Origin of the sequence: Aequorivita sp. Q41 (genome assembly GCF_039831855.1) — a bacterium.
In the GTDB taxonomy this organism is placed as follows: domain Bacteria; phylum Bacteroidota; class Bacteroidia; order Flavobacteriales; family Flavobacteriaceae; genus Aequorivita.
Genome location: NZ_JBDPMS010000001.1, coordinates 1,608,921 through 1,724,263 on the forward strand (window position 1 = coordinate 1,608,921; position 115,343 = coordinate 1,724,263).

Here is a 115,343-nt window from a genome sequence, read left to right on the forward strand (position 1 = left end):
CAGGAATTTGAGCGGTTTTTTTGTTTTCAAAATAGGTAGTCACAGGTTCCTCCGACGCTTCGGAGCTGTTCCCGCTATTTAATAAAACCTTTCAGGAATCTGAGCGGTTTTTTTTGTTTGTAAAGTTGAGTCCTGGGTTCTTCCTAATTGTTATAGGGATGGATACTAGATTCAACTTCTCCCATAGCTTAAAATCCATTTTTCACTAATTCTCTCCTATAGAAAAGTGTGTTTACTTTAGTATATGTATTGCAATATATTAAGACGTTTTTCATCTTTTTACATTATAGTCGCAAAAATGTTTGTGATTTTTTTTAGCACTCCTGTTTGTAATTACCTCATTGTTTAGGGGCTACAATTATTTCGTTTTATAGTTTAAATATTTTAAAGAATTTCTTTTTTTCTTAATAGTTATATTACATATTTTTGCTCTTATTTTAAATAAGTCTAAATAAGAATAAGCTTTTTTCGATTTCTAATTCAAATTAAATTTTATAACTATAAACCTTTAAATTATGATTAATTTTATCCGTATTACATTCATTTTTTTATTTTTTACATGTACAACCCCAGCCCAAACTTTTCAAGAAACCACCGTTCCTTTTCTGGATTTTTGGTTTTCATCTAGTGCTATCGGCGATATAGACAATGATGGTGATAATGATGTGATTATTTCTGGTGCTGTTGATACAACTAGTGGCGGGCCAGATACAACTATAGCACAAGTATATATAAATGATGGCGGGACTTTTTCGTTAAGTACTTCTTTTGAAATTGAGAAAGCCCTACATCTAGGAGACATGAAACTTTTTGATGTAAACAATGACGGTCTTTTAGACTTAGTAATTACTGGGTTAAGCTATGACGACATCGTTAACTATAAACTGTATACCTATATAAATACAGGAAATAGTTTTGAGTTACAAGATGATGCAATAGGGAAAATTTTTGGCTCGATTAATTACGGTGATTTTGACAATAACGGGAGTTTAGATTTTATTACCAACGGAACTCAATATATTGAAGGAACAGGATTTGTAAATATTTTAGATATTTATAAAAATACCGCGGGAAGCTTCGATAAGTCTGTACTTCTTAATGAAGGGTCTCAGAATGGAAACGTTCATCTAGTGGATTTTAATAATGATAATGCTTTAGATTTTATTCAAATAGGTGTTGATGTAAATTACGACCCGCTCTTTAAGATATTCATCAATAACGAAGGGCAACTAGAAGAAACTGTAAGTGTTGAATCATTAGGATCAGGAAACATTGCAATAGCCGATTTCAACGCAGATGGTTTCCTTGATATAGTGGCACAGGGTTCAGATGAAAATTTTGATCCTGTTTTAAAAGTATTCTTTAATCAAGGCGATTTTGTTTTTAATGAACTTGATTTAACCCCAGAAGCTACAACCAATTCTAGTGGTGCAAAAACAATTGCAATTGGAGATTTAAATTCCGATGGCTACAATGATTTTATTACTATTGGACAAGACGACGATTACAATGGGTTTACAAAAATATTCATCTTCGACCCTTCAAATGAAACTTTTAATGTTGTAACTGATAATACAGGATTGATGCACATAGGAGGTTCAGGTTATGTTATTTTAGAAGATGTAGATAATGACACTCAATTAGACCTTTTAGTTTCCGGATTTACAGAGCTTGCAGGTGATTATACAGGCGTAACGAGACTTTTTAAAAACCTTTCAACCACTGCCAATGTAAACCCTGAACCGCCAACTGTATTAAATATGGAGGTTGAAGGTGAAAAATTACTGTTTTCTTGGAGCGGTGCTTCAGATGATAAAACTCCAGTTGAAGGGCTTCTATATGAATTGCGAGTAGGTACTTCTGAAGGTGGTTCCCAAATAGCAAAATATGTAGTAAACACCCCTTCTTGGATGCTTCAGTTAGATGAAATGCCAGAAACTATTTATTGGGCTGTACGAAGTATCGACCCTTCTAAGCTTTTTTCTGATGAATCTGAAGAAATGGTAGAGTCAACACTTTCTACCTCTAACTTTGAAATAGCTACTATATCAGTATATCCTAATCCAGCAAAAGATTATTTTAGTGTAACTGGAATTAATATTGAGGAAATATCCTTAATAGGGATAGATGGGAAGTTATTAATGACCACAACAAACCCTAATTACATTAATACAGATCAATTAGAGGCTGGGGTTTATCTAGTAAAAATTAAAACTGCAAACAGTAAAATATCAAAAAAAATAGTTGTGCAATAAATTGTTTCCATGATTATAGGTCGCCCAAAAATTGGGCGACCTTTTCTTATATTATTTATAATGCATAATTAAGATAAAAGGAAAGATTGTTTTTGGATTCTACATTTCCGCCAAAGAGATTTTGATCTATAGGCAGGGTGTATTTTACACCAAATAAAAATTTTCCTGATACAAATTCAGAACCAATGGAACCGTTAAAAATAGAACCATTTGTTTCTGCCAATTCTTCTCCAAACTGTTCAATAGAACCATATACATCTCCTGAAATACCAAGCATTGGTTTTAGAATGCTTTTTTCAAAATTCAGGTCATAAAATGTAGCGGCAGCATAACTAAACTGATTTCCAAAACGGTAATCGTTTTTGTTTTCCGTTTTTAAATAATAAGCTAATGTTGTAACGAAACCTACATTGCTTTTTTTGTAGCCATAAACAAGGGTTGAAAAAACATCTAAGCTTCCCGTTCCAACTTGAAAACCTGGATTGATTTTATCTGATAAACGTTCTTCAAATTCCCCAGTGGGTAGTTTTAGTCCTAAACCAAAATTAAGGGTGTGGTTAGAGCGTTCCCTTTCAACTACAAAGTCCATTTCTCCTGCGGTTTCTTGCTTTTTTTTATATAATTTAAACTGGTACCAGCCCATAATGTTTATATCTCCCAGCCCATTTATATGTTCTGTCCTATTATTAAAATCACGCGTTAAATCTTGATATGGAATAATGGCACTTAAAAAAAATGATTCACTCAAAGGTACTCGACCCCATATTTGGTAGGTATTAAACTGTTCTTTACTTTTTGGTGAATTATTAAAAATACCATCTCGCGATTCAAAATTTTGGTATATGTATCTTAATCCTATAAAGTTTGATAGGCTTAAATCGCCAAAAGAAGCGCTACCACCGCTTGTAGTACAGCCACACAAATCGCAGTCGTCTTCCAAATAAATAAAATGAAAAGAATTACTGCTTAATGTATCTTTACTATGCATACTTGCTTTTGCGCTCCCAAAGCCCAGCAGGAGGAGTATAAGTGTAAACGTAAATTGGGTTATTTTAATATTCTGAAAATCGTTCATCTTGTAAAAATTCATTGTCAGTTAAGGTTTTTAAAAAAGCAATAATGCTTTCTTTTTCATATGCAGTAAGTGAAATTCCGTAGGAGCCATCAGGGCGTAACAATAGTGGGTCTACATTGCCGTTATCCACAGCTCCGGAGTCATAAAAATTCAACACAGCTTCAAGCGTAGCAAGCCGCCCATCATGCATGTATGGATATGTTTTTTCAATATTTCGTAAACTCGGAACCTTGAATTTGTATAGGTCATTAGGGTTTTCAAAAATTGAGTAGCGTCCTTTGTCATTTAGCATTGGGTTAATTGGTAAGCCATTATTTCTATAGGTTTGGTCTGTAAACAAATCTGTTGCATGGCATGTAGCACATTTATTATTGAATAAATTCATCCCATCGGTCTCAATTTGAGTAAACTGAACATTACTTTCATTTCTTTTGTACTTGTCGTATTTTGAGTTTGATGTTACCATCATAATCATAAATTGCGACAGTGCTTTTAGCATGTTTTCAGTATTTATTTCCCCATCTTCAAAAGCACGAATAAAATCGTTTTGATACGCTGTATCATCTTTTAATTTTTGGATTACATTACCAAGAGTTTCACCCATTTCAAGTTCGCTTGTAATAGGGATCACTGGTTGTAAGTCTAAATGTGTAGCTGCGCCATCCCACATAAATTCAGATTGAAAAGCCATATTTTGTATTGGTTGCGCATTTCTTAAGCCGATACCGCCATTAACACCATGGCTTAATGTATGTCCATGATGTGTAAACGCGAAGGCTTGTTCGTGGCAAAAAGCACATGGAATAGAATTATTCGCAGATAATTTCCCTTCATAAAACAGTTTTTTTCCTAAATCAAAACCCGCTTGTGTAATAGGGTTGTTTTCCAAATTGTATTGAATTGGCGGAAAATTTGAGGGTGTTTCAAAATTTATAGGTATCGCTTCATACGCAACGACACTATTGGTTTTTGAGCACGATATAAAAATTAGGAAGGTGCATAGTATAAATATTTTTTTCATAAAAATGTTTTAGACATAGAAAATGGTGCAGGTCGTTTTAATTAAATTTTAAACGACCTGCCTCCAATTTTTATGAAAAATTAATTGTTGTGTACGTGGTGTACTTCAAACATTCCCATGATATTGTCTGCAATAATAGGTGTTGTTTCTGGGTCTGTATGCACTTGGTCAAAACCGTCCATAAAATTTACAGAAGTAGCACCATCAAAAACTTTAGCAATATCAGCTTTAATATGAATTTGTGGTTCTGCTGTTGTTCTAACTCGTACCGAATTAGGAAACGGCAAGCTTACTGCTCTATAATTGTCTAATGAAGTGCCAACACTTCCCATGTGGATGTTTAGTGCTTGATCTGTTACAGTACTCGATGAAAAAGTCCCATCAAATCTTGTAAACCGGTAGCCAGTGGCCCAAGACCATAGCATTCCTTCATCCTCTGCAAGTTGTAAAAAATCTCCTTGCCCGTCAGCTCCAAGCTCATAACGAGCTTGGTCTATGCCAACCCCAAAAGAAATAGAAGTATAGTCTGCAGCATCAACATTGTCAAGAGTTACCCAGATTTCACCTGCATTATTCCCTTTTGCTTCATCAATAATAAATACGTTATCTTCAGTTGGGTACATAAATGTTTTCCCATTGCTATCTGTTAATGCTATATTACTTATTAAGTATTTTAAAGTCTCCAATTTGTAGGACTCTCCGTTAGATTTTTCATAAGAAGTTCCGAAAATAAAATCTTGATCGCCAACACCATTATCAAATTTTATAACCAATTGTCCTTTGTGTCCAGTTAGGTCTTCGGTGTTATCATCGTCAGTTGAACATGATATAATAGCAGAGCTTAGCATTAATAAAAATGCTATTTTTAATGTATTCATTTTTTATAAAGTTTAAAATATAGGGGTGCTATTTTAGGCAAGCACCTAAAGCCTTGTTAAAAAAAAATCTATATATAAACTTTATGAAATAGGAGGTTTAAGAAGCTGGAGCGCTATACTGTAGTTGTAGTTTTTAGAATAGTTGAAATTTTGAAGTCCAGTTGTGTTAAAAAGCGTAGTATCTATAGCATAGGTGCTTTCAGATTGAAAATAAACAGGAAAAAAAGACTCAGAAATAGCATTTGTTACACCTTTACTTTGGGTGTCATTTTTTTCTGAAGAAACAATTTGAAGCTTTTCTGATAAGTGACATTTACCATTACATTGTAGTTCTGGTTTGTCTTTATTAATACAATAAGTCTCAATAATGTAATCAATATTCAATTGGTAATAGAGCACATTTGAAACAAAAAATAGTGGCCTAAATGAAAAGGAAAGTAATAATATATATAAAAAAATGTTTTTCAGGCTGCTGTAATTTTCCGCAAATTTAATAATTAAAAATCGTTGTTATCTGTTAAAACTGTTTTTTATGATACGCTCATTTTCTAAAATGAAAAAATCAGACATTTCTATTATTTATGTAGGAAAATTTATACTATTATGGATTGTTTCACAATTTCAAAAAAGGTAGTTTTAGTACTATTTTCAAATCTCATTTAGTACCTTCGTGATTCCTTTTTTATAAAATTTAATATGATGAAATATTCTTTCAGCAGCATTTCGTTACTCCTGCTAATTTTTACTTTTTCTTTTGCAACAAAGGCACAAGAAACACATTCAAACAATCAGCATTTATTCGATAATGTTTCGTACAGACAAGGAAATGTATATCGCACTGCTTCGGGGAAACCGGGGCCAGAATACTGGCAAAACGCAGCCGATTACAAGCTAGATGTAACCTTAGACGATAAAAATCATACGGTATCTGGAAGTGTAACTATTAATTACACTAACAACAGCCCCGAAACATTAGACTTTATTTGGTTGTATTTAGAACAAAACCGTTTCACTGAAGATTCTCGCGGTACCTTAACCACCTCAGTACAAGGCAGTCGTTATAGTGGCGATGTAGAAGGCGGTTATGAGTTGAGTACTGTTTCGGCTACAACCAAAACGGGTACTTCTTCAAAATATATAATTACAGATACTCGTATGCAGTTGTGGTTAGACAAACCCTTGGCGGCTAAGGGTGGCGAAGTAGCGATTACAATGAACTTTAAGTATAAAATTCCAGTTGAAGGAATGGACCGTATGGGGCGTTTAGAGGTAAACGACGGTACTATTTACGCTTTGGCGCAATGGTACCCGCGAGTAGCTGTTTTTGACGATGTATTAGGATGGAATACAGATCCGTATTTAGGTGCTGGCGAGTTTTATTGCGAATATGGAAACTACGATGTAAAAATTACAGCTGCTGCAAACCAGACTGTTGTTTGCTCTGGCGTGTTACAGAACCCTAAAGATGTACTTACAAAAGAACAACAAGACCGTTGGGCAAAAGCGGAGAAAAGCGATAAGACAGTTTATATAATCAAACCAGAAGAAGTGGGTACTCCAAAAGCACATCTTAAAACAAATGGTACACTTACCTGGCATTTTAAGATGGAAAACACTCGCGATGTGGCTTGGGCAGCTTCAAAAGCATTTATTTGGGATGCAGCCAAAATGAACCTTGGCGAAGGAAAAACCGGGCTAGCACAGTCTGTTTACCCAAAGGAAAGCGATGGCGAAAATGCTTGGTCGCGCTCTACTGAATTTTCAAAAGCCTCTGTAGAATTTTATTCTAATAACTATTACCCTTATCCGTATCACACAGCAATTAACGTTGCGGCTAGTGTGGGCGGAATGGAATATCCAGCTGTGAGTTTCTGTCATTACCAAAGCAAAGGGGAAGACCTTTGGGGAGTTACAGACCACGAGTTTGGTCATAATTGGTTCCCTATGATAGTTGGTAGTAACGAACGTCGCTATGCTTGGATGGACGAAGGCTTGAATATTTTTATAAATCACTATAGTACCGAAGCGTTTAATAATGGCGAATTCCCTACCAGATCTAGCAGCCCTAGAAGTTTAATAGGTTACCTTACTATGGATAGTCGTGAAGGAATTGACACTTATCCAGATATGACAAATGCTAGAAACCTAGCGTATACCGCATATTACAAGCCTGCAGCAGGATTGTATTTGCTTCGTGAATATATTTTGAAACCAGAGCGTTTTGACAATGCTTTTAAAAGTTATATTGAAACTTGGGCGTATAAACACCCACAGCCTAACGACTTTTTTAACCATATAGAAAATGTAGTAGGCGAGGACCTTTCGTGGTTTTGGAAAGGTTGGTTTTACGGTAATGGAAATATAGATATTGGTATTGTAGATGTGAAAGCTTATCAGGGCAATTCACTAATTACTCTTGAAAATAAAGGTGAAATACCTATGCCTGTAAAGCTTCAGGTTATTTTTGCAGATAACACTTCAGAAATTGTGGAGCTTCCTGTAGAAATATGGCAACGTACTAATAGCTGGTCTCATTTATTGAGAAGCACAAAACAAGTGCAACGCGTGGTTTTAGATCCAGATAAAATCGTTCCAGACGTTAATTTTTTAAACGATACTTGGAATAAACTATAAGCCGAATAAGCATTTTAAAAAAGCCTCTAAATTGTAAAATTTAGAGGCTTTTTATTAAATATTTACTGTAATTATGCTTAGCAGCCGCCCAAAATCACCTTTGGATAATTGCTTACATCTATAGTTGCGTCCTTACTTTTTTTAACTAGTTCTAGGGCTTCTTCTGTGTTGTATTTATGTGGGCCAATGTAGAAAGTAGCTCCTCTTTTACCAAGTTCTTTAACGTATTCTATAGTGTTTGAATTTGGCGGTGGTGGCGCTTGGGCTGGGGTGTATAAATTTCCGTTTTCCGCTGAAGGTGCTTTGGGAGCTGGCGGCGGTGGTGGAATGTCACTTTTCTCTCCTTTTTTAACTTTTGGAGCCTTTGGAGTTTTTGGTGGCTTTACACCTGAAGCTGTTTTTTCTGTAATGATTACTTTAGGATGAATTGGAATTGAAATTTTCTTTATATCAAATGGTTCTTCATATAAATGAATGGTGTCTATTTGATTTCCTGGTTTGCCTACATAAATACCTAAATTAGTATTATTATTCATTAATTCGTTTGCTTTGTTATAAGATATTTTTTTTCCTTTGAAATAATAAGTTGCTTCTCTGAATTTTTTATTTTCCTCTGTTTTAGAATCAACTGGAGACGGACAATCGCACTCTGTAAAAGGTTGTGCCTTTGCTTTTTGAGCATCACTCATTTTTTTGTAAATTATTTCTAGACGTTCTAAATCCTTCTTTTTTATGATTCGTTTTTCAATAGCGACTGCGTTGTAACTTTTAGCTAATTTGTTGTATTCGGCAAGTTCTGCTTCGCTGGCTTTTTGCTGAATTAACTGCTGTTGATTATTTACATCTGTAGTTTCCTTTTCTATAATTTCATTCGTGCTAAAACCATAGATTAAAAATGAAACTAATGGTAGTAGCAATAAACTTCGAAGCCAAATAGCTCTTTTTGAAGTGTGTGTTTTCATAACTGTAAAACGTTTTTTGATTGATGAATAATTGATTGAATGTGCCAATGAGGGCGTATAGGCGTCTCGATAGCTATCGGGAGATGAGAATGCTAATAACAATTTTTGATACGCTGAAGTTTCTGCACCTGCTTTTAATACCGCACCGTCTGCAAGAAATTCGTGATTCAGTTTGATGCTTTTCTTTATAAAGTAGATTAACGGATTAAACCAAAATACAATCTGCAATAGTTCTACAATAACGATGTCTAAACTGTGTTTTTGGCGTGCATGCGTTTCCTCGTGAAGCAGTACTTCCGCAGGTATTTTATGGCTTTCAAACTGCTGTTTATTCAGTAATATATAGTTGAAAAAAGTATGCGGAATCACAGTTTCATTTAAAAGTACGTGTATAAAGCTGCTGTTTCGGTATTTCGAATTTTTTCGGATTTTATGAATTAAACGGAATAGATTTCTGAAAAATTTCACACTAAAAAACAAAACTCCCAGACCGTAAACAGACCACAGTACAAGCTGCCAATAGTTGGTGGTTGCTTCGGTTTCAGTAATAAATTGAATAGGAATATTTTCTGTGTAAACCGGAATGCTAGGCGAAACCTCTACATAGGTAGTAAATGTTATAATTGGAATTATAAATGCGGCTGCTAAACTGCCCAATAAATAAAAGCGCTTAAAATTGTGAATGGATATGTTCTCCAATACGAGCTTGTAAAAAGCGAAGAACAAACCAAGGCAAGCGGTAGCTTTTAAAAGATAGATTTCCATAATTATTTCTTTTTAATTTCAGAATCTATTAGCGCTTTTAGCGCTTCCAGCTCTTTTTTGCTAAGATTGGTTTCTTCAGTAAAAAATGAAGCAAATTGCGACGGACTATTATTGAAGAAGTTTTTAATCAAACCATTTACGTGTTTTGAGAAATAATCTTTCTTTTTCACTAGTGGAAAGTACTCTCGCGAACGCCCAATTTGTTTGTAATCTACAAAATTTTTATCCTGCATTCTTTTTAAAAGTGTTGCTACGGTTGTAGTTGCAGGTTTTGGCTCTGGATATGCTTCTATTAAATCTTTCATAAAAGCCTGTTCTTTTTTCCAGAGAAATTGCATTAATTGTTCTTCGGCGTTGGAGAGGGTCATACTTGTATTTTAAAACTAACTCTACAAACGTAGAACAAATATTTTAATTCTACAAATGTAGAGTCGTTTTTTTATTTTAACTCATTATAAATGTAAGCGGGCTAGTTTATGATTGGGCTGTCGGTATGCAGAAAATCTTATATTTGCCAAAATTTTACAATATGAGTACAGAAAAACAATTACAAGAGCGAAGTGGAAACAAATGCGAATTATGCAGTACTGAAAATAATCTTACTGTGTTTGAAGTTCCAAATTCGCCAACAAATGTTGGAGACGTAAGTATTTTAATATGCAACACTTGTAAAGAGCAAATTGAAGATGCTGAAAAAGTAGATCCTAATCATTGGCGTTGTTTAAACGATAGTATGTGGAGTACAGTTCCTGCAGTACAGGTTGTAGCTTGGCGTATGTTAAATAGGTTAAAAGCTGAAGGTTGGCCGCAAGACTTGCTAGATATGATGTACTTAGATGAAGAAACTACTGAATGGGCAAAAGCGGGTCTAGAGGAAAACACTGGAAAAGCTTTAATACACCGCGATAGTAATGGTCATGTTCTTGAAGCAGGCGATTCTGTGGTTCTTATAAAAGACTTAAAAGTGAAGGGAAGTAGTATGGTTGCAAAACAAGGTACGGCTGTACGCAGAATTTCGCTAGATCACGAAAACGAAAAATATATAGAAGGAAAAGTAGACGGTCAGCAGATTGTTATTATTACCGACTATGTAAAGAAATTGTAAACCTCTTCTGGCCTCCCCAAAGGGGAGGTCAAAAGTGGTAAAATATTATTTGCTCATTTCCGTAAAATAATGGTAGAACTGAGGGATAGTTTCAATTCCTTTTAGGTAATTCCATACGCCAAAGTGCTCGTTAGGAGAGTGGATGGCATCACTGTCTAAGCCGAAGCCCATTAAAATTGTTTTACTCTTTAATTCTTTCTCAAAAAGTGCCACAATAGGAATACTACCACCACTACGCTGTGGAATAGGTGTTTTTCCAAAGGTTTCTTCGTAGGCTTTTTCGGCAGCTTTATAGCCTAAGCTATCTATAGGAGTAACATAAGCTTGCCCACCGTGATGTGGTTTTACTTCTACACGTACACCTTGGGGTGCAATACTTTCAAAATGCTTAGTAAATAGCTCTGTAATTTTTTTCCAATCTTGGTCTGGTACCAATCGCATACTAATTTTTGCGTAGGCTTTACTTGCAATTACCGTTTTGGCACCTTCGCCTATATAACCTCCCCAAATACCGTTTACGTCTAAGGTAGGGCGTATAGAATTCCGTTCGTTTGTACTATATCCTTTTTCGCCATAAACAGCATCTATATCTAATGCTTTTTTATAATTGTCTAGACTAAAAGGAGCTTCAGCCATTTTTTCTCTTTCTTCAGTTGAAAGGATTTCTACATCGTCATAAAAGCCAGGAATGGTAATATGATTGTCTTCATCGTGAAGTGAAGCAATCATTTTTGTAAGAACATTAATTGGGTTTGCCACGGCGCCACCGTATAGGCCGCTGTGTAAATCGCGATTAGGACCAGTTACTTCTACTTCTACATAGCTTAAACCGCGAAGCCCTGTAGTTATTGACGGTACGTCTGGGGCAATCATTCCCGTGTCGCTAATTAAAATAACATCGTTGGCAAGCTTTTCGCGGTTTCTTTCTATAAACCAGCCCAAGCTGCTGCTGCCCACTTCTTCTTCACCCTCAATCATAAATTTTACGTTACAGGGTAACTGATTTGTTTGGGTCATATATTCTAAAGCCTTAACGTGCATATACATTTGGCCTTTATCGTCACAGCTACCTCTAGCAAATATTGCTCCTTCGGGATGCAATTCGGTTTTTTTAATTACGGGTTCAAACGGTGGGCTGTCCCATAAATCTATAGGATCTGGTGGTTGCACATCGTAATGGCCGTAAACAAGAATGGTTGGCAGGTTTTTGTCTATGATTTTTTCGCCATAAACAATTGGATACCCTGGAGTTTCGCATATTTCAACGGTATCGCAACCCGCTTTTTTTAATTGGATTTTTACTGCTTCAGCAGTTTTTAAAACGTCATTTTTATATGCAGAATCGGCGCTGATGGAAGGTATTTTCAACAACGCTACCAATTCGTCTAAAAATCGTTCTTTGTTTTTTTCAATGTAAGATTTTGCACTTTTCATTTTGTAAATTTTCAAGATTGGCTAAGGTACAAAACCCCACTGAAACAAAATGGGTTGCGATAAAATGCATATGGAGTTTAACGTTGATTTAAGATAAAATTAAATTTTCTGAAAACTTATAGTTTGTAAATTGTAAATCTTGTTTATATTTGCACTCCTTTTACGATATGTTCTAAGTGTTGTAAAAGAATTTTATGCAGGCGTGGTGGAATTGGTAGACACGCTAGACTTAGGATTAAACCTAATTTTTAGTGTTAAAATATTAAAATGCGGGCGTGGTGGAATTGGTAGACACGTCAGACTTAGGATCTGATGCCGCGAGGTGTGGGAGTTCGAGTCTCCCCGCCCGTACAAAAGCCGAAGATTTCTCTTCGGCTTTTTTTGTTTAAAATCCAGTCGAAAAAAATGTCAGGTACAACATAGGTACAACATTTTGGTATTTTTAGGACAACATTTGTAATGATGTCAAATGTCTATAATTGGTTTTAATCCTTATGAATTTACTATTAGAATAATAAATTTTGATTAAACCACAGCCTTAATTCTTCGTAAGGGGGAGTTTATTATCATACAATATAACCGCAATTTAAACTCGTAAAATACTTCCATCAAAAGACTACGGCATAAAGCCACCGCTCTTTCCCTTGCTTATTTATTCCGTTTCCTTTTGAGCTAAGATTTTATCTTCCGTTTGGGTTCTGCTTAAATATTGTTTAATCTAAAATTTAAGTATTATGACAACAAAAGCAAGTAGTACCAGAAAAGGTGGGAAAACAACCATTACAGTTAAGAATGAGGTCAAAGAGAAATTGACTAAACCAACAATCGGTCTGGAAATTCTGAATCTTAATATTGACAAGATAGTTGCAGATCCATCACAACCCAGAAAGACCTATAATGAAACACTTTTAAAAGGGCTTTCAGAGAGTATTGAAAAGCACGGTGTATTGCAACCAATAACGGTTAGAAAATCGAATAACAATTATATAATCGTAATGGGAGAACGTCGCTATCGTGCCAGTAAAATGGCAGGAAAGAAAACCATACCGTGTATTGTAAGGGAATATGCGAATAACGATCTTCTGGAAGTCCAAATAATCGAAAATCTTCAGAGACAGGATGTAGAGCCTACTGAGGAAGCTGATGCCATTACGTATTTAAGTGAAAAGTATTTGCCATCAGAAATTGCAAAACGATTAGGGCGAAGCGACAATTTTATTCGTCAAAGATTAAAATTAGCAGGACTCATAGAGGGTTTTAAGACTTATGTACGTAATGGAAAAATGACCATTTCATTAGGAGTAGGTGTTGCACTTTTTGAGCCTGAGGAACAACAAATGATGTTGGAAACAATGGGCGAAGATTTCAACGTTCATCAAATTAACAAGATGATAAAAGACCAAGCCTATGATTTAGAGAAAGCACCTTTTGATGTAGCTGAGAAAAAACTGGTAGCCAAAGCTGGAGCTTGTAATGAGTGTCCGTTCAATGCGGCAAATCAAGGAAATTTGTTTGGCGATGGAAAAATGGTCTGTACTAAATCAGCTTGTTACGAAACCAAGAAAAATAAGTCATTCTTGAACTTAATTGAAAAATCAAAAAAGGAAAATATGCTGCTGATTCCAGAGATACGAAAATATTGGGCAGAAGACGAAAGCAATCAGCTAGTCATTTCTCAATTAGAAAAAAGTAAATTGAAGGTATATCTTCTGGATGATGTTGAAATTATCGAAAAACCGATTGAACCTACTTTAGAAACAATCAAGGAAGAATATCGTAATTATGATTATACCGAAAAGCAATTGAAAGAAGAACTGGATGAAGCCATCGAGACGTACAAAGAAAAATTTGTAATATACAATTCAGCTGAGGAAAATGGTTTTGTAAATGGTATCGTATTCCATCCAGAATCTTACTTGCACAAAGAAGTATTTGTGAAAATTAATGAGGAAACGGACGATGATTCAGAAGTACGTTCTGTACCGCTGGCCAATAGAAAAATGGCTGATTGTTTACCTGATGAACAAATAGTGAAAATCAAGGAACGTGAAACTCGCAAAAAACATATTGAAAACAACAAGCAGTTAGAGGAAATCGTTCAGATGATTCGAGAAACGAAATACATCGATACCAAGAAAGCACTTTCGGTAGATGAAATGATTGCTTTCTCATTAACACTATATGAAAACAATGTGGACTATGTTGGACGACAAAGATTCTTTTCAAAATTATTGGGCAATACGTCCAAGATGACACATGTGGAAATTGTCGAAAATTTCAAAAAGAAGTTTAAAAAAGAAATCTTTCACAAATTGATACGGTATATCATAACGAAGCAAGTGCATTTTGGCGAAAGTAATCACGTAAATAATCTAGCGAACATTTCATTCTATAATGCAATGCAAGGCTATTATAAAACCAAAATTGCCGATATAGAGAAGCAATATTCCGAAAAAAGAGACAAGCGTGAAACACGTTTGAAAGAGCGAATAGCAGTCCTTGAAAAGCAAATTCAGGAACTCAACGAGTAGCTTTTGTTGTTTGAAGGAAGGGTCAGCATTCGTGCTGGCTCTTTTTTTTATTCTAAAAACCATTAAATGTCGCTTATTAACAACAAAAATATTATATTTGTCGTAAATAAACGACTTTATGAATTCTAAAAAAGCGCTGATACTTCCCAAGTATCAAAAAATATTTGATGGTATTGGCGAAAATATCAAGCTTGCGCGCAAGCGCAGAAAGTTGACCGCAGAGCAGGTATCTGAACGAGCTGGAATACATCGTGCCACATTGCACCGAGTTGAAAAAGGCGACCCAGCTGTTGCTATAGGCATTTATTTCAATGTGCTAAAAGTGCTCAATCTCGAAAGTGATTTTTCAAAAATCGCCCTAGATGACGAATTCGGTCGTAAACTACAAGACTTAGATTTACTATAGATTATGGCAGAAGGCAAATTTGATATCTATGTATATGCGGACTGGATAGGGCTAAATGGACCTGTGCAGATAGGTGTTCTTTCCGCCCATTTTGCGAAAGCGAAAAAATCATTCAGTTTTGAATACGATAAGGAATGGTTAGAGAAGGGTTTGTATCAATTGCTCGACCCAGATATTGCATTTTATTCAGGGCCTCAATATCCTACGGATAAAGAAAACTTTGGAATATTTTTGGACAGTATGCCCGATACTTGGGGTAAGACCTTGATGAAACGTCGCGAAGCACAAGATGCCAGAGCTCGTAACGAGAAGGCAAGAACCCTTTATGAAATAGATTTTCTACTAGGTGTTTACGATGAAAGCCGAATGGGTGCGTTACGGTTTAAGACAGACCCAGATGGCCCGTTTTTAGACAATGATGACCAAAACCCAACACCACCCTGGTCATCCCTTGGGGATTTACAAGAAGCTGTCAATCATTTGGAAAGTGATACGCAGAACAATGCGGTACGCCAATGGATAGCTGTACTTATAGCACCAGGTTCTTCTTTGGGTGGCGCAAGACCAAAAGCGAATATTTTAGGTAAGGATAAGAGTCTTTGGATTGCAAAGTTTCCTTCAAAAACAGACACGGTAGATAAGGCTGCTTGGGAATTCCTTGCCTATAAACTTGCGACTAGTTGTGGTATAGAAATGGCAGAATCAAAAATTGAAATGATAGCTGGCCAATATCACACCTTTCTCACAAAAAGATTTGACCGCAAAAATGATGGTCGCATCCACTTTGCATCTGCTATGACTATGACCGGAAACACGGAAGAAACATTAAAGTATTTATCGCCGAGCTATTTAGATATTGTCGATGTGATTGAGAATTATGGAACGAATGTAGAAGAAAATTTACATCAATTATGGCGTAGAATTATTTTCAATATTGCAGTATCAAATACTGACGACCACCTGCGAAACCACGGTTTTATTCTCAATGAAAAAGGTTGGGAACTTTCGCCAGCGTACGACTTAAACCCTTCAATTGAAAAGGACGGATTAGCACTCAACATAGATACCGATGATAATGCACTTGACTTTGAACTTGCAAAAAGTGTTGGGGAATTTTTTCGCTTAAGTGAAGACGAAATGGATACTATAATCAATGAAGTTGTTACCATAGTTAAAGATTGGAAATCGATTGCCAAGAAAATAGGAATTTCTAACAAAGAACAGCTCTTGATGGAACCAGCTTTTAAAACTGAAATTTAGAATGGATCATAATGAAAGCGAAGGAATAAGGGACTTGCTAATAACTATAAGTCAGTTTAAAGCATCCAATCAAAAAAGACTCACGAAAGCTGATGATGCAAATACACTTTGGAACGCTTCATTATTTTTCTGTAAAGTAGTTTGGGAATCAAATTTAACTACAAGATTTTTTAATAGAGTGGGTTTTGAAAAGTTTACAATTCAATATAACAAACAAAATTCTACAAAGATTTCTACCGATACTTTGTTTAGTGAATTCTGGTTGAGAGAGGTTTTAGGTATTGTACATATTCCGGATGCAGTTAGGGTTGTAACAAACGATTATGAGAAGTACAAAAACCATCAGAATGAACTATTTTTTCTGAGAAATCTATATCAAAATAATCCAAATCAAACTTGTGAAGAAAGTTCATTTGAAGAAAAAATACAAGAATATGAAAATAGTAAAGGGGTTAAAATTTCAAGAAAGTGGATAGCTGATACACATTGGATAAAGCCTTCAAAAGACAAAAAAATTCTCAAAATAGGCAATGTAGATTATTTGTTTAATTTAATGGAAAATTGGGATGTCTTTGCCTTTTTATATGCTTTTAAAATAGAAACCTATGAACGACAAAGGAAAGATTATGGAATTACTTCCAAGAAATTAATTACGATATTAAACGCTCATAGAACATATTTTCCACTTACACCTTCGCTTGCTGAATTTGAGGAAAATAAGACATTCATTAAAAATAATGATGGCTATTTAGTCCGAACCACACAGAATGAAATTGATTACTGGCACGATTTAAAAGATGAAATTAGTGGTCATTATTGGGAAGCATTAGTTAAGGATGTTAGTTTTTCAAGTGATGAAGAAAGAGTACTACACTTTATTGACGTTATGTTAAAAGGTGCTCATTGGCCAAATGAACAGGATTACATCTCAAGTAGTTCTAAACAAATTTTATTGGCAACAGCTATAAGGTTGATAAAACGAGAAAAGGATATAGAGAGTATTGAAAATGAGTTTGCCAAATGTTATTTGGACCAACGATTAGGTTCTCATTATGGTTTTCAGTCAAACCAAGAGCTACCAGATGATTCATTTGAGAAAACTGGCAATGTTTTGGAATTATACAGGCAATTTCAAAATATTTCTAGTAAGAATCAGAGCAATATATTTTATGATCAAGGGTCAAGAAATGAATTGGCTTTTTTAGTAAGGCTTGTAGTCCTTTTAGATAAGGAATACAACACCATAGATGATAGTGGAACATCAAAACGGGTTCATTACCATAATATAAAACAGTTACTTCGGTTAGGATTAGAAAAACCATATTTAGTTTGGGAAGTTGTTTGTTTTGTACAACAAAATAGACCAGAGGTAATTCCGCATTTATTAATAGAAGCTGACCTCGCGTCTTTGGGCTTTTATTTGTTGAACCATATTAAAACTGAAATTTCCAATAGAAATATAAAGCAAATACTGAGAAAGGAAATCCTAGAACAAGGATTGAACTTGTTGTTAAACTCTTATTTGCGAAAAAACGAAAAGGATAAAGCGAAAACAGCTCAATTGATTTTTCAGCTCATTCAAGAAATTACAAAAGAAAAAAGAGATTCCGTAAGTCAAATTCGATTACTTGAAGAACGTCGATTAATACTTGAAGAAAGGGAAAACTCTGAGCAACAACTTCTAAGTATTATAGAAAATTGTGAAGTGAATGGTGGTTTTGTAGGTGGAAGCTCAAACCAATCATTACTTTTCCAAATCCTTGAAAAATTGGTCTATGAAATTGACCAATACCAAGTAGAATCAAAATATTTTAATGGCGCAATTAGCTTGCCATACGTTAAGTTAGATGCATTGAGTTGGTTATGTAAATTCTTGACCTACACAGACTATAAGCTATCCGAAAATTTACTACCAGAAAGAAAATCGAAAATTTCTTCAAGCTTTATCTCTCTTTATATAGAGAAAATTGAGCAAGTCAAAGTAATGAAAAGAAGTTTTAATTCTTTAGATTTAATAGAGGCATTACCGAGTTGGCCAAATCAGAATGAAGAACTTGCAAGAATAGACTGGCTATCACTTGCTCTTGTAACTTATGAATCTGGAAGTTTAAGTGAATTTTTAAATCCACGGTTTAAACTAACTTCTACTAAAGACGATTATCACAAAAAGAACAACTTTCAGGCTAATAAGATAAGAACACATCTTTTTGTGCTACTAACTATACTAAAGGCGATACAAAGTCAAAAAAGCTATCTAAAAAAGGAATTCACAATTGATGTGAAAAAAGAAGTGGAAATCACCATCGTTAATATCTTGAAAAAATATGGACAAGAAAAATCTGCTCATAGCATTAACATTCTGGATCAACATTTCGACAGGCAACATTTTAGAACGATAGAAAGTGAATTATTACCTTTTATTATTAAAATGGGCGATGTATTTGAAGATAAATCCGCACTTTTCGACCAATTATTAAAAACTGGCAATGTTGTTCAATTGCTATACGTTTTCTCACATTCTGAAACTGAAGGTATTAAAGTAACGGCAATTAGTAGGATTAAGGAAATTGACATCACAAAATTTACAGATGAACAATGTTGGCTTCCAGAAATAACTTATGTAACAACAGAATTGTCTAAAATTCCAGAATTACAAGCTGAAGCTAAAAAAGCTTTGAAAAATTGGCAACAACAAACCAGTAAACGAAAAGTAGAAAGGGAAACCAGTAAGGATATTTTCGAAGCTCAATTGATGCAGGCTTATTACGCTAATGATGAGTCAAAAATTATGTCAATAGAAGAACCTGAATCTGGTTTTGCCATCCACAATGAATTTAAGCCTTCAGACCATAAGCGTTTCTTCATAGGTTTAATACGTTATAAGGATAAGCTAGAAGATGCTTACCAGATTTTTGATAGCCTAATAAAAAGTTATCCGAATTACGCCACATTTGCCCTCAATCGTTTTGGTGCAAAAGTGAATCTCGCACTAAAAAATGAAAGTAAAGAACAATTTAAAGACGCTTTAAAAGAATGGCTGAGTTATGAAAAGACGTGTCCATTGGCCATTCTGCAAACTGTAGAAGAAAAGGTAAATTATAATAAACTCACAGTTCTACTCAATCTTGACGATTCGGATGCGTTCAATATGCTTTACGAAAAGCTAACTACTGTTCGCAAATTTTCGCCCGATATGGTGGAATTAAGAGTGCAGATGCTTGTTAAAAATGAATTTATTAATGAAGCAAGAACGCTTGTGGAAAACGCCTTGTCGTTCCATAGCGCTCTCAATATAGATGCTTTTAAGTTTCTTAAAGATTTAGAGAGTAAAATTTCCAAATCAAATTCACTTGAAGAAATTAAAAAAGAAATTAGGGATTTAAATACAACCGCTAAAAATTCAATGAGTTCTATTAAACCTCTTAAATATGAGGACGATTTTGGTAAGCAAATGGCAAATGAAATTGTAATAGCTTCGAAAAGGTTTTTAGCAAACCCTAAATCATATAATCCAAATGCGGATGAAGATGATTATAGTTCAATCATTAAAGAAATTCTTGAAAGTAAACTGTCTACTTTCAGCTACCACATAAAGGACCAACCGAAAGGTGGTAAATCTGCAAATGGGAAAAAGGCAGGCGAGCGCGATTTAGTTATCTGTGACGATTCGGGGGAATTATCTGTTATTGAAGCTTTCAAACATTCAACAAAGACAGTTGTCCAAAAACATTTAACCAAAATATTTGATTACACACATATGCGAAATGTGTTTTTCGTTTTGGCATATGACTTGAAACCTTCAGATACATTTAAAAATCGTTGGAAATACTATACATCGAAAACCCTAAAAGTGCTTAAATATCCCTCAGGATATGAAATAGATAAAAAGTCCATTTGGGATGCAACCAATCATTTTAATGTATCAAATTCTGCTATCAAAATTTGTAGAAGCACGCATAAAAGTGGTACTGATATTTACCATATAATGCTTAATGTAAATTACTTTATCAACAGTTAAGCTCTTAGGTTAAGTATATAGCATTGTTTAGTTGTTAATTTTTTCTTAAAGAAACCTTCTGTTTTAGATTGAATAAAAAGTACCTTGCTAGAGTTAAAATTTACAAATCTATGGCAGCTAAAAAGATAATATTTATTGCATTCGCAATTGAGGATGAAAGGCAGAGAGATTTTCTAAAAGGTCAATCTTTAAATACTAGATCGCCCTTTGAATACATTGATATGTCAGTTAAGAATGCGTACAGTTCTGATTGGAAAACAAAAGTACGCACGAGAATAAAACGTTCGGACGGTGTGATTGTTGTTGTGAGTAAAAATTCGTTGAATTCAAGTGGGCAAAAGTGGGAAATACAATGTGCCCGAGAAGAAGGAAAAAAAATTCTTGGTATTTATGCGTATGTCGGGGACAGAACGAATTTAGTTGGTGTCAATACAAGGACTTGGTCGTGGGATAACATCAAAAATTTCATAGATAGTCTTTAGCAGATATGTGGCCAGTTATTGTAGGTGCCGGACTCGTAGTTTTAGCCAATAAGTTGTTAGGCAAAGAAGAACCGCGCAAGAAGAAATTAGGAAAAAGGGTTTTCATTAGTTTTTCAATGAAAGATGAAAAATATCGTAACCATTTGGTAGGTCAATCAAAAGAGAGAAAGTCACCATTCTACTTTGTAGATATGTCGGTGAAAAAACCTTGGGATGAAGAGGTCTGGAAAAGGAAGTGTAGGTCTAAAATAAAATCCTGCGACGGTGTTATAGTGATGCTGAGCAAAAACACTTGGCACTCAAGCGGCACACGGTGGGAAATAAAATGTGCACAAGAAGAGAATATACCAATTGTAGCAATGCACATAAAACAGAAAAACCGAGGCGCCATACCGGCAGAATTAGAAAATGAAGAAATCATTAGCTGGACTTGGCCTAATCTAGCAAAGGCAATAAAAGAATTTTAATATAATATGAGAAAAGCACTTGTAGTAGGAATTAATAATTACCCATCTGCACCATTAGCAGGTTGTATCAATGATGCGTCAGCTTTAGGAAGCACCATTGAAGTAAATGGTGATGGCTCACCAAATTTTGACGTTAGGTTGATAACGGACATTCCAACAAAAGCAGAATTAAAAGGTAAAATCAAAGAGTTGTTTTCTGGGGATGCTGAAACGGTACTTTTCTATTTTTCTGGTCACGGTTTTTTTGATGAATTGGGTGGTGGATTTATCGTTACACCAGATTACCAAGCAAATGATGAAGGCGTTTCTATGGATGAAATTTTAAACATAGCAAACAGTTCAAATGCAAAAAATAAAATTATAATTCTCGATTGTTGCCATTCGGGTTCTTTTGGTAGTCCACAATTTTCAGGTGGTAATACCGCACAAATAGGTGAAGGTGTTTCTATACTAACTGCGAGTAAGTCTGATGAAGTTTCAATAGAAGTAAATGGCCACGGAATATTTACTAATTTACTTTTGGATGCTCTACAGGGTGGCGCTGCAGATTTGAGAGGTCATATTACACCAGGAAGTATTTATTCATATATTGACCAGGCATTAGGGCCTTGGGACCAACGACCAGTCTTTAAAACCAATATTACGAGATTTACTTCCATTAGGGAAATCAATGCACAAGTTCCCGCGGAAACGCTCAGAAAGCTTACTGAGTATTTTGATTCTGCCGAAAGCAAGTATCAATTAGACCCATCTTTTGAGTTCACGAATGACCCTAGTATTGAGCACGAATACACAGAACCTTATGCCTCTGAGGAAAACGTAGAAATATTCAAGGACTTACAAAAATTTGCTGGTGTCGGATTGGTTGTTCCAGTTACTGAACAACATATGTATTTTGCGGCAATTAATTCCAAGTCTTGTAGGCTAACCGCTTTGGGCTATCATTATTGGCGTCTCGTTAAAGAAAAGAGGATATAATGAGGAGCGACCCTATCATATCAAAACTGAGGATAACTTCTTTAGCCAGAATAGAGTTGACACCTTTGCTTTCTGCTCTTTTATTTAAAATAATCGTTTAAATGAGTGAGCCATTAGATTCAATGAAGTTACCACAGCGTTCAATTCAGGAAGAATTAGAACAGCTCTCTAGGGATAAATTGCGCCCATTGTTTTCACAAGAATTATTCCTCATAAGAGAAGAGACTCTAAAAGACAAGGGTATAGACTTGTCGATTGAATTGAGATATAAAAATGTTCACACTAACTTTCGATTTATTGTCCAATTAAAAGCCACACAATCAAAAAAGGCAAATAATGACGACACATATAGTTTTCAAATCGAAACGTCCAACATACAGTATCTACTAAATAGCGGGCTTCCCGCATATTATATCACTTATATCAAACAAGAAGATTGCTTTTATTATGAAAATCTTCAAGATTTTGTGAATCGTATTTCTCAAAATAAAAAGCTGTGGATTCATCAAGGTAGCCACACATTGAGAACTGCGAAAAAGCTAGACAAAAATTCAATATCAAAGATTTATCAAGAAGTAAAGGAAAGATGCCAACTTTCAAGAGAACTTATCGAAAAAATTCCTATTAAGGGAACTGGTGTTGATTCAAAAAAGATTTCGGTAAATAGTGGGTATAAAATTACCGATGAGTCTTCAATTGTCCAACTCACGGAAAAAATTGGGTTTACCATTATCAATGAAGGACGCTCGAAAGAAGTTGTTTCGTTAAACGAAAAAGTATCAAACGATATTAAATCATCGCTCTACAATCTTATTGTTGGTATTGCGTGCTACTATACTTCAAATTTTTATGATGCTTTGGCACACTTCAGAAAGTCCAGAAAATTTAAGACTGAGTTGTCACAGGACTATAAGCAAAGTTTAGAATATTTTGATGGCGTCGTTAAATTTTCTCTTGGACTGTTGAGTGAGGAAGACTATAAAGAAAAAATTAATCAGCTTAAAAACTCAATCCACTTAAAATATTATATAGAATTGGATGAGATTAAGGGAAGATATATCAATTCGTCATATAACGATGAAGCTTTCAAAAACTTTAAAAATGATATTGAGGAGTTAGTCAAAAGTTCGGAAGACAGCAAACTAACTCAGCTAACTATAAAGTGTGAATATATTCTGTTTTGGGGAAAGAAAATTAATCTGGATTTTTTTCAATCCGTTTGTAAATTAAATGCTCAGCATTTAATGGGAATGAACACATTTGATTTACGAAAAGAGCAAGCTGAGGAATTCATAGCCCAAAAGAAAAAATGGATTTCATTTTGCAGGGACATTGACTTGGATATTTCTGAACGTACGGATAATTTTTCTTTTTGTTTCTCTTCTTTGAACCAATGTAAAGTTAATTTTGAATTCATAGTAATGTCTTTTTTACTTTCACAAAATGGTACTGTCGAATCTACATTACCCGAAAATGAAGAATCATTGCAAACAATATTGAAAGATCTAAAACAGGTTTCTTCATATTATAGAAGTATTCAACATATTGAAAATTTACTTGCGGTACTCTCTACCCAATATGAGATTTATGTTTTTAAAAAGAACAGTAAAGCCAGTCAATCAACTGCAAGTGAAATGGAAGAGCTGATAGAGTTCTATGAGTTAAAAGAAAGCAAATCAAAATTTGATTTTCTCATTAATGGTGGAACAACGAGTGAGCAACTGGAATCGTTATTCAGCGCTAATCTTAATACTAAAAAGAATCAAGATGAATATAATTCACTCATAAATGAGATGAAAGCTATAGATGCGTTAGAAGAAAAAGAGAGACCTAAAAATAATGCACACGAAACAGTAGTGGTCGATTTGTTTCCAATCCAGTATTTTGAAATTGATAAAAGTCGATTGGAAACATTTTACAAAATTCTTAAGATTGAAAATCCTGATTTGATTGAGAATCTAAATTTCTTCTTCGATAACGGAATAGTGCCAATTTTAAATATTCTAACTGAAGTAAAAACAGAAGGACCTCTTAATGGCAATTTAGAGAGTAAAGGAATAGACAGCTGGCGAAAAATCAAAGACATAAGACTTGCCCTATATAAGAATAAATTTTACCGACAGATTAACAATTAGCCCTTACTGATTGATTAGGAATAACAAAACACAATGCCAAACAACCTCTTCAAAAGAAAAAATAATCAATCAATATTATCACTAAGATAAACTCGTAAAATACACCCATCAAAAGACTACGGCATAAAGCTAACGCTTCATCCACTACTCATTTATTCCGTTTCCTTTTGAGCTGAGATTTTAACTTCCGTTTGGGTTCTGCTCAAATATTGTTTAACTAAAATTCAAAGCTATGTATTTACAAAATTTACAGCAGGATGAAATCTTTGTTCCATCAGAAATGAAATCCTTAAAAACCTTGACACAGATGGAATCCCGACGAGGGCTTGAAAATGTCATAATCTCGAATGGTAAAATCGTCAATGTAGTATCGAACAGCTACGGACACATTCCGAATCAACTCTTTTTCAAGAAAGCTGAAGAAATGTTGACAGATGCACAACTGAGCTTCCACAAGCGGACTATTAATAAAAATGACAGGTCGTTCATTACCGACTTTATCATTGACGATAAAAGCCAGTTTACCGTAAAGAATGATAAGGATTTGATATTGCCGATGCTTCGGTTCAAAAACTCTTATGACGGTAGCGAAAAAACCTCTGGCCATTTTGGTTTTTACAGAGAAATATGTTCTAACGGATTGCACGTTTCGCAAGCTGAAATCGAATTTTCCATTAAGCATAGTAAGAACAATACACACCTTATTATGCCGAGGCTGAACAATCTATTTGACAAGTTTCTTGATAATGAATTCTACACCATTACCAAGAAGTTCGACAAGATGAAAGAATTTAAAATCATCGATACACAAGAATTCGTAAAAGCTATACTCGATAAGACAAAACTGTTTAGATATGAGTGTAGCGACAAGAATAGCGACCCTTCAAAAAAGTCTCGTGAGGTCATTGAAATTCTGAACTATGAAGCCTTGTTGCTCAATGAAGAACCGAATTTGTGGTTGGGCTACAATGCCTTCAATGCAGTATTGCATAATACGTTGAAAAAGAGTTTCGGTCAACAGGAACGATTAGATAAGAAGTTATTTGATGAAGTTTATAAAATGACTTAAAGCCAAAAAGGTTTATCCAGTACCTAAAACTGGATTTTTTGCTTGGTAAATCAATAAGAAAGAATAAATTAAACCCACTCAGCACATTCCCCTACATTCCACGCTTTCTGCTGAAAAAGCAGAAAGCACTACATTCCGTGAAAAGAGCTTCCTTACATAAATCTTGGACACAATCCCCAATTTCAGCTTTCCATTCCATTAACCCTTCCCGCTATGCTGGGAAGGAACACTTCATTACAGAGCCAAAATCGTGGATTAAGTCCGCTTTTTCATCGGAAAGTCATCGCTTCAGTTTTCTTAACGAAATTTTCGGTGCGGTCTTCTTGAGCCCTTACTCGAAAATGCCTAAAAATCGAACCGCTGACTTGCACATTTTAAGGGGTTTATAATGGATAAAGCCTTTGTTGTTTTTCGGGTCGTCGAAAAACAGGCACGACATAACCAATTCTAAATTAAACCCAGCTGCTTGTTTCGCTTAACTGTCGGTACGCTCAAACGCAACTGCGTTCAAAAGAATTGCTAATGCCCTTATGGAACTTGTCAAGACTGTACGAGTTTTAGTGAAAAATAAGGCTTCTACTTCCTTGAAAACCCAAGGATTTTACTACGTCGCAAACACACCTGATTTATTCCCTAAAAGTCTTGACAAAACCCACTCTATCCATTGTGCTATGCACAGAAGAAAAGAACAAACACCCCTTAAAATTTAATCAGTTTTAAATCAATAGGGGAAATATAAATCACTTAAACATTTTATTATGAGTACTATTAAAAATCATGTACAGTTAATTGGAAACGTTGGACAGGAACCAACCATTACCAACCTTGAAAGCGGTAAAAAAGTAGCCCGTTTTTCAATCGCCACAAACGAGTATTACAAAGACAGCAAAGGCGAAAAGCAAACCGACACCAATTGGCATACCGTTGTGGCTTGGGGCAAGACTGCGGAAATTGTAGAGAATTATGTTGTTAAAGGCAAGGAAGTCGGAATAGTCGGAAAACTAAAGACCAGAACCTACACGACCGATGATGGCAACCAACGCTATGTTACCGAAATTGTAGCCGATGAAATCCTTTTACTTGGAAGCAAAGAGGATAAGTAATCTTTAAAATGAAAGAGGGCGTTCCTCTCGAAAGTTGCGCCCTCTTTTTCATTATTCACTTTTTAAATTATGAAACAATGAAAGTACAAGTTAACGAAATAAAGATTAGTTACAAAGGGGGGTTGAAATCTTCAATGTGGCAAAAAATTAGTAGTTCGCAAGATGCAGCCGAATTACTTTATGAAGACTGGGATAAAGATATAATCGGCATACAAGAAACCTTTAAGGTAGTTTTGCTAAACAACAGCAACAAAGTAAAAGGAGTATATCAACTTTCACAAGGCGGTATTACAGGTACTTTGATAGACCTACGGATTTTGTTTGCAGTTATTCTGAAATCTCTTTCTGTAGCAATAATTTTAACCCATAATCATCCAAGTGGCAAGTTAATGCCAAGTGATGCAGATAAGCGATTGACAAACAAGATTAAGAAGGCATCCGAATTGTTCGATATAAAACTTCTTGACCATTTGATACTTATTCCTGATGGGGATTATTATAGTTTTTCTGATAATGGAATTTTGTAAAATTTAGAGCTATGGTTTATCTCAATTTTAAAGACTTGAGCGCAGAGGCTCAAAACCGACTTTTAGAGAATTCTAAAAAAGATGTAGAACGAAAATTTGGCGATGCCATTCGCAAATACGTAAGAGAAAATTATACTTGTTTTGAAACGATGATTGAGGAAGAAGCTTTACGAAATTTGTATTCCTATACATTTGTGTTCAATATCTAATATTCAAAAATAAAAGACAAACACCTCTCCATTTTTAGAGGTGTTTTTCCTTTTAATCAATTCCAATTCAACAAAAAATTACTATCTTTATTTAGCTGAAATTCAGCATTCAATTTTAAGTAGGGTTATCCAATTTTTGACTTTCGCCGATAACCGTACCCATCGAAAAAATAACATATCGGAAAATTATTTTCCTCAAAATGACAATTGGCTTTTTAGCCAAATTGTACGGAATTTTGTCCCGCTGGGCGGGACGAAAAGGAGTAGCAAGAGGGTAACACGCGATGCGATGTTTAGGACTCCCTTTTGTTTTTAAGACACTGATATTCAGTTTTTTAAAAAATTGTAAAATTCTCCACCTCATACAATTTGCGACAAATGCCCTTTAAACGCCCATTTTTGGGGAATGATTTGCGACAAATCGGCGAATTATGGACTCATTTATCGGCATCAGGTTTAAAAAGGAAACGGCAAAACGTTTTCAGGAATTTTCACGGACACACTTCAAATCACACACGGAAGCATTGGCTACAATGCTCGATTTTTTCTTTTACAACGAGATTTCCCCAAAGGAAAAATTGGGACCCACTGGTAGGACAATCGAGGCTTCACTTAAGAAGCGTATCAATGCGGTCATTGCCATAATGCGGGATATGGAAAAGACGCAGACCAAACCCACCGTGGCAATGATAGAATCCCTTTTTCAGACCGAAGAGCCCAGAAAGAAACCGCTGATTTTGGAAAAGAAAGCGGTCGAAGAAAAACCTAAAGTAAGATTTCAGGAAAAGCAAAACCATACTAACGAACTCTAAATTTTTGAGCTATGTACATCACAATTACACCTCAAAAACTGGGAGGAAATTATTCACAAAGTTCAGGTGATTTTGTCGGTTATCTGGAGAAGGAAAACCAAGGTCTGGAACAGGAAGAAATGGAGCACTTTTTCAACCAGTATGGTGACAGGATTTCAGCTGAAGAAGTGGTAAAGGATATTGATGGCAACGGTGCCAAACTGAAAAAGACCGAACCGAAATTCTATTCCATTACGGTGAGTCCTTCCAAATACGAATTGAACCGATTACAGAACAGTAGTGAAGATTTAAAAAGATACACCCGTGAATTGATGAAGGACTATGTGGCATCCTTTAACCGTGAAATCAATGGAAGACCCATTACCATCGATGATATAAAATACTATGCGAAAATAGAACACCAACGCACGTTTAAGGGAACGGATTGGCAAATCAAGGAGAATCAGCCTTATGCCACTAATATATTGCAGCTCAAAACTGAAATCAGAAATATTGAAACAGGGCGAGCTGAAGGTAATATGAAGCTCCTGCAGAAGAAAGTGGAGCGACTGGAAAAGGAAGCCCCACAGCAACAGGATGGAAAACGAATCGTACAGGGAATGCCAAAGGCGGGAAACCAAAGTCACATCCACATTATTGTCAGCCGAAAGGATGCCTCTAATACCTTCAGCCTTTCCCCAGGCAGCAAGCATAAGGCATCGGAAGTGGAGATGCACGGTAAGACCGTAAAACGTGGTTTTGACCGTGACCAGTTTTTTGAACGTGCGGAAAGGACCTTTGATAGGACTTTTGGCTATCAACGAAACTTCGCCGAGACCTACAAGGCAAGAAAGGATTTCGTCAAGAATCCGAAAGTCTATTTTGCATCGCTGATGAAATTGCCTACCAATGAAAAGGCAATTGCCTTTAAAATGATGAAGGAAAGTGGTGTTCCAATGCTACCAAGCATTCCAGTGTCACAGGCACAACTGGCAATGAAAGTATTGAACCGACTAAGCCGTGGCGTGGAAGTGGCCATCAAATCAAGTTCCATAGGTATCTAATTCGAGTATGATGTATATAGACAACCTTTTTACCGCTCTCTTTATTATTGGCTTGGCAAGTATGTTGTTTTATGGATTATATCAAATATCAAGATATGCATTTGCCCTGAGTAGCCTTGTGTTGTGTATGCTAGCTTATTATTTACAGCATTGGAACGGTTTGATTTTAGTGTTGCTGAATGTAGTCTGTCCACTTTTGCTAATCAATACAACATTCTATGTTTTCTTGCATAAAAAAGAAAGACCAAAAAATGCCGACGACCGATATCAAGTTAATTTCGAAATTACGAAAGGAAATTTTAAGCTTGACAATATCAAGCGCGGGGCATCCGTCATTGGTTCTGCAGGAAGCGGGAAGACCGAAAGTGTCGTCTACGGATTCTTAAAACATTTCCAGAAAGAAGGGTTTTGTGGCATCATTCACGATTACAAGGATTTTGAGCTGACGGAAATGGCGTATCTACTTTTTAAGGATGGTGATATTCCATTTAAGGTGATTTCCTTTGATAAAATCATTGATAGGGTAAATCCCATTGCACCACGCTATTTAGAGAATGAGGAAAGCGTTAATGAGGTTTCACGGGTATTGATAGAAAACCTTTTGGAGCAACGGGAATCCGGAACAACGGGAACAACGAAATTTTTTAATGATGCTGCCGAAGGTTTGATTGGAGGACTGATTTGGAAACTGAAAACGACCTACCCTCAATTCTGTACCCTGCCACATTTGATTGCCATTTATCAATATTTGGACACCGATAGTTTGATACAGTTTCTGGAAACCAATACCACCTCACGGGCAATGGCAGATGCCTTTATAAGTGGCAAGGATTCGGAACGGCAAACCGCAGGGGTAAAAAGCACTTTGGCCAATGCCTTAAAGCGTATCAGCACACAACGGATTTTCATGGCATTGTCCGCAGATGAAGTGCCGCTCAATATCAATAGTGAAGAAAATCCAGCGGTAATTTCAATCGTGAACAATCCAAAATTTGAAACATCCTATTCGCCTGTCATTGCTACCATTGTCCATACCATCACCAAACAAATGAGTGTGCGGAATTCCAAACCTTCATTTCTGTTGATGGAAGAAGCACCTACTATTCGATTATTGAATATGCACCGTATTCCGGCAACGTTACGGAGTTATAATATTTCAACGGTCTATGTGATGCAGGACAAGATCCAGAACGATATGATGTATGGCGATAAGGCGAGCAAGGCGATATTGAGCAATCTTTCCTATCAATTTTTTGGAAAGGTCAATGATCCTGACACCGCAAAATATTATGAACGCTTCTTTGAGATTATAAAAGACCCGACAAAGAGCGTGAGTCGTGGGCATAACCTGGATTTTGATACACGAATTACCACAGGGGAAAAGGAAATCCCGAAAATTAGGGCGGATGTTTTTTTTCGATTGAAACAGGGCGAGTTTATTACCTATGCTGATGGAATGGATAAAAAAGTGCAGTTTAAGTTACGGAAGATTCATCGTGAGCTTCCAAAAAGAACTAAACCGTTTTCAATGACTGATTTAGAAGCTAATTTTGAACGGATTTATGAGGAGGCGAGGTCGATTTTCAAATGATGGAAAAGTGAAAAGATTCTAATGACCATATTAAATTAATTGGATAATGTTGACTTTGTATGGCTTATGAAAAGTTTGGGGCAATGGCAACACGACACTCAACCTACAAGTCAAACCGAACAGCCAAGGCTACTCACCATCCTGTACAATTTCACTACAACAACTACCAATTCGGATACATTTCATAGAATGACTTTTAAGAATTTTGTAATTGAAATTTAAGTCAATTCAAAAATGAAAAATGTAACATTAAACAATGGAGTAAAGATGCCACTACTTGGTTTTGGCACCTATTTGCTTCGAAACGGTTCAGAGTGTGAGCAGTCTGTGCTTAATGCTTTAAAAATTGGTTATAGACTGATAGATACAGCAGCTGCATATTATAATGAGGAGTCGGTAGGCAAAGCGATCAAAAAAAGTAATGTCAAGCGGGAAGAAATTTTTTTGACTACAAAGTTTTTGCCAGAGGATCTCGGCTATGAAAATACAAGACGCGCTTTTGAAGCATCTTTAAAGAAAATGCAGCTTGATTATATCGATCTTTATTTAATTCATCTTCCGCAAGGAGACGTAAATTCTTCTTGGACAGCAATGGAAGAACTATATAGAGAAGGTAAGATAAGGGCGATAGGTATCAGTAATTTCAATGGGGATCAGATTCAGAATTTACTTAAGAAGCATACTGTAGTGCCGGCAGTGAATCAGGTAGAGACACATCCATTTTCTCAAAAAACACAGATGCAGAAAACTTTGAAATCTCAAGGCATACAGTTGGAGGCCTGGGCACCCTTTGCTCAGGGTAAAAACAATCTTTTTAATAATGAACTGTTAAAAGTACTTTCAAGAAAATATAGTAAGAGCATTGCCCAAGTGGTTCTTCGATGGTTAATTCAAAGGGAAGTTGTAGCTATTCCGAAATCAGCAGATATGGAAAGGATAAACGAAAATTCAAATGTATTTGACTTGTCAGCAGATGATATGGTAACCATCACATCATTAGATCAAGGTAGTGGACTGATTTATGGTGTTTAAAAAGCGTTTGAAAACCTGACTACAATAATTACCAATCCGACTACTTTTTATACAACAACAATCAGGAATTTTACACCTGAAATTTATTCAGTATTATAAACAATTAAAAAAAGAATTATGCAAAAGAGAAAATTAGGAAACAGTGGATTAGAAGTTTCCGCATTAGGCTTTGGCTGTATGAGTTTAAACTTTTTAGACGGTAAAGGTCTTGATAAAAAAGATGCTGTAAGTCTAGTGCGCAACGCAGTTGAAAGAGGTGTTACGTTTTTTGATACGGCAGAAGCCTACGGACCTTATACCAATGAAGAAATTGTTGGCGAGGCCTTAGAGCCTTACAGAAAAGATGTAGTGATCTCCACAAAATTTGGTTGTAAAGATGCTAGCCCAGCAGTAGGGTTAGACAGTAGGCCTGAAACTATCAGAGCCGTAACCGAAGCATCTTTAAAAAGATTAAAAACAGATTACATCGATTTGCTTTATCAGCACAGAGTTGACCCTAATGTTCCAATAGAAGATGTTGCAGGGACAGTAAAAGACCTGATACAAGAGGGCAAAGTGAAATATTTCGGTTTATCGGAAGCAAGTGCCAGCACTATCAGAAAAGCACATTCAATTCAGCCTATATCAGCATTACAAAGTGAATATTCTTTGTTTTGGCGTGAACCCGAAAATGAAATCATACCAACTTTAGAAGAATTAGGAATTGGTTTCGTTCCATTCAGTCCTTTAGGGAAAGGATTTCTTACAGGTAGAATAAATAAGAAATTAGAAGATGTAGATCGCAGAAATATTATTCCTCGTTTCAGCGAAGAAAATATAAAGGCCAATATGGTTTTAGTAGATGCACTTTCTGAAATTGCGCAACAGAAAAATATTACGACTGCACAATTAGCATTGTCTTGGCTATTAGCTCAAAAGCCTTGGATAGCACCAATACCAGCGACTACAAAATTGCATCGTTTAGAGGAAAATATTGCAAGTACAACTATTGTATTGACCGCTGATGAACTTGAAAGAATTAACACAACAGTCAATGGAATTACACTTGTGGGTAACCGCTATCCTGAATTTTTAGAAAAACAAATAGATAAATAAAACTCATAGCAATGCAAAATATCAAGGAAAAAGCTGTAGCTATTACAGGTGCAAGCAGTGGAATGGGTAAAGCCATCGCCATTGAATTAGCACAAAACGGTGCAAAGGTTGTTTTAGGTGCAAGACGAACAGAACAATTGCAACAAGTTGTGGAAGAAATAAAAAACAAAGGTGGTGTAGCCACCTTTGTTCAAACTGATGTGAAGCATAAAACCGATCTAGTTCGGCTGGTCAATACCGCAGTTGCAGAGTACGGAAAATTAGATGTCATTGTAAATAACGCTGGCGTCAGTCAATTGAGTCGCATTGACGAATTGGATACGGAAGGTTGGGAAAAAATGATTGACATTAACCTTAAAGGCGTTTTGTATGGGATGGCGGCTGCAATTCCTGTTTTCAAAAATCAAAAATCGGGACATATCATCAATATCATTTCAACTTCAGGAATAAAGATTGTACCAATGCAAGGCGTTTATGCAGGAACTAAAAATGCCATCCGCACTATTGCAGAGGCATTTCGGCAAGAGTCCAACGGAAACATCCGCATTACAGGCATTTCGCCAGGATTTGTGAAAACAGACTTTGCGAACAATATAAAAAATGAAGAAGTAAAAACAGCTATTCAAAAAGGAATTGAACAAATGGCCATAGATCCTATAGCCATAGCCAATGCTGTAATTTACGCGATGAGCCAACCTGAAGATGTGGAAATTGGTGACCTTGTTATTCGTCCGTCAAAACAAAATTGATTAAATTTAAACCACTTATGCAACAACAGTCGAACATCAATCCTATTAAAAATATATCGCAACTTTCGCGGATATTGGGACTTGCTGCGCCATTGCATCCACTGGTTTCTTTGGTTGATTACCGTAATGTTCCGATTGAAATGTTTCCAAGAGGAAAGAAAGTAAGTCTTGATTTTTACAAAATTTCCTTTAAGCCTAGCTTCACAGGACACATAAAATACGGACAAGGATATTACGATTTTGAAGAAGGCGGATTGGCATTTTTGAAGCCTAAACAGATTGTTTTTTCACCCGAAGAAACAGAAAGCTATGAAGGAATTGCTTTGTATTTCCATCCCGACTTTATACGAAATTATCCCTTAGGGAAAACAATCAATCAATATGGTTTTTTCTCTTATGATGTTACCGAAGCCTTGTTTTTATCGGCAAAAGAAAAAGAGATTATAGCTAATTTATTTACTTCAATAGCCAACGAATTGGATAACAATATTGACAATTTTAGCCAAGATGTTCTGGTTTCCCAAATAGAATTACTGCTGAATTACAGCAATCGTTTTTACAATAGGCAATTTATTACAAGAAAAGCAATCAATCACGAGATCGTAACTTCTTTGGACAAACTTTTAAATAGCTATTTTGAAGAAGAAAATAGTTTGAAAGATGGCTTACCATCCGTGAAATATATCTGCACCGAATTAAAATTATCGCAACGCTATTTAAGCGATATGCTCCGCTCACTTACAGGACTGAACACACAACAATATATTCAGAACGCAATCATAGAAAGAGCCAAAGAAAAATTATCAGCCACCAATCTTTCCGTTTCAGAAATTGCTTACGAATTAGGTTTTGAACATTCACAATCATTTAGTAAATTATTTAAGGCAAAAACAAATCAGTCACCTTTAGAGTTTAGACAAGCATTTTAATTAAGGAACAACAGACTGATAAAACCCCTGCTAGCAGTATATAGAATATTAATTCGGATCATTAATAAACCGATGCGATACGTTCAATTTTAAGTTTCTTTCCCCATCCCTTTCGTTCAGCTCCAAAACAGCCCTACGCTCATTGGACAAAGAAAATTTAGGTAAGATATACACCAATCTCACGGTTTCATTTTTAGCAATTCTGGAAGGCACATTATATTGAAAGAGCGGTTCTTGATACAACTTCTGCAATGACTTCTTTTTTCCTTTTTGTCTCGTTTCTATAGAGAGGTTCAAGAAATTCAAATCATAATCTAAGCTAGAATTGTTCTTTATTTGGATTACAAAATAGAATTCATCTTTGTCAAAAACAATATTCTCAACACTCAGAACGATGCCTTCCTTGCGTTTTTTAAGTCGGCCAATACGCTGTTTTCTGTCCAGAAGGTAAGCGCAGAACCTCTTATAATACTGGTTTTTGTTTGTATCACTTGCTTCTGAATCGGCAACTTTTATCGAATCGTTCGCTATCGGCTTTTCATTCCCAATACGACTTGACATCGGGATAAAATAATTGAGCTTTGATAACCGCTCCTTGTATTTTATAATATAGGAGAAGACCGAACCATCCCTATTGACGACCAACAGATTGCTTTCCTTTCCGGGCTTGGCCTGCAAAAGCCCCAGATATTGTTCATTATCCCGGTTATAGGTAAAAACAAAATTATCCGAACCGGTGATTCCCTGGCGAATGGGTTCGGGAAAAAACAGTGCGACGTTCTTTTGGTCATTGGCATAAATGGTATCCAACACTATGGCATTTTGCGCTTTAGTGACAAGGGAAGCTAGGAGAAAGACGGATATAAATAGATGGTTTTTCATAGGAGTACGTTTTAAAAATGCCATTTTGGGATTATAGTTTAGGCTTTAATATCAATTGGTAATTATTGAGTACGGTCACTTTTACCTTGCGATTATTACGCTTAAGCACTTTGGTGATTCCACCTACCTGCGGTACACTTGGAATATTGATGTCACCTATAATGTCATCCAAAACTTCATTGGTGGCATCTGCACGAAAATTGTTTTCCACATAGATTCCCTCACTGCCATCTTGGAGGTCAAAAGCTTTTAAAATGGTAGGATGGTGTTGGATATTTTCAATTTCAATCAAAGCACGATTGGGCTGAAAACTGATAAACCCATAGATAGGTGTGTTTTTAGAGACTCTTTTATTATTTATGAGTGCATCCTGAACTAGGCGCATCCGCAGCCTAGAATTAGTCTTGACTACTTGGTTTCCATCAACAACAGCGTAAATCATTTCGTCCGTGTTGCCCAAAATCGACAGCTCATTTTTCTTGGGAGTAGCTGCGAAAAACAGTTGGTGCTCCAAGCCCAGTTCCTTAGCGGCAATCTTTTGTTCCATTTTTAGTTCCGTGGAATCAATTTCTCGGACTTTCTTTAAAGCGGTTCTTTTTTCGCCGATATGTTCATAGGACGCATTTGAATATTTGATTCTTCCGGCAGCATAAATGCTGTCTACAATGCGTTCTTTTTCCATTTCGGGCAGATCCGGATTATAAAAGCCAAGCGAATCGATCATTTTTTCATCATAGATGCTCGGGGCATTTGTCTGTCGGACTTCTTTCAAATCGTTGATGGCATCCAATTTTGAATCATATTCCTTTTGGTCCTGTCCCAGTTCAGGGATCAAGGTCTGTTCAAGGTTTTCATTTTCACTTTCGTCATCACCCATTATCATAACGGAATAGGAGATCAGGAAAATGAACAGTACGGCAAGTACGGCCGCAAACACTATTTTATTTTTTTCTACTTTCATTGGTTATTTTTTTTAGCGTGTTCTCGAAGTAATCTGTAATCAACAATCCGTGCGGGTTGTTGGGAAAGTTCCGGTCTATTGTAATCAGGTTTCCGGTGGAAACCAATTCGTAGGTATCGATTATCGACCCTCGATTGATTTCAAATACCGTAACCGTCCTAAAGTTGTAGAGACCATTTTGCTCATTGATTTGCGAATCGATGCTTAATACTTTTTGCACCAGCGAATATTGCAGAAGGCGATTATAAACCCCATCCGCTTTCTTTTGGCGATAAAGATTATCCACGGAGCTGTTGCCCAACCAAAGTGCCTTTTTTAGGTTCTTTTCATAATTGCTCGCATCGATGTTATAAAAATAGGTGTGGAACAGTTCCAGGTGTGCCAAAGTCTCCACCTTGAAATTTTCCTTTTGGGTAACCAATTTTAAGGGAATGATACTGCCATCGGTGTTGATGGCAAAGGCACTGTTCAACGCTTTCTTATGGATATTAAAGGCCATCAAAACGGAAAATATGCCCGAGAGTGTGGCGCATATAATAACCGCTAAAACAATGAACCTGTTCAGTTTTAGAATGGTATAAATGTTTTTATAGGGTGTTTTCATTCTCATTGGATATTAGTTGGTAAAAAGTCGTAAGGTGAAGGAGGTGGCACGTCGATACAGCTTGAATTTCAGGAACACGATAAAGCCAACGGAACCCAATTGCACCACAGGGGCAAAGAAGCCTTGGCCCACATCCGTACCAAAAAGGTTGTTCCAGAAATTGGTATTGATTTCCGTATAGAGGGCATTGACAAACACATTGACCAGAAAGAATGCCGGTACGAGCATATACACCGCAGCATACAGTTTAAAAAAAGTATAGGCCAAGGAGCGGAACTTTTCAAAAACAGCCAAACTAATGACCAATGGGAAAAAGGCCTGCATGATCCCCAAAAGGAAAAAGCGTTCCGCCAAGAACAAGGGATAGATGAACAGATCCAGAATCCAAAGGATGATGCTGACGATAAAGGCAAATATTTTGAACCCAAAAAGTGGGGTTACCAGAGCTTCATAAAGCAATGTCATTGCGTTTTTTGCTACATCAATTAGATTCACGTCTTCTTCAATAGGAATATCCTGCATCTGCAAAGGCAGCAAAGCTGGGGCGGTTCCCCGATATTGTCCCTCGATGGACACGAGAATAGCATCAAAAAAGCCCAAGACCTGAGTCGAGAAAATGACCAGGAGAACGACCGCAAAATTCTTGGCCAATTCTCCCGGACTCAACCCCCAAGTATACCCGTCCTTATCAGCAACCCCTTCGTTGTATTTTTTAAGGATATTGACCAGAAAGAACAGAACGGCAAGCGTTTTCATTCCCACAATGGTATATTGCGAGAAGTCGCTGTTCTGTATCGTCTGGAATACGGTATCCACGTATTCAAGCCCTATCCCTAATATGATGGTTGCGGTCATCTTTAGTATTCGGTTTCGCGGTTATTGATTTTATCCTGCATTTTTCGGAAGGAGATAATATCCCGATAGCGTTTGGTTCGGATGGTGATATCTGTGACCATTTCCTTGGACTCGGTTTCCTTTTGTTTTAATATTTCTGCACGTTCCGCATCGCTCATTTTGAGGTAGTCACTGGACAGGATTTCGTCTATGAAGTCCATAGTGTCCAAGGAATTCTGGACAATGGTGCTAAACGATTCGGATACCCTGGCCACTTCATCGGGTTTGATATAGGGTGAGTTCAAAATATCCTGCAAGTCATTTTGCATTACATTTATAAGACGTTGATTGTTGTCTGCAATTTCTTGAACCGCTCTAAGTTGTTGTACCACGCTTGATACCTTTTCTATACTTTCTTTTGCATCCTTTAAGAATTGAACAGACTTGATCATTTGAGCCGTCTGTTTCCCGGATTCCACCAATTGCTTTACCAAGCTGATAAAGTTGGTATTGTCATAAGTGGGCATTCCTTGGGCGGTAGCACCTGCTGGCAATAACACGGTAAAGGCCAGTGCAATTCCTAATGTTTTGATTTTCGATTTACTCATTGCTAAATATTTGTTTTGGTATTCGTGAACCTTCGGTTTCATACTATTATGTTTTAGATGTAAATTCAATGATAGCCTTCTCCATATTTTGGGTCTTTTCATAAATGGCCATTATGGCCTCGTTTTCCTGTCCATCGGTCAGATAGGCTGCATACACTTCTTTGGGAACTTCAAGCCTGAAAATGTTGCTTTCCTTTCCGATTTTGATGAACATTTCGGTGTACTTCCGTGGCCCGGTAAGGTTATTCTTGATGGATTTCAATTGGTTCAGGTCGTGACTGGAAAGGTTGAGGCGTTTGACCAGTTCGCCGTAGCCTTTCTCATTATTTAGGCTATAGATGACCTGTGTGTTTTCAAGGATGCTTGCCGAAGTGGAATTATTGGGTAGCTGATTGATGGATTGCAGAATAATCCCAATCGCACCATTTTGCTTACGGATTGCCTGATAGTAGAATTCCACACTTTCCAATACATTTTCAAACTTCAGTTGCTTGGCAAACTCGTCGAACAGGATAATACCTTTTTCAGCTCTATTTTTCCAAATAGTCCGTTGAATAGCGGACTTTATGAGCTTTAACATTACAGAAAGAATTTCCTTATTGTTCTTGACTTCATCCAGCTCAAAAACAATCAATCGTTTGTCCTCAATTTTATAGGTCTGGTCTTCGCTGACTTCAAACAGAAAACTATATAGACCATCACCGACGTATTCCGACATTACGTGCAAAAAACTCGTAACATTGAAGTAGTCGGGATGGATTTTTAGGGTGTCAAGAAGATTTTCTTGATTCCGTTCTATAAAGCTGTAAAAGCCATCCAAAGAATGGTTTTCTGAAGTGCTATCGTAATAATGGCGCAGTAACTTTTTAACGGAAACGGATTGGGCTTTGGTTACTTTCAAATCTGAAGCGAACAGCTCAAACAGAAACACCGATAAATCCTCAAGACGTTCTGGTGTCAGGTCATTCGTGTCGCTGATGTAAAACGGATTGATACCCAGGTTCTTTCCGCTCTCGTACCGCAGTACTGTGTACTGTTCGGGATAGAGTTTGGCAAATTTGGTGTACGACCCACCCAAATCGATGATGACAAGACGGACACCACTTTCAAAATATTGGCGCAGGATGTTATTGGCCAAAAAGGATTTTCCCTCACCTGTTGGCGCAAAAATGGCAAAGTTGCGGGCTTTGATGCGTTTCTTGCGCTCATCCCAAACATCCTTCAGCACAGGAATATTATGCTCCCTATCATTGAAGATGATGCCGGTAGTATCCGATTTGTAGTTGGTATTGTTGATGAACAGACACAGTGCGTGCTTTAAATCGGTCACATATAAATCGTTGTTCGAGAAATTGGGCGAAAAACAGCAGTAGCTATTAAGGATATAATTCTTCCGTTCTTCCCCTCTAGGATAGTATGGTATGATATCCAGTTCCTTAAACTCGGTCTTTATCTTTGCCGTAATTTTATCCAGCTCTTTGACATCCTTTGACCAATAGATAACATTCAAATGCCCACGGATAACCCGAGCGTTGTCATCTGCATTGATCTGGTCAAGGATATGCTGGATTTTTCCGAGAACCACTTTATTCTGAGACCCGAAATTGGAACTCTTGTTCAGTTCCTCTATTTTCTTGTCCAACAGCTTGCGCCATTTCTGTTTGTCATCCAAATAGAGAATCTGGTTGACAATATGGTTTTCGTTTAGCGTAAGCCCTAGACCATCAATAAACCCTTGATGAAACACAAAATCGTCAGATGTGAATTTCTCGTTGGTCTTGCTACTCTGTACACTTTCGCCAAAGCACAGTTCGCTGTTGATGGCCAGGGCATCAAAATAATTTTCGCCAATAGTGACGTTCTTCTTTTCAAGAAGTATATCGGTATCAAATCCTTCGTTAAAGCCATTGAAATAAGCATCACTGATGCTCTTTATTATTTCTGGGTTCAGTGGTGTCAGTTTTACTTTGCGACTATTATTAATAAAGGAAACCGAATCGCTTACCGAACCGATAAAACTTTTAATACTGTCATCCATTTCCTTAACGATTCCTTTTGAAATCTTTCGGAACGGGTTGACATATTTTGGATTGTTGAGCGCCTTGTTTTTGGTGAATATGAAGAACAGGTAACAGCTGTGCTCCATATGTTCACGTCCTTTGAAATGCTTGTGGGTTGCTTTCTCTAAAAAGGTTGTATTCGGAAGTTGTTCGGCTGAATAGGATTTCTTCAGGTAGACATCCTGTTTATGGACTACAGTACCGATCGGCAAGGATTTTAATGCCTGAAACCACGCGCCGTGCATATCCTCAAAGTCCTTTTCGGATAAGGAATAGATTTCGGGCAAATTGCCTTTATAGCACAAGACCACATTGCCGTTGTTGGCAAAAATGATATTGCCCTGAATATCCGCAATGGGTTTATATGCTGATAGGTTAATCTTGTCCATATTCGAATCCGGAATTTCTTTTGTTACTAATAATTTTTGGGAATGCCTTTGTCATTTGAAAAAGTTGCGGGTTGTTGGTTATTCGTGTCAAGGCGATATATAGAACAGTGTTGAATACCAGTATGCCTATGATTATAGCAAAGCTGAATGAGAAGATAATGACCAATAGCGAAGCCACGATGCAGATCATTAGTATCGCAAAGAGGGATATGGGCAGCCCAAAAATGACCGCCTGTTTCCTGATATTTTTATAGACCTCGAATCGTTTCATGAGTGCTGTTGCTAATTTTAAAGGCCTATACTACAATAGAGATTAGGTAAGTAAATATTCCAACCACAGCTCCCGCAATAAGAACAAAGACTAGGACACGGGTAATCCCTTTTTTCAGGTCGGCATTCTCACCAAAAAAATGTCCTGCGTTAAAAAGGAAACCGATAAGGAAGATGACACCGAGAATAATGGGAAAGATGGTTCGTATGGTATCCGAAACATCGTTAACGGAATCTTCGATTCCTCCGATTTGTGCAAATAGGGAAGTGGAAACCAACGAAAGAAAAGTGGCTAAATAGATTGATTTTTTCATAACGGAAAAGTTTAAAATTTTGTTGTGTTTTCGTTATTCGAAATTTACATATATTTGATTATAAATAATTGATAATCAAATAATTGTGAATAAAATATTATTTGGTTTTGTTTGAATTCCGTTGGTATTGTTTGGCATCAAATTCTATGAATTTTTGAAGATAGGTTGTTGATAACCCAAAACTTGAGAATGAAAAAAGTGCTCAAAAACGTCAGTTTTGTGATTTTGCTTTTGAAAATGTGCATTATTTTTGGACAGGAAATTGACGCTCAAAAAAGAATCGTGATCGATGTTGGCCACGGTGGAAAAGATACTGGTGCAATTGGCACAAATAGTATTCAAGAAAGGATATAGTATTAAGTATTGCCAAAGAGATTATAAGGCTAAATAAAACCCTCTTGAATGACACGTTTTATATGTACTCAACCAGATATAGGGACACTTTGATTTCTTTATTGGACAGAAGCCGATTGGCAGAAAGCTTAACTGCAGATTTATTTGTGCCGTTACATTGCAATTCCTCACATTCTTCCTCAAAAGGAATTGATGTTTACGTGCACCGTACCAATAGTAATGAAGAAAATTTAAAAGAATCAATTGGAATGGGATTATCCATTTTGGAAGAAAGCACCCTAAAATTAGGCTTTAAGAAACGAGGTGTTCAATTTGCAAATTTGCAAGTATTGCGTGAAAATATCCCATACCGGTCTTCAATACTTATTGAAGTGGGCTTTGTTACGAATACGGATGAAGCGGATTACTTTTTAAAGCCTAACAATATAAGAGCAATGGCTTTGGCCATTTTAATAGGATTGTATAACTATTTAAATATTTAATTATGAAAGAAATACTTGTTGAGATTATAAAGAGTTTGAGGAAAATAACCTTCTTTTTCTTCAAGGAAGTTTTTATTGTTTTTAAGTCTATTGTTAAAAAATAAGAGTAATTGCATTTTATTGAATGTCCTTAAAAGTTTCGATTTTCTGTATAAAGCAATAGATTCTCGCACACTTATCAAAATAAAATGTTTGCAAAAGGGAGCTTATACTTTTTTGTCTATCTATCTATCTATCTGTGTTGGCAAAGAAATACTCTTTTGTAATTTTTGGATCATGTGTCGGCTGAAGTGAATTACAAATGTGTATGGCATTAAGGGGACTATCTGTTTAAGGTTTCAGCAAATTTGATTGCTATTGAAGTTCCGATAGTAAAGTTGTCGGTTGTCATATTGCTTTTGGTTTCAAAAACTTTGTCTTTACTGTTTAGCCAACGTCCTTCAATTCGGCAAATGATGCTTTGATTTGGTGAATAGTCGATATTTAAGGAAAGTTCTGTGGTTTGGAAACCATTCATTGTTCCTGTTGGAATAATTATCCCTGTCTCATCTTGATAATATTCTGCTCTGATTGCGGTTTTCCAATTGTTATTAATGGTGTATTGTCCAATAATGACTGGACTCAACCAAAAGTCATAAACGGAACTGTTTTTTGTTCTCTGTTGTGTTCCAATGTCAAAACCTGCGATTAAACCAAACTTTTCGGTTATTTGAAATTGACCGTAAAAATTATTGAAATATCGCATTCTTCTTGTTGTGTCAGGGTCGTCAGTTCCGACAAATGTGCTCCAATTTAAAGTAACTTTTTCAGTTGGGCTGTAATTCACTTGTGTACCAAAAGAGGGTAATGAATTGCCTTCCAATCTTTGAATGCGTTGCCAACCATTAACAATAAATCCTGCTATTTCCCATTTGTCATTTGGGTTGAAAGTCAGTTTTGCTCCTGTTAAAAAATAAGGTGAGTTTTCGGCCAACAAAGAACGTGTCAAAGTCATATTATCCATAGAAATGGCACTTTCAAAACCAATATGGGATGGCAAAACCCCTGCATCTAGCCAAAGGTTATTTTTCTTGTTCAGTGAAATACCAATATTCGCTTCAAAGATGTTTTTCAAAAGGCCTGGTTCTGCTGCATAATTGTCATTGGCATAAGTACCTGTTTGTAGTGCAAAATTGGCTCGGTATTTTGAATGTTCTACATCTAATTTTACAAGACCTAAATTCAAATTAAACTCGTTATGTCGGTTATGGTTGAACAAAAAAGCTTGCCTTTCCGTGCCCTGTGGCTGGTTAAAATCATAAACATAGAAAACATCTGCAAAACCTGAAATATTTAATTGCGGTTTTTGTTGCCAAGTGCTATCCACTTGTGCAGATATGCTTGAACTTGAAAAAATTAGTGCGATGAGTATATTAAACTTCCACATCTGCTCCATCTTCTGTCGTATTAATTTTGCTTCCCAAAAAGATTCGATATTTCTGTTACCTTTTTTCTTTGCGATAGAACTACGACATTATCCAATATTTCTATTTTAGTTCCGCCTTCAGGAACAATTATTTGTTCGTTCCTTTTAATTAAAATGATGCGTGAATCAGATGGTAAAATTCTTTGTTTGTTTAACTCTTTGATTAACTTGTCGGCAATTTTAGAATCTTTTTCTACCTGCATCTCCAACAATTCATAACCATCTCCTAGGTCTAAAAACTCTTTTACATTGGGGCCTTGAACTGCCCTGTATAAATACCTGCCATTCAGTCGGTAAGGACTTTCTACCGTATCCGTGCCTAGTTGTTCAAAAACGGATAAATGCTCTTCATTGTTAACAGAGCATACCAAACGACTAACACCTAATTGTTTGGCCAACAATATGACCAAAGAATTCACAGCATCATCATTAGTGGTTACTATAATGGCATCTGCTTTTTCTGCATTTGCTTCCTTTAGGGCTTCAATACTGGTGGCGTCTGCGTGGATGACCACACAGTCAAAATGAGAAGCAACCCAATCGGCTGTTTCCCTGTTTTTATCTATCACGAATACATCGTGATTGTCTTTTACTGCTGCTTCGATAACGTGTTTTCCAGTTCTTCCTGAACCAATAATAATGATGTGCATAATACTAATTTTTTAGTTTTAAATGTTAAACAATTTTTGGTTGCGTACCATAAAGTAGTACTCTTAATAAAATCAGAATGGGTATGATTTCTATTCTTCCCGCCCACATCTGTATGATATAAACACCTTCTAGAATTGGATTCATACTTGGGTCTGTTATACCCGAACTTAATCCCACAGTGCCCTGTGCTGATGCCGACTCAAAGATGGCATCTGCCAATGTAAAATCGCCCGACATAAAATACACCCCGAATAAGGTAGATACAAAAAGCAACAAGATGTAAATAAGAGTGAAAACTCCTGCTCTTGATAATTCCGAATTCATTTCTTCTGGAAGCATTAACTTATTATTAAAGCGTACCGACTTTATGGAATTTTTGGATAAAAACAATTTATTAATATGCCATTTTAATCCTTTTTGTAGTAACAATGCCCTAATGATTTTAATACCACCAACTGTTCCACCCGCAGACCCTCCAACAATCATTGCAAAAGCCACGGTAAACAATACAGATAGGTCGTCCCATCCACCAATATTAGAAGTTTGCCATCCTGTGGTTGAAAGTGCACTCACAAATTGGAATATTCCTTCTCTGAATGGATTTGAAACTAATTCAGAGTTCATTAGGAATGAGGATAAAACCACACCACCAATTATAGATACAATAATCATTGATCGAGTTTGGATATCATTCCATAATTCGCTAATTTTTCCTTGAAATATGAGTCTATAAAAGAATGGAATAGAAAAACCGCCTATAAGCATTGGAAGCAAAAATAATATATCCATTTTGGTAGATTGATACCCTGCAATACTGTCATCTAGTGTACTAAATCCACCTGTAGATTGTCCTGTCATTGCGTGGTTGATGGCATCAAAAATATTTTCAGATAACGGATAGTTTGGTAATATAAAATAGGTGCCAATTGCGATATAAACGAACATAGCAAAGGTTACTATAAAATACACTTTCCAAATTGCTCTTGCTGTTTCTATTACATTAGTCCTCAATTTGGTACCGCTAGCTTCTGAACTGTAAAGTTGAATTACTCCTTGGCCTGGTAAATGCCTAAAAACTGCAATTGCCATTACTATAAATCCTGCACCTCCAACCCATTGTGAGAAAGAACGATAAAACAAAATAGACTTACCTACTGAAGGCTCATTATATGCCATAGTTAAGCCTGTGGTAGTAAAGGCACTCGTGCTTTCAAAAATACAATGCAATGGATTCCTAAAGTTTAATAAACTTGAAGTATAATCCATTCCAACGGGCACAAACTGTTGCATCACTTCTAATGGCGTAATATGGGCAATGACAAAATAGGGAATTGCACCAAATATCATTATCATTAGCCAACCAATGGCTGCTATGGCCAGCGAGTGCTTTTCTTGAGGTTCTTCAATTTTTTTAAAAAGTCTATAAATCAAATATCCTATTAATGCAGTAAATGTTCCTGCAATTAGGAAGCCTGTTAAGGAATACCATTCTTGGTAAATGATTGCAAATATGGCTGGCACAAGCATTACGAAGCCTAAAATTATTTGCAGACTGGCTACCTGTTTTATAAAAGTTTTGTACATAGATTTTTATTGAAATTGTTGGTTATAATGATTGATTGGTTGAAGCTTCTTGTTTGAGTTTGGTTAAATGCGTTTGAAGATTAGAAAGCTGAACAATTATTTTATCCATGCTTTCAATGGGAATTTGGATATCTTGATAAAGTTGTTTTGCTAATGTTACTTCGTTCAGATAATCAGATACATTATTTTGAAATTCTACTTGGTTTTGAGCATTTATAAACCATTTCAAACCCTTTTTTACTTCTTCATTACATTGAAAAAGTTGTTTTGCACTTTTAGGATGGTCTTGTTCGTAAAGCCTTGAAAATTCAACTACATCAAAGCAAACTTGAACAATCATATCAGCCATTTTTTTCGAAATTGATAATTCCCTGTTCATCGCATATAAACTTTAGAAATGGAAAAATCGGAAATAGAGATACACAGCAGTTCCTAAAACCACCGTTACAATTGTGGGTGTAATCAAGTGCTTAATTTCCTTATACCAATCGTGAATAGACTCGTAGGGTTTCCCTTCACGTTCATCATAAAAAAAATCCCATTTCATTTCTTTGCATTCTTTTTAATAATACAAAGGTCAGATGAAAGGGATAAGTAAAAAATTAAGGATTGATATGTCCGTATAAAGATTTTATAAAGACTATTGAAAGCGATAACCAACACCGCTTTCTGTGACAATGTGTTGCGGATTGTTGGGGTTTTCTTCAATCTTTTTACGCAGCGTGCCAACAAACACTCGTAAATATTGGGTTTCGGTTTGATAGCTGTAACCCCAAATTTCTTTCAAAAGATATTGATGAGTAAGGACTTTACCTTCATTTTTGGCAAATAAAGCTAATAAATTATACTCCGTAGATGTGAGTTTTATAGCTTCATTATTTCGCTGTACAATTCGGGCTACCAAATCAATCTCAATATCACCACAAGTAATGATTGAGTCGTTCTCGGTATTTTGGCTTCTTCTAATTGCTGAACGAATTCTTGCCAACAGTTCGCCTGTGCGGAAAGGCTTGGTCAAATAGTCGGTTGCTCCGTTGTCTAATGCTGAAATAATATCGGTTTCATTGTCCTGAACCGAAAGGATGATAATAGGTTTGTTATACCATTCGCGTAGTTCCTGTAAAATTTCGTGACCGCTTTTATCAGGTAATCCAATATCGAGTAGAATCAAATCTGGTGGATGACTGGCCGATAAAATTAATCCTTCTTTTCCCGTACTTGCTTGAACAACTTTATAATCATTGCTCTCCAAGTTTATATGAAGTAATTTTCTGATTTGCGGTTCATCATCTATTATTAATATTTCTGCCTTATTCATTTTCCAAATTTGTGTTTTTAGAAAATTCACACGGAATTTTAATTAAAAATCTGGCACCACCTTCCTTTAAATTATCCATTAATACTTTTCCATTCATAGCTTCGGTAAAGCCTTTTACTATTGAAAGACCTAAACCAGTTCCACCTGTGGCAGTGTCATTTAAACGATAGAACTTGTCAAAAACATATTCAATCTCATTTTTTGGAAATCCTTTACCATTGTCAAATACTTCAATAAAACAATGCGTTAGATTGTGATCGAGTTGAATTGTAATGATTGTATTTGTAGGTGTGTGTTGAAGAGCATTATGTATGAGATTAAAAAGAATTTGTTCCGTAAGACCGTTATCAATTTTCACTAACGGTATATTCTCTTTTGGGGTAAATACAATTTTGTGATGTTGTGCATCTTTTTCATTGTCTTTTATGGCAGAAAAAACAAGCTCGTTCAAATCGCACCAATCAACTTTAGGTTGAATAAAACCAGCTTCAAGCCTGCTCATACTCAAAAGGTTTTCAACTTGTCGGTTTAATCGAAAACTGGCAATTTCAATTTCAGAATAAAGTTCATTGCGATTTTTGTCAGAAAGCTTGGTTTGGTTGTCTTTGATAGTGTCAATGGAACCTATTATTGTAGAAATAGGTGTTCTCAATTCGTGAGAAAGTGAGTTAAGTAAAGTGTTGTATAATTTGATAGCTTTTTCTTTTTCTTCCTGTTCTCTTTCCTTTCGTTCTACTTTTCGGATTTTGTAGGTTAAAACTGCATTTATAGAAGCAATAACGAAATACATTAAAAACATCAATCCATCTTCTGCTGTGCCAATATGTAAAGTGAATGTTGGTGGGATAAAAAAGAAATTCCAAATCAATGCACTTAATAATGCTGATAGCAGTACTGGAAAAATATCAAACAGAATAGCATTTACAGAAACAAATAAAAGTAAAATAAGCGCAACAGCTCTGTATCCAATAATGTCAACGGAGAAAAAACATAGAATAGAAGTCAACACAATAAGCAGAACACTTATTATGTACTGATTTTTATTGCTGTATTTTCTTGTCTTCAGTAATCCCACATTTTTTGTTCAAAGTTAATGATTAAGTTATAAAGATTTTGTAAAGATGTCGGTCAACATGGGATCGAGAAAGTTATTGCTAAAGATTTGAAAGAGAAGGGAATAGAAAAAGTTCCGCATAATGCTACGAATGCGACTTCCGTAACATCCCTCCATTTATTCAGCATTGAGATTAGCTGTAGCTTGGGTTTGAATTTTTTATTGGATTTCAGATTTGTCGAAAAAAAAATCAAACCCCTTCAACCAAAATCCGGTCACAAATGGATTTACCTAACACAACATCTTTATGAGTATCATACGAAACCGTAAAACTTCCATCAAAACTTTCAATATGGGTAATAGTAATTTTAGTGTTGAGCTGAATTGCCTTGTTGTTTAAAAACAGTAAAAAATCTGTTGAGCTATCTCGCAAAGCCTTAACAATTACAGTCGATTTCGCAGGTATTTGCGAAAGCCGTTTATAATTTGGCCTTGTAAAATTTCCATTTCTATCAGGTATGGGAGATCCGTGCGGGTCTGTTGTTGGAAATCCCATCAGTTCATCCATTCGATCAAAAAACTTGTCGGTTTTAATGTGTTCCAACTCTTCAGCAATTTCGTGAACCTCTTCCCAGCCAAAATTCATTATCTGCAACAAAAACATTTCAGACAATCGGTGCTTCCTTATAATTTCAGCAGCGCATTGCTTGCCTTTTTCGGTTATTCTTATAGGCTTATATTTTTTTGAAATTACAATACCTTCCATTTGTAACTTTTTTATCATATCGTTTGCAGTAGGCTTACTTACTTGTAGTTCTTCCCCTAGATCAGATAGCGAGATATCTTCGTTTTTTTGATGTAGATAGAACAAAGCCTTTATATAATTTTCTTTAATATCAGATGCCATAAAATATTTTTCTTCAAAAATATAAATAAATCTCGAATAATTTTGTTAGGTGACTCTAACTTATTATTTTTGCAATTCTAATTATATTTTTGAAAATCTAAAAAATAATGTGTTTATGAACATTTCAAAGGAATTACCAGAACTACCGTATGACAAGAATGCCTTGGCACCCCTTATTACCGAAGAAACATTTGACTATCATCACGGTAAACACCACGCTGCTTACGTTAAAAATTTAAACGAACTTGTTCAAGATACCGAACTTGAGGATAAATCGGTAAGAGAACTCATTTTAGAAGGGCATAAAAAGCAAGACGCAGGACTGTTTAACAATGCTGCACAACATTGGAACCACAGTTTTTTCTGGCATTGTCTTTCTCCAAATGGCGGTGGCAGTCCCAATGGAAGCGTGATGGAACTTATTGAACGCGACTTCCAGAGTTTTGAAAAATTCAAGGAACAATTTTCTACAATGGCTACCAAACTGTTTGGTGCTGGATGGGCGTGGTTGGCACAAAATGAAGCGGGTAAATTGGAACTCATCCCAATGAAAGATGCACATACACCGCTTACCGAATTCAAAAAACCAATTCTTACCCTAGATGTTTGGGAACATGCCTACTACATAGACTATCGTAATGCCCGCCCTAAATTTGTAGAGAATTTTTGGGATATGGTGAACTGGGATTTTGCCAACACAAACCTAAATAAATAGGCGATGTGTGAAACCCGTTTAAAACATATTGCAAACGACTGGAAAGCGAAGACCGAAGCTTCTAACACCTTGTTCAGAAAAGGCGATTATGAACAATCTTTAAATGGATATCGGGATGCACTTGACCGTGCCAAGGTTTTGAACAACTATAAAAAAGAAGCCACTCGATTGAACATTCCATTTGTGCAACTTTTTACCATTTCCTGCAACAATATCGCTTTTACCTATGAAGAAATGCAAATGAAGAAAAAGGGCAGCAAAATGCTAAAAAGGGTCATTTATTTCTTGTTGACGCTGGTTGAGAGTAACATAGTAAATCTAGACGAAATCCAGAGCGAACTGAAAAGGGCAATGCTCAACTACGCAGATTATGCAAAACGAAATGGGTTACAATCAAAAAACATTGCTAATATACGTGAAGATATTGAAGAGCACCTCAAATTTATTGAGTAAGCCCCCATTTTTATATAAAACTAAGCTTTAAATCAACTATTAATAGAACAAAATTTAGAACAAATGAAACATATATTTACCTTACTATCCCTTTTAGCCATAACTACCGCAATGGCCCAAAACCAACAGACCACAATATCGGGTACTGTAACCTCTAATGGAAACCCTGTTCCTTTTGCAGATGTCTATGTTAAAAATGGTACGAAAGGCACAAGTACAGATGCTGATGGAAATTATAGGTTAGAACTACCAACAGGAAAAATAACGTTGGTAGCACAATCACAAGGATATAAATCTCAAACCAAAATTCTTGAACTTGTAGAAGGTACAGAAATAACTGTAAATTTCAATCTTGATGAGGGCAACGAAAATTTGGACGAGGTTGTGATTACTGGGACACGTACTGCCAAGCGTAGAACAGATTCGCCTGTCATTGTAAACTTAATTGATAGTGAAACCCTACAACAGGTAGTAGCTACAGACCTTGCTGAAGGCCTACGGTTTCAACCTGGACTACGTGTCGAAACAGATTGCCAAACTTGTAATTACACCCAATTAAGAATGAACGGCCTTCAAGGCGGTTACTCGCAAATCCTTATTAATGGCAGACCAATTTTCAGCCCGTTAACAGGTTTATATGGTCTTCAGCAGATTCCTACCAATATGATTGAACGTATCGAAGTGGTACGTGGCGGAGTTTCCGCATTATATGGTTCGAGCGCAATCGGTGGAACGGTAAACGTCATTACAAAAGTCCCAAAACAAAACGGATACAGCGTCAATTACACCTATGAGAGTATTGATGGAGATGCAGAGCAAAGTGTCGTTAATGGAAATGCCACGGTAGTAAGTAAAAATCACAACGCAGGTGCTAATTTTTTTGTAAGCAATAGAAAACGTACTGCCTATGATACCAATGGAGATAATTATTCCGAATTGCCCGAATTAAAGGACAATTCGTTTGGGATGAATGCTTTTTATTTGCCTACTGACAATTCAAAACTGGAAGTCAGTTTTAGTAGTCTCTACGAGTACCGTTATGGTGGGGAAATTGTAGATAAGCCAGCCTACCTCGCACAACAATCTGAAGAGAGAGACCATCACGTTATTTTTGGTAGCTTGGATTATCAAATCAATTTTAATGAGGATAAGAGTTCGCTTATTTTTTACTATGGTGGGCAACGTACCGACCGTGACCATTATACAGGTATTATACCTGATGATACGGATGAACAACAAGATTTTTTCGCAGACCCACCATATGGTATTTCCGATGTAGTTACCCATCAAGGAGGAACACAGTACAATCATAGGTTTGATGAGTTTTTAGGAGGAAGTACCGTTTTTACGGGTGGCGCTGAATATGTATATGATGATGTTTTTGATGAGATTACATCCTACAATTATTTAATAGACCAGACCACCAAAAATTTGGGCGTATTCGTTCAAAATGATTGGGACATTACCGAGAATCTTAACTTCCTGTCTGGTTTTCGAGTGGACAAACACAATTTGGTAGATAACGCTATTGTTAGTCCAAGGGCTTCTTTGCTATATAAGTTAAAGGAAACTACTCAATTCCGGTTAGGTTGGGGAACTGGTTTTAGGGCACCGCAAGCTTTTGATACAGATTTACATATTGCCTTTGCAGGAGGTGGAGTTTCAAGGATATCGCTCGCAGACGACCTTGTGGAAGAACGCTCTAACAGTTTCACAGCTTCCGTAAATTATGATAAGGCAACCGAACATTTTATCGCTGGTTTTACATTGGAAGGTTTTTACACCCATCTTAATGATGCATTTTTTCAATTTCCATTGGGCGAGGATGAATTTGGGGAACGTTTTGAAAAAAGAAACGGGAGCGGTGCTACCGTAAAGGGATTAACTATAGAAGCGCGGGCAAACTTTGATTATGTTTTTCAAATTGAAGCAGGATTTTCATTACAGTCTAGTTTATTTGACGACCCTATGGAAAATATTGAAGGGCTTCCAGCAAAAAGAGAATTCTTGAGAACACCCAATGATTATGGCTATGCAACGTTCACTTACACACCCACCAAAAAATTGAGCGCAAGTGCCAATTTGGTTTACACGGGAAAAATGGACATTGCCCATTTTGGTGGCGAGAATACGGGACAACTTGTTGATGAATACGATGTAACCCCTAACTTTACAGAATTAAGTTTGCGTGTGGGATATACGTTTGACATGCCAAGAGTAAGTACGGGATTGGAATTATACGGTGGTGTTAAAAATGTAACCAATAGTTACCAAGATGATTTTGATATTGGTAAAAATCGGGATAGTAATTATGTATATGGTCCAGGCGCACCACGAAGCATATTTGTTGGTCTAAAAATAAATTCGCTATAAGTTTTGAAATATTTTATTGTATTGTTTTTTTTAAGTGTTAGCCAAACCGCTCTTTCGCAAAATGAAGGAGCGGTTCATTGGCTTACATTTGAACAGTTGGAGGATTCATTAAAAGTAAAACCAAAAAAGGTTTTCATAGAATTTTATGCGGATTGGTGTGCACCTTGCTTAAGAATGCAAAAGGAAGTATTTAACGAATCTGAAATTATAAACAAGCTCAACAAAGACTATTTCGCCGTAAAAATGAATGTTGAAACTACCGATACCATTACGTTTGGTAATCAAGTTTTTGTGAATGAGCGTAAAAACCGCAGAAATCCCGTACATCAGATTCCTTTGCTAATGGCACTTCAAAAGAACAAACCTTTTTCCCTGCCCGCTTTGGTTTTTATGGACAAGAATTTTAAGGCAACCGCAAGGTATTTTCAATACTTGAATAAAGAACAGTTTTTCAAAATCATATCAGAATAATTAAAATGAGCAAATAAATGAAACACAACATCAAAACGATAAAAAAAATTAACTCTTACTTAACCAGTAAGTTTATGTAAAATGAATCATAGTCAATCTCTTTTTAATAAAATATTTTAATTTTTTTATTTCCTCTTATCCCCTGCTTTTTTGTCAAAAGCAATTAGATTAAATAATTTCCGTATTCTGCTACGAACACGGTTACCGTAGCGCTCCTCCAGTTCTTCGGCATTCAGGTTGGTGGTGGTGTGAGTTTTAATTTTATGCCTAGTTTTCTGGTAAAGTTCATAGCGGGATAACATCACTTCACCCATTACGTTCAGATCCTTCCCACAAAACCGTCCAGGGGGTTCAATACCCAAATCATCAAAACAGAAAAATTTTGTGTTCCCATACTCTTCAGTGGTTTTAAAGCTAAGGTGATTAAAACTAAAAGTCACATTCCTACAGGGTATTATCTCGTAGGGGCGTTATAGTGGCACAATGTAGCGCAACAATTTCATCAGACTGGTCTTTCCGCAGCCTATGGGACCGCAAAGTAAAATTACCTTGTCGATATAAATGCGATAGATCTTGCAATTTTCTTTGACCTTGATAATATAGTGGCATAATTAAACTTTCAATATTCAAAAATTATCTATTACAATAATTTGTATCTTTGTTTTCGCTTTAGGGGTATTCTGAAAAGAATTGAGAGAGTCCCTTTGAACCTGATACGGCTTACACCGACGTAGGGAAAAGCAAAAAAAGACGTCTTTTATAAGAGTTTTTTTTTCTTTGTTTTCAGTTTTTTCCTAAAGCTATTTTTTATCTCAATATAAATAGATCAAAATGGAAAGAACACTTTGGAAACATATCCGATCGGTAAAAAATCAATCCCCTTTAATACACAATATTACCAACTATGTGGTAATGAACAACACGGCCAATGCATTGCTGGCTGTAGGTGCTTCTCCTGTAATGGCACACGCTAAAGCAGAAATTAAGGATATGATAGGTATTGCTAGTGCAGTAGTGATCAATATTGGCACATTGGACGAATATTGGTCTGAGGCTATGTTGATGGCAGCGGAAACTGCCCATAGGCTAAACAAACCCTGGGTACTTGACCCCGTTGGTGCAGGAGCCACACCTTATAGAAATGAAATCCTCAAAAAACTATTGCAGTACCGTCCCACAGTAATAAGGGGGAATGCATCTGAGATTTTGGCCCTGTCAGGATCGCAAAGCTCTACAACTAAAGGGGTAGATGGCACAGATTCAAGTAATGATGCTATTCAGGCTGCACGTGAGCTAGTGGAACAATATTGCTCTGTTGTTTGTGTTTCAGGCGAAACGGATGTCATTTTAGATAACAAGAAACGAACGGTATCCATAAAGAGCGGTCATCCTCTGATGACCAAAGTAACAGGTTTAGGTTGTTCGGCATCAGCATTGATAGCTGCTTTTGTAGCTATAGTTGAAGATAAAACGGAAGCCACTACCGCTGCAATGGCTTTACTTGGGATAGCGGGAGAACTTTCCGAAAGACAATCTTCAGGCCCGGGCAGTCTGCAAATGAATATATTGGACAAACTTTACAACATAGAGGAAACTGAATTTGACGAACACCTTAAAGTGTCAATGGAATGAAAAACGAATCGACATTCCCTTATAAACTCTATCTGGTCATCTCCCAAGCAGACTGTAAAGGGCAAAATTTTCTTTATGTAGCAGAGCAGGCTATTTTGGGCGGAGTAGATATTATCCAATTAAGGGAAAAGAATGATGCAATGGATACGTATGCCCGTAAGGCATCCCAACTAAAAGAAATAACCGATAAATATCAAATTTCCCTTATCATCAATGACAATCTTGAAGTAGCAAAGAAAGTTGATGCGACAGGTATACACGTTGGGAACAGGGATGTTACTCCTGCCGAGATAAGAAACCAATGGCATAAAACCAAATATATAGGCTATTCCGTAGAGTATAGTGAACAATTGGACAATCCACAAGTAGCCGTTTCTGATTACCTAGGTATCAGTCCCGTTTTTAGAACTCCTACTAAAATCGATACCGTTACCGAATGGGGACTTGACGGCATTAGAACAATAAGAGATCTTACCGATAAACCATTGGTCGCAATAGGTAATATTCACCTGAATAATATAAAATCGATAATGAATGCAGGTGCAGACTGTGTCGCCGTAGTTTCTGCTATTTGTAGTGCACCCGATCCCCAAAAAGCAGCTTATGAATTAAAAAATGAAATCTTAAAATGAAGACATATAAATACCCATCTGTATTGACTATTGCAGGTTTTGACGGTAGTGGTGGTGCAGGATCCAAGCAGATATCAAAACTATTTCAGCCTTGGGCTGTTATGCCACATCCGTATTGACAGCATTACCGGTACAAAATACCCAAGGTGTAAAAAATATATTTTCCATTCCTATAAAAGCCGTAGCCGAACAGCTCGAAACCATACTGGAAGATATTGTTCCTGATACCATAAAAATAGGCATGGTACACACCCCGGAACTTGTAGATGTCATTGTACAAAAATTGCAGGACTATAAGCATATCCCTATCGTATTTGACCCTGTAATGGTAGCCACCAGCGGACATCGGCTTATTGAAGAAGAAACAATTAACACTATTATTGAAAAGCTATTGCCCATTGCAGATATCATCACGCCCAATATGGACGAAGCGGCTATTCTTTCAAAAACTAAAGTAGAGACTTTAAAAGATATGCAGTTGGTGGGCGAGCATATAAAAGAATTAAGGTGTAAAAATATCTTGTTGAAAGGAGGCCATCAGAAAACAGAGATCATTACTTCGCTGCTGTTAGACGAATCAAATACCTATCATTCTTTTGAATTCAATAAAATTGAAACCAATAACACCCACGGTTCTGGTTGTACGCTATCTTCCGCCATAGCCTCATTTCTAGCAATGGGAAAAAGTATGTACGAAGCGGTGGAGCTTGGACAGCAATATGTATATAATGCTATTAAATACGGTGCAGATACAAAAACAGGAGAGGGAAATGGCCCCTTAAATCACTTTTTTAACCCTCAAAAACTTATTAAAAATGAAATGGTCTGAAAAAACTTGGAAATCTATTGACGGAATATATTAATCTATTCTCAATATGCCTTTTATCGAAGAACTATCAAATGGCAGTCTTGCAATGAATAAATTTCAGTTTTATATGTTACAGGATTCTTTATATCTAGAGCATTTTGGAAGAGCCCTTGCCTTGATTGGAGCCAAAGCTTATCATATTGACGATACCTTAGCCTATATACGATTTGCAGAAAATGCCCTTGTGGTGGAAAACGCTTTGCACGAATCTTATTTTAAGGATTTTGGGGTGTCGGATAAAGGGATCATTCAGCCAGTCTGCCATCACTATACACACTTTTTGAGAAGTACAGCAGCATTCGAACCTTATGAGGTTGCTATGGCCGCAACGTTACCTTGTTTTTGGATATATAAAAACGTAGGAGAATATATAATTGCCAATCACCAATCTTCCAATAATCCTTTTGAGAAGTGGATTGCAACTTATGGAGGTGAAGATTTTACTGAAGCCGTAAAAAATGCAATAAACTTATGCGATAAAGCAGCCCAAAGCAGCACACCCGCTATAAGAGAAAAGATGACTGAAGCCTTTATTACGGCATCACGTATGGAATACCAGTTTTGGGATGCCGCTTATAAAATGAAAAAATGGAACTAACACTAAAGAATAAACCCTTTTGGGTTTTACCCTTAAAATAAAATAGTCATTGGCTGTAATAAGGATTTAGAACAGTTACCTAGGAAATAGTAACGTGAAATAAAAAAGGAATGATGGAATTTAAACTAGATCAATCAATTGAAATCTTAAAAACAACGCCATTTGTCATAGAATCATACTTGTCAAGCCTTTCAAAAGGTTGGATAAATAATAATGAAGGGGAAGGCACTTGGAGTCCGTATGATATTCTTGGGCATTTGATTTTTGGTGAAAAATCAGATTGGATGACACGTATCAAAATAATTTTAAGTGATTCTGATAACAAGCTGTTTCAACCATTTGATAGATTTGCACAATTAAAGGAAGACCAAAACAAACCAATTGAAGCTATGATTCAAGAATTCAAAGATTTGAGAAAGAAGAACATTGAAAAATTAACTTCCCTAAATAACCAAGAAAAAAATTTAAGTCGTGTCGGAATCCATCCAGAGTTTGGTGAAGTGACACTTCAACAATTGTTGGCTACCTGGACAGTGCACGATTTAGGCCATATAGCACAAATATCACGAGTAATGGCAAAACAGTATTCCAAAGAAGTTGGGCCTTGGATGGAATACTTAAGTATTTTGAAAAAATAACAAAAATGTTTATAAAAGATAAGAAGGCGGTAATTTTTGATATGGACGGGGTGATAATCGATACGGAATTGATATGGAAACAGGCCGAAAAGGAAGTTTTTTCTTCTTTAGGGGCAAAAGTAATCGAAGAATATTCCAAAGAAACCCAATCAATGACAACCTCCGAGGTAACTCAATTTTGGTATAAAAAGTTTTCTTGGAGCAATATAGGCTTAAGAGAAGTGGAGCAGATGGTTGTGTCAAGAGTGGTTGAACTAATTGAATCAGAAGAGTGTTTAATAGATAGAGTGAAAATTTTTATTGAAAGATTAAAATCTAAAAATTATAAAATTGGATTGGCAACAAATTCTCCATTTGCAATTACTCCTCAAGTTTTGAAAAGGTTAGATGTAGCTCATTTATTCGATACTGTTTCTTCGGCAGAATTTGAAGAAAGAGGAAAGCCAGATCCAGCAATTTATTATACAACAGCCAAGAAGTTAGGCGTGGATCCTAAAGATTGTTTGGTGATTGAAGATTCATATTCAGGAATGTTGGCAGCAAAGAAAGCGGGAATGACAGTTGCATCTTTTACAAAAGGAAATAAGAAATCACACTTTGACATTGCCGATTATAGAATTGATAGTTTTGAATATGACAGAATAGTTTTAGTAAAAGTGAATTAAAACCTGCAGCTAACAAAGATGTGTATAAGCAATAGCTGGTTTAGTACTAAATCAAAGGTTTGTGCATATTATTAAGCGATTTTATAAATCTTTAAGAATTTAACCTACTTCCTCTTATCCCCAGATCGCTCATCAAAAGCAATCAAATTAAAAAGCTCACGCATCCGACTACGAACACGGTTTCCGTAGCGTTCTTCTAATTCCTCCGCATTTAGATTGGTGGTGGCGTGGGTTTTAATTTTGTGTTTAGTTTGCTGGTAAAGTTCATAGCGGGATAACAACACTTCGCCCATAACATTCAGATCCTTCCCGTAAAACCGTCCAGGAGGTTCAATGCCCAAATCATCAAAGCAGAAGAATTTAGTATTGCCATATTCTTCAATGGTTTTAAAACCAAGATGGTTAAAACTGAAAGTGACATTCCTGCAAGGTATTATCTCATATGGGCGTTGCAGCGGCACGATGTGGCGCAACAATTTCATCAAACTGGTCTTTCCACAGCCAACGGGCCCGGATAGTAAAATTCCCTTATCGATATCAATGCCATAGTGCTTACAATTTTCTTTGTCCTTGATAAAGTAGGAACAGAGCTTTAGCAGAATATCCTTATCCTCATCATAAATCCTGAATTTTTCTCCAAAAAGCAGTTTGCCCTTGGCATTCAAATAAATCAAGATTTTTGGGAAATCGTAAAGCACACTTTTACCATCAAACTCCCCAAGCGAATATTCCACACCACCTTCGGTTATTTTAGAGGGGTTGTCCATAATCCTTGTTTTTAGTAGTTCGCAGGTTGTCCTTTATTTGGGACGCTTCTTTTTTGTTTGGTTTGTTTTCCTGGTCAAACAATTCGGTTCTATCCATCCAGTTGATGGCCAATGCCTGCCAATCGCGAACCGCATTTCCGTCACTCGTTTTCCAATCGTTGGCTTCGTAATGGTCGAAGAATTTTTTTCCTTCATCAGCATCAAATCCTTTTTCATTAAAAAAAATAATAACAGCCTGCCTGCCCTTTGGCTGTTTATTATTGTTTACTTGTTTGGTATTGTTTATAGTAGATACCAATGCTTGTCCATTAATGGGACGGTGTTGGTACACTACTGGTTCACGTATGGGATGGTACTGTTCCGCAAGTTGTTCCAATATGGGATTGTACTGTCCCGTAACCGGTTCATCACTTGTCCCAATAATGGACATCTTGATTTTACTGCCTTTGTATGGGTTATTGGAGGGGAAATAGGAGAGGTACTCCCAAGCATCCAACTCGGTCACACATCTGTGGTAGGTAGATTTTGAACCGATTTTTGCCACACGCATAAGGTCGCGACGATTCACGTAAAATTCATCGGCAAAACGGCTGCTGTTCCATTCTTGGAACAATGCCATATACAGGCTGATATGGGTGGGATTCAGGCGGTCGTCAAAATAGAACCTTTCAAAAGCCGCATTTAGTAGCTTTATGTAGTTCATAGCCTATAAATTTAATCCGTGTTGTACACGGTTTGCATCCATTACGTTTTGAATTTCCGCTGCATCGTAATAAATGATCCCGCCTACCTTTGTATAGGGAAGTGTCCCATTGATCCGTAGGTTTTGTAATGTGCCTGGACTTACTTGGAGCAAGTCCATAACTTCCGAAGATTTAAGGTATTTCTTAGTGTTTCCGGAAGCTTGCTTGGTGAGAAGTTTTTTGATGTCATCGAGCAATTCCATTTTGAATTCCCGAAGATCGTCTGTAGTAATAATTGCTGTTGGCATAATAGAACGGTTTTAATGGAAGGGGCTATCGCACCGCTGTCAACTAATTTGATAGCCCCTGACCTGATTTAACTTTCGTTCTACAAATTTGAATAGGTTTATTGGGTTTTATTCACAAGTTGCACCCAAGTTGGGTGCAACTTTAACATATTGATTTTTAGTGTTGTTCAGTTGATTTTGGTAGCTTGAAAACTGAAAATGCTATCTAAAATGCTTTAAGATTTATTACTAAAACAAACACCCAAGTTGGGTTCAACTTGGGTGTTTGTTCTGTTAAGATTATTACTTTTATACTACTCATCTGCTTCCCTGATTTTTTTGATGAGACTTGTTTTCAATAAGTCCAAAAATCTAGCGAAATCCTCTTTACGTCCACGTATTTCCAGAAAACTACGGTAGTAATTTCCTAAGTCAATATCAAGAACCTTTTCAAAAGCGGTAGCCAAATCTTTGATATCTCCCTTTACTGCTCCAGATGCTATTAGCGCATAAACAAGTTCGATTAAATCAATTTTGTTTGAGGTCCAAGTGAGATTTAGGCTTTCCAATAATTTTTCATTGCTGGAAATTTTTCTTGTTGATTTTTTCAAGTCATTCAGTTCGTTAGTGTAATGATTCAGCAGTAAATCATATGCCAATATTTTTGCAACGGCATTGTCGTGACTTGTTGAAAATTCAGCATCGGTATAAAAATGGGAAGTGTCAGATAGAAGTCCGATGTTATCATTACCACGTAAAAAATAAAACTCGTCCAAAAAGGTTGCATTCTGCCTGTAATATTTGATGAACTCGCTATTGTAATAATAATATTCTTGTAGTTTTTTGATTTCATTATCCAAGTAAGTGCGTTTAGACTTATCGGTGCCTCTTGGTTTTTGTATTAAGTACTTATATAGTTTAGCATAAAATTTGAGATGTCCGTAGATAAATGGTTTTTGCTTTTTAAAAAATAGTATTTCATTTTCTTTATTGATAAAATTTCCTTTGCGTAGTACAACCCTTAATTTCTGTAGATATTTTCGTGATATTTTAATGCCTTTTTCAACATTCAAAAACTCACTCAGGTTTTTCTCGTTAACTTCAGCGAGAGCTAACTTACATTCATCAAGTATATGTTGTATTTCATTTGTCACGAATAAACTTCAATTAAATTTAGCGTAACCCACTAATATTTTAAGAGGTTAAATATGTATTTATAATAAATTAGGATGATTATAAAAGAAGCTGAAATTCTTGAAAAACCCATACTTAACCTTTTTTATCTCCCTTTAGCTTTTTCCCCACGAAGTGTCATCACTGTGCTTGTTACTGAAGCTGCTAGTTTTCCATTGCTTTTATAGATTTCGCATATATAACAACTTATTGTTTTTCCACTTTGTATTGGTTTAGCGACCGCTCTTAATGACTCTTTCCATACGGGACGAAAAAAGTTTGTTTTAAGTTCTATAGAAGTGAAACTCTCACCTTCATCTATTAAGGTAGAATGTGCCGTTCCAATTGCTGCATCTGCTAATTCACATAGGTATCCTCCGTGTATAGTACCCTGTTGGTTGCCGTATTTTAAAGGATCGGCATCTGCTTCAATAACTGCTGTTCCCTTATCCACTTCAGCTATCCTGAAACCTAGTGTTTTAGAAATAGCTGTTGGATAAATCATAAATGTGCGGTCATTTTCATCCAGACTTCCATTAATCATTTTATGGATATACTCTAGAACGGGTATTGTGTTCATAGGATTTATTGGTCTAGATTAATTCTGTCGTTTATATTGCCCGGAAATGATATTACCAAAAAGCGGAGTATTCTAGAGGCATCATTACAGATTTTATGAGGCTGGCCTATTTTGATTTTTATTCCTTCATTTTGCGAAATCACCCCTTTTTTTCCGTCCACTATAAAAGTGGCTTCACCTTCCAATATATAGAAGAACTGTTCTGTTTTTTTATGCAAGTGCAGTTGTTCTTCTGTTAGTGGAGGCATTATTTCTTCTTTTATAATGGCTTTCTTAGATTGAAAAAGCTCCCAAGCATTGCAATTATTTCCCCATTGATACTGCTTTGTATTGGTTTTATTTACTATCATAAACTATTGCTTTTACTTATAAATCATCGGTGTAATGTCGTTTGTCCTTTTCGTTTAAGAATTTACGCTGGTTGTAATCATTGGACTTATTTCTTACTATGGAAAGTGTTTTCCATTCTTCGTTTTTCAACATTTTAGCAATAAACACCAATTGTCCAATGTGATATGCATAGTGAGCTAGCTGCCTGTTCATCGCTTCAATGACGGTATGTCCATCATTTCGTATATAGATTATGGTTTCCAGATCAGATTCTGACAACTTGCTTAAAGCATCTATTAAACAAGCCCATCCTTTGTCCCAATACGTCATCAATTCATTCTTTGAAGACAATGGATTTTCAAATTCCGTATCACGATTCCGCCAAGCTTTTTCACCATCTGTGGTTAAAAAATCGGTAAACCGCGACAACATATTGCCTACCATATGATTTACGAGGATAGCAATGCTGTTGGCTTCTTGGTTGTACTGCCAGAACAATTGCTCTTCTCCTAATTGCTCCATAGCCTTTTCTCCTAACATTTTGTAGTAAAGAAATTGCTTTTCGATACTTTCTAAATAACTACTTTTCATTTTAATTGATATTAGGGTTTAAAACTTATAATGCGCCCTTACTTTACAGATTCTTTCTTCTTTATCAAACTCCATATATTCCGCCGAAAGAGAATCATTGACACTTTTATAAAACAAGACAACTGAATGAACGCCCTGTAGTTCGTGGTAAAACTCAAAGTTTAAAGAGGGGTATTTTTGTAGTGCTTTTGAAAAATATTCCTTTAATTCGTTTTTGCTACATATGTTGCCTTCATCCTTGATACCCATTTGTTTAATAATTGGCGAAATAAAATCAATGTCCTCGCTGTAATGCTCCATTATGGCATCCAAGTTGTGACTGTTCCAGGCATTGAGCCATTCTGTTGTAAATTTTGATATTTTCATTTGTCTTATTTTGTTAATGGATTTGATTGCTGTAGTTTTCATTTTCAAGTTGCATAAGCGTTACCAGGGATGTGGCCACAAGAGTTTCGCTACCTTGCTTTGCTACATAAATATCAGAGCGCACAACTGTTAGTATTTTGCCTCTTTTAATCACTTCAGCTTTTGCAATTAGATTTTCTCCAATGGCCGGACTTAGATAATTGATTTTTAATTCTACTGTAGCATAATACTGCGTGTTTGACTTTGTTAAAGCACTTGCATACGAGGACACATCTACCAAAGTAGCCATAGTTGCACCATTGAACATCCCAGCCGAGCGCATCATAAAATCTTTTTGAGGAACCCTGATTTCAAAATAGTCGTCATTTATATTTGATATTTCAGCACCGAAAAGCTGCATCAATTTAGAATTTTTAAAATTTTCAAAAAGTTCTGTTTTTAAGTTGTTTTCCATTTTACTTATGAATTTAACCAGTTGATTAATAAGTGCTTCATTAGGGTGTTGCACGACTTGATGTTTTTAAATCCTTGAAGAATTTCTTCTTGGGATTGGACAAAAGCAGCTTCCTTGAGTTCATTTGTGCCATTGTCCAACATTTGCATTAATGAGGTTTCTGTGACTTCCAGATGGAACTGTAGGCCTATTACATCTTTGGAATGATAGAACGCTTGATGCTTATTTCCTATAGAAGTAAGCAATTCAAAATTTCCATCAATGGGAATGCCAAAAGTATCGCCGTGCCAATGGAAAACGGTTTGGTCATTTTCAAAAAATTTGTACATCCATTGTATATTTCTGGCTGATGGGTTTGCCATTACGGAAAACCAGCCAATTTCTTTATTCTTTGCGGGATAGACTTTTGCACCAAGGCAAACCGCCATCAATTGTGCGCCAAGACAAATGCCCAGTACTTTTTTGCTTGCTTTTATACAATTGTTTATAAACACCTTTTCTTCAAACAACCAAGGATATGTATGTTCATCATAAACACTCATTGGTCCGCCCATAATGATTATAGCATCAATACTATCAATAGCTGGTAATGTATAGCCCTCTTCAAAAAAATGTGTGCCGGTTAGCTGATACCTGTTTTCATTTAACCAGGTTTCTATATAGCCCAAGCCTTCATAAGACACGTGTTGCAAATAATGGATGTTCATCATTTTAATTTTTAGTTTCGTTCCAGTAATAACTATCTGGGTAAATCCGCTCTCCAAAAATGGCCGTGCCGACCCTTACAATAGTAGCCCCTTCAGCTATTGCTATTTCAAGGTCACCGCTCATTCCCATAGAAAGCTCTTTCATTTCCACATTTGGAATTTGTAAGGCTTGTATTTCTTTTTGCAGGTTTTTCAATTTTTGAAAACAAGACCTAATTTTATCTTCCTCGGCACTGAACAATCCTATTGTCATTAACCCTTTTATATGTATATTTTTGTAGGTAGAAACAGCCTTTGCCAACTCGATGGTATTGTCGGGATGCACACCAAATTTGCTTTGTTCATTGGAGGTATTTACCTGAATGAATGCTTTCATTTCTTTCTTTTCAAAAGCCAACCTTTGATGCAATTTTGTCGCCAACGTTAAATGGTCTATAGATTGAATACAGGACACGTTGTATTTCAACAGCTCTTTGATTTTGTTTGTTTGTAGATGCCCTATAAAATGACTTTCGTGGGGAAAGCTTTTTAAAGCATCATATTTTTCCTTTATTTCCTGCACCTTATTTTCTCCAATCAAGGTTTGCCCTGATTGAAGGGCTATTTTAATCCGCTCGGCAGTAACGGTTTTTGTAGCCAAAAGTAGTTTTACCTCTTTAGGGTTTCGGTTACTTTTGATGCAGGCATTTTCTATTCTCTGCTGAATACGGTTTAGGTTGTTTAAAATTTGATTGTTCATTCTAACTTGATTTTTTCCTTTTGTTCCAATGTTCCTATCACTTTTGATTTTATAAGTGTGTAGGTATAATCTTTGGCTTCGGCAAAAGAGATTTGATATTTACGTTCTATGTCCTGTAATTTTTCAGGAAAGGGAGCTAATAATTGGTTGTAATATTTATCTAAAACTTCTTCTGTTGGCATTTTAAATTGGATGCTTAACTGGAATCTCCGCAATAAGGCCCAATCAATAATTTCAGGATGATTGGTGGCACATATCAGTAATGCATCAGTTGGATAATAATCTATCAACTGGATAATGGTATTGACCAGCCTTCTCATTTCTCCAACATCTTTGTCAGCACTTCCCCTTGATTTACCAATCTGGTCAAACTCATCTAAAAACAATACTGCTTTTTCTCTTGCCGCTTTATCAAAAACTCCTTTGATATTCTGTGATGTTTCTCCAATACGTGAGCAGATTACGTTACTTAAATCCAGTATCAATATATTTTTACCTAATGCATTTGCAATAGCTTTTGCTGTCATCGTTTTGCCACAGCCAGAGTTTCCCTCAAGTATAACCTTATTGTTTACAGGTAATCCGTATCTGTTAAGTTCATCTACATATTTATGTTCTTTAATTAATTGTTGGATGCTTTTGCTGTTTTCTTTGTTGAGAAAAACATCTTCTAAGCTTACACGGTCTTTATTATTTATAACTAGGTCAACTACATTCATCTAATAACTGTTAATGGAGGTCGGAAATGGATTCGAACCACTGTTAAAGGTATTGCGTACCCTTGCCTGACCACTCGGCCATCCGACCTTTACCCTAATTATTTCCTGCATTCTATTCAAGTCCATTCCATTTTTTGTTTGGTGTGAGTGATATGGGCTAAATGGTGTTTACAATGCCAAGTATACTTTGCCATTGCTTCATCTATTTTTAAATTTTTCCGAAGCTGTGGATGGAAAAAGTCTCTTTTCCAATCTTTTTCATTCAAACTGTCCAATAATGCTGCCCAGCGTTCGTGAACACCCTCCAGTATTTTCAAAGAGGGTTCAATCGGGAAACTATATGCGTCCAAAAGTGTTGCCCAAACGTCTTCTTCAAATGGTTTTATTACGGGGCTTTCTTCTGTAAGGGCATACTTGATTCGTGAAAAACAGCTCATATTACTATCCGCAAGGTGATGTACTACTTGCTTGATTGTCCAGCCACCTTCTCTATATGGGGTGTTCAATTTTTCATCCGTTAATGATGCTACCTCATTTATTATTTTTTCTGGGAACGAAGCAATTATGGAGATGTAATCTGAACGCATTTCTTTGGTAATGGAAGATGGTTCTACATAGTTTCCAATCGGATATTTTTCTAGGTTTATCTTTGACATAATTTTGATTTTAAATAAAATGATTCCAGTGGTACTTATCTGTAGTTCTTCCTCGTCTTATGTTGTCCAATTCCTTTTTTAAGCGGTACATAACAGCATCGTTTTCAATATAAGGGAAGTAGTCAACTTCTTGAATTTGCACACAGGAGATAGGTGAGATTACAGCAGCAGTTCCAACCCCAAAGAGTTCAACCCGATTTCCTGATTCCAGTTGTTCTTTAAGTTCCTTCCAACTCACAGGTCTTTCTTCCACCTGTATGCCTAAATCCTTTGCTATTTGAAGAATAGAACTGCGTGTTACGCCATCTAGGATAGAAGAGCTAAGCTTGGGAGTGACCAATTTGTTATCCATAAAAAGCATCAGATTCATCGTTCCCGACTCTTCTATAAATTCGTGGGTTTTGGCATCTGTCCAAATTACTTGGTCAAAACCTTGCTCATTTGCCTTTTTGGTGGCAAAGAGCGCAGCCCCGTAATTCCCTCCACATTTTGCATAGCCAGCACCACCTTCCGCAGCCCTAACATAATCTGTTTCTACTTTCACCCGAACAGGTTTGGGATAGTATAATCCCATAGGGGTACAGGTAATACAGAACAAATATTCATCCGCAATTTTAACACCTAAACGGGGCTCAGTTGCAATGATGAAGGGACGAATGTATAAGCTAACACCTTCTTCTTTAGGAATCCAATGTTGTTCCAATTGGACTAGTTTCTCTAGGGCATTTAAGAATAATTCCTCTTCTATTCCAGGCATACACATTCGCTCCAAGGAACGGTTAAACCTTTTGTGGTGTTTTTTAGGGCGAAATATGTGAACTTTTCCATCGTCTTGCCTAAAAGCCTTCATCCCTTCAAACACCGTTTGGCCATAGTGAAAGCATAGGGCAAATGGACTAATGGTCAAGGAATGAAAGGGCTCTATTCTTGGGTTAACCCATTTTCCGTTTTTAAATTCAGCTAGGAAAAAATGGTCTGTGGGAGTTTCCCCAAACTGGAACGATTTAAAATTGAACCTTTCCCATCCATTTTCCTTGTTTTTGGTGGTCTCTATTTTTATAGTATTCATAAGTATTGTATTTTATAAGATTAGCTCCATCATTACGTCGGCTCTTATGTATTTACCGTCTTCCAATGGTATTTCTTTGAAGTCGTGTTTTTGGTATATGTTCAATGCTAATGTTAACTTTCTCTGAGAGTATAGAATCAACTTCATCGCTTTCATTAGCCTCGCTTTATCAATAGCGCCTTGACATAAGATTTTTCCAGCTCCAAGCCCTTGGTAAGATTCGTCTACTGCCATTTTGGTCAGTTCCATTACTCCATCACCTATATGTTTTAATGCAACCGTTCCTATAATTTTGCCTTTATATTGAGCAAACAAAATACAGCCTCCATCATTTAATATGGCCTCTTCTGGATGTGTTAGTACATATTCATCCAAGGGCTCAACAGTATAATATTTTGTGAGCCAAGCCTTGTTGAATTGCTCAAAATAAGGCTGCCACTCTGGGCGGTAATCTACTAATGCAATGTTACATATCAGTTTTTCCAATTGGTGCCTTTTAATGATTTCCACGCCTATATTTTGGATTTCGTTAATCCCTTTTTCATACAGTCCAGATAGGGCTGTAGGGACAATCCCAATTTTAAAATCCCGCTCACTGGCCTGATAGATAGTTGTCCTGGGACAGTTTGGAAAATTGCAGCCTACTATCAACAATGAATCAATTCCCTTTTTATAAAGAAAAGATTCGAGTTCCGTTTGATAGAATGCACCCCATCTGGGTTTGTACATCACATAATCAACGGTTGCTATTTTTAAGATGTCTCCAGAAAGGAGTTTACTGTGGTTTGGTGCTATGCTATTTACAGGGAGTAATGCCGGAATGATTTGGGCACCTTCTGAATGAGGCTTGACAATCTTTTTGCCGTTTTCAATTAGAGCACGTCTGCATAGATCCACATTACTGCCATCTTCTTTGTAAAGTCTGATGATATGGATAATCGGGCGATTATGTTTGCGGAACGCATTGGCAATTTCTGAGATATGAGGTACAACTTCCAGAGTGCCTTCAATAGGTGAAGCCCCATTCAAAAGGGTAAAATCCTTTTGCATATCTATGATCAAAAGTGCAGAATTCCGCCAATTTAATTTTGTATAATCCATTGCTTTTAATTTATTTATCCGTAATCTCCACTTTTTTTATTTCCGTTTTAATTTTGGGGACTTTATACCCTTTATTAATAAAATAAACTCCTCCTAGAGCAGCTATTAAGGCTAGTATAGTAATATTTGTCATTTTTTCATTCAAGAATAAAAAACCTAATGACAATGCAATAAAGGGATTGAAGTAGGCATAAATGGAGGATAGTCCCAAAGGAAGTTTTTCGAGCGCATAGACAAAGCAACTATACGCCAGTATGGACCCGAAAACGATTAGATATAATAAGGACCAAATGCTCTCACTGGACACCATCCCTAAACGGGTTAAATCATCAAAAACTGGACACATAAGCAAAAGAGCCAAACCTCCAAGAATCAGTTGAACCGATGCATTGGTGATTATATTGCTTTTAGGCGGTCTGTGTTTGGCATAAATAGCTCCCGTTGCCCAAGCAAGACAAGCTCCAAATGCCACTAACATCCCAATAAGGTAATCTGTGTTGGTTACATCTTGTATGTTGTCCTTGAATATCAATACAATCCCTATGCTTCCCAGTAATAATCCTATGATAATCTTTGCATTTGGAAATTGACGGTCTGCACCGCTGAGATAGTTTAGAGCTACTACATAAACGGGCATAATAGAAACAATGAGTGCGGCCAAGCCACTAGGAATGTATTTCTCGCTCCATCCAATAACGCCATTTCCCAGAGCTACCATAAGGACTCCTGGAACGGCTTGCCTTTTGATATCCGATTTTGACAGCTTGCTTAATCTGCCCGAGAGTTTAAGCGCTATGAGCATTAAAATGCCTGCTATGGTATGGCGGATTCCTGAAAATAGGAACGGAGGAAATGTAGCCACTCCTATTCGCATAGCAAAGTAGGTCGTTCCCCAGACAATACAAACAACAGCTAGAGCTATATATGCCAATAGAGGTTTCTTTTCCATAGTTGTCGATATTAAATTTATACCCTGTTTTGTTCCCAGTCCCAGACTACGATATGCCAATCCTGTGTCCCATCGAAATAAGTGTGCAGAATACGAAATCCAATTTTTTCGTGAGCCTTTAGGGAACGTTTGTTTGTTACTGCTATCTCTGTTAAACAAAGGCTATACACTGTACTTAAATCAACTTGCATTTGTTGGTACATTTGAGAAAGAAGTCCCAAACCCCTACTGTCTTTATCAATACAGACTTGACCTGATATAACATAGCTGTAGTTTTCCAATCCAAAGGATTTATAGGTAATATCCTTGAACTCTTGAAACATTGGTTTTAACAGTGGGAATTCCGATTTTAACGAACGAACTAATGTCAATACATATCCAACTACATTGTCTCCATTGATTGCAATGTATTGCGGTGCCTTGGAAGACATTTTTTTCAAAACCCCAAAATCGTGTTTTAGGGTAACAAATCCATTGATCTCCTTTTCTAAAATTGGAATGTTCTCAATATGGTTCTGTTCCTGTAAGGAAAGAATACCTTCAAATTCTGCTTGACTTTGAGCTATTTTGATATGTGTATTTTGGCTTGTCATCTGATTAAAAAACTATTTATCAACAAATTTCGATAAAAATAATTAATGGGTACAGATACATTTTTGTTATATTTGTAGGGTACAGATTTTTAATAACTAATGGGAAAAGATTTATTATATGTTCGAATAGCCAAGGCTTTGGAAAAGCAGATAAAGAATAAGGTTTTGTCATCTGGGGACAAACTACCTTCTTTAAGAACCATAAAAGAGGAATATGGTGTGAGTATGAACACCGCTACACAGGCCTTTCTGGAACTCGAAAAATGGGGTTTGATAGAGTCTGTTCCACGTTCAGGGTTTTATGTAAGCAATCTTACCGAGCGGCAATTGAAGACTCCTGAAACAAGCAATCCATCTGCTTCTACTGTTCAGGAAGAAGCAGAGCAATTAATTACAAAAGTATACCGCTCTCTTACTGATACTTCAATAACACGATTGTCCTTGGGCGTACCGGACCATCAGTTGGTTCCAATCGCAAAACTTAATAAATCTTTGATCCATTCTATGCGTAATTTAGGTGGTGGAGGAACCGATTATGAGGAAATTCAAGGTAACAGAAAATTAAGGAAGTATATTGCCAGATGGTCATTTACTTGGGGAGGTGATTTTAGTGAAGAAGATTTCGTTACCACGGCTGGGTCAATGAACGCCATTTCTTTTTGTTTGATGGCACTGACCAAACGAGGGGATACTATTGCTGTCGAGAGTCCTATTTATTTCGGCATCCTGCAATTGGCCAAAAGTTTAGGTCTACACGTCTTGGAGATGCCCACACATCCTGTAACAGGTATGGATTTGCAAGCATTAAAGAAGGTTGTCCCTAAAATAAAGGTTTGTTTAATCGTCAGTAATTTTAGTAACCCATTGGGAAGTTGTATGCCCGAAGCCCATAAAAAGGAACTTGTTTCTATGCTTGCAGCTCACGATATTCCAATTATTGAAAATGACCTATACGGCGATGTTTATTTTGGGGATAGCAGGCCGAAACCTTGCAAAGCTTTTGATATGACAGGAAATGTATTATGGTGTGGTTCGGTTTCCAAGACCCTAGCTCCCGGTTACAGGGTGGGGTGGGTTGCACCGGGGAAATATCTTGCTAAGATCAATCATTTAAAACTGTTGCACTCGGTATCCTCAACGACCATCACCCAAGAAGCTATTGCCCATTTCTTGGAAAATGGCAGGTACGAAAACCATTTAAAGAAAATGAGAAGGACTTTGGCTACTAACAGTTTACATTTTAAGCGTGCCATTTCCGCTTATTTTCCTGAAAACACGAAAGTCAGTAATCCGCAGGGAGGATTTATGCTCTGGGTGGAACTAGACCCTAAAATCGATACGGCAACACTTTATGAAAAAGCGATGGAACATAAAATAAGTATTGCTCCAGGTAGGATGTTTACACTTCAAGATCAATTCCATAATTGTATGCGGATTAGTTATGGACAACAATGGACAGCACAATTGGAGAGTAAGCTGAAACAACTGGGAAATATTGCTAAAAGGATGTTTTAAACCTATCATATAACTAAATTGTCACTGACGTGATAATCGAGCAATAGCCTTTTGGTTCTTTCTTTCATTTTTTCAACCTGTTTTAGATTTTCCTTGAGATATTTTTCTGTGTGTTTTGTAATCTGTTCAGGATCGAACTCTGTTTTTTCGGTAATCATTTTATAATATATCGAAGCTATTTTTCGTGCTGTGACCACGACGGCCCGTTTTTCGCCACTTTTTGCATTCTTTCTTCGTAAGTAGTCGCCAATGGGGTTTCGTGCTCTCCATTAGGCACTTGTCGCATCCTTGAATCCCTGACCAACTGTGCTTTTTTTTCTTACCCTGCTGTAAATAACTTTTCCGCCCGTGATCTTATTGTTGGGTACTACGTTGAGCCAAGACAAAAATTGTTTTTCTGTCGGGAATTTTTCTTTTAGGTCCATTCCCGTCTCGGAAAATATGGCAAGTGCTGTAGTTTTTTTGATCCCATAAATTTTTGTTACCTGAACTCCCAAAGCCTGATACAAATATTGCGACACGTTAAAATTTGGATTGTTTTTGGACTTTTGCACTTTATCTACCGTTTTCGATATTGGGGAGCATGACATTTCTTTGATAGCTTTTCACTTTCCACATCATATTGACAAAGATAGTCTTGTTAAAAAATAATGTTTATAAGCTAACCGTAAGTTAAATACCTGCTCTTCTCGCCAGTTTCCCTCTAAGGATTTAATCAGTGTTTCTTCTAAGGTCTTTATCCGCCAGTCCCCTATATCGGGCCAGTATTTTTGGGTCTCGTTCGCCATTCTGTATCTCCGTAATGATTTCCGTTCCAGTCTTTCCGTTAAATCCTGTATTACTTGGTTCAATTTAATGTTCATTTGCTCCAATGCTTTCTACATCCGCTGGATTTCCGTGGTCATCTGTCTGATGGTGTTTTTTCTTTGTCTCCCGTAATTGCACAAAGACCGGGTAAGCTTATCCAGTTGAAAGCTAGCGCACAACAGATAAAATGTTTGCAACGTGTATCGCTTACAGCGCTTTTCCTTCCAGGTACGTTTTTTACATGGTACGCATTGACCAAATAAACCTCGAAATCATAATCAAGTAGGATAGTGTACAGATCTAACCAATAAACAACTGACGATTCCATTGCAATCGTATCTACCCCGCACTCTTTCAACCACCTTGCCAATTGATGCAGATTTCTTGTGAAACCTTGAAAAGTCCTTACGGATTCCTTTGCGCTGTCTTCCCGGACTGCTACCAAATGCTCGGTCGAGGATACATCAATACCTGCGGCATTTAGATTTTCCAATTTTGTTGCCATTGTTTGAAAGCTTTATTGGAATGGAGAACCGGCATACTTAAAATTGAATATTCTATTATAAGGGATCTATGTCACCAATAGGTAATCTAACAGTATTAATACCTAAACTGAGTTAGGGGCTTTAAAGCACCATTGTTTAAAAGATTTGATTTTAAGTATGCCTGTTTTGCATCAGTTAAAGATAATCAGGCTCGAGTTATCGATATAGATTATATGAGCTCGCCCATCGAGGAACTGAGTTCGGTCTAAGCTTTTAATAAAACAAGGCTAGCTGGGATGTATTTTATGTTTCAAATCAATAGCGTCCTAAACGATTAATAAGAGAAAGGGAGTTCTGTTTTTCAAAGTTACCTTTATAGTGCAACACAAAACCCCACCTTTCTCTTATGGCAAATATAACTTTGTTTTCTCAAATCATCTCAAAGCTCGACCGTGGCATTTTCAATAAACTGGTCGATCAAAGAAAAACTGATAAACATCAAAAAGGCTTCACTAGCTGAACTCACTTGGTATCGATGCTTTTCTGCCAGTTCGCAAAGTGCCAATCTGTTCGGGATATCAGTAATGGTCTGCGTTCTGTTACCGGCAATCTCAACCATATGGGGATAGAAAAGGCCCCTTTAAAATAATCTATCAGTTATCAGAACAAAAGACCGGATTGGGAGCTTTTTAAGGATTACTATTATTCCCTCCTGGGAGGTCTAGGATAGCAAGTGCATATAAAACGTGTGAAGTTCAGGATAAAATCAAAAATATTCCTACTTGATCGTTCTACGGTAAGCCTATGCCTGAGGTTTTTCGACTGCGCCAAGTACAAAACGGCCATAGGCGCCATAAAGATGCATACCCTATTGGATTACGACCGGAACCTGCCCGCTTACGTCAATATAACCAATGTTAAAACGGCCGATAACAAAGGGGTCTATGATATTCCATTGCTCAAAAGAAGTGTCATCGTTGCCGATAGGTTCTACAATGACTTTTCCCTACTAAAGGTCTGGGACACCAACGAGGTGTTCTTTGTTGTCAGGCACAAAGAAAACATCCAATACATCACAATCAAAGAAAACGGCCTCCCCGGTAACAGCCCGAACATATACATATCGATGAGATTATAGCCCTTACGGGCACAAAATCAAAAGAAAAGTATCCGAAACGGCTTAGCAGGATAGCAATATACGACCCAGTCAACAAACAACAAATTGAACTGATCACCAACTAAATATCTTGGACAGCAAACACGATAAGTGAACTTTATAAGGCCAGGTGGGAAGTGGAAAACTTCTTTCGTGAGATAAAGCAGTTGTTAAATATCAAATCGTTCATCGGAACAAGTGAAAATGTCGTGATGATACAAATATGGACTGCACTGATAACTTTACTGGTCTTAAAAGCCTTAAAGGGAATGACAAAACACAAATGATACCTATCAAATCTGGTCGCCCTTATCAGGTTGAACCTTTTTGTGAAAGTAAACCTGAAAAAATGGCTCGACACCAATTTCAAGACCATCCGCCACCTAAACAAAACATAATACAGGGAGTCCTGTTCTGAAAAAGCTTAAAAGGATAGCTTTAGGTCAATCAAAACAGTAAATTTATTCCATCAGAAAAACGTTTAAGACAGAATTGGTTTCAAATCTGATTTCAGGTTTTTCAGGAGGGAGTAAACGATAAGGCTGGCCACTAGGCTCTCTAAAGACCTTAGAATCAGTCAGGGTATTTGGAATTGACCTGACCATTATAGCTTTTGAATGCAATAATTCATGTTTCCAATCAATCTAATGGTTTATGAAGATTGCTTGGAATTGCATCCGTCAATCTTAATCTTTTGTTAAAGTAATAAATTATAAATGAACGTTCATTCTTTTTGGTATATTTGCACTGTAAAACCAAATTAAAATAATGAAACATCTAATATTTACGCTGATAAAAATATTACTATCTCTCTTTATGATCTACGGAGGGGTACAGCATTTTGTGAAACCGGATTTTTATTCACCGTTTGTCCCTTCATTTTTACCATATCCAATAGCTGTAATTTATGTTTCAGGCATCATTGAAATTGTTCTAGGTTTCGCATTGTTAGTAATCAAAAAATACGCTAAACTGGGAGCTTTGGGCGTCCTGGTTTTAATGATCTTATTTTTACCAATCCACATCTGGGACGTGTTTTCCGAAACACCAGCGATCGGTAGTCATGACGCCGCCTTGATCAGACTGCCGATCCAATTTGTACTAATTGCTTTGTCTTGGAAAGTCTATAGCATATTAGCCATTAAAAAAATATAATGAATATCCATATGATTAAGAAAGAAAAAATAAAGGATAAAAAAAGTGCCCTACTGAACGCAACCCTAACTTTGGTCAATGATCATGGTTTTCATGATGCCCCAATGTCCAAAATTGCAAAACTTGCGGGAGTGGCACCGGCGACCATCTACCTTTATTTCAAAAATAAACAGGATCTGATCAACAACCTTTACCTTGAAGTGAAGGCATCTTTTAGTGATTGTGCTTTTAAGGGATACCATAATACTATGCCTGTTAAAAAAGGTTTTGAAATAATTTGGTACAATATTGCGGATTATAAATTAAATCTAGTAAATGAAGCTGCATTTTTATCGCAATGCGATAATACTCCCATGATAGATGAAGAGATTAGGAAAGAAGGGTTAAAGCATTTACAGCCCCTACTCGATTTATGGGATCAAGGGAAAAAGGAAGGTATCATTAAACCTCTTTCAATCTTTGTCCTTTACGCTTATACCATATACCCCTTGACATTTTTAATGGCTATGCAGGAAAGAAACCTGTACACGTTGAACACAAAAGTTTTAGACGAAACTTTTCAAGCTGCTTGGGATGCCATAAAATTGTGATATTTTTTTATCTAAAATAAAGAACGAACATTCATTTATAAATATAATAATGGAAAACAAAACAATCCTTTTAAACGGTCTACAAGAAATTCTTTCCGCAACTTTCGCTGGTGCTGAACAGCATTTGGTACATGCTACTATCAACGAATACAACGGGTTCCCAAAATTGGCTCAACGTATGCGATCAGAATTTGAAGATGAAATTTCGGATACCAAAATTTTGATGAGCAGAATTTTAGATTTGGGAGGAACACCAAACACGAAACATCAAACCCTACCTATTCATTCGGATGTAGCGAAACAGCTCGAACAAGAGCTCACCGAACAGCTTATTGCAATAAAACGATTGGAAGAGTTAATAGCACTGTCTGAAAACGACGGTGCAACCAGAATGGTTTTCGAGGACTTCCTAAAGGACGAAGACTTGCATACTAGATGGCTAAAACAACAAATTAGTTTGATGAAAAACGTCGGTGTTGCAAATTATTTAACAACTCAAATATAGGTAGTAAAACATAGTTCATTAAGGAACAAAATAATTTAATAATCAACTAAAAATAATAATCATGAAAAAATTATATACAGCTAATGCAATTGCAACGGGTGGTCGAGAAGGTCGCGTCAAATCGGATGATGGAGTGTTGGATTTTAAAGTGGAGATCCCCAAGGAAATGGGAGGACGCGGTGGGGCATTTACCAATCCAGAACAACTTTTTGCTGCAGGTTACGCTGCTTGTTTTGATAGTGCATTAAACCTTGTGGCTCGTACACAGAAAATAAAGCTAAAAGATACTAAAGTAATTGCATCCGTCAGTATAGGACAAAATGATGATGGAGGTTTTTCGCTTGCTGTCGATCTTTCCGTATCCATTCCTCAAATAGAAAGAGAAACTGCACAAAAATTACTTGAACAGGCGCATCAAGTGTGTCCCTATTCCAATGCAACCAGAGGCAACATTGAAGTTAATTTAAGTTTAGTATAAAAATTATCAACATGAATAAAATAATCCTTTTAAACAATCGCCCTACTGGAAAACCCCAAGCCTCCGATTTTAAATTCACAGATGAAAATAAGCCTGAGATAGCCAAGGGGGAAATTCTTCTGAAAACTAAATTCGTATCGGTGGATCCGTATTTGAGAGGACGAATGAGTGATGCAGAATCGTATGTGGAGCCTTTCAAATTGAATAAGCCTATTTCATCTGGTTGTATTGCCGAAGTTGTCGAGTCCAAAAATAAATCCTTCAAAAAAGGAGACTTTGTATCTGGTTCTTTAGAATGGAAAGAGTACCAAGTTTCAAACGGTAATGGACTTTTAAAAATAGATGCGTCGATAGCCCCGTTATCCACTTATTTAGGAATTTTAGGAATGACTGGTTTAACCGCTTATTTGGGGTTAACGGAAATTGGATTGCCAAAAAGAGGTGAAACCATAGTGGTGTCCGGTGCTGCTGGTGCGGTTGGTAGTGTTGTTGGTCAAATTGGAAAAATACTGGGTTGCCACGTAGTTGGAATTGCAGGTACTGATGAAAAAGTTGCGATGTTAAAATCAAAATTTTATTTCGATGATGCCATCAATTATAACACAACTAAAGATATAAACAAAGCAATTGCCACTGCTTGCTCCAAGGGAGTTGATGTTTACTTCGACAATGTTGGGGGTGATATTTCAGATAATGTACATGCCAACATTAATAGGTTTGGTAGAATTATCGTTTGCGGAGCCATTTCTGCCTATAATGAAATCTCTGTGCCAATAGGTCCTAGGGTAGAACATTTTTTGATTAGGAAAAGTGTACTCATGCAAGGTTTCATCATTGGAAATTATGCGGAAAAGTTTCCGGATGGAATAAAACAATTATCAAAATGGCTTCAGGAAGGAAAGCTATCCTATACGGAAACTATTGTTGAAGGTTTTGATACAATCCCCCAAGCATTTATAGACCTTTTTGAAGGAAAAAATACAGGTAAAATGATTGTAAAAATATAGTCATAACATGATTGAATTATTTAAATAAAAAAAATATGAACTCAAATTATAAAAATATATTTTCTCCTTATTCTTTTCCCGTTTCTGGTGTAGAAATCTCGAATCGGATAGTACTAGCTCCCATGACCACCTTTTCTGGTAATGATGATGGAACAACTACAGATGCCGAAGTGGCCTACTATCGTGAACGGAACGAATCGGCTGGGCTTTTAATAACCGCTTGTGCCTATGTAATAAGTCATGGTAAAGGTTTTCATGGTCAGATAGGTGCCGATTCTGATGCATTAATTCCAAGTTTGAAAAGGATAGCTGATGCTTTGAAAGCAAATGGGAATAAAGCTGTACTTCAAATATATCACGGGGGAAGAATGTCTCCTCCCGAAGAACTCGTTGATGGACAATCTATAAGTGCTAGTGCTGTAGCGGCCAAAAGAGAAGGTGTACAAACTCCTCGAGAAATGAAGGCAACTGAAATAGAGGAAACAATTGTAGCTTTTGGTGAAGCTACCCGTAGGGCAATAGAGGCTGGTTTCGATGGGGTAGAAATACATGGAGCAAACACGTATCTTTTACAACAGTTTTTCTCGCCCCATTCCAATCGTAGAACAGATAAATGGGGAGGAGATTTGATGAAGAGAATGACTTTCCCTTTAGCAGTAGTTGATGCTGTAATAGAAGCAGCAACACTTTCATTGCATCCATTTCTTGTTGGATATCGAATTTCACCTGAGGAAATGGAAAACCCTGGTATCATAATGGAAGATACACTTCATTTCGTGGAAGCACTTTCAAAAAAACAATTAGACTACCTACATGTTTCTGTGATGGATTTTTGGGCAGGTTCAATGCGGGATAAAAAAGATACAGAGGCTCGTGCCTTACTAATTGCAGCTAAAGTAGGTCATATACTACCCGTTATTGGTGTAGGTAGTATTCACACTCCAGAAGAAGTAGAAAGAGTTCTTTCTGTTAACATTCCATTGGTAGCAATGGGCAGAGAACTTTTAATGGAACCACATTGGTTGACTAAAGTAAAAAACAATGAAGTTGAGCAAATCAGTACAGAACTAGATGTAAGTGCTCAAGATGTATTGAAGATACCTACTCCTCTTTGGAATGAACTTATTTCGAGGACAGGTTGGTTACCATTAAAAAAACAATCAACAAGATCTATTTAATTTATAAATATCTAAAACAGAAGTAACATGAACAATTTTGAATTTAAAAATCCAACAAAAATATTATTTGGAAAAGGCCAAATTGAGAATCTATCAAAAGAAATTCCCGAAAACTCAAAAATACTAATGCTTTACGGAGGTGGAAGTATCAAGAAGAACGGAATCTATAATCAGGTAAAAGAAGCTCTTTCAAATTATGAAGTGGTGGAATTTGGCGGAATTCCAGCTAATCCAGAATACAGCGTCTTGATGAAAGCCTTAAAACTGATCAAGAATGAAGATATCGACTGTTTACTGGCCGTTGGAGGAGGGTCTGTCATCGATGGTACAAAATTCTTATCGGCAGCTGCCCTTTACAAAGGCGATACCCCTTGGCATTTATTGACCGATAATAAACCTATAACCGAGGGAATGCCTTTTGCTACGGTTTTAACCTTGCCTGCTACCGGTTCTGAAATGAATTCCGGGGCGGTCATTACAAGGGAAGAAACAAAAGAGAAATTGGCCATGGGAGGACCAGGTCTTTTTCCTGTATTCTCAATTCTTGACCCACAAGTAATACAATCCATACCGAAACGTCAGTTGGCCAACGGGATTACAGATGCTTTTACTCACGTTTTAGAGCAGTATATGACGTATCCTACAGGAGCATTATTGCAAGATCGCTTTGCTGAAAGTATTTTACAAACGTTGGTAGAAATTGCACCTGCTATTATGAAGGACCCAACGGATTACAAAGCGGCATCCAATTTTATGTGGAGCTGTACAATGGCGCTGAACGGACTAATCCAACAAGGAGTTCCTGGGGATTGGGCAGTACATGCCATGGGACATGAATTAACGGCATTGTATGGCATTGATCATGCAAGAACATTGGCCATTGTGGGTCCAAACCATTATCGATACAATTTCGAAAGTAAAAAAGTGAAATTGGCACAGTATGCAGAACGTATCTGGAACATTGAAGAAGGAACAGTCGAGGAAAAAGCCAATATAGGAATTGAAAAAACCGAAGATTTTTTTCACTCTTTAGGAATTGACACTAAGCTTTCGGAATACACCGATGACTATTCGGAAACGGGAAGGATTGTTTCAAAACGCTTTACAGATCGTGGATGGACTGGCCTAGGAGAACATAAAACTCTATCCCCTTCCGATGCCGAAAAAATCATAGAAATGAGTTATTAACATTTTAACCTAGAAAAAATGAAAACAAGAACAATTGGAAAAAGTGATTTAAAAGTATTTCCCATTGGTCTGGGAGCCATGGGCATGTCGGAATTCTACGGAAAAACTGATGAAAAACAAAGCATTAATACATTACATAAAGCAATAGATATTGGAGTCAATTTTATTGACACGGCAGATGTTTACGGTATAGGAGCTAACGAAGAGCTTCTTCGAAAGGCCTATAGTGACCGTTGGAATGATTTGGTGCTGGCTACAAAGTTTGGATTTGTACGAGATAAGAACAATCCGGAGGTGAGAGAACTAAGTGGTTCACCTGAGTATGTAAAAAGTTCTTGTGAGGCAAGTTTAAGACGATTGGGTCGTGATGTAATCGATTTGTATTATTTACATCGTGTAGATCCCAAAACGCCTATTGAGGAAACAGTTGGGGCAATGGCAGAACTGGTTAAAGAAGGAAAAGTTAGATATATAGGGCTTTCAGAAGTCTCAGGCGATACGCTAAGGCGTGCCAATGAAGTTCACCCTATAACCGCGGTGCAGACCGAGTATTCCATTTGGTCTCGTGATGTAGAGAAAACTACAATGTCCGTTATTGAGGAATTGGGCATTTCATTGGTGCCTTACAGCCCATTAGGCAGAGGTTTTCTATCAGGAAAAATCAGGGACACCTCAGAACTATCCGAGAATGATTTCCGACATACCGTGCCGCGTTTTCAAAAAGAATTCTTTGAAAGCAACAAAACACTTTTAAACCGAATTGAGCAGTTAGCTGATAAGAAGAAAGTAACACCTGCACAATTGTCTTTAGCTTGGTTATTACACAAAGGAGAAAATATAATTCCTATTCCCGGTACCAAACAAGAGAAATACTTGATTGAAAACACCAAAGCTGTTGACGTAGAGCTTACTCAAAATGAGATGCTGTATTTAGATGATACATACAGCACGGTGGCTGGCGAACGCTACAATGATATGGGAATGAAATTTACTAATTTATAGTAGTTTTTTTTAAACCAGAAAAGATGAAAACAAGAACAATTGGAAAAAGTGATTTAAAAGTATTTCCCATTGGCCTGGGAGCTATGGGTATGTCTGAATTCTATGGGGAAACTGATGAGAAACAAAGTATTAGAACTTTGCACAAAGCATTGGACATTGGAGTCAACTTTATAGACACGGCAGATGTTTATGGCATAGGTGATAATGAAGAATTATTGCGTAAAGCCTATAGTGACCGTTGGAAAGATTTGGTGTTAGCTACAAAGTTCGGGTATGTGAGAAATAAGGAAAACCCTGAAGGACGACAAAGAAATGGTTCACCTGAGTACGTGAAAAGTGCTTGTGAAGCAAGTTTAAAACGATTGGGGCGCGAAGTAATCGATTTGTATTACTTACATCGTGTAGATCCCAATACGCCTATTGAGGAAACAGTTGGGGCAATGGCAGAGTTAGTGAAAGAAGGAAAAGTTAGATATATAGGGCTTTCAGAAGTCTCAGGCGATACGCTAAGGCGTGCCAATGAAGTTCACCCTATAACCGCGGTGCAGACCGAGTATTCCATTTGGTCTCGGGATGTAGAAAAAACAACAATGTCCGTTATTGAGGAATTGGGAATTTCATTGGTGCCTTACAGTCCATTAGGAAGAGGTATTCTAACAGGTAAGATCAGCGACACCTCAGCATTATCCAAGAATGATTACCGGCATACGGTGCCTCGCTTTCAAAAAGAAAACTTTGAAAGTAACAAACGACTTTTAAGTAGAATTGAGCAGCTTGCTGATACTAAAAAGATAACACCTGCACAATTATCTCTGGCCTGGTTATTAAATAAGGGAGAAAATATAATTCCTATCCCCGGTACCAAGCATGAGAAATACTTAATTGAAAACGCGAAAGCTGTTGACGTTGAACTTACTCAAGATGAGATGCAGCATTTAGATGATACTTACATTTCGGTGGCTGGCAAACGCTACAATGATATGGGAATGAAATTTACAAACTTATAATAAGATCTTAAAATACAGAAAAAATGAAAAATGAAATATTAGATGCAGTTAACCCTGCATCGCAACAGATATTTGAACATGTTGAGAGTACGCCCAAAAGCAAACTTCCAAAAATGGTAGAAAAGGCTGCGCAGGCTCAAAAGAAATGGGCGGCACTAACCTATAAAGAACGAGGTATATATCTAAAAAAATTAAAAAATCTCGTTATCGAACGAGCTGAAGAAATAGCAGAAACCATCTCAAAAGGTATGGGAAAACCTTTGGTAGAATCATATTTGTTTGGTGTTAACCTAGTGGCAGAAGACCTAGAAGAATATAGTGAAAAAGCAGGAATATATCTGGCGGATGAAGATGTACCAACACCAGAATATCTTGGAGAAAATAAAAAAGCGCTTGTACGTTATACTCCTCGTGGAGTGGTAGCCGTTATTGCTCCATGGAACTTTCCGTTTGGTCTAGCAATGTCCCCTGTAATCACAGCCCTAGCGGCAGGAAATTCAGTGGTTTTAAAACCAACGTCTGCAGTTCCGATGATAGGAAAGGTAATTGAAAAACTGTTCAACGATACATTTTCTGATTTTGATGGCTTGGCACAAGTTGTTCATGGAAAAGGTAGTTTGGGAAGTGATTTAGCTACAACCAAAGGGATAGATTTTGTTGCCTTTACAGGTTCTACACAAATAGGTCGTCAACTTCAAAAACAATTGGCAGAAAACTTAACACCTTCTTTGTTAGAACTTGGAGGTAGTGATCCTTTAATTGTTACGGATGATGCTAACTTAATTCGTGCTGCAAAAGCTACTGTATTCGGCCGTTTTTCCAATAACGGACAGATATGTGAAGCAGTAAAACGCGTGTATGTTAATGAAAAAGTTGCCGATGCTTTTATTGCAAATGTTAAAAAGGAAGTCGAAGTACTTACCTCTGGGGAATACACCACACCTTCAAATGATGTTGGTCCATTGGCTAATGGCAGGGGTGTCAATACCATGAAGGAGCAATTACAAGACGCATTGGACAAAGGTGCGGAACTAATTGCAGGTGGTTTCCCTGAGAATGACGATACTTTATTCTGGCCAGCAACGGTTTTGACTAATGTAAATCACAGTATGCGTGTTATGCACGAAGAAGTGTTCGGACCAATATTGCCAATTCAAATCGTAAAGGATGATGAAGAAGCCATTGCATTGGCTAATGATTCTGAATATGGTCTAGATGCTTATGTGTTCAGTAGTAATATGGAAAGAGCTCATAAAATAGCAAATCAGTTACAGGCAGGTTCTGTAGATATTAATGAAGTATTGGTTCATTATGCGGTATCGGGAATACCATTTGGAGGTGTGAAAAACTCTGGAATCAATCGTTATCACGGAAAAATAGGTCTGCAGTTATTCGCGAATTATAAAGGTATGGTGATAGACAGTGGAGAGAAAGATACTGAAGCACTTTGGTTTCCATATTCTGAAGAAAAACTACAAGGAGCTAAACAGCTTTTGGAACAATTGAAATAAAACAATGATTAATAACTAAAATTAAAAGAAATGAAATTAAAAAATAAAGTGGTGTTTATAACTGGAGGAGCTTCGGGAATAGGTAAAGCTTCCGCCATCGCCGCAGCAAAAGAAGGAGCTACTGTAGTCATCGCCGATTTGGCAAGCTCGAAATACGAAGAAACTTTGGTGGAAATTGAGTTTAATAAGGTGCAAAGTTTATTTGTACCAATTGACGTTGCTAATGTCGAAAGTGTAAAAAAGGCAATTCAAACTACTGTTGAAAAATTTGGCAGATTGGATGTAGCTTTCAACAACGCCGGTATTGCGGGCTCTTATTCTGATATTCATGATCTGGAAGAGGAACAATGGCAACATATTATAGATGTTAATCTTACCGGTCAGTTTTATTGTATAAAATACGAACTACAACAATTTCTAAAACAAGGGGGAGGTATCCATTGTTAATATGGCTTCTATAGCAGGATTAAAAGCAGAGAACGGTTTGATCCCTTATACCGCGGCCAAACATGGAATGATGGGCCTTACCAAAAACATAGCGGTTCAATATGGAACACAAAACATCCGCGCCAATGCAATATGTCCCTATTACATAGAGACTCCCTTGTTAAATGATCTACCAGCAGAACTCCATTCCCAATGGGTCAATGGAACACCAATGAAGAGGTTGGGAGAAGCTGAAGAAGTGGCGAAGGCGTTTATATACCTTGCTTCAGATGATTCAAGCTATTGCAATGGAACTCATATTTTATTGGACGGGGGAGCCTTGGCCAGAATATAAATTAGAACATCCTTGTTGCATTACCATTACCCATTCCGGCAAGTTCGACAAGAATGTTTTCACCGAAACAATTATCAAATAGATATAATTAAATCAATAAAAATAACACCCAAATGGAAATATTAATCGTATTGACATCCCATGCATTATTGGGAAATACCGGGGAGAAAACCGGATTTTGGATAGAAGAATTTGCAACACCTTATTATTATTTAGTAGATAATGGCGCCAACGTTACTTTGGCTTCACCTGATGGAGGTCAACCTCCTATCGATCCTACCAGTGATAAACCGGAAAATCAGACAGAATCCACCAAACGGTTTAAAAATGACGAGGGATTACAGGAAAAACTAAGTAATACGATTAAACTGTCCGAGATATCTACCAAGGAATATGACGCAGTATTCTATCCAGGTGGTCACGGTCCTTTATGGGATTTGGCAGAGAGCGAAGTTTCGGCGAGGTTGATCGAGAGCTTTTATAACGCCAATAAACCTGTCGCCTTTGTATGCCATGCTCCTGCAGCCCTGAAAAATGTAAAAAATATTTCGGGGGAACCACTTGTAAAAGGAAAAAAAATAACTGGATTTACAAATTCAGAGGAAGAACTGGTTGGTCTTACCAATGTTGTACCTTTTCTTGTTGAAGATATGTTAAAGGAAAAAGGAGGTATATATAGCAAATCAAATGATTTTGAGGCCTATGCTTTGGAAGATGGATTGCTCATCACAGGACAAAACCCAGCCTCATCGCAAAAAGTCGCTGAACTATTATTAACCAAATTGGAATCTAAAAAATAGGTTTTCTGGTCATTCTCTGATGTAAACATCACAGGAGTATCTTCCTTCCTTTTCTATGAAGAGGAAGGAGGATCGACTAGAATACAGACTCATTAACAAATTAAAAAGAATTTATAGTTTATGATAAAAGTCGTAGCCAAGAATTTTGCTAAAGAAAATAAAATTGATAAAATTTTAGAACTGGCAAAGAAATTAGTGGGAAAAACAGTGAAAGAAGTAGGATGTATCAAGTATGAAATGTATCAAAATACAAAAGAGCCAACAGAACTGATAATGCTGGAAGAATGGGAAACTGTAGAAGATTTAAACAATCATATGTCTTCTCAACATTTTAAAAGAATAGTTCCTCAGATGGCTGAATATTTAAGAAAAAAGGCAGAAATTAATATCTACAAAAAAGTCATTTAGACTTTTTATAGAATGAAAGTAAATAAAACATGCCAATTGCTGCTTAAAGTATAGTACAAGAAAGATATAAATAAGGCCAAGTGTTTTTTTATTTCTAATATATATTAAAAAATAGAATTTCCAGGTAGGTATAAGTCTTATTAGGCTTCGATATTCGGATTCTTTTGCTAAAAGATACCTCCTATATTATTATTATTTAATCAATTGATCGCCAAAATTAGCTTTTATACTCGTAGGAAAATTTGTTTTAAAATCGATTTCTACTTTGGTTAAGCTTTCCACTAAAATTAAAAATGATATGTCAAAATTATATTCGTCCTATAGCCTGAGAGGTTTGGAATTGTCCAACAGAATTGTAGTATCACCAATGTGCCAATATAGTGCAGAAAATGGCTTGGCCAATGACTGGCATCTTGTACATCTAGGTTCGCGTGCGGTTGGAGATGCCGGCCTCGTTTTTACGGAAGCTGCGGCAGTTTCACCAGAGGGAAGGATCTCATCATCAGACCTAGGAATTTGGTCGGATGAACATATAGAACCTTTAAAACGAATAACAACTTTTATTAGAGGACAAAATGTATCATCAGGTATCCAGTTGGCCCATGCCGGTAGAAAGGCTAGCTGTCTACCTCCCTGGGAAGGTGGGCAGCAAATTAGCCCTTTAGCTGGAGGTTGGCAAACTGTTGCCCCGACGCCGATACCATTTTATGAGGATGACGTAACACCGATAGAATTGTCGATCGAAGAAATACAAGCCATCATACAATCATTCGTAAATGCTGCGAAAAGAGCAGTGACCGCTGGATTCGATATCATTGAAATACATGCTGCACATGGGTACCTCTTGAATCAATTTTTATCTCCCCTAACAAATAAAAGAAAGGATAAATATGGTGGTTCGTTTGAAAATCGCATGCGTCTATTGATCGAAGTAACTATAGGTATCCGCGCTGTAATACCGCAGGAAATGCCTCTTTTTGTACGCATATCCGCCGAAGAGTGGGCACCTGGAGGTCACACCATGGAGGAATCCTTGGAAGTTGCAAAGTTGTTAAAAACTAACGGAGTCGATTTAATAGATTGTTCCTCTGGAGCAGTGGTAAGGCAGCAAAATATCCCAGTTAAAGTAAACTATCAAGTTCCTTTTGCCGAAAGAATCAAGAAGGAGACTAACATCGCGACCGGTGCTGTAGGTTTAATTACGGATATCTTTCAGGCCGAGGATATTTTGGACAAAGATGAAGCCGATTTAATTTTTATCGGTAGGGAGATGTTACGAAATCCGTATTTAGCATTACTCGGAGCAGATCAAATGCATATCATACCTAATTGGCCTAAACAATATGAAAGAGGAAAACCTAGAAAATAATTATTAAAATCGAAAGAAATGAATAATAAGAAAAAAAATGTTTTGGTTGCCGGGGCTAATGGTACTACAGGAAGGATTATCATCGATATACTTCAAAAATCAAATACCTATATACCAGTTGCAATGGTTCGCAAACAAGAGCAAAAAGAGCGTTTTGAAAGTGAACATGTTACGACGGTACTAGCCGATATAGAAGAGGACTTGAGCCAAGTTGTCACTCAAATTGACAAAATCATTTTCGCCGCTGGGTCAAAAGGCAAAAACGTAGTTGGTGTAGACCAAGAGGGAGCTAAACGATTAACCGATGCTGCAAAACAAGCCGGAATCGAAAAATTCGTTATGTTAAGTTCAATGGGAGCCGATAATTCGTCACAAAATAAAGAGATTGAAGCCTATTTGAAAGCAAAACAAAACGCCGATGAGCATTTGCGTGCAAGTGGTTTGGAATATTCTATCGTTAGACCAGGGCAATTGACAAATGAAGATGGCAAGGGTAGAATCGAGCTCGGTTCCAAATTAAAAAAAAGCGGTAGCATTTCAAGAGCTGATGTAGCAAAAACCTTAGTTGAAGTTTTGGATAACGACGTTATGCAAAATCAAACTTTTGAGCTTTTGGAAGGTGAAACTTCTATTGAAAATGCAGTTCGATTAAATTAAGGATATACTAATGACACTTAGATTAGCCTCTATGTTTTAATACATTAAACCAAGAAAAGAATATCAAATTGATTGTAACCAATAGGATAGATTACAACAAGTCATTCTTCAACAATCTAAGCGAGTTAAAGGTTAATCTTTCCAAGCCTTGTTAATAAAATTTTAGAAAAGGAATTTAATTTTTAATGAAGCTAAACTCCAACTCCAAGGAATGCGATAATAATAAATGTGAACCAAGTTAAATGCGTATTCACTAATTAAAAATATGAAATTTTCTAAGACCATAAAATATTTTCCGTTTTATATGCTTTCGGTGTTGCCTATGCAAATACTGTATTTTTTATCCAATTGTGTTTACTATTTTATATACTATATGATACAATATCGAATAAAAGTGGTCCTCGACAATCTTCGTAAAGCATTTCCTGAAAAAAGTGAAGAAGAAATTAAAGATATTTCCAAACGATTCTATCGTCATTTTTGTGATATCATTTTTGAATCCATTAAAACATTGACGATATCTAAGGAAGAAGCTAAAAACAGATTAAGTCTCAATAATCCTGAAATTATTGAGGATTTATTAGAAAATGGTAGAAATATTCTATTGTACGCAGCCCATCAAGGGAATTGGGAGTTGCTTGTATATTTACCTTTGATGTTGACTTATCCTTCAAATACATTCTACCGTCCCCTAAACAATAGTTATTTCAATGGGCTTGTTCTTCTAATACGAGAGCGGTTCGGTGTACGATGTGTTGAGGAGTTCAAAGGATATCGGACAATAATTGCACAAAACAATAATCCAGTGCCAGTAATGAATTGTATCATTGGTGATCAAAGCCCAAGAAGGAAAAGTGCCATCCACTGGTGTAATTTTTTGAATAGGAAAACAGCTTTCTACCTTGGAGCTAACATCATTTCAAAGAAAACTAATGATGTTGTTCTCTTTCCTAGATTCAATAAAATTAAAAGAGGACATTATCAACTCTATTTTGAAATGATCGAGGAATTTCCATCACATTCGGAAGGGTATAACATTGTAGTTGAATATGCGAGATGTTTAGAAAACACCATTACCCAATCCCCGGAAATGTGGCTTTGGAGTCATAGGAGATGGAAGCTAAGTGAGGCTTAAAGGGAGGATAAAACCCTTATTAAATAATATTGCCATTAGATTAGAAGAAAGTCCAATGGTAAAGAAACAATGTCAACAAACTCATTAAACTTTAAAACTTAGACGAAATGGAAAAAATAATTTGGATTGTAATGGCGTTCATTGCGGGATCATTTCTCCCCATACAATCTGGTATGAATAACAAACTGGCTAAAGCGGGTGGTAGCCCTGTCCATGCCTCAATGATATCATTTGCCATTGGTTTATTGGCATTGGTAATCTATATTATTTTAACTTCTCAAAATGTATCTTGGAGAGGAATAAAAGACGCCCCAACTTATGCTTGGATAGGCGGAATATTGGGAGCTTTTTATGTTACAATTATTGTACTAGCCTTTCCTAAGATAGGACCTGGTTTAACATTTGGGTTAGTAGTTTCCGGACAGTTGCTTATATCCATGTTGATGGAACACTTTCAAATAATGGGAGCCCAACAAATATCAATCAGTATTGGCAGAATTATGGGCATACTATTAATCATTGTGGGAGTAATAATTATGAAGAATTTTTGAGATGACATTTCCTCTGACAAATTATAAAAACAATAGGAGAGAAAGTTTATATTCAATGTTTGAAGATTGTTAAAGCCTTCTTTAAGTTATTTAGTTGTGGATTAACTCAAGATAAATTAATTTAATAAGAATGAATAATCAATTCAAAAAGATACATCAAGTTATTTCAAGTTACATTGAAATTAATAATGAAGAATGGATTTCCTATTCTTCAAAATTTCGGGTAAAAGAAATCAGAAAAAGGGAAATAATCCTTAGCCAAGGAGATATTTGCCGTGATGTATTTTTTGTGGTTAATGGGCTGTTAAGGGTTTTTTTTGTGGATAACGATGGAGAAGAAAAGACTTTTTATTTCTCATTTGAAAATACGTTCTCCACCGATTATGAAAGTTTTCTAAAGAAAATTCCGTCAAGCTATTCTATTCAAGCATTGGAAGATACAACTGTCGTTTTAATGTCGTTTGAAATGTTGCACGATGGTTATAAAATTCTTAGCAACGGAGAGAAACTTGGCAGGTTACTTGCCGAAGAGTATTTCTTTATTTTCAATGATAAGGTTCAAGCTATTTACACCCAAAGCCCAATTGTGAGGTATAACAATCTCACTAGAAAGTTTCCGAATATTCTACAACGGATTCCCCAGCACTACATTGCATCTTATCTTAATATTAGTTCTGTACATCTCAGCAGATTAAAAAATTCTCAATAGTAAAATAAAACTGATAACATATGTTATCGTCATTGGACTATTAGCCCTTTAACTTTGTCTTTGTAATAATCAAACTTTATAGAGATGAAAAAAATGGAAGATAAAACAGTTTTAATTACAGGAGGAGCATCTGGAATTGGCAGAATAATGGTTCGTTTACTATTAGAACGAAAAGCCAAAGTTATCATCTGGGATATTAATCAAGAGAGTATTGATGACACATTATCGGAATTCTCGGACAAAGGAAAGGTTTATGGCTACAATGTAGATGTCTCCAATGTTGAACAAATACAAGAAACAGCTAAAAAAGTTAAGCAGGAAATAGGTGTAGTTGACGTCCTAATCAATAACGCGGGAATAATAGTTGGTAAATATTTCAGCGAGCATACGGTATCCGATATTTCAAAAACAATGGAAATTAATGCAAATGCACCAATGTTTGTCACAATGGAATTTCTTAACGATATGTTGAATCAAAACTCAGGACATATTTGCAATATTGCTTCGTCCGGTGGAATAGTTTCAAACCCTAAAATGTCTGTTTACGCAGCAAGCAAATGGTCACTCATCGGTTGGTCTGATAGTTTACGTTTGGAGATGAAACAAATGGATAAAAAAGTGAATGTTACCACAATAATGCCTTACTACATCAATACAGGAATGTTTGATGGTGTAAAATCCAAAATTCCAATCCTTGAACCTGAAGCAACAGCATTAACCATTGTTAAAGCGATTGAGAAGAATAAAAAAATGATAAGTATCCCAGGCTATATCTACAGATTTACACGTTTCGGTCAAGCAGTAATGTCGATAAATGTTTTTGATTGGTTCGCAGGGGATGTTCTCGGAATCTACAAAACAATGGAGCATTTCACAGGTCGTAAAAAGCAGTAACATTAGAGAAAGCATAAAAAATGGAAGAAACATCAAGAGATATTATTGTTCAGCATATTGAAAGTCAAAGAGATTTTTTCTCAACCAACAAGACAAAAGATATTAATTTCAGGCTAGAGCAACTTCGTAAACTCAAAAAGGCAATTCAAAAAAATCAAAAGAAACTTGAAGATGCTTTATGGGAAGATTTACATAAATCGCCTGAAGAATCTTACTTAACTGAAATTAGTATTGTTACGGGCGAAATTGATAATCATATTAAACATTTAAAGGAGTGGGCAAAACCTAAAAGAGTTTCAACACCTATACATTTATGGCCTTCTTCAAGTAAAGTAATTTATGAACCACTTGGATTGTCCCTTATTGTAGCACCTTGGAATTATCCTTTTCAGTTATTAATTAATTCCCTGATTGGTTCAATTTCGGCCGGTGGTTGTAGTATTCTAAAACCATCGCCAGATGCACCGAAAATTGCTAAAGCGATGCAGGAAATGATCGAAGAAACTTTTGAGTCGAATTATATTGCAGTTGTTCAAGGCGGTAGAGAAACAAATACAATCCTGTTTAATGAACGCTTTGATATTATTTTCTTTACTGGTAGTTCAAAAGTAGGGAAAGTCGTAATGAAAGCAGCAGCAGAACACTTAACACCAGTTGTATTGGAATTAGGAGGCAAAAGCCCTTGTATTGTTGATTCAGATGCAAACATTGATGTTGCAGCAAAGCGTATTGCTTGGGGCAAATTGATAAATGCAGGTCAAACTTGTATTGCACCAGATTACCTTTTTGCTCATCATTCTATTAAAGATGAGTTATTGGATAAAATTGCCAAGAATATTAAAGAAATGTATGGCAATGATATTAAAGAAAGTCGATTCTATCCCCGTATTGTAAATCAACGAGCAATGGATCGCTTAGAAAAGTTAATGAATCAGGGAGAAATACACACAGGTGGAGAGGTCGACGAAAAAGAAAAATTTATTGCACCTACAATTATTGATAATGTGAATCCTGATTTTTTGATTATGCAAGAAGAAATATTTGGCCCTATTTTACCAGTAATGACTTTCGAGTATATTGACGAAACTATCGAATACATAAATAAAAATGAAAAGCCTTTAGCCTTCTACTATTTTGGTAAAAACAGAAAAGCAAAAGAGGTTTTGGCAAAAACCACTTCTGGTGGAGCCTGTGTTAACGATACCCTGATGCACATTACAAACCACAATTTACCTTTTGGTGGAGTTGGGAACAGTGGACTGGGAAAATATCACGGACGAGAAAGTTTTTTAGCTTTTAGCAATAGAAGAGCAATTGTAACCACACCCACTTGGATTGATTTACCTTTGAAATATGCCCCTTTTAAGTATTTCAAATTGATTAAAAGAATAGTCTGATTATAAACAAACTACGGCTGCCAATATTATATAATAATAATAATAATAGCCTATATAGTAGTAAATTCATAGATTGTAGCCTGCTTCAACTTTTAACTTGCTTGACATATTTGCTTCGCAATCGAATACTGTGTTAACTATCAGGCTGTTAAAAAGCCTTCAATTGTTTTCTTTCGGTGGTTCAATCCCCAATCGGCAATATTTAGAGTAAGATGTTTTAGCGTCTCGCCGTATTGGGTAAGTTGATATTGCACTGTGATGGGCCGCGTATCTAAAACCTCTCTGGTAATGAGCTGATTCAACTCAAGCTCTTTGAGTTCTCTGCTGAGCATTTTTCCCGAAATGCCCTCTACTTCTCTCAATAGTTCCGAGTAACGCATGGGCTGAAACGTTAAGCAGGAAATAATAGATATTTTCCATTTGCCACCGATTACATCTAGTGCATCATGTATTGCTCTGATATTATGTTTGCATACATTATTGATCCCTTTTGTTCTTATCTTTTTCTTTTCCATGCCTTCAATTCATTGATAGTTACTCGAACGTCACTATTACTTTTTGTCACAAAGGTACAAATTGTCACTTTTGTGATATAACTTTGTAGTATAAAATTTAGAAAAATGGATTTAATACAAGATTTGAACTGGAGATATGCTACCAAAAGCTATAGCAACGAAAAAGTAAGTGAAGAAAAAATAGATTTTATTTTAGAAGCTATCAATCTATCGGCTTCTTCATGTGGATTACAGCCTTACCGTATATTTGCTATAGACAATACTCAATTGAAAGCGAAGCTGGGAGCTAATTCTTTTAATAAACAAATAGCTCAATCATCACACTTACTGGTATTTGCGGCGTTCAATAAAGTAACAACCAAGCATGTGCAAAACTTGGTAAAATTAACTGCAGAAAAACAAGGCGTTACAGTAGAATCTTTGGACGGGTTATTCACTACGATGGACTCATATTTTAAAAGCAAAAGTGATGAGGAGAACAAACTTTGGGCAGAAAGACAAAGCTATATTGCATTAGGAACGGCATTAATTGCAGCAGCGAATGCCAAAGCAGATGCGACGCCCATGGAAGGTTTTGACCCACAATTGTTTGATGAATTATTAGGATTGAAAGAGAAAGATTTACATAGCATCGTGATTCTTTCTTTAGGATATCGTGACGAAACTAGTGATTACTTAGCCAAAACCCCAAAAGTGAGAATATCTGTTGAGGAAATGGTAACCAAAATTAGTTAAATATAAAACAGGCGAAGTTTAATGGAAAGCTTCGCCTGTTTTAATTAAGTACTTAAAGACCGAAAGTCAATATGAAGAAACCAGATAGTCTATACGGATACTTTGTTGGTAAAAAAACGAAATATTAAAAAAGCAGGGTCCAGGCAAATTATTTTCTGCCATTCGCTGTTATCGTGATTTATCTTTTACTTCAATCATTTACCTAATGCTTCTTTCCATGTTTTTACTATAAATTTCTCTTCTTCAGTCTACACCCAAACCACAATTCCATCATGTCTGATAAGAACACTTTTTACGGGTACCACTTCTCCAATGGCTGGTGAGTTCCATAAATCATTAATTACTCTGACCTTGGGAGTTGCATTAATTATTTCAATGTTCTTCAGATAAGTTTTTAGAACTACTATATCGTTTTTATCGTCAAAGTTCAGGAACAAGAAAGGGGCATTGTGCATCAATGAAAACAAATTTTTTTCTATATCATTTATTAATAAATTTATATTAGGCATTCTTTGTCCTACTATTGGGTGAAATCTTTAAGCCCAATCATATTGGATACCCAAAGCACTTAATATTCTGGATAAATGAAGTGTAACTTCGGGAACTTGTAACATCTCGCCAACAACTGCTCTAAGAGCTTCTATTTGTGTGCCAGGTTTGATAAGTGCAGTTTGTACTCTATAAATGGCAGATTCATTGCAGAAGCACATTATAATCAAACAATTGTTTCTTTGACCAAAAATGACGCAATGGATACAAAGGATAAATCATTCATACACACTATAAAAATAGAAGGTACTGATAAAGTTTGTGCAACTACTAAATCAACTTGGAAGAAAATAGAAACACAAACACACAACAACAACAATATATAAACGGGATTAAAACGACCGTCAATATTAACTGTTAGCTGTAATGGAAAAAAAACTTCGTGCCAACCGACAAACTAAAGTCAATTATCCGATTTGGCTGATATAAAGATAGATTTGACTACATAAATATCTTGTTTCTCTTTGACCTTTGTACTTCACAAATCAAATAGAAAATGAAAAATATATTAGTTACTGGAGCAACAGGAATTTTAGGTACTGCTTTTATAAAAAGCTTACTCAAACAAATGCTTCCATCTCAAATTTCCGTGATAACTCGAAAAGAGGGCAAACGTGCGGAATTAGAGAAACAAGGGTTCTGCGCCTATTTAGGAGATTACAACGACACCACAGCACTTGAAAAGGCAATGAATGGAATAGATACTGTGTTATTGATTTCTTCAGGCGACCAAGGCGACAGAATTCAAGAACATAAGAATGTTGTTGATTCTGCAAAAAAAATGAAGGTAAAAAACATTGCATACACCAGTCGTTCTTTAACCAACAGAGCTACGCTATCAAACAAGTTGATGGAAGAGCATTTTCTCACAGAAGACTACATTAAACAAAGTGGCTTAAACTACATCATTTTTCAGAACGCCCTCTATATGGACACTATCCCTCTTTTTATCGGAAAAGAGGTTTTTCAAAACGGGATTTCTTTACCAGCTGGTAATGGTAAGGTAGCTTTTGCATTACGAAATGAACAAGCAGAAGCAATGGCAAATGTTATGACAAACCAACCATTTCAAAACCATACCTACAAATTCACAGGCAATGAAACCTATTCATTCTCTGATGTTGCCAAAGTCTTAACTGAACTTTCTGGCAAAGAAGTAGCGTACACCTCTGTCGAAGTAGCCGATTTTAAGAAAGATATGGTGCAAAAAAGTTTACACGAGCCAATGATTCAAAAAATAATCGGCTTTAACCTCGATATCAAAAACGGACAAGAAGCTACGGTTACAAGTGAATTGGAAAATGCGCTTGGACGCAAGCCAACAGCTCTTAAAGAAGGATTAAAACAATTATTCAACCTATAAAAATTTTAAAAAATGAAAATCACACTTACAGGCTCGTTGGGTCACATTGGAAAACCACTAACCCAAGAATTAGTACAAAAAGGACATTCAGTTACGGTTATAAGCAGTAATTCTGAAAAACAAAAAGACATTGAAGCTATGGGAGCTATTGCAGCAATTGGCTCTTTAGAGGATTTAGATTTTATGACTTCGGCATTTACAGGTGCTGATGCTGTATACTCTATGGTTCCACCTGCTAACTATTTTGACCAGACCCTTGATTTATTAGGCTACTATCGTAGACTAGGAGCTAATTACGCACAAGCAATTAAACAAACAGGAGTAAAAAAAGTTGTTAATTTAAGTACTATCGGAGGGCATTTGGATAAAGGAAATGGAATACTTCGAGGCGCTCATCACGTTGAGAATTTTCTAAACGAGTTATCTTCAGATGTTATAATTACACACATTCGCCCAACTGAATTTTATTACAATTTATTACCTCAAGCTCATACGGCAAAAGAAAACGGATTTATTGCATCTAATATTGGTGGAGACGTTGTAAACGCGTGGGTATCGCCATTAGATATTGCAAGTGCGATTGCGGAAGAAATCACATCGTCACTTACAGAAAGAAGAATACGCTATGTAGTTAGTGAAGAACTCACTTACAATGAATTGGCGGTTATTTTAGGTAAAGCAACAGATAACCCAGATTTGAAATGGTTAACAATTACCGATGAACAAATGCAAAATGGTTTAGAAACTGCGGGAATGCAACCAAAAATTGCAGTCGGTTTAACAGAAATGTGTGCATCCATAAACAGCGGTTTACTTTACGAACATTACAACCTAAATAAACCAATGGAAATAGGTAAGGTCAAAATGAAAGATTTCGCAAAGGAATTTGCAAAAGTTTATAATGACCAAAACTAAAAGCTCTAAAAAACTAAAAAATGTCAAACAAAACAAAAATAGCCTTAGTAACTGGCGGAAGCCGTGGATTAGGAAAAAGTATGGCTTTAGAATTAGCAAAAAAAGGATTGGATGTGATACTAACCTATCACAGTAAACAAGAGGAAGCAGATAAAGTAGTTTCCGAAATCAAAGCAATGGGTAACAAAGCCACATCTTTACAATTAGATGTTACTTCATCAAATACTTTTGATAAATTCAAAGGCGACATAAAAGTGATTTTGAAATCAAAATTTAAAACTACTCACTTTGATTATTTAATTAATAATGCTGGTGTTGGAGTTTATGCACCTTATGATAAAATTACAGAAGCTCAATTGGAAAGTATGTACAAAATACACATAAATGCACCTTTCTTTCTTACTCAAAAATTAGCGTCATTACTCAATAATGGTGGTGGTATTGTAAATATTTCGTCAGGCTTAGCGAGGTTTACAATGTCTGGTCATTCTGCCTATGCAACAATGAAAGGTGGCATAGAAACGTTAACAAAATATCAAGCTGATTTTTTTGGAGAAAGAAAAATTAGAGTCAATGTAGTTGCACCAGGAGCGATAGAAACGGACTTTGGAGGTGGCGTTGTAAGAGATAATGAAGAATTAAATAATTATATTGCGTCAACAACCGCTCTTGGCAGAGTTGGTTTGCCAGACGATATTGGAAGCGTAGTTGCGTTTTTATGTACTGATGATGCTAAATGGGTAAATGCCCAACGCTTGGAAGTTTCTGGAGGCATAAATTTATAAACAAAAAAAATGTCAATACTTCATATAAAAAGCATAACAGAATACCATAGACTAATGGAGTTGCCCAAACCGCAACATCCATTAGTTAGTGTGATTAATTTTGAAGATATAAAACCAACGAACAGAGCGACCGTTTCAAGCATTACGTACGGATTTTATTCAATTGCGTTAAAACAAGTTTTCAATGGTAAAATGAAATACGGACAGCAAGAATACGATTTTGATGAAGGCGTTTTGGCATTCATTGCACCCAACCAAATTTTGAGAATTGATGTAGAGCAAGGTCGGCAATATAGCCATACAGGATGGTTACTTATTTTCCATCCCGATTTTATATGGAATACACCATTAGCAAACAAAATTAAGCAATACGACTATTTTGGCTACGAATTAAAGGAAGCGTTACACCTATCTGACAAGGAAGAAACTATGCTTACTGGAATTATGCAGAATATCAATCAAGAATATAATTCGAATATTGATAAATTTAGTCAAGATGTCATTATCTCTCAATTAGAGTTATTGCTTACCTATTCCGAACGTTTTTATCAAAGACAATTTATCACTCGAAAAAAATCTAATCACACCATACTTGAACAGTTTGAAAATCTTTTAAACGACTATTTTAAAAGCGAAGATTTAACAACCATAGGACTACCTACAGTTAAGAGCATTTCCAGTTCGTTAAACCTATCACCTAATTATTTGAGTAGATTGTTAAAAACATTGACTGGAAAAAGTACGCAGGAATTTATCCACGAAAAACTAATTCAATTGGCAAAAGAAAAACTATCGACAACTGAATTATCTGTCAATGAAATTGCCTACGGATTAGGATTTGAACATCCTCAATCATTCGGAAAATTATTCAAGAAAAAAACCGAAGTGACACCTTTGGAATTTAGGAAAGCATTTAACTAGCAAGTAATTTATAACCCACTACAATTAAAACAACATATATAAGATAATGAACGAACTAAGTAAAATAATAAAAGAATTAATAGGACTGACAGAAAGTGAATGGAAAGTTTTTTATAAACAATTAAAACGACAAGAGTATAAAGCCAAAACTTTATTAATTGAGGAAGGAAAAACAGCAGAGACTTTGTACTTTATTGAATCTGGACTATTTAGAACATTCAGAAATTTGGACGAAAAAGATATTACTACTTACTTCGCTTGTGATAATCAGTTTATAACGGTTTTTAACAGCTTTATAAATCAAACACCTTCTTCTGAAATTTTAGAAGTTATTGAAGATAGTATTGTATATGAGATACATTCTCATAACTTGATTCAACTATATAAAGAGTCTTCAAAATTTGAAAAATTTGGAAGAATTTTAGCCGAAAAAAACCACCTTTGTGCTTTAGAAAGAACTTTAACAATGCAAACAAAATCGGCAAAAAAAAAGTATTTAGATTTTTTAAAAAATTATAATAAAAAAATTGTAAATAGAGTTCCTCAATATCAAATTGCCAGCTTTCTAGGTATAGCTCCCGAATCACTTAGTCGAGTTAGAAAAGAAATTTTCATTTCATAACAAATGTCAAGATGTAAATATTGAAAGCGTTCGTTTCTTTGTGCTTTATAAATCGAAAAATAAACGCAATGAAAATATCAAAAAAAATAAAAATATCAATTGTTATAGTACTTGCATTAATTGCTTTGCTCATTATTAGTGTTTTGTATAATTCTCGGTCACTTAGTCCAGTAGCTTGGTCGCCACCCAAAATTCCGAAATTAGATGGAGTACTTGCAGAAAATGAGTTATTAAGTAGTACAAAACGGATTGATTTGGACGGTTGGTTTGGCCCAGAGGACATTGCAGTTGATAATCAAGGGAATTTGTATTGTGGAGTTCACATTTCTAAAACAGATTTCACGGATGGTAGAGTTTTAAAAATTGATACCTCAGGAAAAGTTTCTGTGTTTGCAAATTCAGAATCTTGGGTTACGGGATTACATTTTGACAGCAATCAAAATCTTATTGCTTGTGACTTAGAAAGAGGTTTAATAAGTATTGACCAAAATGGTACAATAAAAACTTTGGCAAGTGAAGATGAAAACGGCAACAAATTCTTAATACCTAATGATGTAGATATAGCTAATGATGGTATGATATATTTTACAAATACATCATCAAAATTAACTTTTAGTAACAAACATATCTGGAAATTATTAATGGAAGCGAAACCAGATGGTGGCTTTTACAGTTACGACCCAAAAACCAAACGTGTAAAAACACTAATAGATGGAACTTATTTTGGAAACGGAGTTGCAGTTTCTCAAAATGATGATTTTGTTTTAATGGTTGATTTAGCAAAATATAGAATACGAAGATATTGGCTTAAAGGTAACAAAAAGGGAACTACAGATGTATTTTTAGATAATTTACCAGGCTTTCCAAACGGAATCTCCAGAAGTGTAGATGGAGGTTTTTGGCTTGGGTTTTCTACTAAAAGAGATGAATCGTTAGATGAGATACATGCAAAACCTTTATTAAAAAAACTCGTTTACGGACTTCCGTCTTTTTTACAACCTAAGGCTGTACCTTATGGAATGTTGATGCATCTAGATAACAATGGGGGAATTATAAAAACATACTACGATACAACCGGAGAGTTTGTTGCAGAAGCCACCTCTGTTGAAGAACACAATGGTTATCTTTACCTCGGTGGAGATGTATCTGGCCATATTGGAAAATTTAAACTGGGAAAATAACTGTGGCTAGCCGTATATAATTAATTGCTTCTAGATTACTTACGGAAATCCTCACGGACTTTTCTATCTGTGCTTTTTTGTTAACTTTAGTGCTTAAAACTCGTAACTAGTCTTATAAACAAGACCTTTATATTTAATCACATAAAGAAGTTTAGACAGAAAGAAATGATAGAGGCAAACAAAGAATTCATTAAACGAGTAATTGAAAAAGATATTCCTGTTCATAAATTTTTAGGGCTAAAATTGTTAGTCATAGAGAAAGGGTTTGTAAAAGTTAGTGTTCCTTTTAGAGATGAAGTTGTTGGAGATATAAGAAAAAACAGATGGCACGGTGGAATTATTGCAACAATAATGGACTCTGTTGGTGGAATTGCAGGCGGAACTCATTTCAAATCTTTCGACGATAAATTGGCAACAATTGATTTAAGAATAGATTATCTAAAAGGAGCAGAAGCATCATCTATAATTGTAGAAGGTAAAATTGTTAGATTGGGAAATAGAATACTTGTGACCAAAATGAAAGCCTTCCAAAATGATGAATTAATTGCAGAAGGAAAAGGTGTATATAATTTTATACGAATTGATAGTTCATCGAAAAAAAAATGAACTTGAAAGAAATTTTGCAATTTTTAGAAAACAACAATCCAAATCTAAAAATCAACTTCGACTAGGAGGACTTCAAAGAGCCTTACCCTTACGGACATTCTATTTTGAGAGTTGAAGGAGAATTAATTGACACAAATTCTATTTCCCAACAACTTAAAGGGAAAGGATTTAAAAGTGAAATATTACAAGACAAAATTTGTTTTTAAAATTTAAGAATATGTCAGAATTTTGGGAAGAAAACTTTGTTGATAAGCAAGAAATATGGGGATTTGAACCAGCTAAATCTGCTGAACTAACAAAAAATTTATTTATAGAAAAGTCAATAAATAATATACTTATTCCTGGAATAGGTTATGGACGAAATGCACAGATTTTCAAAGAAAACGGAATTAACTTTACTGGAATTGAAATTTCCAAAACAGCTATTGCTTTAGCTCAAAAACATTATGCTACTAATATAAATATATTTCACGGTTCCGTAACTGAAATGCCTTTTGACAATAAAGAATATGACGGGATATTTTGCTATGCACTAATTCATTTACTTAACAAAGAAGAAAGAACAAAACTGATAAGTGATTGCTACTATCAGCACATTACCCTCCATTTTGCGAAAAGTTACATTTCGAGACCGCTGCAAAAGACTGTGCTTTCCGCTTCGTTTTTTTTGATTTCATTTTTTAGTACAATACAGTAATGATTTTAGGTGTTTTTTTCAGTTTTTCAATGGTTTGTCCAGTAATTCATAAGCTGCAGATTTTGGTATAGCTATGGTGTTTTTTGTTATTCTATGTAGTGCAACAGTTTCCGTATTACCTAACCTAATTAGGTTATTTGGGTTTAGAAAGGAAGCTCTTAATGTAATTGAACCTGTAGCAGTATTGAAGTGACCATCAACCATATCTATTTTTCCTTCCAAATTATAATCAGAGCCACCAGCTAGTATTAAGTACTTTTTCAATTTTTAGTTTTGCTTTTTCATTCAATATTTCCTGTGTTAATTAAACTTTTTGCTTCTTTACACTAATCAAATCAATTCTTAATACACTGGATTTTTAATCAATAAAATCTAAAACGGGAATCCAATTCTTAATAAAATTAGTTGAGTAAGGATAGAAGCGTGTTAGGTGTATGTCCTGACCATCTTTTTACCTCTTTAATAAAGTGGTTCTGGTCGTAAAAACCATAGTGAAAAAAATCAGGGGTGCATCCTGTTGTATGAATGTGTTTAATTGCCAGCCTACAGCGAATCATTGATTGTACCTGTTTAGGGGATAATCCGGCATACTGCATCGTTATTCTTTGAAGATGCCTTTGACTTATTTGAAGCTTTCTTGACATTCGGCTTGCGGATGATGCATAATTTTTTCCGCTTATGAGAAGTTCTAAAAATTGGTTCCATAGAACTTGTCCTTTTCTATCTTTTCCATCAGAAAACTTTTTAATTTGATTATTAAAAGTATTCATAAAAACAGCTGGTTGTACTTCTTCAAAAAAAGGTGTCAACCAATTGAAAGCAGGCAGTATCTCATCCTGTAAAATAATTTTATTGGTCAATAGGCTAGTTTCTTCCTTGAAAATAGGCAGCGTACTTCCAAATTGAAAGGTCACTCCAAAAGCCAGATTTCCTTCGGGGTGTACATATTCTGCAAAATTGGTTCTTGGCCCTAGAATGCGTGTATCTTTTATAACTAGAGACCCCGACTGATTATCTTTAACAGTGTATGGAGATCCAAGGGTAAACACCCAGTTAACGTAGGGATAGGCAAAAATATATTCCGTCACTCCACGCCCTTTCGCGCTTAAATCAAGTAGCCAATAATAGCGTATAATATGGCGTAAATGTTCTGGTGGGGAAAATATTTTATACATCTATCTGTTCAAATCTGATTTTATTTTTACCAACTCCCCAAGCAACTTTGTTTCTTGGACTTGTGTTTCAAGGTTCATTTGCTTCGCTATCCTGACAACTTCAAAATTGAGGGTGTCTATTTCTGTTTCCCTTTTATTCCGAATGTCCTGCAATGTGGATATAAACTGGCCATCTGACATTTTGCTGATGGAAATCACCTGATCCTCGACTTCTTTTGCTTCTAAAGCAATCCCTTTTTTCTTGGCTATGAGCACACATTCCTTAATAATTCTCTTTGCCAGGGAAAAAACTTCGGCACTTCTATGGAAAATTCCATTATCAACGTCCAATAAGGGACATATGGAATTAAATACACAATTTGCGATTGCCTTTTTCCATATTATTTTATCGATTTGTTTTTCAGCAACAAATCTGAATTCGGGGGTATCTATTTCCTTTACAATTGTTTCTAAAACTGTACTGTTCTGCTGGACTACACCAATGGGAGACTCCGCTACAGGTTTATAACTTACTTCGTTTTTTGAAATATTTTGACTCGTTGCAAAAAGTACACATCTATAAATCTCTTGAAAATCATGCTCCATAAATGGTCTTTCTATACCTAGACCATTCTGCAAGATAACAATAGGTGTCTTGGTGGCTCTACTTTTGAGTTTTTCAGCAAGTTTCTTATTTCCAAAGGATTTATTGGTAAGCACAACCAGACCATTAAATTGAGTAAAGTTACTCATAGAATTGAACTTTACATTCGCTGTCAATTCTTGCCCTGATTTAAGTTTCAACCTTAGCATTTCACTATACGAACTACCATCGTCAACACGTCCTCGAATAAGCTGAACGTCTTTACCATGTCGTGTTAAGCATATCGCTAATGCTTTACCAATTGCTCCTGCACCAATTATGTATATAGTCATTTATTTTTGATTGTTCCTGAACAACAAATTACGGTAAAACACATTATTTTAAATAGTATAAGTTGGACATTTTAGCCTGATGTCCACCTTGTACTATCCTATTTATGGCTATTTAATGACTTTTGTTCAAAAAACAAATGGACAAAAAAGATATGGTTTCAGCCGATTATAAGCAACATATTTCAAGAGAACCTTTTCCGAACTCAAAAAAGCATTATGCAACGACAACTAATGGTTTAAAGATTCCTTTTAGAGGCGTTAAACAAACTAAAACTACCATAAATGGAACAGAAAAGGACACCACAAATCCAGAGGTGTATCTATATGATACTAGTGGTCCCTATACCGACCCAAAAGCCACTATTGATTTAACCCAAGGGCTTGCCGATGTTAGGGCTTGGTTGGCAAAAGACAAGGAAATAATAGAACTGTCACAACCATCCTCTGAATATGGGAATACCCGTTTAAAGGATACTACTTTGGATACCTTACGATTTCCAAATATTCGAAAACCGAAACGTTCCACAAGACCATCACATACGCAAATGTACTATGCCAAACAGGGAATAATCACTCCAGAAATGGAGTACATAGCTATTCGGGAAAACCTGATGATGGAGGATTACTATCAGCATTCTGGAAATAGTTGGGGCGCAAATATTCCTCAAAAAATTACTCCAGAATTTGTTCGGGATGAAGTGGCTAAAGGTCGTGCCATCATTCCTGCCAATATTAACCATCCCGAACTAGAACCTATGATAATTGGGCGCAACTTCCTAACTAAAGTGAATGCCAATATCGGAAACTCCGTAGTAACATCTTCTATTTCAGAAGAGGTGGAAAAAGCCGTATGGGCTTGTCGATGGGGAGCTGACTGTATTATGGATCTATCTACAGGTGAAAACATCCACGAAACCCGAGAATGGATTATACGGAATTGCCCTGTACCATTGGGTACTGTGCCTATTTATCAAGCCTTGGAAAAAGTCAATGGAAATCCCGAAGTGTTAACTTGGGAGCTTTTTCGTGATACCCTAATAGAACAGGCGGAACAGGGCGTGGACTATGTTACATTGCATGCTGGTGTTTTATTAAAATATATTCCGCTTACCGCTTCACGGCTTACGGGTATTGTTTCAAGAGGTGGAAGCATTATGGCCAAATGGTGTTTGGCACACCATAAAGAGAATTTTATTTACGAGCATTTTTCTGAATTATGCCAAATATTGAATAAGTACGATGTCTCCATTTCATTAGGTGATGGACTTCGACCAGGGAGTATCGCAGATGCCAATGATAAAGCACAGTTCGCTGAATTGGAAACCTTGGGAGAGCTCACGAAAATCGCTTGGAAATATGATGTTCAGGTAATGATTGAAGGTCCAGGACATGTCCCTATGCAGTTAATCAAAGAGAATGTGGATAAGCAGCTTAAACTTACTCACGAAGCCCCCTTTTATACATTAGGTCCACTCACTACGGATATTGCTCCGGGATATGACCACATTACGAGTGCTATTGGAGCAGCCTTGATTGGTTGGTTTGGCACTGCCATGCTTTGCTATGTAACTCCCAAAGAACATTTAGGGTTGCCCAATAAAGAAGATGTAAAGGATGGATTAATAGCTTACAAGATAGCAGCCCACGCAGCAGATTTAGCCAAAGGGTTTCCATCTGCCCAATATAGGGATGATGCCTTAAGTAAAGCACGGTTTGAGTTTCGATGGGAAGACCAGTTCAACCTTTCACTAGACCCATACAGAGCTCGTGAATATCACGATGAAACTTTACCTGCGGAGGGGGCGAAAATAGCTCATTTCTGTAGTATGTGCGGCCCAAAATTTTGTTCGATGAAAATCACACAGGAGATAAGGGAACTGGCCAATGAAAAAGCAGCTACAGAAACGAAAGTAATTGAAGAAGGCTTAAAGGAAAAGGCTGAGGAGTTTACAAAAAAAGGATCATCCATTTACTTATGAAGCAACCAAAAGTACTATCCATAGCAGGGTTTGACCCTTCAGCGGGCGCAGGAATTCTAGCCGATATAAAAGTATTTCAGCATTTCAATGTCTATGGCTTTGGTGTAATGACTGCCTTGACCATCCAAAATGAATCAGAGATTCGTGGTATTCGTTGGTCAACACACAAAGAGATTAAAGAACAGATAGATGTCATTTTTTCCCTTCACACTATATCTGCCGTAAAGATTGGAATTGTAAAAGATTCCGAAACGTTGAAATGGTTGGTCAAACTTTTAAGAGGTTATAGCAAAGACTTAAAAATCGTATGGGATCCTATATTAAAAAGCTCTAGTGGATTTAATTTTTGGAAGGATTTTGACCAAAAACAGGTATTAAGAACGATGGCACTTATTGACCTAATTACACCTAACAAAGAGGAATACTCAAAACTTTGGGGTGCTAATTTTCCCTATACGAAATTTAATGACCATACTGCTATTCTGCAGAAATCAGTTTCTGAAAATGAAGCATCTGTTATAGATCACTTGTGGTGGCATCAACATATACATCAGCTTAAATCCAGAAAATTTACTGGCTTTGATAAACATGGTACGGGTTGCATATTGTCTTCAGGCATTACAGCTGGACTGGCATTGGGATTCAATATGAAACAGGCTTATGATAAATCAAAAGAATTACTCAATCAATATATGTTAAGTAGTGAGTCTTTACTTGGCATTGCTTAAACAAATACGTTATGATGCAAAATAAAATATCCAGAATTCATTTTATCACTCAAAATATGCCCCATAAAACACATCCGCAATTGGCACTCGAGGCCTGTGAAGCAGGTGTTGATTTGGTACAGCTTCGACTCAAAGATATGGAAAGGGCGGAAATGCTTGATATCGCATTGGAGAGCCAAAAGATTTGCAGACATTTTGATGCGACTTTAATCATTAACGATCATTTGGACATCGCTCTTGAGATTGATGCAGATGGCGTTCACCTAGGCAATGGGGATATTAATCATGGGATTGCCAGAAAAGAACTAGGAATTAACAAGATTATTGGAGCAACCGCCTATAATGAAAAAGAAGCCAAGTTTCATCAATCAAATGGTATTGCCGATTATATTGGACTAGGGACTTTTCGTAAAACAAGAACAAAACCTGAAATCGAAGATTTTTTATCTTTGGATGAGATTCGTCAGTTGGTTACAAATCTAGAGAAAATGGATACTCCAACAATCCCTCTATTGGTCATCGGAGGGATACGGTTAGATGATATTACACCATTACTCTCAGTCGGAATACACGGTATTGCCATCGCTTCCCTCATCAATGAAAGTGAAAACAAAGAGCTAACACTAAAAACCATTAAAGCTGCTTTTCAATAAAGCAAACGAACAGAAGAATTGAGTTTAAAATGAATACAATTAAAATCCGGCAGGCAACTAAAAAAGATGCTAAATCCATAGCTCTTTTAGGTAGAACAACATTCTCTGAAACCTTTGCTCATTATTTTAGTTATGAGCAGGATTTGCTCGATTATCTTGAAGCTACTTTTTCTCTTGATAAAATAGAAAATAGCATCGATAAGCTTAATAATAAATATTGGATAGCAACAGTTAATAATTTACCTGTTGGCTATGCCAAACTTAAATTAAATTCGGCATCAGAATTTATCCTAGCCAACCAGGTATGTCAACTTCAAAAAATATATGTTCTTAAAGACTTTTTATCTATGAAGATAGGGGGTGAATTACAACATTACTTGCTTGAAGAAGCAAAACAATTGGGATTTAAAAACATCTGGCTTTCAGTACTCAAAGAAAACACTAGAGCTATAAGTTTTTATAACAAAAGTGGATTTGAAAAAATTGGTGAACATAACTTCCAGATTGGTAGGGAAAACTTTCGTTTTTTTGTAATGAAAAAATATTTACAAATAATAGAAGAATAACACAAATGAAAAAAATAGGATTAGTTGGTGGAATCAGTTGGACATCTACTCTAGATTATTACCGGTATATCAATGAAGGAGTTAATCAAGCATTGGGAGGGTTACAATCTGCTGAAATTATTCTCTATTCTCTGAACTTTGCAGATATTCAGGATAGAGGCTGGGAAAACTCTCATGAGTTGCTTTTAAAGGCTTGTAAAGAACTGAAAAAAAACAATGTAGAAGGTATTGTTTTATGTGCTAATACGGCTCATTTATTTGCGGATAAAATTCAGACCGAGATAGGATTGCCTATTATTGATATTGTTAACGTTACTGCAAGTGCTATTAAAAATGAGCATATAAAAAATGTTATTCTGCTTGGGACAAAATTTACCATGGAAATGGATTTTTATAAGAACAAGTTAATTGAAAGCGGATTAAACGTATTGATTCCTGAGGATGAAAAAATAAGGAATGAAATTCATTATATCGTAAAAGAGGAATTGGGTAAAGGAATTATTAAACCAAAATCTAAAGAAAAACTGATGGCTATCTGCGACGACTTAATAAAAAAAGGAGGAGAAGGCATCGTACTAGGATGTACGGAAATCCCCTTAATTCTTAGTCAAGATGATTTTTCAATACCTGTTTTTGATACAACCGAAATTCATTCCGAAGCCATAGTTAATTTCATATTGTCATAACATATTGAAGGATAAAAAAATTTACATTATTGGTTCAGGGGTCATAGGGAAGTCTTTATCTGTTTTTTTGCAGCAGGAAGGTAAAGACGTTATCCTTATAAGAGGAAGCGTAGATAACATTCCTGAAATAAAAACCAACGTCACAATTGTTGACCAGAACAACCTGGTACACAAGCAAAACATAACAACAACAGCATTTAGTAACTTAACAGCTATAAATGGGATTGTTTTAATTGCGACTAAATCATTTGCAAATAAGTATTTATCTGAGAAATTAAAACAAATCAAAGGTAATTTTTCAATCGTTCTGCTACAAAATGGATTGAATGTAGAAAAACCTTTTGAAAGCTTTGATAAGGTTTATCGTTGTGTATTGTTTTCTGGGGGAGAAGTGATAAATAATGAAAAAATTTCTTTTAAAATGGTTGCCTCGTCTCCTGTGGGAAATATATATGGAAAAAACACAGGTTTAGAGCCTATTATAAAACAAATCAACACTTTTTATTTTGGATTTAGAGAAGAGCAGGATATTATAAAACACATATGGAATAAGGTCATTATAAACTGTGCATTTAATTCTATTTGTCCTTTACTCGAAGTAGATAATGGTGTTTTTTACCGAAATCATCAGGCTGCAGGACAGGCAAAAATTGTAATTGAAGAATGTGTGGCACTATCTAAAAAACTGAATATTGAATTAAACCAAAATGACATAGAAGAACATTTAATGTTGATAAGCAAACAATCTAACGGACAACTTGTTTCTACCTATCAAGATATTCAAAATAAAAGAAAAACTGAAATAGAAAGTTTGAACCTTGAAATAGCAAGGCTTGCTAATGAAATGGGACTGCCTGCACTCGTAACCAACACAAGATTATTAGGGGAGCTGATTCAGCTAAAATCGAATATGAAATGAATAAAAAGGTCTACGAACAAAATTTACATTAACAATACTATATAGCTAATAGAACAGCAGGTTGATCTGAAAATACATCTCTTTATAAAAACAATGTTTTCCCATCTTCTAAAATAGTACACTTACTGGAAAAACCACTTTCTTTTAGCTTCGTGGATATGAATTGCCTGTTTTCTTTACAAGGACTAACGGCTTCCAAATGTGTAATAAGTACTTTTGTTTGTGGAAAGGTTTTACATAATACCATTATATCCTCTGAAGTCATTGTGACAGGCTTGCCAATAGCAAATGTAGCTGCGCCACCTGCTACTACCACATATTGTGGATTGTATAAGTTTATTGCCGCTTTCACATCTTCACACCATATGGTATCTCCTGCAAAGTAAATGCTTTCCTCCTTTGTTGAAAAAACAAAACCATTTACGGCTCCCATTTTTTCTCCGATTTCTCCAGTACCGTGCAAGCCTTCCGTGAGTGATATGGAAATTTCTTTAAATAGCATATTGTTTTCAAAGCTCTTTATGTTTTTAAAGCCATAGTTTGCAATCGTTTCTGCAATAGCAATAGGGCAAATAATAGGCAGGTTTTTATCTAAACGCTCTATAGCCGCTTTATCCCAATGGTCTGGATGAAGATGGGTTACTACAACCGCATCTATGCTTGCTAAATAATTGTCTAACTCTTTTGTGTCAAACGGTAAATCTACTAAGGGATTCGGTCTATTGTCCTGAGTCCAAGGAAAAACCCCAAACGAAGATTTTTTTCCTAGCATAGGATCTATTAAAAACTTTATGCTTTTTATATGTAGTAGTACTGTTGCATTTCGCCATAATTGAACTTCCATGGTGTTTGTTTTTTATGAATAATTTATATTCACTAAATTAGTGACACGTTATGTATACTTAAAGAAGTTTACCTTTAGGTAACCCACTTAAAAACCCAATTATGAATTATAAGGAGTTTGAAAATTGCGGAGTAAAGCGAAGTTTAGATTTACTTTCGGGTAAATGGAAACCCCTGATTTTGCATCATCTATTCCAAGAAAAAGAAATACGGTTTATTGAATTATGGCGTAAAATGCCACGGGTATCAAAAAAAGTTCTAGTCGAACAATTACAACAAATGCAGGAGCATCATATCATTGAACGAATAGAACTTAAAGGTTTCCCTCCACAAGTATACTACCGATTGCATCAGGATACAGAACCTTTAGGACCCGCTTTACAAATACTGGACGGTTGGGGGAAAAACAGATAGCTATCACTTATCTAATTACTATGCATCAATTTGGTAGCTACCGCAATTCGATTTAAAAAATTCATATGATTGATAGCTATGATAATCTGTGCAATTTCTTTTTCTTTAAAAAATTCACAAACCTTACCGTAAGTCGCATCTGTAACTCCTGTTTTGGTTATTTCGGTAATTTCCTCCGTTAGTTTTAATACAGCTCGCTCCATATCGGAAAATAGAGGACTTTCTTCCCAGGCGGATAAAGCAAATATCCGACGATCTGTTTCGCCTAATTTTAGGGCATCCTTGGTATGTAGATCAATACAATAGGCGCATTTATTAATTTGGGAAGCTCTTATTTTTATTATTTCCCTTAATTTTTTATCCAAGCTTGTTTGTGATAAATAAGCTTCAATATCGATTATTGATTTCCAACAATCCGGTTCCAAAGCTTTAATGTTTACCCGTTTTTGATGTTTAGTTATTGTAGACATAATGTTTAAATTTTGTGTTATTAAATCCTAGTTTACTATATAGTTGTTGTGCACCTTTATTATCATTTCCGGTCAAGAGCCAAACTTGCTTTCGCTGTGTTGCTTTTGAAAATTTTAAAATGGTTTTTATTAATAGGGAGGCTATACCTTTGCCCCGAAAAGCTTCCAGCACAAACAGATCATTCAAAATCCAGATTTTATTTAATTTTATGGTAGAGAAGGATGGGAAGAGCTGTGCGTAACCTGCCAATTGGTTCTTCACAACGGCTACCAATATTTCACTATCTCCTTTATTAATTCTCTCTTCCAAAAAGGTCTGAAGTTCTTCTGGATTTGATTCTTGCTTATAGAATTTCCTGAATTCAGTTACAAGAACAATCAGTGGCACTACATCTGAAAGTGTTGCTTTTCGTATAATCATCAGTTCTTTATATATTTTTAAGAATTAATTTTATTTTTACTTTTAGCGGCCAACTTTTGATTAAGAAATGTATCCAAGCTAGCAATAGCATAGCCCACTATTAGAGAAATAACCAAGATGAGAAGTGATGGAACAGCTATTTCAAAACCAGAAGAAAACCAAGTGATTAATCCTAAAAAGTAAGCAGGAACGGTATTCAAACGTTTCATCTTTGAAATGTAGAAAATCCCAATCATCGCGATAAATACAGCTAAAGGAAATCCAAACGCTCCAATAAATTCTGAAGACCAACTACCAGTATATTGGATATACATCCCGATAAGAATTCCAAAGAATTGTTGGATGAGAATGGTAAAGGCGGTTTTAAGGTTCGTGCCAAAAAGATGGTAGCTAACCCAAGCGATAAAGAGTATCCAGGGGGGCAAGGTAAAATAGGAAGCTATAAAAATGGCTAAAGCTCCTGTAAATCCTAAAGATAAGGCCTGTTTTAAGTTGGTCATAGTAATCTTGTTTTATGTGGACAAAGATTACCAGAAACAAACAGCAAAATCTTAAACTGGTTTAAGAAACCTCTTTTCTTCGGATTTCACTTAAATATTCGGGCGTGAAGCCTAAAAATGAAGCGATAAGGTATTGTGGGACACGTTGAATGAATTCGGGAAAGTTATCCCTGAAGTGGTAATATAAATCTTCCCGGGAATGCTCATAAAGCAGTTTTATTCGGTATTGCGAAGCCGCGAAAGCGCGTTGAAATACTAAATGAAAATACCGCTCCAAAGCAGGAAATTCTTTAAGTAGTGCTTCTTTAGAATCGGCACTTAACACTAAGACTTCACTAACTTCTACTGTACGGATAGTAAAGTTGGACGTATTTTTCTTAGAAACGGCGTTGAAATCGGTAGTCCACCAGTTTTCCAAGGCGAAATCAATAGTTTGTTCCGTGCCATTTTCCTTGGTGTACAATACCTGTAAACAGCCTTTGTTAACGAAAAATAGGTCTTGACAGATAACGCCCTCTCTTAATAAGTCTTTTTTCTTTTTTAAGATCTTCGTGTAAAAAAAGTTGTCCATAGTTCTAAGATTCAAATCACCAACATCTATAAACTTTTCTATGTGACTTATCAAAGACTCCATCATACCTTATAATTCGTTATCATTTTACAAGCTTTTTATACTTTGCACCCCAGTTGCTTAATTTTGACCAGATAGGGATTAACTCTATGGCAATTGGGGTGAGCTCATAGTCTACTCTTGGAGGCACTTCGGCGTAAACTGTGCGTTTAACCAACCCATCTTTTTCCAGCTCACGAAGCTGTAAGGTTAACATCCGTTCCGTGATTTTTGGTATCAGCCTTCTAATCTCACTAAAACGTAATTTACCGTTTTCCAATTTGCATAAAATCAACAACTTCCATCTGCCACCAACTTTACAAACCGCATAGGTTAAATCGCATTCCATTATGCTTTTTTCATTCAGCATATTCGTTGAATTTTCTTTTCGCTTTCCCATTACTTACAAAATTGTTAGTACCATACAATCAGATGCATACCCTACAAATTTATAGCATTCATTTTAATTTTATTGGCGAATTATAAAAATCCTTTACAAATGAAGAAATATGCATATATAGGTTGCCTTGGATTTATAGGCGTAATCACTACGGAATTTGGAGTCATTGGCATCTTACCACAAATAGCGACCTATTATGAAATAAGCATTGATCGTGCCGGACTTTTATTGAGTGCTTTTGCGCTAATAATAGCTTTGACGGGACCCTTTATGACCCTGCTTGCCTCTGGGTTTGACCGAAAAAAAGTAATGCTGCTTTCCATACTGTTATTTGTTATCACGGGAATGGTTTCTTCATTTTCTCCCCCGTTTTGGTTACTGATGTTGGTTAGGATTTTACCGGCTTTTTTGCAACCGGTTTATATTGCAACGGCACTTTCAGTAGCGGTATCTCAAGGAGATAAAAAGAATGAAAATAAACTAATGAGCATCGTTTTTAGTGGTGTAGCTATTGCAATGGTGACTACCGTTCCTTTTGCTACTTATATTGCCAGTATATTTTCTTGGGAATATTCGTTTTATGTACAATCAGCGATTAGTATCATTGCATTGATTACGATATATACTTTATTACCTAATATGCCCGTAAAAGAAAAGAAGTCATATGGGAGTCAATTGAAAATATTGAAACAACCCATATTTATTATAAGTACTGCAATGAATTTCTTTATGATAGCCGCCTGGTTTTCTACCTACAGTTATTTTGCAGATTACCTGAATAAGGCGAAAAATATGGACAATACTATGGTAAGTTATATGATGTTTGTATTTGGAGTGATTGGAGTGCTAGCTAACTGGGTGGCTGGAAAAATGTTGGATAAAAATATCACCAAAACCACAGCTTTCTTTCTATCAGGAACCATCTTGATACCGATATTGCTGCATTTTTCAGGAGGAAATACAGTGGCTACTATTGTGGTTATAGGAATCTGGGGGTTTTTGTATTCTCCAAGTTTTTTAAATGCTTCCACCTATATGATTTCGTCTGCACCAAAATCCTTGGAATTTGCAAATAGCCTTGCTACCTCATTTGGGAATTTAGGAGTCACTTTAGGAACTACAGTAGGTGGCTGGCTAATAGCTACAAAAAGTGTTGTATATACGCCTTGGTTAACCTTATTTTTTGGAGTTCTAGCTCTTCTTATGGTAGGACTGAGAGTTTTATTGGAGCATAAAACGAATAATAGCTTATGATATATGGATTTTTACTCCATAAATATTTTTGTGATAACTAGGTCAAAATATAAATTTTTCGATTAAAAATTTATCACACTATCTAATGCGTCATCAGCTTCCTTGTGGATAAAGTTAGCTTGATAGTTTATGGTAGTTTTTAAATCGCTGTGACGATACAATTTTTGTAACATCAATGGATGAATAGAATCCCCTGCTATGTTTCCAAATGAGTGCCTCGCAATATGCATGGTCACTTTTTTATTGATTCCTGCTATTTTCACAATTGACTTTAGGTTCTTGTTAAATTTACTGGTCGCCACTTTGATTTTATTATAAACGTCTTTGGCGTTGCTGAAATCTGCCTTTTTCATTTCAGGAAAAATAAAATCATCAGCTCCATTTTTATTGCTCTCATAATACCTCAAAATTATAAATGCTTTTTGGGGTATTTTGAGCGATACAATTTTGGTGTTCTTGCTCATTCTGTAGTTCAACCTTCCATCATAAACCATTGACCATTTGGTATAAAGAACATCCGAAACTCGCATCCCTGCAAAGTAAAAACTGAAAAGCCACACATTTAATGCGTGACGTTGCACTTCTGACAGGTTTTGAACATTTTCAAGCTTTGTTATTTCCTTCTTATTAAGCCCTATTTTAATAGTTTGGGGAAATTTGATTTTGAAACTGCCTTTACCAAAAGGGTATAAATCTTTGCTCACCACTTTATCAGCAATTGCTCTGTTGTAAATCAAACGAATCAATACCATTACATTTAGGGCAGAAGTCTCCGTTAAATTTCTATTGCCCATTAGATAGGTCTTAAATCTTTTGAGGAAGCGTAGATTAATTTCTTGAAAGTGTAATTCTTTTGATTTATGGAAATCACGGATATAGGTTATAAGTGCAGAATCTGTAGTATATCTATTCATTTTCTTGTCAGCTTCAAGTGCATCTAAATGCTCCTTTGCATAATCGAAGAACGTCAAGCTTGAAATGGGTTTGTAAATATTCCGCTTAATCTGAGTAGCCGATACATCGCCATCTTCACTTTGTAAATTCATTAAGCCCTTATTCACTTCTGTAAGTTTTGAGGACAATAAACTGTTTAGGCTTTTTGCATTCGGGTGGGACTTTTTTATGCGAAGGTTTTTCTCGTCCCAATCTTCTATATCAATATAATGACCGATATTTTTATAGGTAGAATGGCGGTTTTTAGTTATCCTGATTGCCAAAGGAAACATTCCTTTGGTATTAGGCTTTTTTCGTAGAATAATTTTTGCACTTGCTGACATAGCTTACCTGTTTAAGTTGCGAAAGTCAAATCAGGTACAACATAGGTACAACATTCAATTTTGAATGAGTTTCTTACCTTAGTAAGACTATAAAGATACTAATTTATTGGTCTTTTTGGGTACAACATAGGTACAACAAATGCTGAAATCAATTGATATTAGATGATATCAAAGAAAATGACATTTTACATAATCAATTGAATATGAATGACTTTGCTATTGTTTGGGCAAATGTACGCTAGACTTAG

The 115,343-nt window shown here is 36.2% G+C and carries 127 protein-coding genes, 2 tRNA genes, 3 pseudogenes and 1 riboswitch; of the genes and pseudogenes, 77 read left to right on the plus strand and 55 right to left on the minus strand.

Annotated features, from left to right (window positions below; genetic code table 11):
- The first annotated feature begins 515 nt into the window (after positions 1-515).
- Positions 516-2,255, plus strand: coding sequence for a T9SS type A sorting domain-containing protein (locus ABJ955_RS07340; protein ID WP_347373947.1), 1,740 nt, complete (start codon positions 516-518; stop codon positions 2,253-2,255).
- Between the two features lie 55 nt (positions 2,256-2,310).
- Here ABJ955_RS07340 and ABJ955_RS07345 read toward each other — a convergent pair whose 3' ends face one another.
- The 4 genes from ABJ955_RS07345 to ABJ955_RS07360 form a co-directional block, all read right to left on the minus strand.
- Positions 2,311-3,345, minus strand: a complete 1,035-nt coding sequence (locus ABJ955_RS07345) for a hypothetical protein (protein WP_347373948.1) — start codon at positions 3,343-3,345, stop codon at positions 2,311-2,313.
- Positions 3,308-4,351: a cytochrome c peroxidase gene (locus ABJ955_RS07350; RefSeq protein ID WP_347373949.1), complete on the minus strand. Its 1,044-nt coding sequence runs from the start codon at positions 4,349-4,351 to the stop codon at positions 3,308-3,310. Before ABJ955_RS07350 ends, ABJ955_RS07345 begins: the two co-directional genes overlap by 38 nt.
- A gap of 80 nt (positions 4,352-4,431) precedes the next feature.
- Complete coding sequence (locus ABJ955_RS07355) at positions 4,432-5,229, minus strand: MbnP family protein (protein WP_347373950.1); 798 nt, start codon at positions 5,227-5,229, stop codon at positions 4,432-4,434.
- Between the two features lie 81 nt (positions 5,230-5,310).
- Positions 5,311-5,613 carry a hypothetical protein gene (locus ABJ955_RS07360; RefSeq protein WP_347373951.1) on the minus strand — a complete coding sequence of 101 codons (303 nt, stop codon included), beginning with the start codon at positions 5,611-5,613 and terminating at the stop codon, positions 5,311-5,313.
- Positions 5,614-5,928: 315 nt separating this feature from the next.
- Between ABJ955_RS07360 and ABJ955_RS07365 the strand changes: the two genes are divergently transcribed.
- Positions 5,929-7,863: a M1 family metallopeptidase gene (locus ABJ955_RS07365; protein ID WP_347374376.1), complete on the plus strand. Its 1,935-nt coding sequence runs from the start codon at positions 5,929-5,931 to the stop codon at positions 7,861-7,863.
- A 77-nt stretch (positions 7,864-7,940) separates the two neighbouring features.
- Here ABJ955_RS07365 and ABJ955_RS07370 read toward each other — a convergent pair whose 3' ends face one another.
- Both ABJ955_RS07370 and ABJ955_RS07375 read right to left on the minus strand, forming a co-directional pair.
- Positions 7,941-9,590, minus strand: a complete 1,650-nt coding sequence (locus tag ABJ955_RS07370) for a M56 family metallopeptidase (protein WP_347373952.1) — start codon at positions 9,588-9,590, stop codon at positions 7,941-7,943.
- A gap of 2 nt (positions 9,591-9,592) precedes the next feature.
- Positions 9,593-9,958: a BlaI/MecI/CopY family transcriptional regulator gene (locus ABJ955_RS07375; protein WP_347373953.1), complete on the minus strand. Its 366-nt coding sequence runs from the start codon at positions 9,956-9,958 to the stop codon at positions 9,593-9,595.
- Between the two features lie 161 nt (positions 9,959-10,119).
- On the opposite strand from ABJ955_RS07375, the gene ABJ955_RS07380 reads away from it, so the two are divergent.
- Entirely contained in the window at positions 10,120-10,695 is a 576-nt protein-coding gene (locus tag ABJ955_RS07380; RefSeq protein WP_347373954.1) for a PhnA domain-containing protein, read from the plus strand.
- A gap of 45 nt (positions 10,696-10,740) precedes the next feature.
- Here the strand turns inward: ABJ955_RS07380 and ABJ955_RS07385 are convergent, their stop codons facing one another.
- Positions 10,741-12,129, minus strand: coding sequence for a dipeptidase (locus ABJ955_RS07385; protein WP_347373955.1), 1,389 nt, complete (start codon positions 12,127-12,129; stop codon positions 10,741-10,743).
- Positions 12,130-12,398: 269 nt separating this feature from the next.
- Between ABJ955_RS07385 and ABJ955_RS07390 the strand changes: the two genes are divergently transcribed.
- From ABJ955_RS07390 to ABJ955_RS07485, 20 genes are all read left to right on the plus strand, one after another.
- Positions 12,399-12,480, plus strand: a tRNA-Leu gene (locus ABJ955_RS07390).
- A 383-nt stretch (positions 12,481-12,863) separates the two neighbouring features.
- On the plus strand, positions 12,864-14,660 hold the full coding sequence (locus ABJ955_RS07395; protein WP_347373956.1) for a ParB/RepB/Spo0J family partition protein: 1,797 nt from the start codon (positions 12,864-12,866) through the stop codon (positions 14,658-14,660).
- 118 nt (positions 14,661-14,778) lie between these two features.
- Entirely contained in the window at positions 14,779-15,066 is a 288-nt protein-coding gene (locus ABJ955_RS07400; protein ID WP_347373957.1) for a helix-turn-helix transcriptional regulator, read from the plus strand.
- 3 nt (positions 15,067-15,069) lie between these two features.
- The gene (locus ABJ955_RS07405) at positions 15,070-16,326 is read left to right on the plus strand and encodes a type II toxin-antitoxin system HipA family toxin (protein ID WP_347373958.1); all 1,257 of its coding nucleotides are present in this window, start codon (positions 15,070-15,072) and stop codon (positions 16,324-16,326) included.
- A gap of 1 nt (position 16,327) precedes the next feature.
- A complete protein-coding gene (locus tag ABJ955_RS07410; protein ID WP_347373959.1) occupies positions 16,328-20,344 on the plus strand; it encodes a hypothetical protein in 4,017 nt (1,338 codons plus the stop codon).
- A gap of 110 nt (positions 20,345-20,454) precedes the next feature.
- Positions 20,455-20,826 carry a TIR domain-containing protein gene (locus ABJ955_RS07415; protein WP_347373960.1) on the plus strand — a complete coding sequence of 124 codons (372 nt, stop codon included), beginning with the start codon at positions 20,455-20,457 and terminating at the stop codon, positions 20,824-20,826.
- Positions 20,827-20,831: 5 nt separating this feature from the next.
- The gene (locus tag ABJ955_RS07420) at positions 20,832-21,293 is read left to right on the plus strand and encodes a TIR domain-containing protein (RefSeq protein ID WP_347373961.1); all 462 of its coding nucleotides are present in this window, start codon (positions 20,832-20,834) and stop codon (positions 21,291-21,293) included.
- A gap of 6 nt (positions 21,294-21,299) precedes the next feature.
- Positions 21,300-22,271, plus strand: a complete 972-nt coding sequence (locus ABJ955_RS07425; protein WP_347373962.1) for a caspase family protein — start codon at positions 21,300-21,302, stop codon at positions 22,269-22,271.
- Positions 22,272-22,372: 101 nt separating this feature from the next.
- Positions 22,373-24,406 (plus strand): DUF4365 domain-containing protein, encoded by a 2,034-nt coding sequence (locus tag ABJ955_RS07430; RefSeq protein WP_347373963.1) that lies wholly within the window; start codon positions 22,373-22,375, stop codon positions 24,404-24,406.
- Positions 24,407-24,638: 232 nt separating this feature from the next.
- Positions 24,639-25,475 carry a DUF932 domain-containing protein gene (locus ABJ955_RS07435; RefSeq protein ID WP_347373964.1) on the plus strand — a complete coding sequence of 279 codons (837 nt, stop codon included), beginning with the start codon at positions 24,639-24,641 and terminating at the stop codon, positions 25,473-25,475.
- Positions 25,476-26,233: 758 nt separating this feature from the next.
- Positions 26,234-26,578 carry a single-stranded DNA-binding protein gene (ssb, locus tag ABJ955_RS07440; protein ID WP_347373965.1) on the plus strand — a complete coding sequence of 115 codons (345 nt, stop codon included), beginning with the start codon at positions 26,234-26,236 and terminating at the stop codon, positions 26,576-26,578.
- 77 nt (positions 26,579-26,655) lie between these two features.
- A complete protein-coding gene (locus ABJ955_RS07445) occupies positions 26,656-27,105 on the plus strand; it encodes a JAB domain-containing protein (protein ID WP_347373966.1) in 450 nt (149 codons plus the stop codon).
- 11 nt (positions 27,106-27,116) lie between these two features.
- Positions 27,117-27,314: a hypothetical protein gene (locus tag ABJ955_RS07450; RefSeq protein WP_347373967.1), complete on the plus strand. Its 198-nt coding sequence runs from the start codon at positions 27,117-27,119 to the stop codon at positions 27,312-27,314.
- Between the two features lie 431 nt (positions 27,315-27,745).
- A complete protein-coding gene (locus tag ABJ955_RS07455; RefSeq protein ID WP_347373968.1) occupies positions 27,746-28,126 on the plus strand; it encodes a BfmA/BtgA family mobilization protein in 381 nt (126 codons plus the stop codon).
- Between the two features lie 11 nt (positions 28,127-28,137).
- Positions 28,138-29,169: a MobB family relaxase gene (gene mobB, locus ABJ955_RS07460; protein ID WP_347373969.1), complete on the plus strand. Its 1,032-nt coding sequence runs from the start codon at positions 28,138-28,140 to the stop codon at positions 29,167-29,169.
- Positions 29,170-29,179: 10 nt separating this feature from the next.
- Entirely contained in the window at positions 29,180-30,760 is a 1,581-nt protein-coding gene (locus tag ABJ955_RS07465; RefSeq protein ID WP_347374377.1) for a type IV secretion system DNA-binding domain-containing protein, read from the plus strand.
- 234 nt (positions 30,761-30,994) lie between these two features.
- The gene (locus ABJ955_RS07470) at positions 30,995-31,792 is read left to right on the plus strand and encodes an aldo/keto reductase (RefSeq protein WP_347373970.1); all 798 of its coding nucleotides are present in this window, start codon (positions 30,995-30,997) and stop codon (positions 31,790-31,792) included.
- A gap of 117 nt (positions 31,793-31,909) precedes the next feature.
- Positions 31,910-32,887: an aldo/keto reductase gene (locus ABJ955_RS07475; RefSeq protein WP_347373971.1), complete on the plus strand. Its 978-nt coding sequence runs from the start codon at positions 31,910-31,912 to the stop codon at positions 32,885-32,887.
- Positions 32,888-32,898: 11 nt separating this feature from the next.
- On the plus strand, positions 32,899-33,636 hold the full coding sequence (locus ABJ955_RS07480; RefSeq protein ID WP_347373972.1) for an SDR family oxidoreductase: 738 nt from the start codon (positions 32,899-32,901) through the stop codon (positions 33,634-33,636).
- A 17-nt stretch (positions 33,637-33,653) separates the two neighbouring features.
- On the plus strand, positions 33,654-34,565 hold the full coding sequence (locus ABJ955_RS07485) for a helix-turn-helix domain-containing protein (RefSeq protein WP_347373973.1): 912 nt from the start codon (positions 33,654-33,656) through the stop codon (positions 34,563-34,565).
- Positions 34,566-34,613: 48 nt separating this feature from the next.
- Here ABJ955_RS07485 and ABJ955_RS07490 read toward each other — a convergent pair whose 3' ends face one another.
- The 7 genes from ABJ955_RS07490 to ABJ955_RS07520 form a co-directional block, all read right to left on the minus strand.
- The gene (locus ABJ955_RS07490) at positions 34,614-35,447 is read right to left on the minus strand and encodes a DUF4138 domain-containing protein (RefSeq protein WP_347373974.1); all 834 of its coding nucleotides are present in this window, start codon (positions 35,445-35,447) and stop codon (positions 34,614-34,616) included.
- Positions 35,448-35,478: 31 nt separating this feature from the next.
- Positions 35,479-36,408 (minus strand): conjugative transposon protein TraM, encoded by a 930-nt coding sequence (traM, locus tag ABJ955_RS07495; protein ID WP_347373975.1) that lies wholly within the window; start codon positions 36,406-36,408, stop codon positions 35,479-35,481.
- Positions 36,389-37,012: a conjugal transfer protein TraK gene (locus ABJ955_RS07500; protein WP_347373976.1), complete on the minus strand. Its 624-nt coding sequence runs from the start codon at positions 37,010-37,012 to the stop codon at positions 36,389-36,391. The genes traM and ABJ955_RS07500 overlap by 20 nt, the downstream gene beginning before the upstream one ends.
- Before the next feature lie 12 nt (positions 37,013-37,024).
- Complete coding sequence (locus ABJ955_RS07505) at positions 37,025-37,867, minus strand: hypothetical protein (RefSeq protein ID WP_347373977.1); 843 nt, start codon at positions 37,865-37,867, stop codon at positions 37,025-37,027.
- Positions 37,868-37,869: 2 nt separating this feature from the next.
- A complete protein-coding gene (locus ABJ955_RS07510; RefSeq protein WP_347374378.1) occupies positions 37,870-38,454 on the minus strand; it encodes a conjugal transfer protein in 585 nt (194 codons plus the stop codon).
- Between the two features lie 46 nt (positions 38,455-38,500).
- The gene (locus ABJ955_RS07515; RefSeq protein ID WP_347373978.1) at positions 38,501-40,903 is read right to left on the minus strand and encodes a TraG family conjugative transposon ATPase; all 2,403 of its coding nucleotides are present in this window, start codon (positions 40,901-40,903) and stop codon (positions 38,501-38,503) included.
- Positions 40,904-41,199: 296 nt separating this feature from the next.
- Positions 41,200-41,487, minus strand: coding sequence for a hypothetical protein (locus tag ABJ955_RS07520; RefSeq protein ID WP_093977174.1), 288 nt, complete (start codon positions 41,485-41,487; stop codon positions 41,200-41,202).
- Between the two features lie 189 nt (positions 41,488-41,676).
- Here ABJ955_RS07520 and ABJ955_RS07525 point away from each other — a divergent pair, with 189 nt between their 5' ends.
- Together ABJ955_RS07525 and ABJ955_RS07530 are read left to right on the plus strand one after the other, a co-directional pair.
- A complete protein-coding gene (locus ABJ955_RS07525; protein ID WP_347373979.1) occupies positions 41,677-41,841 on the plus strand; it encodes a hypothetical protein in 165 nt (54 codons plus the stop codon).
- Positions 41,842-41,885: 44 nt separating this feature from the next.
- Entirely contained in the window at positions 41,886-42,323 is a 438-nt protein-coding gene (locus tag ABJ955_RS07530) for an N-acetylmuramoyl-L-alanine amidase (RefSeq protein WP_347373980.1), read from the plus strand.
- A 322-nt stretch (positions 42,324-42,645) separates the two neighbouring features.
- Here the strand turns inward: ABJ955_RS07530 and ABJ955_RS07535 are convergent, their stop codons facing one another.
- From ABJ955_RS07535 to ABJ955_RS07570, 8 genes are all read right to left on the minus strand, one after another.
- The gene (locus tag ABJ955_RS07535; RefSeq protein WP_347373981.1) at positions 42,646-43,749 is read right to left on the minus strand and encodes a porin; all 1,104 of its coding nucleotides are present in this window, start codon (positions 43,747-43,749) and stop codon (positions 42,646-42,648) included.
- 20 nt (positions 43,750-43,769) lie between these two features.
- Positions 43,770-44,438 (minus strand): TrkA family potassium uptake protein, encoded by a 669-nt coding sequence (locus ABJ955_RS07540; protein WP_347373982.1) that lies wholly within the window; start codon positions 44,436-44,438, stop codon positions 43,770-43,772.
- A gap of 25 nt (positions 44,439-44,463) precedes the next feature.
- A complete protein-coding gene (locus ABJ955_RS07545) occupies positions 44,464-46,023 on the minus strand; it encodes a potassium transporter TrkG (RefSeq protein WP_347373983.1) in 1,560 nt (519 codons plus the stop codon).
- Between the two features lie 22 nt (positions 46,024-46,045).
- Entirely contained in the window at positions 46,046-46,372 is a 327-nt protein-coding gene (locus ABJ955_RS07550; RefSeq protein ID WP_347373984.1) for a hypothetical protein, read from the minus strand.
- Positions 46,373-46,414: 42 nt separating this feature from the next.
- Positions 46,415-46,570 (minus strand): hypothetical protein, encoded by a 156-nt coding sequence (locus tag ABJ955_RS07555; protein WP_347373985.1) that lies wholly within the window; start codon positions 46,568-46,570, stop codon positions 46,415-46,417.
- A gap of 93 nt (positions 46,571-46,663) precedes the next feature.
- Complete coding sequence (locus ABJ955_RS07560) at positions 46,664-47,341, minus strand: response regulator transcription factor (protein WP_286106068.1); 678 nt, start codon at positions 47,339-47,341, stop codon at positions 46,664-46,666.
- On the minus strand, positions 47,334-48,416 hold the full coding sequence (locus ABJ955_RS07565) for an ATP-binding protein (protein WP_286106069.1): 1,083 nt from the start codon (positions 48,414-48,416) through the stop codon (positions 47,334-47,336). The genes ABJ955_RS07560 and ABJ955_RS07565 overlap by 8 nt, the downstream gene beginning before the upstream one ends.
- Positions 48,417-48,645: 229 nt before the next feature.
- Complete coding sequence (locus tag ABJ955_RS07570) at positions 48,646-49,302, minus strand: metal-dependent transcriptional regulator (protein ID WP_286106070.1); 657 nt, start codon at positions 49,300-49,302, stop codon at positions 48,646-48,648.
- Between the two features lie 115 nt (positions 49,303-49,417).
- Here ABJ955_RS07570 and ABJ955_RS07575 point away from each other — a divergent pair, with 115 nt between their 5' ends.
- The 4 genes from ABJ955_RS07575 (at position 49,418) to ABJ955_RS07590 (ending at position 53,314) form a co-directional block, all read left to right on the plus strand.
- Positions 49,418-50,017 (plus strand): superoxide dismutase, encoded by a 600-nt coding sequence (locus tag ABJ955_RS07575; protein WP_286106071.1) that lies wholly within the window; start codon positions 49,418-49,420, stop codon positions 50,015-50,017.
- A 3-nt stretch (positions 50,018-50,020) separates the two neighbouring features.
- Positions 50,021-50,470, plus strand: coding sequence for a tetratricopeptide repeat protein (locus ABJ955_RS07580; protein WP_286106072.1), 450 nt, complete (start codon positions 50,021-50,023; stop codon positions 50,468-50,470).
- A gap of 63 nt (positions 50,471-50,533) precedes the next feature.
- Complete coding sequence (locus ABJ955_RS07585; RefSeq protein WP_347373986.1) at positions 50,534-52,843, plus strand: TonB-dependent receptor; 2,310 nt, start codon at positions 50,534-50,536, stop codon at positions 52,841-52,843.
- Between the two features lie 21 nt (positions 52,844-52,864).
- The gene (locus tag ABJ955_RS07590) at positions 52,865-53,314 is read left to right on the plus strand and encodes a thioredoxin family protein (RefSeq protein WP_347374379.1); all 450 of its coding nucleotides are present in this window, start codon (positions 52,865-52,867) and stop codon (positions 53,312-53,314) included.
- A 125-nt stretch (positions 53,315-53,439) separates the two neighbouring features.
- Here the strand turns inward: ABJ955_RS07590 and ABJ955_RS07595 are convergent.
- Positions 53,440-53,940, minus strand: a pseudogene (locus ABJ955_RS07595) (ATP-binding protein); the annotation flags it as partial.
- A gap of 35 nt (positions 53,941-53,975) precedes the next feature.
- Positions 53,976-54,068, plus strand: a riboswitch (TPP riboswitch).
- Between the two features lie 77 nt (positions 54,069-54,145).
- Between ABJ955_RS07595 and thiM the strand changes: the two are divergent.
- From thiM to ABJ955_RS07625, 6 genes and pseudogenes are all read left to right on the plus strand, one after another.
- Positions 54,146-54,946: a hydroxyethylthiazole kinase gene (gene thiM, locus ABJ955_RS07600; RefSeq protein WP_347373987.1), complete on the plus strand. Its 801-nt coding sequence runs from the start codon at positions 54,146-54,148 to the stop codon at positions 54,944-54,946.
- Positions 54,943-55,578, plus strand: coding sequence for a thiamine phosphate synthase (gene thiE / locus ABJ955_RS07605; RefSeq protein WP_347373988.1), 636 nt, complete (start codon positions 54,943-54,945; stop codon positions 55,576-55,578). The genes thiM and thiE (ABJ955_RS07605) overlap by 4 nt, the downstream gene beginning before the upstream one ends.
- Positions 55,575-56,407: pseudogene (gene thiD / locus ABJ955_RS07610) on the plus strand (bifunctional hydroxymethylpyrimidine kinase/phosphomethylpyrimidine kinase). The gene thiE (ABJ955_RS07605) and the pseudogene thiD overlap by 4 nt, the downstream one beginning before the upstream one ends.
- A 46-nt stretch (positions 56,408-56,453) precedes the next feature.
- Complete coding sequence (tenA, locus tag ABJ955_RS07615; protein ID WP_347373989.1) at positions 56,454-57,044, plus strand: thiaminase II; 591 nt, start codon at positions 56,454-56,456, stop codon at positions 57,042-57,044.
- A gap of 110 nt (positions 57,045-57,154) precedes the next feature.
- A complete protein-coding gene (locus tag ABJ955_RS07620; RefSeq protein WP_286106079.1) occupies positions 57,155-57,682 on the plus strand; it encodes a DinB family protein in 528 nt (175 codons plus the stop codon).
- A gap of 5 nt (positions 57,683-57,687) precedes the next feature.
- Positions 57,688-58,347 (plus strand): HAD-IA family hydrolase, encoded by a 660-nt coding sequence (locus ABJ955_RS07625; protein WP_347373990.1) that lies wholly within the window; start codon positions 57,688-57,690, stop codon positions 58,345-58,347.
- 104 nt (positions 58,348-58,451) lie between these two features.
- On the opposite strand, the gene ABJ955_RS07630 is transcribed toward ABJ955_RS07625, so the two are convergent.
- The 18 genes from ABJ955_RS07630 to ABJ955_RS07715 form a co-directional block, all read right to left on the minus strand.
- Complete coding sequence (locus ABJ955_RS07630; RefSeq protein ID WP_347373991.1) at positions 58,452-59,114, minus strand: ATPase; 663 nt, start codon at positions 59,112-59,114, stop codon at positions 58,452-58,454.
- Complete coding sequence (locus ABJ955_RS07635; RefSeq protein WP_347373992.1) at positions 59,098-59,817, minus strand: hypothetical protein; 720 nt, start codon at positions 59,815-59,817, stop codon at positions 59,098-59,100. The genes ABJ955_RS07630 and ABJ955_RS07635 overlap by 17 nt, the downstream gene beginning before the upstream one ends.
- Positions 59,818-59,820: 3 nt before the next feature.
- On the minus strand, positions 59,821-60,105 hold the full coding sequence (locus tag ABJ955_RS07640; RefSeq protein WP_286105181.1) for a helix-turn-helix domain-containing protein: 285 nt from the start codon (positions 60,103-60,105) through the stop codon (positions 59,821-59,823).
- A gap of 293 nt (positions 60,106-60,398) precedes the next feature.
- The gene (locus tag ABJ955_RS07645; RefSeq protein ID WP_347373993.1) at positions 60,399-61,238 is read right to left on the minus strand and encodes an RteC domain-containing protein; all 840 of its coding nucleotides are present in this window, start codon (positions 61,236-61,238) and stop codon (positions 60,399-60,401) included.
- A gap of 125 nt (positions 61,239-61,363) precedes the next feature.
- The gene (locus ABJ955_RS07650) at positions 61,364-61,837 is read right to left on the minus strand and encodes a PaaI family thioesterase (protein ID WP_347373994.1); all 474 of its coding nucleotides are present in this window, start codon (positions 61,835-61,837) and stop codon (positions 61,364-61,366) included.
- 5 nt (positions 61,838-61,842) lie between these two features.
- On the minus strand, positions 61,843-62,187 hold the full coding sequence (locus tag ABJ955_RS07655; RefSeq protein ID WP_347373995.1) for a cupin domain-containing protein: 345 nt from the start codon (positions 62,185-62,187) through the stop codon (positions 61,843-61,845).
- A 16-nt stretch (positions 62,188-62,203) separates the two neighbouring features.
- The gene (locus ABJ955_RS07660) at positions 62,204-62,758 is read right to left on the minus strand and encodes a DUF1572 family protein (protein ID WP_347373996.1); all 555 of its coding nucleotides are present in this window, start codon (positions 62,756-62,758) and stop codon (positions 62,204-62,206) included.
- A gap of 18 nt (positions 62,759-62,776) precedes the next feature.
- On the minus strand, positions 62,777-63,124 hold the full coding sequence (locus ABJ955_RS07665) for a nuclear transport factor 2 family protein (RefSeq protein WP_347373997.1): 348 nt from the start codon (positions 63,122-63,124) through the stop codon (positions 62,777-62,779).
- Positions 63,125-63,137: 13 nt separating this feature from the next.
- Positions 63,138-63,578, minus strand: a complete 441-nt coding sequence (locus tag ABJ955_RS07670; protein ID WP_347373998.1) for a PaaI family thioesterase — start codon at positions 63,576-63,578, stop codon at positions 63,138-63,140.
- 5 nt (positions 63,579-63,583) lie between these two features.
- Entirely contained in the window at positions 63,584-64,288 is a 705-nt protein-coding gene (locus ABJ955_RS07675) for a type 1 glutamine amidotransferase (protein WP_347373999.1), read from the minus strand.
- A 1-nt stretch (position 64,289) separates the two neighbouring features.
- Entirely contained in the window at positions 64,290-65,024 is a 735-nt protein-coding gene (locus ABJ955_RS07680) for a YggS family pyridoxal phosphate-dependent enzyme (protein ID WP_347374000.1), read from the minus strand.
- Entirely contained in the window at positions 65,021-65,743 is a 723-nt protein-coding gene (locus tag ABJ955_RS07685; RefSeq protein ID WP_347374001.1) for an ATP-binding protein, read from the minus strand. Before ABJ955_RS07685 ends, ABJ955_RS07680 begins: the two co-directional genes overlap by 4 nt.
- 14 nt (positions 65,744-65,757) lie before the next feature.
- Positions 65,758-65,831 (minus strand) — tRNA-Cys (locus ABJ955_RS07690).
- A 28-nt stretch (positions 65,832-65,859) separates the two neighbouring features.
- Entirely contained in the window at positions 65,860-66,399 is a 540-nt protein-coding gene (locus tag ABJ955_RS07695; RefSeq protein ID WP_347374002.1) for a YfiT family bacillithiol transferase, read from the minus strand.
- Positions 66,400-66,409: 10 nt separating this feature from the next.
- On the minus strand, positions 66,410-67,468 hold the full coding sequence (locus ABJ955_RS07700; protein WP_347374003.1) for a branched-chain amino acid aminotransferase: 1,059 nt from the start codon (positions 67,466-67,468) through the stop codon (positions 66,410-66,412).
- A 12-nt stretch (positions 67,469-67,480) separates the two neighbouring features.
- Positions 67,481-68,569 carry an isochorismatase family protein gene (locus ABJ955_RS07705; protein ID WP_347374004.1) on the minus strand — a complete coding sequence of 363 codons (1,089 nt, stop codon included), beginning with the start codon at positions 68,567-68,569 and terminating at the stop codon, positions 67,481-67,483.
- A gap of 10 nt (positions 68,570-68,579) precedes the next feature.
- Positions 68,580-69,518, minus strand: coding sequence for an EamA family transporter (locus ABJ955_RS07710; protein ID WP_347374005.1), 939 nt, complete (start codon positions 69,516-69,518; stop codon positions 68,580-68,582).
- A gap of 17 nt (positions 69,519-69,535) precedes the next feature.
- Complete coding sequence (locus ABJ955_RS07715; RefSeq protein WP_347374006.1) at positions 69,536-70,111, minus strand: GNAT family protein; 576 nt, start codon at positions 70,109-70,111, stop codon at positions 69,536-69,538.
- A gap of 99 nt (positions 70,112-70,210) precedes the next feature.
- On the opposite strand from ABJ955_RS07715, the gene ABJ955_RS07720 reads away from it, so the two are divergent.
- The gene (locus ABJ955_RS07720) at positions 70,211-71,626 is read left to right on the plus strand and encodes a PLP-dependent aminotransferase family protein (RefSeq protein ID WP_347374007.1); all 1,416 of its coding nucleotides are present in this window, start codon (positions 70,211-70,213) and stop codon (positions 71,624-71,626) included.
- Positions 71,627-71,895: 269 nt separating this feature from the next.
- Here the strand turns inward: ABJ955_RS07720 and ABJ955_RS07725 are convergent, their stop codons facing one another.
- The gene (locus ABJ955_RS07725; RefSeq protein ID WP_347374008.1) at positions 71,896-72,180 is read right to left on the minus strand and encodes a transposase; all 285 of its coding nucleotides are present in this window, start codon (positions 72,178-72,180) and stop codon (positions 71,896-71,898) included.
- 347 nt (positions 72,181-72,527) lie between these two features.
- The gene (locus ABJ955_RS07730) at positions 72,528-72,938 is read right to left on the minus strand and encodes a transposase (RefSeq protein WP_347374009.1); all 411 of its coding nucleotides are present in this window, start codon (positions 72,936-72,938) and stop codon (positions 72,528-72,530) included.
- 386 nt (positions 72,939-73,324) lie between these two features.
- On the opposite strand from ABJ955_RS07730, the pseudogene ABJ955_RS07735 reads away from it, so the two are divergent.
- The 24 genes and pseudogenes from ABJ955_RS07735 (at position 73,325) to ABJ955_RS07850 (ending at position 92,396) form a co-directional block, all read left to right on the plus strand.
- Positions 73,325-73,567 (plus strand): annotated as a pseudogene (locus ABJ955_RS07735) (DUF4372 domain-containing protein).
- A 99-nt stretch (positions 73,568-73,666) separates the two neighbouring features.
- A complete protein-coding gene (locus ABJ955_RS07740) occupies positions 73,667-74,056 on the plus strand; it encodes a transposase (RefSeq protein WP_347374010.1) in 390 nt (129 codons plus the stop codon).
- A 155-nt stretch (positions 74,057-74,211) separates the two neighbouring features.
- On the plus strand, positions 74,212-74,361 hold the full coding sequence (locus ABJ955_RS07745) for a hypothetical protein (protein ID WP_347374011.1): 150 nt from the start codon (positions 74,212-74,214) through the stop codon (positions 74,359-74,361).
- Positions 74,362-74,842: 481 nt separating this feature from the next.
- Positions 74,843-75,229 carry a hypothetical protein gene (locus ABJ955_RS07750; protein ID WP_347374012.1) on the plus strand — a complete coding sequence of 129 codons (387 nt, stop codon included), beginning with the start codon at positions 74,843-74,845 and terminating at the stop codon, positions 75,227-75,229.
- Positions 75,229-75,819: a TetR/AcrR family transcriptional regulator gene (locus ABJ955_RS07755; RefSeq protein WP_347374013.1), complete on the plus strand. Its 591-nt coding sequence runs from the start codon at positions 75,229-75,231 to the stop codon at positions 75,817-75,819. Before ABJ955_RS07750 ends, ABJ955_RS07755 begins: the two co-directional genes overlap by 1 nt.
- Positions 75,820-75,868: 49 nt before the next feature.
- Complete coding sequence (locus ABJ955_RS07760) at positions 75,869-76,324, plus strand: ferritin-like domain-containing protein (RefSeq protein WP_347374014.1); 456 nt, start codon at positions 75,869-75,871, stop codon at positions 76,322-76,324.
- 61 nt (positions 76,325-76,385) lie between these two features.
- Positions 76,386-76,802, plus strand: a complete 417-nt coding sequence (locus ABJ955_RS07765; RefSeq protein WP_347374015.1) for an organic hydroperoxide resistance protein — start codon at positions 76,386-76,388, stop codon at positions 76,800-76,802.
- An 11-nt stretch (positions 76,803-76,813) separates the two neighbouring features.
- Positions 76,814-77,809, plus strand: a complete 996-nt coding sequence (locus ABJ955_RS07770) for an NADP-dependent oxidoreductase (RefSeq protein ID WP_347374016.1) — start codon at positions 76,814-76,816, stop codon at positions 77,807-77,809.
- 35 nt (positions 77,810-77,844) lie between these two features.
- The gene (locus ABJ955_RS07775) at positions 77,845-78,987 is read left to right on the plus strand and encodes an NADH-dependent flavin oxidoreductase (protein WP_347374017.1); all 1,143 of its coding nucleotides are present in this window, start codon (positions 77,845-77,847) and stop codon (positions 78,985-78,987) included.
- A 27-nt stretch (positions 78,988-79,014) separates the two neighbouring features.
- The gene (locus ABJ955_RS07780; RefSeq protein ID WP_347374018.1) at positions 79,015-80,175 is read left to right on the plus strand and encodes an iron-containing alcohol dehydrogenase; all 1,161 of its coding nucleotides are present in this window, start codon (positions 79,015-79,017) and stop codon (positions 80,173-80,175) included.
- Between the two features lie 18 nt (positions 80,176-80,193).
- Positions 80,194-81,177, plus strand: coding sequence for an aldo/keto reductase (locus ABJ955_RS07785; protein ID WP_347374019.1), 984 nt, complete (start codon positions 80,194-80,196; stop codon positions 81,175-81,177).
- A gap of 23 nt (positions 81,178-81,200) precedes the next feature.
- Positions 81,201-82,184, plus strand: coding sequence for an aldo/keto reductase (locus ABJ955_RS07790; RefSeq protein WP_347374020.1), 984 nt, complete (start codon positions 81,201-81,203; stop codon positions 82,182-82,184).
- 23 nt (positions 82,185-82,207) lie between these two features.
- Positions 82,208-83,695, plus strand: coding sequence for an aldehyde dehydrogenase family protein (locus ABJ955_RS07795; RefSeq protein WP_116769747.1), 1,488 nt, complete (start codon positions 82,208-82,210; stop codon positions 83,693-83,695).
- Positions 83,696-83,725: 30 nt separating this feature from the next.
- Complete coding sequence (locus ABJ955_RS07800; protein ID WP_347374021.1) at positions 83,726-84,142, plus strand: SDR family NAD(P)-dependent oxidoreductase; 417 nt, start codon at positions 83,726-83,728, stop codon at positions 84,140-84,142.
- A 37-nt stretch (positions 84,143-84,179) separates the two neighbouring features.
- Complete coding sequence (locus ABJ955_RS07805) at positions 84,180-84,476, plus strand: SDR family oxidoreductase (RefSeq protein ID WP_347374022.1); 297 nt, start codon at positions 84,180-84,182, stop codon at positions 84,474-84,476.
- Between the two features lie 113 nt (positions 84,477-84,589).
- A complete protein-coding gene (locus ABJ955_RS07810; protein ID WP_347374023.1) occupies positions 84,590-85,276 on the plus strand; it encodes a type 1 glutamine amidotransferase domain-containing protein in 687 nt (228 codons plus the stop codon).
- 120 nt (positions 85,277-85,396) lie between these two features.
- A complete protein-coding gene (locus ABJ955_RS07815; RefSeq protein ID WP_347374024.1) occupies positions 85,397-85,684 on the plus strand; it encodes a putative quinol monooxygenase in 288 nt (95 codons plus the stop codon).
- A 298-nt stretch (positions 85,685-85,982) separates the two neighbouring features.
- Entirely contained in the window at positions 85,983-87,053 is a 1,071-nt protein-coding gene (locus tag ABJ955_RS07820) for an NADH:flavin oxidoreductase/NADH oxidase (protein ID WP_347374025.1), read from the plus strand.
- 18 nt (positions 87,054-87,071) lie between these two features.
- Positions 87,072-87,710 (plus strand): SDR family oxidoreductase, encoded by a 639-nt coding sequence (locus ABJ955_RS07825; RefSeq protein ID WP_347374026.1) that lies wholly within the window; start codon positions 87,072-87,074, stop codon positions 87,708-87,710.
- 265 nt (positions 87,711-87,975) lie between these two features.
- A complete protein-coding gene (locus ABJ955_RS07830) occupies positions 87,976-88,845 on the plus strand; it encodes a lysophospholipid acyltransferase family protein (protein WP_347374027.1) in 870 nt (289 codons plus the stop codon).
- Between the two features lie 131 nt (positions 88,846-88,976).
- Positions 88,977-89,396, plus strand: a complete 420-nt coding sequence (locus ABJ955_RS07835; protein WP_347374028.1) for a DMT family transporter — start codon at positions 88,977-88,979, stop codon at positions 89,394-89,396.
- 130 nt (positions 89,397-89,526) lie between these two features.
- Positions 89,527-90,105, plus strand: a complete 579-nt coding sequence (locus ABJ955_RS07840; protein WP_347374029.1) for a Crp/Fnr family transcriptional regulator — start codon at positions 89,527-89,529, stop codon at positions 90,103-90,105.
- Between the two features lie 84 nt (positions 90,106-90,189).
- Positions 90,190-90,999, plus strand: coding sequence for an SDR family oxidoreductase (locus ABJ955_RS07845; RefSeq protein ID WP_347374030.1), 810 nt, complete (start codon positions 90,190-90,192; stop codon positions 90,997-90,999).
- A gap of 20 nt (positions 91,000-91,019) precedes the next feature.
- Positions 91,020-92,396, plus strand: coding sequence for an aldehyde dehydrogenase (locus tag ABJ955_RS07850; RefSeq protein WP_347374031.1), 1,377 nt, complete (start codon positions 91,020-91,022; stop codon positions 92,394-92,396).
- Between the two features lie 140 nt (positions 92,397-92,536).
- Here ABJ955_RS07850 and ABJ955_RS07855 read toward each other — a convergent pair whose 3' ends face one another.
- Complete coding sequence (locus ABJ955_RS07855) at positions 92,537-92,911, minus strand: helix-turn-helix domain-containing protein (RefSeq protein WP_347374032.1); 375 nt, start codon at positions 92,909-92,911, stop codon at positions 92,537-92,539.
- 105 nt (positions 92,912-93,016) lie between these two features.
- On the opposite strand from ABJ955_RS07855, the gene ABJ955_RS07860 reads away from it, so the two are divergent.
- The gene (locus tag ABJ955_RS07860) at positions 93,017-93,646 is read left to right on the plus strand and encodes a nitroreductase family protein (protein ID WP_347374033.1); all 630 of its coding nucleotides are present in this window, start codon (positions 93,017-93,019) and stop codon (positions 93,644-93,646) included.
- A gap of 536 nt (positions 93,647-94,182) precedes the next feature.
- Here the strand turns inward: ABJ955_RS07860 and ABJ955_RS07865 are convergent.
- Positions 94,183-94,356: a hypothetical protein gene (locus ABJ955_RS07865; protein ID WP_347374034.1), complete on the minus strand. Its 174-nt coding sequence runs from the start codon at positions 94,354-94,356 to the stop codon at positions 94,183-94,185.
- Positions 94,357-94,691: 335 nt separating this feature from the next.
- Here ABJ955_RS07865 and ABJ955_RS07870 point away from each other — a divergent pair, with 335 nt between their 5' ends.
- From ABJ955_RS07870 to ABJ955_RS07905, 8 genes are all read left to right on the plus strand, one after another.
- Positions 94,692-95,558, plus strand: coding sequence for an SDR family oxidoreductase (locus ABJ955_RS07870; RefSeq protein ID WP_347374035.1), 867 nt, complete (start codon positions 94,692-94,694; stop codon positions 95,556-95,558).
- A 12-nt stretch (positions 95,559-95,570) separates the two neighbouring features.
- Entirely contained in the window at positions 95,571-96,473 is a 903-nt protein-coding gene (locus tag ABJ955_RS07875; RefSeq protein WP_347374036.1) for an NAD(P)H-binding protein, read from the plus strand.
- Positions 96,474-96,493: 20 nt separating this feature from the next.
- A complete protein-coding gene (locus tag ABJ955_RS07880; RefSeq protein WP_347374037.1) occupies positions 96,494-97,258 on the plus strand; it encodes an SDR family oxidoreductase in 765 nt (254 codons plus the stop codon).
- A 9-nt stretch (positions 97,259-97,267) separates the two neighbouring features.
- Positions 97,268-98,179 carry a helix-turn-helix transcriptional regulator gene (locus tag ABJ955_RS07885; protein ID WP_347374038.1) on the plus strand — a complete coding sequence of 304 codons (912 nt, stop codon included), beginning with the start codon at positions 97,268-97,270 and terminating at the stop codon, positions 98,177-98,179.
- A gap of 46 nt (positions 98,180-98,225) precedes the next feature.
- Positions 98,226-98,801, plus strand: coding sequence for a Crp/Fnr family transcriptional regulator (locus tag ABJ955_RS07890; protein ID WP_347374039.1), 576 nt, complete (start codon positions 98,226-98,228; stop codon positions 98,799-98,801).
- A 68-nt stretch (positions 98,802-98,869) separates the two neighbouring features.
- Entirely contained in the window at positions 98,870-99,982 is a 1,113-nt protein-coding gene (locus ABJ955_RS07895) for an SMP-30/gluconolactonase/LRE family protein (RefSeq protein WP_347374040.1), read from the plus strand.
- A gap of 165 nt (positions 99,983-100,147) precedes the next feature.
- Positions 100,148-100,588, plus strand: coding sequence for a hotdog fold thioesterase (locus ABJ955_RS07900; protein WP_347374041.1), 441 nt, complete (start codon positions 100,148-100,150; stop codon positions 100,586-100,588).
- Between the two features lie 196 nt (positions 100,589-100,784).
- The gene (locus tag ABJ955_RS07905; RefSeq protein WP_347374042.1) at positions 100,785-101,285 is read left to right on the plus strand and encodes a class I SAM-dependent methyltransferase; all 501 of its coding nucleotides are present in this window, start codon (positions 100,785-100,787) and stop codon (positions 101,283-101,285) included.
- 18 nt (positions 101,286-101,303) lie between these two features.
- On the opposite strand, the gene ABJ955_RS07910 is transcribed toward ABJ955_RS07905, so the two are convergent.
- The 3 genes from ABJ955_RS07910 to ABJ955_RS07920 form a co-directional block, all read right to left on the minus strand.
- The gene (locus tag ABJ955_RS07910) at positions 101,304-101,549 is read right to left on the minus strand and encodes a hypothetical protein (protein WP_347374043.1); all 246 of its coding nucleotides are present in this window, start codon (positions 101,547-101,549) and stop codon (positions 101,304-101,306) included.
- A gap of 137 nt (positions 101,550-101,686) precedes the next feature.
- Positions 101,687-102,460: a helix-turn-helix domain-containing protein gene (locus ABJ955_RS07915; RefSeq protein ID WP_347374044.1), complete on the minus strand. Its 774-nt coding sequence runs from the start codon at positions 102,458-102,460 to the stop codon at positions 101,687-101,689.
- Entirely contained in the window at positions 102,461-103,375 is a 915-nt protein-coding gene (locus tag ABJ955_RS07920; protein WP_347374045.1) for a 2-dehydropantoate 2-reductase, read from the minus strand. It abuts the gene before it with no gap.
- A gap of 137 nt (positions 103,376-103,512) precedes the next feature.
- Here ABJ955_RS07920 and thiC point away from each other — a divergent pair, with 137 nt between their 5' ends.
- The 6 genes from thiC to ABJ955_RS07950 are packed head-to-tail and all read left to right on the plus strand — an operon-like array spanning position 103,513 to position 108,906.
- Complete coding sequence (thiC, locus tag ABJ955_RS07925; RefSeq protein ID WP_347374046.1) at positions 103,513-105,354, plus strand: phosphomethylpyrimidine synthase ThiC; 1,842 nt, start codon at positions 103,513-103,515, stop codon at positions 105,352-105,354.
- Positions 105,351-106,082, plus strand: a complete 732-nt coding sequence (locus ABJ955_RS07930) for a hydroxymethylpyrimidine/phosphomethylpyrimidine kinase (RefSeq protein WP_347374047.1) — start codon at positions 105,351-105,353, stop codon at positions 106,080-106,082. Before thiC ends, ABJ955_RS07930 begins: the two co-directional genes overlap by 4 nt.
- A gap of 11 nt (positions 106,083-106,093) precedes the next feature.
- Positions 106,094-106,735, plus strand: a complete 642-nt coding sequence (gene thiE, locus ABJ955_RS07935; RefSeq protein WP_347374048.1) for a thiamine phosphate synthase — start codon at positions 106,094-106,096, stop codon at positions 106,733-106,735.
- A 29-nt stretch (positions 106,736-106,764) separates the two neighbouring features.
- Positions 106,765-107,301, plus strand: a complete 537-nt coding sequence (locus ABJ955_RS07940) for a GNAT family N-acetyltransferase (RefSeq protein WP_347374049.1) — start codon at positions 106,765-106,767, stop codon at positions 107,299-107,301.
- 5 nt (positions 107,302-107,306) lie between these two features.
- Positions 107,307-107,987, plus strand: coding sequence for an amino acid racemase (locus ABJ955_RS07945; protein WP_347374050.1), 681 nt, complete (start codon positions 107,307-107,309; stop codon positions 107,985-107,987).
- A gap of 4 nt (positions 107,988-107,991) precedes the next feature.
- Positions 107,992-108,906, plus strand: coding sequence for a 2-dehydropantoate 2-reductase (locus ABJ955_RS07950; RefSeq protein ID WP_347374051.1), 915 nt, complete (start codon positions 107,992-107,994; stop codon positions 108,904-108,906).
- Between the two features lie 82 nt (positions 108,907-108,988).
- On the opposite strand, the gene ABJ955_RS07955 is transcribed toward ABJ955_RS07950, so the two are convergent.
- Positions 108,989-109,750 (minus strand): MBL fold metallo-hydrolase, encoded by a 762-nt coding sequence (locus ABJ955_RS07955; protein WP_347374052.1) that lies wholly within the window; start codon positions 109,748-109,750, stop codon positions 108,989-108,991.
- Positions 109,751-109,851: 101 nt separating this feature from the next.
- Between ABJ955_RS07955 and ABJ955_RS07960 the strand changes: the two genes are divergently transcribed.
- Positions 109,852-110,163 (plus strand): helix-turn-helix domain-containing protein, encoded by a 312-nt coding sequence (locus tag ABJ955_RS07960; RefSeq protein ID WP_347374053.1) that lies wholly within the window; start codon positions 109,852-109,854, stop codon positions 110,161-110,163.
- 11 nt (positions 110,164-110,174) lie between these two features.
- Here the strand turns inward: ABJ955_RS07960 and ABJ955_RS07965 are convergent, their stop codons facing one another.
- The 5 genes from ABJ955_RS07965 to ABJ955_RS07985 form a co-directional block, all read right to left on the minus strand.
- Entirely contained in the window at positions 110,175-110,633 is a 459-nt protein-coding gene (locus ABJ955_RS07965) for a carboxymuconolactone decarboxylase family protein (protein WP_347374054.1), read from the minus strand.
- Positions 110,617-111,054: a GNAT family N-acetyltransferase gene (locus tag ABJ955_RS07970; RefSeq protein WP_347374055.1), complete on the minus strand. Its 438-nt coding sequence runs from the start codon at positions 111,052-111,054 to the stop codon at positions 110,617-110,619. Before ABJ955_RS07970 ends, ABJ955_RS07965 begins: the two co-directional genes overlap by 17 nt.
- 17 nt (positions 111,055-111,071) lie before the next feature.
- Positions 111,072-111,554, minus strand: a complete 483-nt coding sequence (locus ABJ955_RS07975) for a DUF1097 domain-containing protein (protein WP_347374056.1) — start codon at positions 111,552-111,554, stop codon at positions 111,072-111,074.
- Between the two features lie 61 nt (positions 111,555-111,615).
- Positions 111,616-112,125: a Crp/Fnr family transcriptional regulator gene (locus ABJ955_RS07980; RefSeq protein WP_347374057.1), complete on the minus strand. Its 510-nt coding sequence runs from the start codon at positions 112,123-112,125 to the stop codon at positions 111,616-111,618.
- Positions 112,126-112,207: 82 nt separating this feature from the next.
- Positions 112,208-112,564 (minus strand): helix-turn-helix domain-containing protein, encoded by a 357-nt coding sequence (locus tag ABJ955_RS07985; RefSeq protein ID WP_347374058.1) that lies wholly within the window; start codon positions 112,562-112,564, stop codon positions 112,208-112,210.
- A gap of 99 nt (positions 112,565-112,663) precedes the next feature.
- On the opposite strand from ABJ955_RS07985, the gene ABJ955_RS07990 reads away from it, so the two are divergent.
- Positions 112,664-113,818 carry an MFS transporter gene (locus ABJ955_RS07990; protein ID WP_347374059.1) on the plus strand — a complete coding sequence of 385 codons (1,155 nt, stop codon included), beginning with the start codon at positions 112,664-112,666 and terminating at the stop codon, positions 113,816-113,818.
- Positions 113,819-113,880: 62 nt separating this feature from the next.
- Here ABJ955_RS07990 and ABJ955_RS07995 read toward each other — a convergent pair whose 3' ends face one another.
- Positions 113,881-115,095 carry a site-specific integrase gene (locus ABJ955_RS07995; protein WP_347374060.1) on the minus strand — a complete coding sequence of 405 codons (1,215 nt, stop codon included), beginning with the start codon at positions 115,093-115,095 and terminating at the stop codon, positions 113,881-113,883.
- Between the last annotated feature and the right edge of the window lie 248 nt (positions 115,096-115,343).

Bases quoted from the DNA above. Each gene is read 5' to 3' on its own strand.
- thiE (WP_347373988.1), top strand. From the start codon at position 54,943: ATGAAAAACGAATCGACATTCCCTTATAAACTCTATCTGGTCATCTCC.
- ABJ955_RS07695 (WP_347374002.1), bottom strand. From the start codon at position 66,399: ATGTCAAAGATAAACCTAGAAAAATATCCGATTGGAAACTATGTAGAA.
- ABJ955_RS07825 (WP_347374026.1), top strand. From the start codon at position 87,072: ATGAATAATAAGAAAAAAAATGTTTTGGTTGCCGGGGCTAATGGTACT.
- ABJ955_RS07985 (WP_347374058.1), bottom strand. From the start codon at position 112,564: ATGGGAAAGCGAAAAGAAAATTCAACGAATATGCTGAATGAAAAAAGC.
- ABJ955_RS07655 (WP_347373995.1), bottom strand. From the start codon at position 62,187: ATGATAGTAAATAAAACCAATACAAAGCAGTATCAATGGGGAAATAAT.
- ABJ955_RS07775 (WP_347374017.1), top strand. From the start codon at position 77,845: ATGAACTCAAATTATAAAAATATATTTTCTCCTTATTCTTTTCCCGTT.
- thiE (WP_347374048.1), top strand. From the start codon at position 106,094: ATGATGCAAAATAAAATATCCAGAATTCATTTTATCACTCAAAATATG.
- ssb (WP_347373965.1), top strand. From the start codon at position 26,234: ATGAGTACTATTAAAAATCATGTACAGTTAATTGGAAACGTTGGACAG.
- ABJ955_RS07505 (WP_347373977.1), bottom strand. From the start codon at position 37,867: ATGACCGCAACCATCATATTAGGGATAGGGCTTGAATACGTGGATACC.
- mobB (WP_347373969.1), top strand. From the start codon at position 28,138: ATGTACATCACAATTACACCTCAAAAACTGGGAGGAAATTATTCACAA.
- ABJ955_RS07540 (WP_347373982.1), bottom strand. From the start codon at position 44,438: ATGCACATCATTATTATTGGTTCAGGAAGAACTGGAAAACACGTTATC.
- ABJ955_RS07780 (WP_347374018.1), top strand. From the start codon at position 79,015: ATGAACAATTTTGAATTTAAAAATCCAACAAAAATATTATTTGGAAAA.
- ABJ955_RS07945 (WP_347374050.1), top strand. From the start codon at position 107,307: ATGAAAAAAATAGGATTAGTTGGTGGAATCAGTTGGACATCTACTCTA.
- ABJ955_RS07435 (WP_347373964.1), top strand. From the start codon at position 24,639: ATGTATTTACAAAATTTACAGCAGGATGAAATCTTTGTTCCATCAGAA.
- ABJ955_RS07430 (WP_347373963.1), top strand. From the start codon at position 22,373: ATGAGTGAGCCATTAGATTCAATGAAGTTACCACAGCGTTCAATTCAG.
- ABJ955_RS07970 (WP_347374055.1), bottom strand. From the start codon at position 111,054: ATGATTATACGAAAAGCAACACTTTCAGATGTAGTGCCACTGATTGTT.
- ABJ955_RS07420 (WP_347373961.1), top strand. From the start codon at position 20,832: ATGTGGCCAGTTATTGTAGGTGCCGGACTCGTAGTTTTAGCCAATAAG.
- ABJ955_RS07810 (WP_347374023.1), top strand. From the start codon at position 84,590: ATGGAAATATTAATCGTATTGACATCCCATGCATTATTGGGAAATACC.
- ABJ955_RS07965 (WP_347374054.1), bottom strand. From the start codon at position 110,633: ATGTCTACAATAACTAAACATCAAAAACGGGTAAACATTAAAGCTTTG.
- ABJ955_RS07900 (WP_347374041.1), top strand. From the start codon at position 100,148: ATGATAGAGGCAAACAAAGAATTCATTAAACGAGTAATTGAAAAAGAT.
- ABJ955_RS07545 (WP_347373983.1), bottom strand. From the start codon at position 46,023: ATGTACAAAACTTTTATAAAACAGGTAGCCAGTCTGCAAATAATTTTA.
- ABJ955_RS07575 (WP_286106071.1), top strand. From the start codon at position 49,418: ATGAACATTTCAAAGGAATTACCAGAACTACCGTATGACAAGAATGCC.
- ABJ955_RS07710 (WP_347374005.1), bottom strand. From the start codon at position 69,518: ATGGAAAAGAAACCTCTATTGGCATATATAGCTCTAGCTGTTGTTTGT.
- ABJ955_RS07425 (WP_347373962.1), top strand. From the start codon at position 21,300: ATGAGAAAAGCACTTGTAGTAGGAATTAATAATTACCCATCTGCACCA.
- ABJ955_RS07465 (WP_347374377.1), top strand. From the start codon at position 29,180: ATGTATATAGACAACCTTTTTACCGCTCTCTTTATTATTGGCTTGGCA.
- ABJ955_RS07795 (WP_116769747.1), top strand. From the start codon at position 82,208: ATGAAAAATGAAATATTAGATGCAGTTAACCCTGCATCGCAACAGATA.
- ABJ955_RS07665 (WP_347373997.1), bottom strand. From the start codon at position 63,124: ATGAAAATATCAAAATTTACAACAGAATGGCTCAATGCCTGGAACAGT.
- ABJ955_RS07850 (WP_347374031.1), top strand. From the start codon at position 91,020: ATGGAAGAAACATCAAGAGATATTATTGTTCAGCATATTGAAAGTCAA.
- ABJ955_RS07785 (WP_347374019.1), top strand. From the start codon at position 80,194: ATGAAAACAAGAACAATTGGAAAAAGTGATTTAAAAGTATTTCCCATT.
- ABJ955_RS07975 (WP_347374056.1), bottom strand. From the start codon at position 111,554: ATGACCAACTTAAAACAGGCCTTATCTTTAGGATTTACAGGAGCTTTA.
- ABJ955_RS07620 (WP_286106079.1), top strand. From the start codon at position 57,155: ATGATGGAATTTAAACTAGATCAATCAATTGAAATCTTAAAAACAACG.
- ABJ955_RS07455 (WP_347373968.1), top strand. From the start codon at position 27,746: ATGGACTCATTTATCGGCATCAGGTTTAAAAAGGAAACGGCAAAACGT.
- ABJ955_RS07375 (WP_347373953.1), bottom strand. From the start codon at position 9,958: ATGACCCTCTCCAACGCCGAAGAACAATTAATGCAATTTCTCTGGAAA.
- ABJ955_RS07705 (WP_347374004.1), bottom strand. From the start codon at position 68,569: ATGGATTATACAAAATTAAATTGGCGGAATTCTGCACTTTTGATCATA.
- ABJ955_RS07380 (WP_347373954.1), top strand. From the start codon at position 10,120: ATGAGTACAGAAAAACAATTACAAGAGCGAAGTGGAAACAAATGCGAA.
- ABJ955_RS07835 (WP_347374028.1), top strand. From the start codon at position 88,977: ATGGCGTTCATTGCGGGATCATTTCTCCCCATACAATCTGGTATGAAT.
- ABJ955_RS07630 (WP_347373991.1), bottom strand. From the start codon at position 59,114: ATGGACAACCCCTCTAAAATAACCGAAGGTGGTGTGGAATATTCGCTT.
- ABJ955_RS07475 (WP_347373971.1), top strand. From the start codon at position 31,910: ATGCAAAAGAGAAAATTAGGAAACAGTGGATTAGAAGTTTCCGCATTA.
- ABJ955_RS07365 (WP_347374376.1), top strand. From the start codon at position 5,929: ATGAAATATTCTTTCAGCAGCATTTCGTTACTCCTGCTAATTTTTACT.
- thiC (WP_347374046.1), top strand. From the start codon at position 103,513: ATGGACAAAAAAGATATGGTTTCAGCCGATTATAAGCAACATATTTCA.
- ABJ955_RS07895 (WP_347374040.1), top strand. From the start codon at position 98,870: ATGAAAATATCAAAAAAAATAAAAATATCAATTGTTATAGTACTTGCA.
- ABJ955_RS07350 (WP_347373949.1), bottom strand. From the start codon at position 4,351: ATGAAAAAAATATTTATACTATGCACCTTCCTAATTTTTATATCGTGC.
- ABJ955_RS07685 (WP_347374001.1), bottom strand. From the start codon at position 65,743: ATGAATGTAGTTGACCTAGTTATAAATAATAAAGACCGTGTAAGCTTA.
- ABJ955_RS07790 (WP_347374020.1), top strand. From the start codon at position 81,201: ATGAAAACAAGAACAATTGGAAAAAGTGATTTAAAAGTATTTCCCATT.
- ABJ955_RS07680 (WP_347374000.1), bottom strand. From the start codon at position 65,024: ATGAACAATCAAATTTTAAACAACCTAAACCGTATTCAGCAGAGAATA.
- ABJ955_RS07370 (WP_347373952.1), bottom strand. From the start codon at position 9,590: ATGGAAATCTATCTTTTAAAAGCTACCGCTTGCCTTGGTTTGTTCTTC.
- ABJ955_RS07930 (WP_347374047.1), top strand. From the start codon at position 105,351: ATGAAGCAACCAAAAGTACTATCCATAGCAGGGTTTGACCCTTCAGCG.
- ABJ955_RS07800 (WP_347374021.1), top strand. From the start codon at position 83,726: ATGAAATTAAAAAATAAAGTGGTGTTTATAACTGGAGGAGCTTCGGGA.
- ABJ955_RS07395 (WP_347373956.1), top strand. From the start codon at position 12,864: ATGACAACAAAAGCAAGTAGTACCAGAAAAGGTGGGAAAACAACCATT.
- ABJ955_RS07355 (WP_347373950.1), bottom strand. From the start codon at position 5,229: ATGAATACATTAAAAATAGCATTTTTATTAATGCTAAGCTCTGCTATT.
- ABJ955_RS07570 (WP_286106070.1), bottom strand. From the start codon at position 49,302: ATGGCATCTGATATTAAAGAAAATTATATAAAGGCTTTGTTCTATCTA.
- ABJ955_RS07765 (WP_347374015.1), top strand. From the start codon at position 76,386: ATGAAAAAATTATATACAGCTAATGCAATTGCAACGGGTGGTCGAGAA.
- ABJ955_RS07510 (WP_347374378.1), bottom strand. From the start codon at position 38,454: ATGAGTAAATCGAAAATCAAAACATTAGGAATTGCACTGGCCTTTACC.
- ABJ955_RS07625 (WP_347373990.1), top strand. From the start codon at position 57,688: ATGTTTATAAAAGATAAGAAGGCGGTAATTTTTGATATGGACGGGGTG.
- tenA (WP_347373989.1), top strand. From the start codon at position 56,454: ATGCCTTTTATCGAAGAACTATCAAATGGCAGTCTTGCAATGAATAAA.
- ABJ955_RS07445 (WP_347373966.1), top strand. From the start codon at position 26,656: ATGAAAGTACAAGTTAACGAAATAAAGATTAGTTACAAAGGGGGGTTG.
- ABJ955_RS07880 (WP_347374037.1), top strand. From the start codon at position 96,494: ATGTCAAACAAAACAAAAATAGCCTTAGTAACTGGCGGAAGCCGTGGA.
- ABJ955_RS07870 (WP_347374035.1), top strand. From the start codon at position 94,692: ATGAAAAATATATTAGTTACTGGAGCAACAGGAATTTTAGGTACTGCT.
- ABJ955_RS07525 (WP_347373979.1), top strand. From the start codon at position 41,677: ATGAAAAAAGTGCTCAAAAACGTCAGTTTTGTGATTTTGCTTTTGAAA.
- ABJ955_RS07875 (WP_347374036.1), top strand. From the start codon at position 95,571: ATGAAAATCACACTTACAGGCTCGTTGGGTCACATTGGAAAACCACTA.
- ABJ955_RS07490 (WP_347373974.1), bottom strand. From the start codon at position 35,447: ATGAAAAACCATCTATTTATATCCGTCTTTCTCCTAGCTTCCCTTGTC.
- traM (WP_347373975.1), bottom strand. From the start codon at position 36,408: ATGAAAGTAGAAAAAAATAAAATAGTGTTTGCGGCCGTACTTGCCGTA.
- ABJ955_RS07815 (WP_347374024.1), top strand. From the start codon at position 85,397: ATGATAAAAGTCGTAGCCAAGAATTTTGCTAAAGAAAATAAAATTGAT.
- ABJ955_RS07640 (WP_286105181.1), bottom strand. From the start codon at position 60,105: ATGCCAACAGCAATTATTACTACAGACGATCTTCGGGAATTCAAAATG.
- ABJ955_RS07865 (WP_347374034.1), bottom strand. From the start codon at position 94,356: ATGTGCTTCTGCAATGAATCTGCCATTTATAGAGTACAAACTGCACTT.
- ABJ955_RS07920 (WP_347374045.1), bottom strand. From the start codon at position 103,375: ATGACTATATACATAATTGGTGCAGGAGCAATTGGTAAAGCATTAGCG.
- ABJ955_RS07340 (WP_347373947.1), top strand. From the start codon at position 516: ATGATTAATTTTATCCGTATTACATTCATTTTTTTATTTTTTACATGT.
- ABJ955_RS07515 (WP_347373978.1), bottom strand. From the start codon at position 40,903: ATGGACAAGATTAACCTATCAGCATATAAACCCATTGCGGATATTCAG.
- ABJ955_RS07940 (WP_347374049.1), top strand. From the start codon at position 106,765: ATGAATACAATTAAAATCCGGCAGGCAACTAAAAAAGATGCTAAATCC.
- ABJ955_RS07915 (WP_347374044.1), bottom strand. From the start codon at position 102,460: ATGTATAAAATATTTTCCCCACCAGAACATTTACGCCATATTATACGC.
- ABJ955_RS07535 (WP_347373981.1), bottom strand. From the start codon at position 43,749: ATGTGGAAGTTTAATATACTCATCGCACTAATTTTTTCAAGTTCAAGC.
- ABJ955_RS07385 (WP_347373955.1), bottom strand. From the start codon at position 12,129: ATGAAAAGTGCAAAATCTTACATTGAAAAAAACAAAGAACGATTTTTA.
- ABJ955_RS07960 (WP_347374053.1), top strand. From the start codon at position 109,852: ATGAATTATAAGGAGTTTGAAAATTGCGGAGTAAAGCGAAGTTTAGAT.
- ABJ955_RS07560 (WP_286106068.1), bottom strand. From the start codon at position 47,341: ATGAATAAGGCAGAAATATTAATAATAGATGATGAACCGCAAATCAGA.
- ABJ955_RS07955 (WP_347374052.1), bottom strand. From the start codon at position 109,750: ATGGAAGTTCAATTATGGCGAAATGCAACAGTACTACTACATATAAAA.
- ABJ955_RS07410 (WP_347373959.1), top strand. From the start codon at position 16,328: ATGGATCATAATGAAAGCGAAGGAATAAGGGACTTGCTAATAACTATA.
- ABJ955_RS07830 (WP_347374027.1), top strand. From the start codon at position 87,976: ATGAAATTTTCTAAGACCATAAAATATTTTCCGTTTTATATGCTTTCG.
- ABJ955_RS07670 (WP_347373998.1), bottom strand. From the start codon at position 63,578: ATGGAAAACAACTTAAAAACAGAACTTTTTGAAAATTTTAAAAATTCT.
- ABJ955_RS07715 (WP_347374006.1), bottom strand. From the start codon at position 70,111: ATGACAAGCCAAAATACACATATCAAAATAGCTCAAAGTCAAGCAGAA.
- ABJ955_RS07650 (WP_347373994.1), bottom strand. From the start codon at position 61,837: ATGAACACAATACCCGTTCTAGAGTATATCCATAAAATGATTAATGGA.
- ABJ955_RS07555 (WP_347373985.1), bottom strand. From the start codon at position 46,570: ATGAAATGGGATTTTTTTTATGATGAACGTGAAGGGAAACCCTACGAG.
- ABJ955_RS07405 (WP_347373958.1), top strand. From the start codon at position 15,070: ATGGCAGAAGGCAAATTTGATATCTATGTATATGCGGACTGGATAGGG.
- ABJ955_RS07855 (WP_347374032.1), bottom strand. From the start codon at position 92,911: ATGGAAAAGAAAAAGATAAGAACAAAAGGGATCAATAATGTATGCAAA.
- ABJ955_RS07840 (WP_347374029.1), top strand. From the start codon at position 89,527: ATGAATAATCAATTCAAAAAGATACATCAAGTTATTTCAAGTTACATT.
- ABJ955_RS07450 (WP_347373967.1), top strand. From the start codon at position 27,117: ATGGTTTATCTCAATTTTAAAGACTTGAGCGCAGAGGCTCAAAACCGA.
- ABJ955_RS07760 (WP_347374014.1), top strand. From the start codon at position 75,869: ATGGAAAACAAAACAATCCTTTTAAACGGTCTACAAGAAATTCTTTCC.
- ABJ955_RS07635 (WP_347373992.1), bottom strand. From the start codon at position 59,817: ATGAACTACATAAAGCTACTAAATGCGGCTTTTGAAAGGTTCTATTTT.
- ABJ955_RS07990 (WP_347374059.1), top strand. From the start codon at position 112,664: ATGAAGAAATATGCATATATAGGTTGCCTTGGATTTATAGGCGTAATC.
- ABJ955_RS07980 (WP_347374057.1), bottom strand. From the start codon at position 112,125: ATGGACAACTTTTTTTACACGAAGATCTTAAAAAAGAAAAAAGACTTA.
- ABJ955_RS07415 (WP_347373960.1), top strand. From the start codon at position 20,455: ATGGCAGCTAAAAAGATAATATTTATTGCATTCGCAATTGAGGATGAA.
- ABJ955_RS07470 (WP_347373970.1), top strand. From the start codon at position 30,995: ATGAAAAATGTAACATTAAACAATGGAGTAAAGATGCCACTACTTGGT.
- ABJ955_RS07485 (WP_347373973.1), top strand. From the start codon at position 33,654: ATGCAACAACAGTCGAACATCAATCCTATTAAAAATATATCGCAACTT.
- ABJ955_RS07480 (WP_347373972.1), top strand. From the start codon at position 32,899: ATGCAAAATATCAAGGAAAAAGCTGTAGCTATTACAGGTGCAAGCAGT.
- ABJ955_RS07700 (WP_347374003.1), bottom strand. From the start codon at position 67,468: ATGAATACTATAAAAATAGAGACCACCAAAAACAAGGAAAATGGATGG.
- ABJ955_RS07750 (WP_347374012.1), top strand. From the start codon at position 74,843: ATGAAACATCTAATATTTACGCTGATAAAAATATTACTATCTCTCTTT.
- ABJ955_RS07860 (WP_347374033.1), top strand. From the start codon at position 93,017: ATGGATTTAATACAAGATTTGAACTGGAGATATGCTACCAAAAGCTAT.
- thiM (WP_347373987.1), top strand. From the start codon at position 54,146: ATGGAAAGAACACTTTGGAAACATATCCGATCGGTAAAAAATCAATCC.
- ABJ955_RS07730 (WP_347374009.1), bottom strand. From the start codon at position 72,938: ATGGCAACAAAATTGGAAAATCTAAATGCCGCAGGTATTGATGTATCC.
- ABJ955_RS07755 (WP_347374013.1), top strand. From the start codon at position 75,229: ATGAATATCCATATGATTAAGAAAGAAAAAATAAAGGATAAAAAAAGT.
- ABJ955_RS07345 (WP_347373948.1), bottom strand. From the start codon at position 3,345: ATGAATTTTTACAAGATGAACGATTTTCAGAATATTAAAATAACCCAA.
- ABJ955_RS07820 (WP_347374025.1), top strand. From the start codon at position 85,983: ATGTCAAAATTATATTCGTCCTATAGCCTGAGAGGTTTGGAATTGTCC.
- ABJ955_RS07845 (WP_347374030.1), top strand. From the start codon at position 90,190: ATGAAAAAAATGGAAGATAAAACAGTTTTAATTACAGGAGGAGCATCT.
- ABJ955_RS07585 (WP_347373986.1), top strand. From the start codon at position 50,534: ATGAAACATATATTTACCTTACTATCCCTTTTAGCCATAACTACCGCA.
- ABJ955_RS07885 (WP_347374038.1), top strand. From the start codon at position 97,268: ATGTCAATACTTCATATAAAAAGCATAACAGAATACCATAGACTAATG.
- ABJ955_RS07995 (WP_347374060.1), bottom strand. From the start codon at position 115,095: ATGTCAGCAAGTGCAAAAATTATTCTACGAAAAAAGCCTAATACCAAA.
- ABJ955_RS07675 (WP_347373999.1), bottom strand. From the start codon at position 64,288: ATGATGAACATCCATTATTTGCAACACGTGTCTTATGAAGGCTTGGGC.
- ABJ955_RS07580 (WP_286106072.1), top strand. From the start codon at position 50,021: ATGTGTGAAACCCGTTTAAAACATATTGCAAACGACTGGAAAGCGAAG.
- ABJ955_RS07520 (WP_093977174.1), bottom strand. From the start codon at position 41,487: ATGAAAAAATCAATCTATTTAGCCACTTTTCTTTCGTTGGTTTCCACT.
- ABJ955_RS07890 (WP_347374039.1), top strand. From the start codon at position 98,226: ATGAACGAACTAAGTAAAATAATAAAAGAATTAATAGGACTGACAGAA.
- ABJ955_RS07720 (WP_347374007.1), top strand. From the start codon at position 70,211: ATGGGAAAAGATTTATTATATGTTCGAATAGCCAAGGCTTTGGAAAAG.
- ABJ955_RS07550 (WP_347373984.1), bottom strand. From the start codon at position 46,372: ATGGCTGATATGATTGTTCAAGTTTGCTTTGATGTAGTTGAATTTTCA.
- ABJ955_RS07500 (WP_347373976.1), bottom strand. From the start codon at position 37,012: ATGAAAACACCCTATAAAAACATTTATACCATTCTAAAACTGAACAGG.
- ABJ955_RS07770 (WP_347374016.1), top strand. From the start codon at position 76,814: ATGAATAAAATAATCCTTTTAAACAATCGCCCTACTGGAAAACCCCAA.
- ABJ955_RS07660 (WP_347373996.1), bottom strand. From the start codon at position 62,758: ATGAAAAGTAGTTATTTAGAAAGTATCGAAAAGCAATTTCTTTACTAC.
- ABJ955_RS07400 (WP_347373957.1), top strand. From the start codon at position 14,779: ATGAATTCTAAAAAAGCGCTGATACTTCCCAAGTATCAAAAAATATTT.